Genomic DNA, 115,343 nt, shown 5'->3' with positions numbered 1-115,343 from the left:
CCCTTTCTTTTTAGCTAACATGAATGTGATAGTTTTTTAACCATTCATTAGTTTGTAACATATATTCCATTGCACTTCTCGCCCCAAAATCATCAATTTCTTTGTTTGTTTTATTAGCGATTGCAAGCAATGCGGAATGGTTGATGAGTGAGAATATTGGATTGTTTTTATTGCTACACATATCAAGTGTCAAATTGCGAATGGATTGTAAATAGTGTGGGTCTTGTGAAGTTGGATAGGCGCTTTTTCTTCTGTTTCGGACATCATCAGGTAATACACTTTGCAATGCTCTACGTAAAATGCCTTTTTCAATATTATCAATACTTTTAATATCAAAAGGAACGTTCCATAAATATTCTACAAGTCGGTAATCACAAAATGGGACGCGGACTTCAAAACCAACGGCCATACTCATGCGATCTTTTCGATCGAGTAAGAAAGGAAGAAATCTTGTTAAAAATAAATAAAACATTTGGCGTTGTTTTTCTTCTTTTTTACTTTCTCTTTGAAGGATTGGAACTTCAAGAATGGCCTCTTGGAATCGCTCATTTATGTAATGCTCAGGATTGCACTGTTGTTTAACCTCATCCAATAATATGGAGGATGTATTTTTCCAATTTGTTAACCATGGGAATTGATTTACATATAAAAGTTCTTCTTGATGGAACCAAGGATATCCGCCAAATACTTCATCAGCAGATTCACCAGATAGAGCAACGGTTGCGTCCTTTTTCATTTCGCGAAATAGTAAATATAGTGAAGTTTCCATTTCACCAGCACTTGGCAAATCTTTTGCATGAAGCGGAACGAATAAATGATTTGCTAATTCTTCTGCATTTACAATAATATCGTGATGAGCTGTCCTCACATGCTTGGATACGCGTTTTACCCAAGGAGCATCCAAACCAGTACGTGCAAATGTTAGTTCAAAATCTTTGGCGCTGTTTACAAAATCAATTGAATATGTGTGTAAAGTTTTGTTGCCTTGCTCAAATTCTTTACCTGCTAGAGCAGTAATGCCACTGGAGTCTAATCCTCCTGACAACATACAAACGAGGGGAACATCGGCAATTAATTGTCTTTTTACTGTATCTTGCAAGATGGACAGAATATGTGAAGCTGTCTGCTCTGGAGTGTCTGTATGATGTTTACTGTCCAAATTCCAATATTTTTTTATTTCTTTTTTATCCTGAGTGAATGTTATATAATGTCCAGCACGTACTTCTTTTATATGTTTAAATACACCGCATCCTGGAGTTCGAAATAGCCCTAATCCAAATATTTCATTTATCCCATCTGTATCAATTTCAGCAGGAACAGATGGGTGAGCTAATAGTGTCTTTATTTCAGAGCCAAAAATAATACTTTTATTTCTTTCTGTATAAAAGAGTGGTTTTACCCCTAAATGATCTCGTGCTAAAAACAATTGTTGCTTCTGATCATCCCATATTGCAAAAGCGAAAATTCCATTTAAATGTTGTACGCAATCTTCTTTCCATTCTAAATAAGCATGTAGTAACACTTCTGTGTCTGAGTTTGTTTCAAATGCATGACCTTGTTTTTGAAGTAATTCTCTAAGTTCACGGAAATTATAAATTTCCCCATTATAAGTAAGAGCATACGTATAATCTCCGGAACGAAATGTTTTTGGTTGCGCTCCGCCTTTAGGATCAATTACGATTAATCGACGGTGTGCAAATGCTGCGTGAGGTGAAAACCAAAATCCTTCAGCATCAGGACCACGATGCTGAATACTGTTCGCCATCTTTTCTAAAATAACATGTTCATTTGAAAGGTCCTCTTTCCAATCTACCCAACCTGTAATTCCACACATATACATCTCATCTCCTGCATTAAAATTGTAAAATAGAAATAAATTAATCAAATAAAATGTACATTAAGTTTAAAGATAACTACATAAATATTGTATTACATTAAATAATTTGTAGACTTGAGAAAAATTTCTTTAAACTTACATTTATATGAGACAATGGCTAAGGGAAAGTATTCCATTACATACAAAAAATAATAAAAAGATGGGAGAAAACTTTTTTATGGACGTTATATAGGGTGTAAAAGCTTTTACAAAAAAATAAGGGGAATCGCTACATGAAATCAAATGAGAAAAATTTTATAAAAAGATTACAGCGGCAAAAAGAAGATGCGCTAGAATTTGTTGTCGATACATATTTACCACTGATAAAGGGGATAACGCATAAAGTTCTCCTTCCAATTCAAAATGATGGAATGGTAGAGGAATGTATAAATGATATTTTCCTATCTGTTTGGAATAACGCAAATAAATTTCATGGAGAACCAAATGATTTTAAAAAGTGGATTACGGCGATTGCAAAGTTTAAGGCAATTGATTATTACCGAAAAGCGAATAAAAAAGTAGAAATCATTTCAGATGAATTTCATATAAGTACGGAAAAATCGGTAGAAGACGAAGTAATCGTCATGGAAGATAGGGAAGAATTAATAAAACTCATTAATCAATTAGAGCCTATAGATCAAAAAGTCTTTATTATGAAATATTTGCTCGGTTTAAAGACAGAGGAGATAGGAGAAAAGTTAGGGTTAACTCGATCGGCGATAGATAACCGTATTTATCGAGGGAAAAAGAAACTACAACAAAATGCTACAAATATTAGTTTTGGAGGTAGTGTAATATGAAAGACATTTATGAGTTATTGAATGATATTGAAATAGATGAAAAAGAACTTGAGGAAATTGAGGCTTCTGAAATCGAAAAAGAAAAGGTGAAGCATAACTTAAAACAAGCTATACGTACGAAGAAAAAGATGAAAACTTGGAAAAAAGGTATCGCTGCCGCCTCTGTTTTAGTAGGGTTGTCAGTTGCAACGCTTGGTATTGGATTTCCTACATACGCTGGAGGGCTTCCTATAGTAGGTGATATATTCCGATTTTTAGATAATGGTAGAACCGGGCTATATGAAAATTATAAAGAGTTTTCGACTGAGTTAAATATGACGAGGGAAAGTAATGGGGTTAAGGTTACAATTAATGATGCTGTTTTCGATGGTAGAACTGTAACAATAACGTATTCTATCGAAAGTGATAAAGATTTAGGAGAGAACCCGAACATATTTGGTTTCCCGCAGGTGATGGGTTTTAATGGCGGGGGAGGAGGTTCTAAAGTTACGAAAGTAGGAGAGAAAAAGTATGTAGGTATGACTACAATAAGTGGTCATAGTAGTAAAAGGCTGGACGTTGCAAATGTTAGATGGGATATGGAAGCAATTGAGATGCATGAAGAAGACAAATCAATAAAAGGGAATTGGAATTTCGCTCTTACTGTAAAAGCAATGGATAGTAAAGAAATTAAGCTTCAAGGAATTTCCGAAAAAGAAGGAATAAAAGTAAATGTAGACAAAATGGAAGTCACTCCAATGTCCTTTATCGTTTTTTATAATCAGGAAGAATCTAAGGAATTAAGAAGCATATGGGATAGTGCAGATGTTGAATTGGAAATAAAAGATGATTTAGGAAATCGATACGTAGGTGAAGGGAACGGTGGAACTAGTACAGTAGCAGAACCACATAAAAGTAGTTGGAGTGCTACGTTCCAAAAACTGAACGAAAATGCAACGAAACTCATTATTACACCTCATGTGAACTTGAGAGTGCATACACCAGAAAATTTTGGTGGAGTGGAGTTTGTTGATGGGAAAGAGAAGAAAATCGAAGTGCCGAAAAAAGAGGCGAAAAAGAAAGATATTGTATTAGATGATATTGTGATTGATTTAAAGAAATAACAAAAGGAGACTGCCTTAAATGAATAAATAGGCAGTCTCTTTTTGTTAAGAACTAGTAACCAATAAAGCATGTGGATGTTGTGTTTTATATTCTTCTTTCCACGGAATGTTTAATTGTTCCCACGTTTCTCCGCTATCTACAGATTGAAAGATGCCATTGTTATTTAAAGTGTAAAACGTATGTGGTTCTGCTGGATTGGTAGCAAACATCGAAATGACTGTACCAATTGCAGAGGGTAGTCCTTGTTGTACTTGTTCGAAAGGAGTATCTTTCGTTTTTCGATAAATATAAGATTCATAAGGAATACGGTGGTGAGCTAGATCAGCGCTTGGGGCAGCAGAAACGAGTATTGTATCACAATCAGCAGGATCGATAGCCATACTGTATAAATAGTGATGTTCTAAGCCCTCGCTACAAGAAGTCCAACTGTTTCCGTTATTATAACTTTCAAGATATGCACGTTCAGGTCCGCTCATAAACCCGTCGCCACATGATGCATACAGGCGATTAGGGGCCTGTGGGTGCATAAGTAATTGGTGAGCATCGATAGGAGCACCGAATTTTTTATCCTCCCAAGTTTGTCCATTATCTTTACTTTGGATAACAGCTCCTGCTTCAATTGATACATGCAGAGTATCTTGTTTATTTGGATCAACGGTAATCCAACGAACATGATGTGTAAATGGGCGTGGTGGAAATGCCCATGTATATGACGAAAGTAATGATTTCATATTTTTACATTCGCTCCATGTTTCTCCACCATTTTCAGAATAAAACAAAGCACTAGGTTCTGTTCCTACATAAACAACACCATAGCCATTAACTTGTTTAATGGGACTTATAGCGATAGAAGTAATGGAAGAATGTAAAATACCATCGTCTTTAGGAAAGTCAAAATAGCGGTAAGAATCTCCAATTGGTCTCCAAGAATCACCTCTATCGTCGCTTACCCATAGACCTCGTCCAAAGGTACCGCAATATATGCGATTGGGTTGGAATGAATCAACCGCAATACAAGTAGGCTGCATATTCTGTAAGTGATATTGAACTTGAAACTCTTTATTTCTCTCTTCCGCAACAATAAGTTCACGTTCCATACAAAGGAATAATCGCTTCAATTTTATAGCCTCCTTTTAATTTTTTACAGTATTAAACAATATGAGAAAGAAAAAGAAGTAGTCTTGTTTTTTGTTGAGAAAAAAGGAACTGGTGCTAGGTATAACGAAAGGTGTATGAGTGAAGGGATGGATCGTGGGATAGAGCTGCCCGTTAATGCGGGATAAATTGGTAAGGTTTGTAACATAATAGAATGCAGTAATTACTTTTGAAGGGGATCTATATGGGACATTCACAAAATAAAAAAGAGTTAATGATTGCTGAGGTTATTGGGGGTAATTATTGCTGCGTTATTTATTAAATGTTTTGGCTGGACGGCTGCCGATCCAATTGCAAGTATACTCGTTTCTATATTAGTCATTATAAGTGGCTGGCGTGTAACGCGTGATACCGTTCATGTATTGATGGAAGGTACAACACAACGTATTGATGTAGAACAAGTGAAAGATACATTATTAAACATTGCAATTGTAAAAGAGGTACATGACTTACACATATGGTCGATTACATCGGATTTTCAAGTTTTAATGTGTCATCTTGTGATAGAAAAAGGTGAGGAGACACAAGGTGTATTAGCAGAAGCGACGTGTTTGTTGAAGGAAAGGTTTCATGCAGATCATGTTACGATCCAAGTAGAAGTAGAATCTATCCATAAAGAACTACTTTGCAAAGTATGAAAGAAAAAAGATGATAAAAAGTGTCATAAACAATCTTATGAAACATACATATATATAATGTGGCCACAAACAGTTTGTAAGGTAAATATTTCATCACATTACTTTACTTCTAAAACATCATCTTTTACAATCAAAGTGGTAATTGATAGAGATTATCATTTTCAATTATTGTAGAAAGGAGTTTTTTTAAAGATGAGTAGTCAACTCCGTTTTGCTGTTGAAAATCGTAAGAGGCAGTTAATTGATCAGTTAATTGGGGCAGGTGTGTTTAAAGTTCTCGACCGACAATTATACGAGCTTTCCTTAGAGGAACTAGAAAAAGAGTATAGGGACATTGAGAAATATGCCGATATTCGTGCATAGTCATATAGAATTGTAAGTAAAGAGCTGTTTACGTTGTAGAAAACGTAAACAGCTCTTTTCATTATTTCATAGAGATTATTTTTTGTATTTCTTTCATTGGTCGTAACCAGTTTTGAGACATGATTTGTTCTATTTGCGCTGCATCCTGGTTTTTTAATGCCTCAATGATTAAATTGTGCTCTTCAATAGATTGACGTGCAGGAATAAAGTTTTGGAAAAAAAGGTATTCGAGACGTAATACATGAAGCTGAATGTTTGCTAAGAAAGGTTCGATATATGTATTTTTAGCGATTGCTACGATTGTATTATGAAATTGTATATCTAAGTGTAATGCTTGTTTTGAATTTTTTTCATCTATGGCATTTTGAAATGCTTCGTTTATCTCAGAAAGTCTTATCAAGTCAGTTTTGTTTATTTGATGAATCGCTTGTTTTCCAATAATGGTATGAAGACCAGCAATTGTTTCATAAATGACAGATACATCTTCTAATTTTATAGGAGCAATTTTTGTTTTTTGTCCTGGAATCATCTCGACTAGTCCTGAAAGTTCTAACACTTGAAGCGCTTCTCTAACGGGTGTTCTGCTCACACCTAAAGCTTCAGCTAGCTCCCCATCATTAATTTTTTCATCAGGCTTTAAAACACCTTCAATAATCCAATCTTGTAATTGATTTAACACGAGTGACTTAGCGGATACTCTTTCTTGCTTTCGGTAGTTTTGAGGAATAGGCATGATCGAACAGTTCCTTTCATTTTATGTTTTGTTTTTTCGTATCTACAAGTCGTAGTTTCGGTTTTCCTTCATCGGGCTTTTGGCTTAGTACAAGTACCATTACAATAACACAAAGAGCGCCTAATAATTGAAATGATTGAAACGGAACATGCAAAATGAAAATAGAAGAAATGATAGCTGCAAGCGGTTCTGTACAACCAAATAATGTAGTTTCTTTCGGTGTAAGATATCGTATGCTGTCTAAATATAAATAAAATGCGATGAGTGTTCCGAAAATAACAACGAATGTAATGAGAAAAAGATTGTTAGGCTGTAAATATTTCATGCCTGATAATAAGATAAACTCGTTCGTGGAGAGAAAATGTAAGATGGTTACACCAACTCCTCCAATAATCATCCCCCATCCAACAATAACAGATGAAGACCATTTCTCTAATAATTTCTTTGAATAAAGGCTATAAAATGCTAGTGATAGACCAGATAAAATACCCCAAATGATAGCCGGTGTTGAAACAGCCAAATTATCAATGGAGCCATTCGTTAGTAAGAAAAAGGTTCCGATTAAAGATAGTGCAATAGAAATAAAATCGATATTAGTAGGACGAATATTCCATTTAAAGATGAGATAAACAGTTATAAATATTGGTGCTAAATATTGTAACAATGTTGCGACTGCAGCATTTCCTTCTTTAATAGAAGCAAAATAAGTATATTGGACTGCAAGCATGCCTAACAATCCAAACAGAATCATTTTGTTTGCCTCGCCTTTTTGTTTCCAAATGCCGAGTACTTCTGATTTTTTACTGCCAAATGAGGAGAAGAAGAGCAGAATACTTCCGGATATAAGCAATCGAATTGTAACTAACCATTCTGTAGAAACATTTTCTTGCTGAAAAAGTTGTTGTGCAGCGGTTCCAGACAATCCCCATAAACTAGCACCTGTAATGACCATAATAATGCCTTTCAATCTTCCTGAATCCATAGCGGGGGCCTCCTTTCAAAAAGAAAATCTAATTAAAATATTGAATACAATATGTAATATATCACGAGTAATATTAAAAATAAACAGAATTTTTTGATATTAAATACAAACAAGTGATAGGTATGGATTATGGTAAAATATTGTAAAGGAGGAGTTTGATGATCGGCGGATTTATAATCTGTTTTCTTGTAGGTATGTTAATTCTTATTCTGGGGTACCAAATCCATATAAAAAAGCGGTTATTTCTCCTTGCAGGATATCAAGAAGAGACGTTTGTAGGGGATAAAGAAAAACTTGCAAAAATATCGGGGGTTTTTTGTTATGTAATAGGAATTACTTCGGCACTGCTTCCATTCGGATTAAAAGCAATTGGTGATGCTGCAGGGATTGGTTATGGAATTTTTGTTGTTATAAGTACAATTGTACTGGTTATATGGGGGAATGTAATAAATAAGTCTAATAAATCCAAATCATAAACTAAAAAACAAGATGGTAACCTTTTGAGGAGACCATCTTGTTTTTGAAATCATTTTATAGTTAGTAATCTTGAAAACTTTGCATTATGAGACAACAGTAAAAGGGGGAATTGGGTCAACAAAACCATCCCACTCCTGCCTCATTTCGTCATCGGTTAATAAGCATGTATCTAAAGAGCGTTCAATTTCATATTGATCCATTTCAACTCCAATAAAGACTAGTTCTGTTATTCGATCTCCATACTGCTTATCCCAATTTTTTAGAACTTCTGGTTCTTCTGCAATTATTTGCTGCTGCTCAGCTTCAGGTAATGCAGCAATCCATTCACCAGCTCCTTGAATGGTAATAGAAGAACCAGCTTGAGACAGAAGTCCCATCATGTGGTTACGAGATGCGAGCCAGAAAAACCCTTTCGCTCTTACTACATCTACTGGCCAGTTTTGTAACCAGTTCATAAGACGAATAGGATGATATGGACGTCTGCGACGATAAACAAAGGAACCAATTCCGTATTCTTCCGTTTCTGGCGTATGGTGTTCGCTATTTAATTCCTGAATCCAGCCAGCTGATTGACTTGCTTCATCATAGTTAAATAAATTTGTATTTAAAATTTCATTTAGTGGAACCACACTAAATGAAGATTCAATGATTTTTGCTCCAGGATTTAATTTTTGTAAGAGACGATGGAGTTCCATAATATCTTCTTTCTCTAGTAAATCCACTTTGTTCAAAAGAATAACATTTGCAAATTCGATCTGATCAATTAGTAGATCGATAACTTCTCGTGTATCTGTTTCATCAATTGCTTGCTTTCGATCTAGTAAACTTTCCCCAGCGGCAAAGTCATCCCAAAATCGATTTGCGTCGACTACAGTAACCATCGTATCGAGACGACATTTGCTCGTTAAATCAATTCCTAGTGCCTCATCTATATACGTAAATGTTTGTGCAACAGGAATAGGCTCACTAATGCCGGAAGATTCGATAACAATGTAGTCAATATCACCTGCATCTACAAGACGATTTACTTCTATCATTAAATCTTCTCGAAGTGTACAACATATACATCCGTTTTGAATTTCTACTAGCTTTTCTTCTGTGCGGGAAAATCCTCCTTGTTTCACAAGAGCAGCATCAATATTTACTTCGCTCATATCATTTACAATGACAGCTACTTTTAAGCCCTCTCTATTTGTCAAAATATGATTCAATAATGTTGTTTTTCCAGAACCTAAAAAACCACTTAAAACGGTAATGGGTACTTTTTTCATTGTATATTCCTCCTGTTAAATCGTAATCATTACGTTTTATAATAAATGACATTGAAAAGAAAATCAACAATAAATCATAATCATTACGATTTGTGAATAGAAATAGAGTATAAAAAATGTTTGGAAATTGTCATAGAAGAAGAGGACAAGCATACGCTTAAATATGAATAAAATGGAGGCGAGAAAGTTGGTATTTACTAGAATTTCAAAAGAGTTAATCGGTACGCTTCTTATTGTACTATTTTTATTTTTATTATTTTTTGTAGATTTTACAAATCTAGCAGTTTTACAAAAAAGTATTCCAAAAGAATGGTTGAACGTAAACACAATTTTTTTAAGTATTTTCTTTGAGGCAGTACCGTTTATTTTATTAGGAGTTATCGTTTCTTCCATTATTCAAGTATTTGTGACGGAAGATATGATTCAAAAGGTATTACCAAAGTCACCTATCGTTATGATGCTACCAGCAGCATTTGTAGGTATCATATTTCCAATGTGTGAATGTGTCATCATCCCTATTGTAAGAAGGCTCATTCAAAAGGGATTACCACTGCATGTTGGGATTGTCATTTTAGTGAGTGCCCCCATTATGAATCCAATTGTTTTTTTGTCTACTTTTTATGCGTTTCAAACAAATCCATCGATTGTATATGCTCGTTTTGGTATCACTTTTCTAGTTGCGCTGCTCATTGGATTTATTGTGTACTCCTGTTACCGTGGAAAAAATGTATTAAAGGATACAACAGTTCCAGCACATGAAAAGAAAAAAAAGAGTTGGAAAGATGTTGTAAATCATACAGTTGATGAGTTTTTTGATACAGGAAAATATTTATTAATCGGTGCATGCTTGGCAAGTTTATTTCAAACATTTTTAGATCGAAATGTTCTTGACGCAGTAGCACATAGTGAAGTATTTTCACCATTTGTAATGATGGGATTTGGTTACGTCTTATCTCTATGCTCAGCTGCAGATGCTTTTATTGCGGCATCGTTTGGTCATATATTTTCTAGTAAAGCTCTTCTTTCATTCCTTGTATTTGGTCCAATGCTTGATTTTAAAAATACATTTATGTTATTTGCTTATTTCCAAAAGAAATTTGTATTCGCGTTTATTGGGATTGTAATCATGACTGTGTATATTGTTGTTCAGCTGACAATGTGATTAAGGAGGGAGAAAAATGCGTAATCATGAACAAAGAAAATTCCATAGTTACATTCGCGGCATCATTTTAATTGGTTTTGCAATGCTTTTATTTAAACTTCTTGTAACAGGGAATATTGATCACTTCATTGCACCTAAAATGATAAAGTTTACATATGTAGCATTTGCAGTGTCACTTCTTCTTGGATGTTTACAAGTATGGAAAAATGGTAAAGAGAAACAAAATGCCTGTCATTGTTGTGAGCATCATACAGCGCCGAAATCAAAAATGGGTGTTTTTCTGTTATACTCCCTATTTCTTATTCCTATTGTTAGTGCATTTTTATTCTCGAACGTAACGATTGATGGTAGTCTCGCATCAAACAGAGGAATGAATCAGAGTGCACAGGCAAAGAGTGTAGAGCAGAAAGTACCACAAACGAAACAGGTCAATCCCGATTGGAGGGAGTTATTAGTTGACAAAGAAGAAGAACCGATTCAAAATCTTCCCGCATCAGAGCAGTCACCAGAAGAATTAGAAAGAAACATAATAAAACAAAAGACCATACAGGTGGATGATAAAAATTACATTCAAACGATGAATATAATTGGTCAAGACGTTCTCGGGTTTAAAGGAAAACAAATTACGTTTACAGGGTTTACCTATAATGATAAAGAAGTGAAAGGGGATAAAATAGTAGTTGCTCGGTACGGCATTACATGTTGTGTTGCCGATGCTTCTGTTTGGGGGATGATTGTTTCTGGAAATGAAATAAACACTTTTCCAGAAGAGACGTGGGTGAAAGTTACAGGGACATTAGATGAAACGACGTATAAAGGGGTACTGTTTCCACTTGTAAAAGTTAGTAAAGTAGAAAAAACGGAAAAGCCAAAAGATCCATATGTGTATGATGCTTTGCAGCAATGATGAAGTGAAGCAGCTAATCATATTATTTTAGGACGATGTTTTTGGAAGATACTTTTGAAAGTTATAAGTTGAATTTGAAATAGGAGAAATATATTAAATCATGACAGTGTCCTTTTAGGAGTTGGTATATTATTGATATATTTTATACCTTTTCTCATATTAAGCCTGTATGATTTTAAAAAGAAAGATCTCGTACATTAAGCAAAGAAAATCCTTCTTCACTCTAATGAGAAAAGAAGGGTTTTTTGTTATTTATACAATGGATTATCGACTTTTACATAAAAATAGGAGTGAGCTTCTCCCATCATTCGCATTAGCGTCAGGGCTTTATAGTCTACCTTTTCTGCAAAGAAGATATCATAATCAGTTGTTGCGTTTTTTGTATAGTGTGAGTCTTGTTGTAAATCTAAAAAGATATTTTTTGTGACTCGTTTTACAATATTCCAAAGCAATTGTTCGTCTATGTTATAGAAACGGCTTACATGAATAAATAACTCTCCAAAGTGATTTTGCATAACGGAGTAAAATACCTTGTTTCGTACACTCTTTTCATCATCAACTAAAATGCGTGATTTGTGATGGAAGTTTGTAATGTCAATCCCTGCCTGTTGTAAACGACCACGGTGAACACGAATGCCTTCCCAATCACGAACAAGAAGTCGGTCTGGTGTGCCATCTTTTTTAAAGACAGGTACTGTATTTTGCAAGTGGCCCTCTAAGCCAATTCCGTACTTCACCATAAGTGGAATAAATCCAGTTAAAGCGTTGGCTACATATTTTTCAATAAATGAAACGATTGCATCATGTAATGGTAGACAATGCTTTACTTTATATAGTTCGATAAGTTCAACAATAAGTGGTTGATTCGCTCCGTGTGCAGATGCAACGAGAGCAGAACCGACAATAGCCCATTCGTCTTTATTAATATAGGAGTACACATTATCACGAATGACACATGCAAGATTTTCACTTCTCAAAGTTTGCATATCTATATTAGAGTCATTTGTGCTGAGAAAATGTGCGCCAGCACGTTCCATAATCGGAATAAATCTTCTTTCATCGATACTTGTATCTGCTTTCATAATTTTTTGTAATATATTGCTCATCAGTGGGCCGTTATGAATCGTTTGTTCTGATAAGGTTCGCACTTCACCTGTTAAATGAACATTCGTTGTTAACTTATAATGAGGTCTTCTTGTATCATACTGTGCTGGGAAAATGGTACGAAATGACATACCAGCTACATAAGGCGCCTCATAATCAAAAATAATGATTTTTTTCTGTTCAATTTCTGTTTTGTATAACTCTTGCAATGTATGAATCGTTTGCCAAGGATGGATAGGTAATAGAAGATAATCATCTATTCTATCATCTAGCCTAACCTTAGCCTCGGCTTTCAGTACAGGCTCGAACGAAAAGATGATAGGATTCCAATCTTGTGATTTCATAAACGCAGTACTTACTTCTTTGTTATGAACGGCTACAAATCGAAGTGGAATCGTATTTTTAAACTCTGCTGAATACGCAATTGTTTCTTCAGGGTTTAAACCTTTTCGCATTTTTGCTCCAGGATGACAAGGGTGTCCTTCAATAACAAGCTGTTCAAAAAAAGCATAATGATCATCTGTTTGCGCAGCTGCTTCTAATGTTGATACCTCAGTAGACTGTTCATGAAATGTATAGGCAAGCGATAAATTAGCAGCACTATTAGCTAAATCCTCTTCGAACATATGAAAATAAGAAGATAGTCCTTCCCAACCTTCTTGGAAAATTAAAGCTAATACTTCGTTTGGATGTGTAATTTCTTTTTGCTCAGATGGTGATATGAGCATGTATGGCCCGTTTACAATTGGACGCTCGAAAGCATACACTTGTTGAACTGGTACGAGTAAGTAGCAGTCTTGATTCTTAAAATATAAAGCGTGTATTATGGAAGATTTTTCAAAACTCTTCTGGTGTATATGTATATAATCTAGTAAATAATCTGGACAACGGTACGCTGAAATAGAAACAAACGTTTTAGTTGACCTTTGAAATGTCACCACAGTATCCATTAGATTGCTTATATTTTCTCGGATGACAGAAGATAGTAGTCGTTCTAATATACCGTTCCGACCTTTATATAAATTTTGTTTATATATTTCATGTAGCGGTGGATGGTTTTGCTGTAAAAAAGAAAATAATGTTTGTTCTTCTACCTCAAATGAATGAATGCTGTGTAAGTTCATAGAAACCACCTTTCTCAATTTTAGCTCTTTACAAAAAAGAGAGAATATTTTATATTGTCCTTACAATGATGATGATAATCAATTTCAATTATAAAGATTGGATTAAAAAATGCAACAAAAAATTCGAGGTGATTCTTATTCGAAAACTGTTTTTTGGTAGTTCATTTTTTTTGTTTATGGGGAATTGGCTCGGAATGACTGCTATTAATTGGTATGTCTATGATTTGTACCATAGCGCGACATATTTAGGATGGTTAAACTTTGTACGACTCATTCCAATCGTATTATTTAGTGTGTATGCAGGAAAGCTTTGTGATTTGTATCCACGTGTCAAATTAATGAAATCATATTCCTTATGGGGATTTGTATTGACAACTTTACTTGCGGTTTATGTTGCTTTAGTTACTCCTTCATATTTTATTTTTTTACTTTTTTCATTTATTCGTGGGATCATTAGTGCATTAGAAACACCAAACCGAAATACACTTCTTTCAGATATTGATACAAATAATCAAATTAGCAAACTGATTTCCATGCATTCATTTTTCATGAATGTTTGTCGATCAACTGGCCCGGCATTAGCAGGATTTCTTATTGCAGCAGGGCATATCGAATTAACATTTATGATGCAGGCTGTTTGTTCACTTATTGCTTGGATTCTTGTGATACCAATGAAAGATCAACCAATGAAAAAACGAAAAGAAAAGAAAAAAGCGAGTTGGGAACAAATTGCTGCTTATTTTTCTTATGACAAAATGGGAAGAAATATCTTTGTGATGTCACTTATTACAATGGCTTTTGGTTTTTCCTATACATCGGTTTTACCAGCGCTTGTTTCAAAGCAATTTACGGGAAAAGCAGAAGTTTTTGGAATCGCTATGTCATCAGCTGCAATTGGTGCGATTATAGCTACTGTGATTCTTCCAAAAGCATTGACATATATTTCAGAAGTACGTCTGTATTATGTTAGCTTAATTGCATTTTCAATTTCTTTAGCACTACTGATTGTTAGTAATACATATGTATTTTTTATTCTTTTATTTTCTATTGGTCTATTTGGTCAGTTATTACGATCAAGTAACCGTGTCTATTTTCAGCATCATGTCCGTGAAGAAGAGAGGGGACTTATGCTTAGTGTAGTACTGATGGATCGAGGGATGATACCACTTGGTTCTATTTTAGTTAGTTATTCCATTGAATATGTTGGTATTGCTCAAACATTTATTTTAATGGGAGTTGTATGTATGGTCCCGTTATTATTTCAATTTATAAAACTGAAACAGCAAAAAGGAAAGGTGAAGGAATTTGTCCATGCAAAGAAAACAAGTTAATAGAGTAAAAGCAGAACGTAGTATTTTAAATCGTTTTTGCAATGCATTGATTCGGGAGAAAGTGCTACAAGAGAACTGTGCGATATTGAAACATGAGCATGGCATAGAGATTGTAGATAGTATGAACGATGTGGAATTATTGTTAGAAGTAAAACAAGAGGGAGCGTTTGAACGATACGAGTTTATATTCCCAATTCGTTTTAAAGTTCGTGGACATATACGGTGGATTGATTCATTGTCAATGTTTTGGGAAGAAGTTGCTCCGTTCTTTCGTATCCATATTTCACAGTCTTTACAAGAAGAACTGGAAAACAGTGTAACCAATTTAGCGCTAGCATATGAAGCATGGGATCGGAAACAAGAATGGGTGAAACAACAATTAGAGACAAACGTTTTGTTTATAACAAAAACAAAGCCTAATAATTTATATCAATTGTTAAAAGTCTTACAAACATGTATACCATTTGATGAGCTTACTTATACGGAATCACTTGTTATTGAGGGACATCCGCTTCACCCATCTACGAAAACGAAACTCGGTTTATCAAGAGAAGAAGTGAAGTTGTATGCACCAGAATTTGAACATGTTGTTCCGTTACATGTTCTTCTCGTTCATAAAGAAGTAGCTGAAGTAACGGGAGATCATATGCAGAAATCACTTATATATGAAAATTCACCAGAGTTATACGAAGCAGTACACACATTACTTGTAAATAAAGAAAAAAGAATGGAAGATTATTATCCATTTCTCATTCACCCATGGCAGTATGAACATGTATTACAAGAAGAATATGGTTCAGAGTTAGAAGAGGGATGGATTATTCCAGTGCCATATCAACTATCTTCACGTGCAACATTATCATTTCGAACAATGAATGTATTAAAATTACCATATCACGTGAAACTTCCAGTGCGAGCGCAAGCAACGAGTGCAGTTCGTACCGTGTCACCAGAAATTACAGTAAATGGCCCACTATTATCAACAGTATTAGATGGCATCTATACAAAGGAACAAAATTTAGAGCAGTCTATTGTTGTTGTAAGGGAACGAGTAGGAGCCTATTTTTCTAAACCGAATACTAGGGATTTAGGACGTAATTTAGCATTTATTTTACGGGAAGATCCCAATCAGTATAGAAGAGAAGGAGAATTATTATGGGTTGGTGCAAGTTTAACAGCCAATAATCCATTAAAAGAAAATGAACCTGTCATTTTAGATATAATGCGTACATATTTTGACAAAGAGGATATCGGTAAAAAAGAGATATTCTATTATATTACTCATTACACTGAGAAAGTGATGTTGCCATTATTAGAACTTGTTTTACGATATGGGATTGCTCTAGAAGGACATATGCAAAATTCTATTATTGTGACAAAAAATGGTGAAGTACAACGTATTCTCATTCGTGATCTTGGTGGAGTAAGAATTTATAAAGAGAAATTGGCGGAATTGATAGACCTCTCGGTTATGAAAGAAGCAGCATTATTTACAGAGAATATGACTGAAGTATATAACAAGTTTATTCATTCTGTATTGCAAAATCATTTTGGGGATTTGCTATTTACATTGGCTCGAGCAGTTGATGATATACAGGAAAAAGAGTTATGGAGAATTGTTGCAGCTGTGGTGGAAGAGTTTATGGTAGATGTAACAGAAGAGCAACGAGCAGCAATATTTGCACCTTTTATTGAGACTAAGGCATTATTTTCGATGAGAATACATGATCAAGCAAAATTGTATTTATATACAAATTTTGCTAATCCGCTTTGTATGTAGGAGGAATAAAAATGCGGCCCATCATGAAAATAAACCTTTCAAAATTAAAGCATAATGCCATTATGATAAAACGATTATGTGAGCATGCAAATGTTTCATGTTTTCCAGTTACAAAAGGAGTAAGTGCTGCAACAGAAGTAATCGAAATTTTGAAAGAAGCTGGATTTACAAAATTTGCAGATTCAAGATTACAGCATCTTCATAAAATCCGTGAAATGGTGGGAAACAGTGCGGAACTTCTTTTAATTAGAACACCAGCTTTATCAGAAGTAGAGGAGACGGTTATAACTGCTGATATAAGTTTGAATTCTGAACTCTGCGTGATTGAGGCATTGGGAAGGGCTGCGACGAAATATGGGAAAATACATCGGGTCATTTTAATGGTAGATTTAGGAGACCTTCGCGAAGGTATGTTGCCTGTGCAAATGGTGGAGATTGCCCAAAGAGTAGTGGGGATACAGGGAATAGAGCTTGTTGGTATTGGAGCTAATTTTACTTGTTTTAGCGGTGTGATTCCAACTGAATCTTCTTTGCTAGAGTTAACACGATTGACTGAGCTAGTGGAAGAAAAAATCGCGCAGCCACTTTCCATTATTTCGGGTGGAAACTCCAGTTCCCTACCGCTTATCTTACAAAGGAAAGAAATAGGGCGTGTCAATTCTCTTCGTATTGGTGAAGCTATTTTTCTTGGAAAAGAAACAGCATATGGGAAGAACATTCCTTTTATGTACCAAGATATATTTTCAGTAGAAGCTGAGATTATTGAGGTTAAAAGAAAGCCCTCGATGCCTAGAGGTGTGATTGGAAAAAACGCTTTCGGTCAAGTTCCATGTTTTGAAGAAAAAGGAGAACGATTGCGAGCTATTGTTGCGATTGGCCGACAAGATCTTGATATTAGTGGGCTATATCCACTTGATGGGCATATCGAGATTCTTGGCGGAAGTAGTGATCATTTAATCATTGATATAACAGATAGTGAGACATATCGAGTAGGCGATATAATTACGTTTCTTCCAGCATATAGCGGGATGCAAAGCGGTATGGTTTCTTCACTTGTACACAAACAATATGTATTAGATGATGTGTTACAAAAAGTGCTTGTTCTATAAAGTGAAATTTTGATTCGTGACCCCAAATAATTGTGAACTCTCATCAATCGATCGCTTGTTACATATATTGAGTTTGTAAAACAATATACGTATATACTAAATGTTTTAATTGAAGAAGAAAAAGAAGTGCATAATCAATAAGTAGGTCGTGAAATGATAAAAAGAGAAACAGTTGAACAATTTTGCTCAACTGTTTCTTTTTTTTAGGGCTTTTTACTTGTTTTGTTAATTAATAAATAAAAATGCAATATTTTTTATAATTTTCATTGCGAAATGTCTGCGCTACTTTTACAATAGAAAAGGTGTATATTTATTTATACTAAAAAAACAAATCGGAATAATATGAAAATTATAGTTTGTCTTTGTGCATTGTACACAAAATTACATGTTAGACGACGTATATCATGTTATCGACTTGTAAGGAGAGAAGCAAATGAAAAGTGTAAGATTACCATCGATTCCAGAAATCATTATTCTTTTATTACTGTTTCTTGCTGTTGTCTTTTCCTTTCAAACGATCTTTAATTTGCCTATTCAATTAGCGCTATTTATTTCATGGTTTTTAGTAATTGCGCTTGGACTAAGGTTAGGGTTTCGTTATCAAGAATTGCAAGATGCAATTACGAAAGGAATTTCCAATGGACTAGAAGCTGTTCTCATCTTAGTTGCTGTTGGGGCACTAATTGGAACATGGATTGCTGGCGGTGTTGTGCCGACATTGATCTACTACGGATTAGAATTTATTCATCCAAGTATATTCTTATTAGCAACCTTAATTATTTGCTCTATTACTTCCATTGCAACAGGTACATCTTGGGGAACAGTTGGTACAGCTGGTATTGCCATGATGGCAATCGGTGAAGGTCTTGGCTTACCGCTTCCACTAGTTGCTGGAGCAGTACTTTCAGGGGCATACTTTGGAGATAAGTTATCTCCACTTTCTGATAGTACAGTACTTGCTGCTTCAATGGCAAAAGTAGATGTTATTGCACACGTTCGAGCGATGCTTGTATTAGATGTACCAGCATATATTATTACCGGAATTATGTTTACAGTTGCCGGATGGATGTATGGCGGAGATAATGTTGATTTAAACAAAGTGGAATTTTTAAAAGAAGCTTTATTAAAGCAATTTGATATTAAAATATGGATGCTTGTTCCAGCGGTTATTGTCATTGCACTATTAGCATTGAAAAAACCATCGATGCCAACAATTGCAATGGGAGCGCTTCTTGGTGCAATTTGGGCAACTCTTTTCCAAGGCATGAACTTCGGTGATGCAATTGGAACAGCATATAATGGCTTCTCAATTGAATCGGGTGTTGAATTCATTGATAAGCTGTTAAATCGTGGTGGAATTGACGGTATGCTCGGTTCAGTAGCTGTTATTATTTTTGGATTAGGTTTCGGAGGATTACTTGAAAAACTAGGTGTTTTAAAAGTAATCGTATCGAAATTTGAGAAGAAACTAAACTCTGCAGGAAATGTAACGCTGTCCACATTAATCGTTGCTTTTCTGGCAAACGTATTCGGTTGTGCAATGTACGTATCACTTATTTTAACTCCAAAAATTATGCAAGACAGCTATGACAAATTAAAACTAGATCGCCGTATATTAGCGCGTAATTCAGAAGTAGGTGGAACGCTAACTTCAGGGATGGTTCCATGGTCTGATAACGGGATTTTCATGGCTGGTATATTAGGCGTTGCAACATTATCATACATTCCATTCATGTGGATGAGCTTCGTATCATTAGCGCTAGCAGTTATATACGGATATACAGGGAAATTCATTTGGTATGTTGATGATGCTGAAAAAGGAAAACAAGCGTCATAATATAAGGAAAAATCATCCCTTTCGTTGATTTGTTATAGAGTTTTTCATGTTATAGTACTAAGTCAACCCGTAAGTTCGATTCGAACTTACGGGTTGTTCAGTTTCCGATGATATTAGTATATTTCCCATACCAAAAAGCAAAATATATAGTATCAAAAACAGGAGGAGAGATATGACTGAATCGCTACTGCTGGAGTATGGGGGAGTTATATTAATTCTTATCGCACTAGAAGGAGTATTATCTGCAGATAATGCTCTTGTACTTGCGATTATGGTTAGACATTTACCTGAAGATGATCGTAAAAAAGCGTTGTTTTATGGATTGTTTGGAGCGTTGATATTTCGATTTGGATCATTATTTTTAATTTCATTTCTTGTGAATGTATGGCAGATGCAAGCGATTGGTGCGGTTTATTTATTGTTTCTTTCTGCTAGAAGTTTGGTTAAAATATATCGAAAAAAGAAATGGCAAAGAGTAAAGCATGGAGAGCAGGAAAACAAGATTGAAGAAAATACCCCGAAAAAGAAAAGTGGTTTTTGGCTAACGGTTTTGAAAGTAGAGATTACAGATACTGCATTTGCGATTGATTCAATTTTAGCTGCAGTGGCTCTTACATTAACAATTACACCACTAAATAAAGGGATGATAGGTGGCCTTGACGCAGGGAGATTTTTTGTTATTTTAACGGGTGGAATGGCTGGTTTAATTATTATGCGATTCGCAGCTACTTACTTCGTAAAGTTATTGCGTGAAAGACCTGGTCTTGAAACGGCAGCTTTTATGATTGTTGGATGGGTAGGTGTGAAACTTATTGTTTCAACACTAGCACATCCTATGGTTGGAATCATTGATACAGATTTCCCCCAATCAGTTACGTGGAAAGCTATTTTTTATATTATATTACTTGCGATTGGCGTTTGTGGTTGGTTTTTATCTCCTGATCCATTTGAAACATAATTTTTCAAATATAGAATTATGAATAAATAAGAGTGAGAATCCTTATCATTTGAGGGGAAGTCTGTTACAATAAAAAATGTAGCTATTATATTTTCAAGGGGATGAAAACATGGAGTACAGAATTGAGAGAGATACATTAGGAGAAATGAAAGTTCCGGCTGATAAATTATGGGCAGCGCAAACACAGCGCAGTAAAGAAAACTTTCCGATTGGAACGGAGCATATGCCGCTTGAAATTGTGCAAGCATTTGCGATTTTAAAGAAAAGTGCAGCGATTAGTAATCAGAAATTAGGGAAGTTATCAGAAGAAAAAGCTCAGGCGATTGTAGAAGCAGTCGATGAGATCTTGGCAGGAAAATGGGATGAACATTTCCCACTTGTTGTATGGCAAACAGGTAGCGGTACACAATCGAATATGAATGTGAATGAAGTAATCGCAAACCGCGGGAATCAAATTTTAAAAGAAAAAGAGCTTGATGTACATATTCACCCAAATGATGATGTGAACATGTCTCAAAGCTCAAATGACACATTCCCAACAGCACTTCACGTTGCTTGCGTGATTGCGGTAGAAAATCAAGTATTACCAGCGATTATAAAATTAAAAGAAACGTTAAAGAAAAAAGTAAATGAGTTTCAAAATATTATTAAAATCGGTCGTACGCATTTGCAAGATGCAACGCCTCTAACATTAGGTCAAGAAATTAGTGGTTGGCACCGTATGCTTGAAAAAACGGAGCGTATGATTGCAGATAGCAATACATATATGAAAGAGCTTGCCATTGGTGGTACTGCAGTTGGCACGGGCATTAATGCGCATCCAAAATTTGGTGCGATGGTGGCAGAGGAAATTAGTCAGTTTACAGGAAAACAATTTGTATCAGCTCCAAATAAGTTTCATGCATTAACAAGTCATGATGAAGTTGTTTTTGCACATGGTGCGTTAAAAGCATTGGCAGCGGATTTAATGAAGATTGCAAACGATGTACGTTGGCTTGCAAGTGGTCCACGTAGTGGTCTTGGTGAAATTATTATTCCTGCGAATGAACCGGGAAGCTCTATTATGCCGGGGAAAGTAAATCCAACGCAAAGTGAAGCATTAACAATGGTTGCGGCGCAAGTTATGGGGAATGACGCAACAATTGGATTTGCAGCGAGCCAAGGTAACTTTGAGTTAAACGTATTTAAGCCAGTAATTGCATATAACTTCTTACAATCTGCTCGTTTATTAGCAGATGCAACAGTTTCGTTCAATGATAAATGTGCAGTTGGTATCGAAGCAAATGAAGAGGTGATTAACCAAAATGTAAATCGTTCTTTAATGCTTGTTACAGCATTAAATCCACATATCGGATATGAAAATGCAGCGAAAATTGCGAAACATGCTCATAAAGAGGGATTAACATTAAAAGAAGCAGCATTACAATCAGGGTTATTAACGGAAGAACAGTTTGATGAAATTGTAGATCCGAAGAAAATGATTGCGCCGAAAGAATAATCTTAATGAATAATGAAGAGCCAAGGTTTTAATTTTAAAATCTTGGCTCTTTTTTCATGGTAAAATATTTGAAATGAAAGGGAGGTGAGGAGAATGAAATATGCCATTTCTACATTATCAGTGCTTATCACATATATCGTATTACAATTGTCATCAAGTACTATCATATACTTTTATATGCAGGATTCACCGGAGTGGACGAGCGTCGCAATGCTAACCCCAGCAGTATCTACGAATCACTTCTTTGAGATTGAATACATACAATTACTCTTTGTTTTTTTATCTTCCATCGTAGGATTTGCAACTCTTAAACTTATTGAAAGAAGAGAAAGGGGAGCAAGACAAAGTAAATCTAGTAATTAGTTTCACATGATAACGCTTATGTGCTATAAAAAGCTCCATATTAGAGAAAACATGGAGCTTTCATAATTTTCATGAACGAGTAAATTTAAAAATTTCATTAGCGGCTCTAGCATAACCACCCGCGTTACGAAATGATTGACTAATTTTTTTTGTATTCTTTTTATAAATGGGATTTATTAACATTGTACTAACGGCTTCTTTGATATCCTCCACCGATAATTGTTGAATATTTAACATCATTCCTGCACCAAGTTCTCTTACTCGTTCAGCAATCGTATGTTGATCATTTATGATAGGAAGCATGACTAAGGGTACTTCAAAATAAAGTGATTCACTGGTGCTATTCATTCCACAATGGCTAATAAAGACATCAGTTTGGCGAAGTATATCTAATTGAGGAACATAGTTACGAACAATAAAATTATCTGGTATATCTCCTAGCTGTTCCGCTGTTAATTGTTTGCCTATACTAAGCACTACTTTAACATTTAAATCTTTTAAAGCGACGAAGCATTTTTGATAAAATTCAGGCTGGTTGTTCATAATCGTCCCCATAGAAATGTAAATTACACGTGTTCTTTTTAATAGGTCAATTGGAAAATCGTTTGAAGTTCCATTTTCAGCAATGGAAGGACCGACAAAAATATAGTCATTTTGAAAAGCATTGCTATTTCTTTGGAAATAGGAGGAAGTAAAGACGATATTCAAATCTCCTGAACCAGGGCAAAGTAAAAAGTTATCAGGTAATGGAATATCATATTTATTTTCTAAATATAATTTGCGGTTGGTGATTTCTTCTAATTGTAAAAATGCTTTTAACATGGCCAAACGCTTTTGTTTTTGTTCCATATCATCTATTCCTGTCAGAGACATATTTACTTTTGGATCTTGTGAATATGCGAAAGTGGCCCAAGTTGCAATAGATAATAACTTGCTTTGGTGAGCAATCCATTTTCCAGGTAAAGACTGTGCATCGTATATGATGTAATCATACGTTTCTTTGGAAATTTCCTCTAGAATGGAGTCGGTGATCATTTCCATTGCATTTAGAAATTGTAATAAATATTCTTTAGGTTGGGAAGCCATAAGCCCCATACTTTCTGCAAGATTTCTTTGTGCCTTTTGATCAACGGGACGGAACTGAGCACCTACTTTTTTGATTTTTTCTTCAAAATGATTTGATGAATAATAGACAATATGTTCTCTGCGTTTTACTAAATCATTTACTAATTCTAATGTTGGATTTACATGTCCTTCCCCACCTATGTTGATGTAAAGTGCTTTTTTCATATTTATCCCTCCAGTAAATATAGTTTGATACAAGTCTAAGCGAAGAGAATATAAGTTTTATCAGTAATGATTCCTGTAGCAGTGCGAATTACAGAATATGATGGTTATAATCATAAAGTAGATTATTATGCTGAGAAATATTGTGTAATAAGATCTCTATTTTCATTTTTTTGGATGTGTATTTCATCTTTAAATGAATCTTAAAAAACAAACGTATTTATTTTCTGTTTGAATTATAACAAACGTTTTTGGTTATAGTCTATAAAAATGTTTTAACGGTGCAGTCGATTCTGTTTTTGTGCGGGGGAATTATATGTTGTATTCATATGGAGTTGAAATAGACAATCCCCATGAGACTTCTTTTTGTTAGTATGCCTATTAGTGCGCACATTTGTTTTATTAGACAAAAAATTAGCTTTTACAATCCCGCTTCTATTTAGATATTTCTATAAATTTAAGGTAGGTAAAAAGCGATTCTATGTCGTAAAGGGAAATTCCATCAATATTAATCTTTGTTTTTTATCCCGCATTAACGTTTCACTTTATATCTACTATACATTCAGTTTAGATAGAGTTAAAAAACAATAACAGAAGCGTTAACCTAATATGGTAAAATTTAAGTGTATTATGAATGAGAATTAAATAATTAACTGAAGAAAAAGGGGATTGCATATGCTTGAAGAGTTATTAGAGGGTATGTTTGATGATGTAGGAGATAGGAAACAAGCAGTTATTGCAAATCATTTAGGGGAGAAAGGTTTTTGTAAAAAAAAGGTGGTTATTCAAAAGGGAATGCTTTCTTTTTATACAAAAGAATTTTCAATAGATCAAGAAATGGTAGGAAATCATTTTAATGCTCGAATTAATGGAGAGCAAGGAGTAATACTATCTTGGGTGACAGATAGACAAGAAGTAACAGGAATTTATATTGAAACGAAGGAAATTGATAGGATATTAACAAAATCGATTAAAGTCAATGGAAAAGACACTTATATTATTAATACGAGAAGAAGTGATTATCGTATTATTAAACAAAATTGATTAATTATAATAGTTGGTAGGTGAGTTAAATGAATCCTTTAGAACTTGCAATAAACACAGTTTTAGGTCAAGTAGTAAGAGTGCTTGATTGGAATATTGATAAATATAGCCATGGGAAAATATATATGGATTTAGGAAAATATGATATGAGGGATTTAAGTATTGTATTACAGGAAGGGCATTACGATACTGAAAACGGGAAACTCCAAGTAGAAAATGAAACGCGTGTTTTTTCGTTTTGTGTAGAATGTGATAAAAGAGAAGATGGGGCGCTAATTTTGTCCTATTTAAATAAAGATAATGTTGTGACTGGTAAATATATTGAAGCAAAGACGATTAATTCACTATATAGAAAAATCATGAAGATTAATGGGAGAAAAGGTTATTTAATTAGTACTAACCACAAAGATTATTTTCTTATTAAAGAATAAAGGTACATCTGATACCCTTACGTACTGTGAAATCGCATAGTTGTTTTTTAAAGAAAATGTTATTAATGATGGAATCGTAATGTATAGAATGTCATGAAAGATTAGAGGTAAAGAAGAGAGTTAGTAAGTTTGACAATTCATAGGATAGACAAACTTGCTAATATGATTAATTGGTAGGTTTGTCAATTACTTTTAGGTTGGGACATTTGTTTTTTTATAAACTGATAAATTTTTTCTCTTCTTGTGGCACACAAACTGTTAAAGTATCAAATAGTCCATACATAATTTCTAATCGTTGTCTTGTCCATTATTTTGAACCTAATTGTTTTCCATAATATTTTATGTGACGTACATTTTTAAAGGGGATTTCAGTAGTTGTAAAAAAGTACTTAACGACTAGTGAACCATTAGTTATTTCATAAGTAGATCTATACAGAGAGAAAAGGTTGAATAGATTCAATAGCATAATACAACTAAAATAAATATGATCATCACCTTGAATGAAAATTTGTGCACACCCAATAATGCTTACTAATATAAAGATAAATACGTGTACAGGATTTTTTAAACTTTGAACTTCATTTCTAATCACCTCTGAAATTTTGCTTTATTAAACAATTGCATATTTTGTTCTCAGGGAATTCATGTGAAATTTTAAAATGTGAATTATGATATCTCTATTTGGGATTTGATAGGGAATGTGTATGCTGTTTAGTTTTTAATATTCAGGGTGGTTTAGAGTACGGTATAAAAAAGGTATGATGATAGGTGTACTATTTGTATGTCTTTTCACTTTGAATGGTTGTGAATATTCGAATGGATTTCAAGGGGATTAGAACCCACTAACGAATAAAAAAGAAATCATAAAAATAAGTAAGACTTTGATCCACGTTGTGACGAAACAATAAGCCGTTGTTTTTTTATGATGATATGACAATAGAAATGGAGAGTAAATAAAGTGACATAATCGGGTGTAATAAAAACAAAAATCTTTTAATAGATTTTTGTTTTTTTAATTAACTATAAAATTCCTTCAAAAAAATGAATACGAGTCCCATGTTTAACAAAATCATTTTCACGTAGATATGGCACTGTTCATTTTATATCTTCCAATGATTTTATAGTAAACAAAGGCTCTTGAATGATTACTATAGCGTTTTAAACATACCCTTAGAAATTTTTTATCAAAAGATAATTCTCATTAATGGAGTGGAGTACCTGTAAAAAGATAAGATTCTTTCATTTTGTATCATAAGTAAACACCTCTCTTTAAACAAATACAAACATTTTTGTATTTGTTTATAAAATAAGTAAACATAATGTTGAAAAGTTTATATTGTTTATGGTAATATGATGAAGTCGATAAACGATATCGTAATTTGTTTGCATTAATAACAAACTATTTGGAGGATTGTTTAGTATGAGTGATATTTCAGAGCGCTTTTGGGAAGCCACAGTTGAGGAACTGAAAAATGGATATGTATTTGAAAAGGAAACAGAAGAATACATTTGTTTAGCTTGTGGAGAAAAATTTATTAAAGGTGTTATTTATCAAGACTACAATGTTTTGTATGAAGCAGAGAAATTCGCACAGTTGCATATTGAAAAGGAACATACATCTATGTTCGACTATTTATTAAGTCTTGATAAGAAGTTTACAGGTTTAACTGACTTACAAAAGAAGATGGTACAGTTTTTTTATATGGGTTTAAATGATAAAGAAATTGTGAAAGAACTGGATGGTGGAAGCACATCAACAATTCGAAATCATCGCTTTACATTACGAGAGAAGATGAAACAGGCTAAGGTGTTTTTAGCGCTAATGGAATTATCAGAAGTGCAGTCTAAATTTTTACCAATTCATCGAACAGCTACAATGGTGGATGACAGATATAACATTACAGAAGAAGAGAATGATGAAGTGCTGAAATTGCATTTTACAGAAGGATTAGATGGGCCACTTGTTAAATTTCCGAAGAAACAAAAACGCAAACTTATTATATTGAGACATTTAGTGAAAAAGTTTGATAGTAGTGAGAAGTATACAGAAAAAGAAGTGAATCAAATTTTAGAACAAGTGTATCCAGACTTTGTAACTTTGAGAAGATACTTAATTGAATATGGTTTTCTAGATCGAACACCTGATGGAAGTAAATATTGGGTTAAGTTATAAGGGAAAATAAAGAAAGGAGAAAGGAAAATGAATAGAAGAGCAGAATTAAAACAATTATACAAAGAAACAGAGATTGAAGCTGGTGTTTATCGTATTACAAATACAAAAAATAAGAAAATGTATGTCGAGCGTACAATGAATTTAAAGACAATGAGTGGAAGACGTTTTGAACTCAATGTAGGTTCTCATACAAATAGAGCCTTACAAGATGACTGGAAGCAGTACGGTGCAGATGCATTTGAATTTGAAGTGTTAGAAGTCTTGAAAAAGAAAGAGACTGGGTATTTTAATGCTAGGGAAGAATTGAAAAAATTAGAAGAGAAGTGGCTGAAGGAATTGCAGCCATATGGAGAGCGCGGGTACAACCGAGCAGTCTCTTAATAAAAGGAGAAATGAAAGTTGAAATCACCGGCAGATAACATTCAAGAAGGTGTAGAATCACAAGATCAACAAAAGGAAGGGAAGCCGATATGGAAATCAATGTCCATGTTTTTAGTTCCCTTACTTTTAAGTAATGTATTACAATCAGTTGGACAGTTGTTTGGGATGGTAGTAGTAGGGCGATGGCTTGGTGTAAATGATTTAGCTGCCATTTCTGCGTTTTTCCCATTGTTCTTTTTACTTGTTTCATTTGTAATTGGAATTGGTTCGGGTAGTTCTATTTTAATCGGGCAGGCATTTGGTGCTCGTAATGAAGATCGTGTGAAAGCGGTCGTTGGTACAACACTCACGTTTACATTTATTATTGGAGCCGTTTTAGCAGTAGTAGGAAGTATATTCGCCATGGATATTATGCGTCTAATGGGGACACCAGAAAATATTATTGATATGAGTGTACACTATGCACGCATTTTATTTATTTCAATGCCAGTCTTATTCTTATATTTTGCATATACAACATTTATGCGAGGGACAGGAGATTCTAAAACGCCATTTTATTTTTTAATAGTTAGTACAGTATTGAACATGCTATTATTACCTGTTCTTATTTTTGGGTGGTTAGGGATGCCGAAACTTGATGTTTATGGAGCAGCTTATGCCTCTGTAATATCAACGATTATAACGTTTGTTGTTATGCTTATTTATTTAAAGAAGAAAAATCATCCATTGCAATTGGATGAAACGGTACGAAAATATCTTCGTATGGATTGGGAATTATTAAAGTTATTACTACGCCTTGGCATTCCGGCAAGTATTAATATGATATTAGTCTCATTATCTGAGATTGCAGTTATCGCATTTGTAAATCGCTTCGGTTCTGATGCGACCGCAGCCTATGGAGTCGTGAACCAAGTAGCAAGTTATGTACAAATGCCAGCAGTCAGTCTTGGAATTACGGTATCGATCTTTGCTGCACAATCCATTGGTGCGAATCAATTTGATCGATTACAGAAAGTTGTTCGAGCAGGAATTGTGATGAACTATATCATCGGCGGTGTATTAATTGCTCTTATTTACATGTTCTCAAGAGAAATTCTATCACTGTTCCTAACAAGTCCCGATACAATTGAAATCGCGCATAGTTTAGTTATGATTACACTATGGAGTTATTTAATTTTCGGTCATGCACAAATTATTGGTGCAACAATGAGAGCAAGCGGAACCGTACTATGGCCAACCGTTATCGGTGTTGTATCGATTTGGCTTGTAGAAGTACCAGTTGCTTATTTCTTATCATACCATACGGATCTTGGTATAGAAGGTATATGGATTGGCTATCCAGCAGCATTTATTGTGAGTTTGATTTTACAATACGGGTATTATAAGCTTTCGTGGCAGAAGAAGCGAATTACTCGTCTTGTTAGTTAGAAAGTAAATGAAAGTGTCCCTAAGATGAAGGCTTAGGGACATTTTCATTTGTATGAGTACAACGAACTCATAAATAACTTTTCAAAGTCACATCAAAATGGTGTCTCATGAGTTTTCCATTATTCATATAGAATTCCCAGGCTTTCTCTGGATCCCCGATAATTTCAAAGGAATTTTCTGTTATATAAAGAGCGCAATTATCCTCTAAAGCAATGCCTTCTACATCACATGCATGGTTTTGTAAGAATAGATGGAAAGCAGTCGCTCTATCCGGCTGATTGTAATGGGGACAGAAGTGTTTGTTGACCATATTCCAGCCGGGGCTTTCTATATAGCCTTCTCCTTTGTAATTTGAACGAAGTCCAGTTGTAAACCAACACATAGCACCAGCGCTATATCCTGCAATGAATGTTCCATTATGCAAGGCTGCTATTAACTTTTCATCAATTTTGTTTTCTTTCCACTTTTCAAGCATATGAATATAATTTCCTCCACCTAGATAGATAAAATCAGCAAAATGAATCATTTCACTTATTTTATCTTCGCTATAGCTTTCTTTTATACAACATAGGGTGTGAACATCACACTGTAACTGCTTTTCAAATGTTTCTCTAAATTCTTTTATATAACTTTCATCATCATTGCTTGCCGTTGGGATAAACAATACCCTTGGAGATTGTTTGCCAGTTAACTCTACAAGTCGTTGATTTATATGGAAATGATCTGTCTGTTCGAGATAACCTCCGCCAATTACAGCTAACTTCATAATGAAGCACCACCTAATAGATTTTTGTTATCTGTAGAATTTCGCTACAGGGGAGTTTCTTTCCTTCTGTAACAAAAGATGAAAATAGGAAAGTGTTCTTAAATAAAGGGAAGGGATGTACTGTATAGAATTTAGTAGAAAATAATGAGATAATGTTAGGGGGAATCAGTATGTTTGTAAAAGTGTATCAATATCATATACAAATTGAAAAAAGAGAGAATACTTCGAGAGTCAAGAAAAAGCAAAACAGTTATATCAGAAATATATGTTCTTTCGTTCTGCATATTTGAAGAGTAATGAAGATGAGGAAACATTTAAGAAAAGTATCGAGCTTGTTAATCATGAAAAAGAATTAGAAAAGCTTTGGAAGTGATTGGAGTGTATTCTTGATCCTAAAAGAATTGAAATTATGGAGGAGAATTTTGTATAAGTGAAAGAAATCATGTAGCACTAATCATAATTCCATATTTGACCTTTTATTCATTTTATACTACAATTCGTAGTGTGATAGGAGGTAGTATATGTTCACACAGAACTATAAGTTAAATGAACAAGGCTTAAACCATTTCTTTGGACCGCTCGAAGCGAAGATTATGGAGATTATCTGGAATACCCCGGATATTACGATTAAAGAAGTTCAGCAAAAGCTCAGTGAAGAATCTCCAGTGAATTTTAATACAGTAATGACTGTGATGAATCGGTTGGTAGAAAAAGGACACTTACAAAAACAAACGGTAAAAAGAAGCGGTGTATATCGTGCTGTACAAACGAAAGAGTCCTTTTTATCAAATCAAACAAAGAAAATGACACAGGAATTAATGGGGGAGTTTGGTAATCTCGTTGTGAATCACATGTTAGATGAACTAGACCAAGCTGATCCAGCTTTAATAAAGAAGTTAGAAGCAAAACTAAATCAATTGAAAAAAGAGGACTAGTATGATGAAGTGACAAATACGAAAGATAGTATTGTTAGCAAGCATCATTAGTATTCTTTTTTTTTGTATGTTAGTGTACTACGTTACATACCCACTGCTCTTTGGAAATAAGGCATTTTTTCTATCACGGTTTTGCCTATTTGAGTTGCAAAAGCATATGAGAGAATTATCAATCATTCGCATTGTAATGGGAGGATTGTTGTTATTTACTTTATTTGTTGTATGTAAAAGAGTGTGGAAGCAGTTTTTCTATAGCCAAAAATTAAAGCGAAACCTAGTTAGGATTACTCGTAAAGAAAAACAACTGTACTTGTTACCGTCATTAGAAGTTACGGCATTTACAATTGGATTGATTCACCCGAAGATTGTTCTTTCAGAAGGTGCGTTTCAATCGTTTACAGAAGAAGAAATTGATGCGATTGTATTGCATGAAGAATATCATCAAAAAAATCGTGATCCTTTAAAATTGTTTCTCTTTACGGTGTTAGTAGAAGGGATGATGTATATTCCGGTATTGAAAGGGATGTTACAGCGTTACCATACGTATCAGGAACTATTGGCTGACAAATATGCGATGGATCAAATGAAATCATCGTTTGAGTTAGGTAGTGCATTATTAAAATTAATTAAAATAAAAACAGCATCTAATCCATTTGTAACAGCGTCGTTTGCGAAGACGGCAATCAACTTACGTATTGAGCAAATTGTTAGTCCGTCATCTGTAAAGCTTGGTATGCCGTTACATACAAATTCAGTTTACGTAACTATGGAGCTATTTCTTATTTCCTTTGTACTCATTATTGGAGAGTGCATATAGCCTCTTTTTTTAATATTTAACACTACTATGTGTAGTGTTTTGCGGGAGGAGTAAAATGAACGCAGCAGATTTAACGATATGGCTTGTAGTAGGAGCAGGGATACTTTCATTTGTATCACCATGTTCGCTGCCGCTATATCCATCTTATTTATCGTATATTACAGGTGTTTCCATTCAAGATTTAAAAGAAAACCGCGGTATGATGCAAAAATCAGCACTGATGCACACATTGTTTTTCATAATTGGTTTTTCCATTATATTTTATGCACTAGGTTTATCTGTAAGTTGGATTGGTGTAACCTTTGCCTCCAATCAAAGGCTCATTCAACAAATTGGTGGAATCTTTATCATCATCATGGGTTTATTTATGACAGGGCTGATTCAACCGAAGTGGCTTATGTCCGAAAAGAAATTTCATTATAAAAGTAAATCGACTGGATATATTCGATCTATTTTTGTTGGTATGACATATGCAGCTGGATGGACACCATGTGTAGATCCGATATTCTCCGCAGTGTTAATGCTAGGTGCGACTAACCCAGATGAGGCACTTCTTTATATTACAGCTTATACACTTGGTTTTGCGGTTCCATTCTTTGTTATGGCATTTTTTATAGGTAAGGTAAAATGGATTGTTACATATGCTGGTGTCATGATGAAAATCGGCGGTAGCATGATGATTTTGACAGGTATTTTACTTTATACGAATCAAATGACGAAAATAACAGCATTTTTTATTCGATTATTTGATGGATTTACAGGATTTTAAAAATAGGGGGACAGAAAGTGAAAAAACTAATTGCAATTATACTGGCTGGAGCACTTATTTGGGCTGGAGTTAACTTTTATAATTCTAAGCAAGAAGAAAAAGAAAGGAAAGCAAAACAAGCAGCACTACAAGAGAAAGAAGTATTACCTCAAGTAGGATTTAAAGCACCGAAAATTACACTTAAAGGACTAGATGGGAAACTGTATTCATTAAATGATGCAAAAGGAAAACCGTATATTATTAATTTCTGGGCATCATGGTGTGGACCGTGTGAAATGGAAGCGCCAGACTTAGTTCGTCTTTATGATAAGTATAAAGAAGACGTTGAAATTTTTGCGGTAAATGCAACAATTGGGGATCCGGTACAAGAAGCAAAGGCGTTTGCAGATCGTTTCGGATTTAAGTTCCCAGTTTTATTAGATATGGATGGAGTGGCTGGACTTGATTATAAAATTGTTTCATTACCAACAACATTTTTTGTTGATAAAGATGGGATGATTGTAGATCAAGCACGAGGAGTATTACCTCCAGATCAACTAGAAAAGAAATTTAAACAATTAATTGAGAAGTAAAAGGGGACATCCTAATGATGATGGACTGGATGGTGAAAGTACAGCCGATTTCTCTTATAGTGGGAAGTTTATTTGGACTTATGCTCATGAAATTAAAAATGAAAAGTCAAGGTATCCCATATGAGAGAATAATGGATGCAGTAACAAATGGACTTTTTATCATCGTACTAACATGGAAATTTGTGCCGACAATTTTGAATCCAGGGTGGGCATTTCAATCACCATGGCAAGCGTTACTCGCTGTAGGAAGTGCCCAACACATTATAATGGGTTGCTTGATTGCTAGTGGATATGTTATATGGAGAAGTAAAAAGGTTAACTTTTCACTTTTGGTTTTACTAGATGCACTTCCTTTTGGGATTGGCAGTATAATTATTTTTTATTTTCTATTTCATCAGCACGTTGGTGTGAACACAACAATGCCGTGGGGAATGAAACTGTATGATTCGAAATTTTCCTATCATCCTATATATATGTATGAAATTATAATAGCAATCTGCATATTGGGATGGTTATGGAAAGAAAACGAGAGACTAGGAACTAGAAAATACATAAGTTATTTTCTAATTATAGAAGGAATTGCTCATATTTTTATTTCACTTATAAGTGAGCAGGTTCCGGTATTATTCGGTCTATCTATGCAGCAGATACTTATTTTTGCTGTGATTAGTACAGGTATTTTGTTACTTCCGAAAAAAACAGCAACATACACAAACTGATGTGAGTGTGTTGCTGTTTTTATAGATTGTATAAACCGGTATCTTCTTATTTTATCTCTCTTTACAACCATCATTTAGAGGAATACATTAACAATCAGAATAGCTCAATGTAGATTTTAAAGCCAAATAATAAATCGCTTAATCCACTTTAGGAACTTTTTAAACTGACGATTGGTTATTTGGTGGGATTTTACTAGGTACTATATTTATAATCGGTGCACTAACATTTTTGCCTGTGCTCGTGCTTGGACCAATTGCCGAATCTCTGACCATATCATAATTACGTTGCTGCAAAAAAGAAGGGCAATACATATTACTTATGTATTGCCCTTTTACTGTGTTTTGAGCTGAATGTATTAGAAAATAGGTGGGGTAACTGAAAATAAGACAACTGCATTTTGATTAAAATTATTTATCCACTTATGTTTTAAATACGCTGGTATTTTTACACTATCACCAGTTTCTAATATATACTCTTCTTCATCTAAATACACTGTAATCTTTCCTTCTAAAACAAATGCTACTTCTTCTCCTCTATGCTCTAGAAGATTTTCCGAGGAAGAAGTGTTCGGAGGCACAGTCATAATTGTTGTTGCTAAATTTCCTGTGAAATCTGGTGATAACAATTCATAGGATAAATTATCAATAATCATTTTTTTTCGTTTATTGGAACGTACGATTAGATCGTCTGTATTTGTTTCTTCTAGTAAAAAACTAAATGTTGGAACATCAAGAGCTTTAGCTAATACTTTTAATGTTTGGATGGAAGGATTAGCAGAACCACGTTCAATTTGACTTAGCATAGACGGCGTAATTTCAGCCATCTTTGCTAGTTCTTTACTACTTAAACCTTTGGCTTTTCTTTGTTTTTCGATCTTTTTACCGATATCTATATTTTCCATGATTTATTCTCCTTAACAATAATTTAATTATATTTAAAAAAATTAAATTTAAATTAACATAAAGCTAATTTTGTGTTAAACTGTATTAAAATTAATTTAATTATAATTTATTATACAACTGGCTACAAGGACATGAGGAGGAAGAGAAATGAAGGGGATAGAGGAATTGAAAGAACAATATCCACTATTAAACAATCTAATTTCATTGGAAGAAATATTTTGGACGAATCCGAACATTGAAAATTTCCAAACAGCGATTCAAGCTTCTCCGCTTACGGAGGTCGATGTAAAAGGTGCTGAAGAGAGATTAAAGCGTTTCGCACCATATATTGCAAAAGTTTTCCCAGAAACGAAAGGAACGAATGGGATTATAGAATCGCCTTTAGTGAGAATACCATCTATGAAACGTTCTTTAGAGCAAAATTATGAGCAATCTATATTAGGGGAATTATTACTAAAATGCGATAGTCACCTTCCAATATCAGGCTCAATCAAGGCTAGAGGTGGCATTTATGAAGTGTTGAAACACGCAGAAGAATTAGCTTTTCAGCACGGAATGTTAACGAAGCAAGATGATTATTCCATTTTAGATAGTGATAGATTTCGAGACTTCTTCTCGGAGTATTCCATTGCGGTAGGATCAACGGGTAATTTAGGACTTAGTATCGGCATTATGAGTGCTAAGTTAGGCTTTAATGTAACTGTTCACATGTCAGCTGATGCAAAACAATGGAAAAAAGATTTACTAAGAAGTAAAAATGTAACGGTTATTGAATATGAAGCGGATTATAGTAAAGCGGTAGAAGAGGGGCGTCTGCAAGCAAATGCAGATCCTACCTGCTATTTTGTTGATGATGAAAATTCTCATGATTTATTTTTAGGGTACGCGGTGGCAGCATCTCGATTGCAAAAACAGTTAGAAGAGTTAGAAATTATAGTAGATGAAGAACATCCTTTATTCGTTTACCTTCCGTGCGGGGTAGGTGGTGGACCTGGAGGAGTAGCATTTGGCTTAAAGTTATTGTATAAAGACAATGTCCATTGCTTCTTTGCAGAGCCTACTCACTCCCCATGTATGTTACTCGGTTTAATGACTGGACTTCATGATAAAGTTGCAGTTCAAGATATTGGTGTTGATAATATAACAGATGCGGATGGTCTTGCGGTAGGGAGACCGTCTGGATTTGTCGGTAAAACGATGGAACCGTTTCTAAGTGGTAATTATACAGTTAGCGATTCGCAGTTGTATAAATTGTTAACGGAACTTGCTGATACAGAAAAAATCTACTTAGAGCCTTCTGCGCTAGCAGGTATGATAGGTCCAATGAAATTATATATAGAGGGCAAAGAGTATTTGCAAAAGCATAATTTAACAGAAAAAGTGAATAAAGGTACACACATCGTTTGGGGAACTGGTGGTAGTATGGTTCCTGAAGAAGTGATGATGCAATATTATCAAAAGGGTTTGAATTTAGCGTTAGAGGAACGAAAGTAATAAAAGATGAGGCTTGGATGGCCTCATCTTTTTTATTTAAATAAGATTACCTTTAAGATTGGATGAAAAGCAGTTCAATTTACTGTATATTTAATTAGTCATTCTAATAAATGCTAAAATTCTTTGTTATTTTTAACGTGGTTCATTATAGTATAGGTATAAGCTTTTATAAATATAAAGGGTTACTAATATGAATCGAATACAATTAAGAAGCTTCATTTTACATAATAAGAGGATGTGTATATACAATGTCAATACAGTCAAAATATTTAGCAGGTATTTCACTTGGAGTGATGGGAGTTGGTTTTGCTGCAACAATCCCGTTTCAAGGAACGCTAGCAGGAGAGATTATACAAGGTGGATTTGAAGCGGGATTAGTAGGTGGACTGGCTGATTGGTTTGCAGTTACAGCGTTATTCCGCCATCCGATGGGGATTCCAATTCCGCATACAGCGCTGCTCCCTAAAAATCGGAAACGGGTTACAAAAGGGCTCATTTCTACACTAGAAAATGAGTGGCTAACGAAGGAAAGTATAACGAGTAAAGTAAAAGAAATGCAGTTATCACAAATGGTGTTGCAGATTGCAGAAAGAGAGCTACAATCCGATGCTGTGAAAAAAGGGATTGTTACAATTGCTGAAAAAGCGATTTTTCAAATTGATACCGAAAAGTTAGCTATTGTGATTGAAAAAGAATTAAAAACATATATACATACGGTTAATACAGGAAACATACTGCAAGTCCTTATTGATCAATTGGTTGTGCAAGAATACGATGAAAAAACACTTGATTATATGTTAGTCAAAGCGAAAGAGTGGACAGCCCAAGAAGAGGCTCGTTATCAGCTTGGAAGCTTAGGAATGAAAGCGATGGAAAATATAAAGGTAGATGGATTTTTGCAGTTTACTCTTAAATCGTTCATGAATATTGTGGATGAAGATAAAATTGGAGGGATTTTACAGAAATTTGTAATTAGTAATATTAGTAGCTTACAAAATCCTGATAATAGTACAAGACAGCTTATATTAATGAAAATTCGTCAAGAACTTATTCATGTTAAGGAAAATGAAGCAGTATTACGAGAACTAGAGAAGTGGAAAGAAAACTGGATCAAAAATTGGAATGCTGCTGAGAAGATAAAGGAATTGTTAGGACAAGCACAAGAAAAAGCAGTTGCTTTTATTAAAAAAGAAGAATTTGTAGATCAATATCTTCTTCCATTTGTAACGAAACAAATGAACAAAGTGAAAGAAGATCCAGTAACAGTTCGAAAAATGGAAGACTGGCTGCAAAAGCAAATTGTAAACCTTGTTGAAAACAATCATTCTAAGATTGGAAAACTTGTGCAAGAAAATCTTGATAAGTTAGATGATAAAACGCTAATTGAAATGATTGAAAATAACGTGGGTAAAGATCTGCAGTGGATTCGAGTGAATGGTGCTGTTTGTGGTTTTATGATTGGGTTGGTGTTAGAAGGATTGAAGGCGATTATATAGTTATATATGTAGCATTGGAAAAGAGAACATCTTCGCTTTATTATGAAGGTGTTTTTTATTTTATATTTATGATCCAAGTACTCCATGTCAATGTGAATGGTCCTAGTTGGAGTATTCCTGCTGTTTGGTTTAATCGCAATTGGCTTATCGTTAGCGATGGTATCTTTTGCTAAAAGTTCAACTTCTGGCAGCCTCTGTACAAAAAATCGTTGGTTTTCTGCCGCAGCGCTGGTTACTAGACACAGTGGCAAAGTTACAGCAAGGTATGCAGTTTACAGATTTATATTTAAACATTTTAATTTTATTCGTTTTTGCGATTGCTTTCTTTTTAATTGCCATCTATAAGTTTGACAGAAATAATGATGCGAGGAATTTATTTAATAGAAAGAGGATGCGGTATAATGCTGCATCTTTTTTTGTAATTGTTCATAAAATAAAATCTCTATTGAAATACTATCCGAAGACAATTATTTTGTACGGAAGGAAAATAAAATGGTGAAAAAGATATTACGTATTAGTTTTATTATCATTAGCATAGTAATTTTTCTTTTTATTTGGATGCATATTGATGTAACTCTGGGGAGAAAAATAGAGGCTGAGAAAAATCAACCGAGAGAGTATGCACCTCGTTATAGTGACTTCCAATTATATGTAGATGGAAAATCATTATATAAGCAGCTGTTTTCTGATATTAAAGAAGCGAAATATTCTATTTTTACATTTTTCTATATTATTTCTGATGATGAAAGCAGTCATTCATTTTTAAACTTGTTGAAAGAAAAAGCAGAGGAAGGAGTTCAAGTATATTTATCGATAGACTGGATTAATGATTTATCATTCCAAAGAAAGCTTACGAAGGAATTGAAAGCAAGTGGTGTTCATTTTACATATAGTAGAAAACTTGAATTTCCATTCTTTTTCTATTCACTTCATCATCGCAATCACCGCCGCATTACAACGATAGATGGGAAAATAGGATATAGTGGTGGATTTAATATCGGTAATGAATACTTAGGGAAGGACAAGCGCTTTGGATATTGGCGAGATTATCATGTGCGCTTGCAAGGAGAAGGAGTGAATGATTTAGAAGAACAATTTGTGTTAGATTGGAAACGAGATACTTCAGAAGAAATTACGAGAACAGCTCGACCTAATGTCAAAGGAAAAACGCTACATACGATGTCTAGTTATAATGGTCATAAAGTTGTTACGAAGTATATGGAATTAATAAAACAAGCAAAGAATTCTATCATAATTGCTACATCTTATTTTATACCGAGAGATAAAGAACTCATGAATGCTTTAATTCAGGCAAGAAAACGCGGTGTCTCGGTAAAGGTACTTTGGTCTTACAAACCGGATATTCCACTTATAAAAGAAGCAGCCTATCCGTATATTCGTCAGTCGATTGAAAATGGAATCACTGTATATGGGTATAAAAAGGGAATGTTTCATGGGAAAGTAATGGTACTCGACAACGAAATAACTGTGATTGGTACAACAAATTTTACTTCGCGTAGTTTTCATATTAATGATGAGATGGACTTCTATGTATATGGTGGCCCGATGATTCAACAAATGAATCAAGCGTTAGCACAAGATTTTCAAGATTCAAAAGAGATTACTTCATCATTTTTTGATCATTTATCATTTTTAGAGAAGTACAAAGAAAAAATAGCATGTTTGTTTAATTACTATTTATAATGAAAATGGATGGGAGATTAATGTGAAAGAATTCCATTGTTGTAGAAGGAATTTTAAATAGTAAATGAAATAACATTGTAATTCTTAGTAGAAATAACAAAGGAATTAGCATTCAAAAACGCTCGGAGAATAAACTCGGAGCGCTTTAATTTTTATTGTAGGATTTTTTCAGTCCAAGCCTAAATCATCTATAAGTCTTTTTTTAAATAGTAATGCTTAAAGTCTCTGCCGACATTATCAAGGACACCAAACACTTGATAACCGTGCTTTTTATAAAAATCTAATGCTTGAAAACTTAAAGTATCTACTTTTATGAAGTCGCAATTCTTTTCTAAAGCTATTTGTTCGATTTCTAATAAGAGTTTAGTTCCATATCCTAGTTGACGTATGTCTTCATCAATCATAAAAGTATGAATCTCTAACCAATTCCAGCAAATTTCACCTAATATGCCTCCGCGAATCTTACTGTTTTCATCCTTAAGAAATAAATGAATCTCTTGGTATCTGCCTCTTAAATCTACTGGGAAATGCTTTAAGTTATATTCATAAAGCTGGTTGTTAATGTAATTTTTATCCGTTCCACTTAATTCTTTTGTAATATGTAAATCCATTCATTTCTCCTCCTACAACTTTTCTTGAATAAGTATCGTCATCATCTCAATATACTTATTCTAACACGAGTTTCCTAATATTCTGTTTTTTTTATATCCAAAATGGCCACTGAAACTATCCTTCGATTTAGGTATTCAACATCTATTGTTAATGTGTTGAAAGTAATACCATTTAGAGCATTATTTTAATTGTTCAAACCATATAACATTTAAAAAGCGAGTATAAACTGTATGAAATTTCACACTCAGAAACGTGTTTTTCAATTAAAATATCCTTTGAGGGATAAATAAAGTTGGTTGAGGAGGAATTGGAGTGAATCGTCAAACTGCTATTCGTGAGATTGTAGAGCGTATGTTTATACTTCAATTAAATCATCCTATAAGAGTGGGTGTTAGTGGTATAACAGCCTCAGGGAAAACAATATTTGCAAATGAGTTGCAGCAAGAAATTCATTTGCGAGGAAGAAAAGTAATCCGGACGAGTATAGATAATTTCCACAATCCAAGGATAGTTAGATATTCACAAGGTAAGGAATCAGCTAAAGGATATTATGAAGATGCTCATGATTATAAGGCATTTGCTGAGCGATTATTGATTCCCTTAGGAGCTGGTGGAGATATGCGATATATGATGAAATCACATGATTTAGAAACAGATATGTATATTGAATCGGATCTTATACCAGCGTCAAAAGATATGGTATTCATAGTAGATGGTACTTTTTTATTTAAGAAAGAATTGCAACATTTATTTGATTATAAAATATTTGTAGAAACGGATTTTGAAATTGCAAAAGAACGTGGTTCAAGTCGGGAAGCGAAAGTATTTGGGAATAAAGAGAAGGCAGAGGAAATGTTTTCAAATAGGTATCATGCGGCTTGTCATATGTATATAAAAGAGCACGCGCCAAAGCAATGTGCAGATGTAGTATTAATGAATAATGATATTGAAGCACCGAGGGTTGTATTTAAGAATTTTTGATTTTAGCAGTAGTGTAGAGAGCGGTTATTAGAAGTAGGGTTCATGAATTGTGGATAATAGGGCGTTGTTTTCTTTTCAATGTCATTTGGATATTACTTTTTTAGAAAGTGTGAGGTGCGGAAAAATACCGCACCTATTTTAAAAACCATAATTGCAGTTGCTTTGTTTTTGAAAAGTCATTTTTCTTCTGCGAGTTCTGTTAACCCATGATTAATTAATGTGCCAACATGCTCACCTAAACATATTTTTTTCATAACCCCTGGTTCATCAAAATTAAAGACATGTGCGGGTAATTGATAGTCACGAGCAAGTAATAAGGCTGATTGATCCATCACTTTTATATTGTTCCGAACAACATCATTATAGTTTAAATGACGATACATTTTTGCTGACTTATTTCGTTTCGGATCACTTGTGAAGACGCCATCTACACCTTGTTTTGCGACTAAAATCGCATCGCTATTCATTTCGATTGCTCGCTGGACACTTGGGTAATCTGTTGTAACGAACGGTTGCCCATTCCCACCGCCAAAGATGACGATATATCCTTTTTCTAAATGGTGAACGGCCCGTAAACGAATATAGGGCTCTGCCACCGCTGTAAACGGGATAGATGTCATAACGCGCACTTCTTTATCTGTCTTGCTTGTGAGTACGCCTCGTAGCATTAAACTATTCATAATTGTACCTAATGTCCCTATATTATCCGCTTCCACGCGGTCGATCCCCCATTCCTCAGCTAAATTGCCCCTGAAAATGTTACCCCCGCCAACGACAAGAGAAACTTCAATACCTAAATCGACAATTGATAAAATCTCAGTTGCGATATGTTCTAAACGTTTGGAACCGAAACTATTTCCATCTTGATCAGCTAGAGCGCCACCGCTTAATTTAATTAGAACACGTTTGTATGACTTCATGAATTTATCCTCCTATACATATGACAATAAAAAAGGAGCAGAGGCGAATGCCTTTGCTCCTTTACGAGAAAATGAAATAGAAAAGGAAGAGCTATAATGAAATCTTTTGTATGATTCTTCATAACATCCACTCCTTTTTATTTCAATTATTTTTGAATAAATGTATCTTTTAGATTATACAAAATAATCTGATGTTTTACCAATACTATTTTATTTCTTTATCGTCAGAATGTGTCAATGAATATTTAGAGAAAAAAATTCAAATCTTTTGTGACAAACTTGTAGGTTTTTGTCTGATTTTGTAGGTTCGCCTATATCATGTGAGTAAGCTTTTATCATTATAAATTGAAAGCGTTCGCATGAAGGGGATGAAAATAATATGAAAAAATTCGGATTGGCAACACAAATATTTGTTGCACTTGTTTTAGGGATTGTAGTAGGGGCAATCTTTTATGGCAATAAAACAGCGATTTCTTATATCACACCAATTGGGGATATATTTATTCATTTAATTAAGATGATTGTGGTACCAATTGTTATTTCAGCACTGGTTGTTGCGGTAGCTGGTGTAGGGGATATGAAAAAGCTTGGAAAGCTGGGCGGTAAGACAATTCTTTATTTTGAAATTATTACAACAATCGCAATTTTAATGGGATTAATCGCAGCGAACGTGTTCCATCCGGGAACGGGCGTTGATATGAATAGCCTACAACAAAGTGATATTTCATCATACAAAGAAACTGCTGATGCAACGCAGAAAAAAGGCTTTGCAGAAACGATTGTTCACATTGTACCGACAAATGTATTTGAATCACTGGCACAAGGTGATTTATTACCGATTATTTTCTTCTCAGTGCTATTTGGTTTAGGAGTTGCAGCAATTGGTGAGAAAGGAAAGCCAGTTTTTAATTTCTTTGAAGGTGTGCTCGAAGCGATGTTTTGGGTCACAAACCAAGTTATGAAATTTGCTCCGTTTGGCGTATTTGCACTGATTGCTGTTACAGTTGCGAAGTTTGGTGTGGCAACACTACTTCCTTTAGGAAAATTAGTGCTAGCTGTGTATGTAACTGTTATACTATTTGTTATTGTTGTATTAGGTATTAATGCACGTATGGTAGGAGTAAACATTTTTACATTAATGAAAATTTTAAAAGAAGAACTTATCCTTTCGTTTACAACAGCAAGTTCAGAAGCTGTTTTACCTAATATTATGAGAAAAATGGAAGAGTTCGGTTGTCCGAAGGCGGTTGCTTCTTTTGTTATTCCAACAGGGTATACATTTAATTTAACTGGTTCGGCCATTTACCAAGCATTAGCAGCATTGTTTGTCGCCCAAATGTACGGTGTACACATGTCATTAACGGAGCAAGTTACATTATTATTCGTTTTAATGTTAACGTCAAAAGGTATGGCTGGGGTTCCAGGTGCTTCATTTGTTGTTGTGTTAGCAACATTAGGTTCAATGGGATTACCATTAGAAGGTATTGCATTAATTGCTGGTATTGACCGCATTTTAGATATGATTCGCTCATCTGTCAACGTGTTAGGAAACGCACTAGCAGCTATTGTTATGTCAAAATGGGAAGACGAATTTGATCATGAGAAAGCAAAACAATATGTAGAAACTGTCAAGCAAACAGAAGCAGCATAAGAAATAAATGAGGAGTGGTAATGGTGGCAACAGTAACTGAAACTACAAAAAATGTAAGAATTGAAAAAGATTTTTTAGGTGAAAAAGAAGTACCAATGCATGCTTATTACGGAGTGCAAACAATGCGTGCTGTAGAAAACTTTCCGATCACAGGCTATAAAATTCATGATGGTTTAATTAAAGCATTTGCGATTGTTAAAAAGGCAGCTGCACTTGCTAATATAGATGTGGGAAGATTGGAATTGAAAAAAGGCGGTGCTATTGCCGAAGCTGCACAAGAAATTCTTGACGGGAAATGGCATGATCATTTCATCGTCGATCCAATTCAGGGCGGAGCAGGAACTTCAATGAATATGAATGCAAATGAGGTAATTGCTAATCGTGCCCTTGAATTATTAGAGATGGAAAAGGGAGACTATCATTATATTAGCCCAAATAGTCATGTGAATATGGCACAGTCAACAAATGATGCATTTCCAACAGCAATTCATATTGCAACATTAAATGCATTAGAAGTATTACTACAAACGATGGGTTATATGCATGATGTGTTTGAATTAAAAGCTGAGCAATTTGATCATGTGATTAAAATGGGACGCACACATTTACAAGATGCTGTACCAATTCGTCTTGGACAAGAATTTAAAGCATATGCTCGTGTAATTGAACGCGATATAAAACGAATTCAGCAATCTCGTCAACATTTATATGAAGTAAATATGGGAGCAACAGCAGTAGGTACAGGATTAAATGCAGATCCAGAGTACATTGAAGCGGTAGTGAAACATTTAGCTTCAATTAGTGAGCTACCTCTTGTTGGAGCGGAAGATTTAGTAGATGCAACGCAAAATACAGATGCATATACGGAAGTATCAGCTGCGCTGAAAGTATGTATGATGAATATGTCTAAAATTGCAAATGATCTTCGCTTAATGGCGTCAGGCCCACGTGTTGGATTAGCAGAAATTATGTTGCCAGCTCGTCAACCGGGTTCATCTATTATGCCAGGGAAAGTAAACCCTGTTATGCCGGAAGTAATTAATCAAATCGCGTTCCAAGTAATCGGTAATGATCATACGATTTGCCTTGCTTCAGAAGCAGGCCAATTAGAGCTAAACGTTATGGAACCAGTACTTGTCTTTAATTTACTTCAATCGATTAGCATTATGAATAATGGTTTCCGTGCCTTTACAGATAATTGCCTAAAAGGAATTGAAGCGAATGAGGGACGATTGAAAGAATATGTTGAGAAAAGCGTTGGTATTATCACGGCTGTGAATCCGCATATTGGATACGAAGCAGCAGCTCGCGTTGCGAAAGAAGCAATTGCGACAGGACAGTCTGTCAGGGAGCTTTGTGTGAAAAATGGTGTTTTATCACAAGAAGAATTAGATTTAATTTTAGATCCATATGAAATGACACATCCGGGGATTGCGGGAGCAGCTCTTCTAAAGAAAAATTAAAAGAAGAGGGGACATTCCCCTCTTTTTTGTTTACAATATAGAAGTGGTATATATGAATAAAGGTAGGGATGGTATGAGTAAATTTACGGTTTCCTCTAATGGCGCATTAGAAACAACATTAAGAGGAGTAGAAGTATTAGCAACACCACTTTTAAATAAAGGTGTCGCTTTCACAAAAGAAGAAAGGGAAGAACTAGGATTAAAAGGGCTATTACCGCCAGCGGTATTAACATTAGATGAGCAAGCGCGCCGCGCATATGAACAATTTAGTTCACAGCCGGATGACTTATTAAAGAATGTATACTTAACAGCACTCCATGATCGAAATGAAGTATTATTTTATCGTCTACTGACAGATCATTTACGAGAAATGCTCCCAATTGTATATACGCCAACTGTTGGTGTAGCCATTCAAAGATATAGTCATGAGTATCGCAAACCGCGTGGAATTTATTTATCCATTAATGATCCTTCTGGTATTGAAGAAGCGTTTGCTAATATTGGTGCAACGGCTGAAAATATTGATCTGGTCGTTGTAACAGATGGAGAAGGAATATTAGGAATTGGTGACTGGGGCGTTGGAGGTATTAATATCGCTATCGGAAAGCTAGCTGTTTATACGGCGGCGGTTGGAATCGATCCTAGTCGTGTATTACCTGTCATTTTAGATGTAGGAACGAACCGAGAGGATCTTTTAAATAATCCGTTTTATATTGGAAACCGTCATCCTCGTATAACTGGAGAGACCTATGATACATTTATCGATACATTTGTAAAAGCTGTATGTAACAAGTTCCCAAAAGCATTACTACATTGGGAAGACTTTAGTTCACGTAATGCACGTAAAATTTTAGATAAATATCGTGATCATGTATGTACATTTAATGATGATATTCAAGGAACTGGTGCAGTTTCACTAGCAGCTGTATTATCAGCAGTGAAAGCTTCTAGTGTTCCTTTATGCGAACATCGTGTTGTAGTATTTGGTGCTGGAACAGCTGGAATCGGGATTGCTGATCAAGTGCGAGATGCAATGGTTCGCGAAGGTTTATCAGAAGAAGAAGCAAATGAACGTTTCTGGTGCATTGATCGAAATGGTTTACTTACAGATAACATGAAGGATCTTCTGGATTTCCAAAATCCATACGCTCGTAAAGAATCAGAAGTGCGAGAGTGGAAACAAAATGAAACAATTGGACTTGCAGAAGTTGTAAAGCATGTAAGGCCAACAATTTTAATTGGTACATCAACGGTAGCTGGAGCCTTTACAGAAGAAATAATTAAAGAAATGGCTTCTCATGTAGACAGACCAATTATTTTACCAATGTCTAATCCAACACCACTTGCAGAAGCAAAACCAATAGATTTAATCCATTGGACAGAAGGACGAGCGTTAGTGGCAACTGGAAGTCCATTTGAGCCAGTTACATATGATGGTGTTACGTATATAATTGGACAATCAAATAATGCGCTAATCTTCCCAGGGCTTGGCCTTGGAACAATTGTTGTTCGTGCGAGTGTAATGACAGATGGTATGTTTGCAGCAGCGGCAGAAGCAGTAGCAAGCATGGTAGATACGAGTCAGCCAGGAGCACCTATTCTTCCAGAAGTAGAAGAACTCCGTAACATCTCAGAGATAGTAGCAATTGAAGTAGCCAAAGCAGCAGTTGCTGAAGGTGTTGCTCGCGAGGAACTCAGTGATAACGATATCAGAAAAGCTGTTAAAGAAGCAATGTGGCATCCTGTATATCGACAAGTAAAAGCAGCAAAACAGGTAACGCTATAGAAATGAAGCCCGTTTATATGATAAGCGGGCTTTCTTTGTAAATATAATTCATAAATAGGAAGTGGCATCTTTGAATTGGAATCAATTGTGGAAGAAAGATATGTCCCTTTTAATCATTTTAGTGTTAATTGTTCCAATAGCTGGAGAACTGAATTTTCATCCGTTTAATGATACATTCCGTGTTAGTTTTGGAACACCGATTTTTTTCTTTTTACTATTGTTTTTACGGAAAATACCAGCTATTGTAGCAGGTTTACTCGTTGGGCTATCCGTTGCCATATTTCGAATTAGCCTTGATTGGATGTTGCAAGGAACCTTTGATTTAGCAGAGTCTTTTTATTTGCGTTATCCAGTCTTCTTTTATTATTTTATTTATGGAAGTCTGTTTTCTTTATGTAGAGTAAATAGATTTCATCAAAAACCGTTCATCATAGGATGTTTTGGTATTTCAATTGAAATTATATCAAGTATGTCAGAACTTGCTTTTAATCACTTTTTGGTACTTGGTACAACGATCACAGTTTCGGAAGTAAATAAACTGATTATTATCGCTGTTTTTCGAAGTTTTTTTGCCCTTGGGTTCTTAAATATGATGAGTTTATATGAAACCAGATTAAAAGAAGCGCAGGTTCGGAAAGAAAATGAAAAAATGTTGATGCATCTTTCTAATTTATATGTGGAATCTGTTCATTTAAAAAAGACACTTCAAAATGCAGAATTAATTACACAAGAAGCATATCAATTATATCGGAATTTGCAAGCTAGTAATGATACAAGTAGCATAGAAATGCATAGTAAAAAAGTGTTGAAAATTGCTGGAGAAGTACACGAAATAAAAAAAGATAATCAAAGGATTTTTGCGGGATTATCAAAACTTTTATTAGATAAAAATCTTTCTGAATACATAGAAGGTCATGAGCTTACTGAAATGATTGTCAGGATAAATGAGAAGTACGCTCAGCTATTAGGGAAAGGAATAACATTTTTTAAAAAGATAGAAGGTGAACATGGGCAATACCATGTTTATACTGTATTGTCGATTTTAAATAATTTAGTTGCAAATGCTGTTGAAGCAATTGAAAATGTAGGTACAATTACGATAACGGCTAATCAACGAGATGAAACTGTGATATTTGAAGTGATAGATAATGGTTCTGGTATTACACCAAAGTATAAGGAGCTAGTATTTAAACCAGGGTTTACTTCAAAATATGATCAAACAGGAACACCGTCGACAGGAATTGGCCTTTCCTATATAAAGGAAATGGTGACGGAACTGGGAGGAGAAGTAACGCTTCAGAGCGGAGATTATGAAAGAGGCTGTAAGTTTATTGTAAGGCTACCAAAGTGTAGTTTAATGAGGGAGGAGGCATAAGGTGTTTTATTATATTGTAGATGATGATGAAGTATTTCGCTCCATGTTATCACAAATCATTGAAGATGAAGATCTTGGAGAAGTAGTAGGAGAAGTTGAAGATGGCACTTTCGTTGAAGTAGATCAATTGAATTTTAAAAAGGTAGACATATTATTTATTGATTTGCTAATGCCGATTCGTGATGGAATTGAAACAGTTCGGCACATTGCACCGTCGTTTACAGGGAAAATAATTATGATTTCTCAAGTAGAATCAAAGCAACTGATTGGAGAGGCCTATTTACTTGGGGTTGAATATTATATTACAAAACCATTGAATAAGATTGAAGTTGTATCTGTTGTGCGAAAAGTGATGGAACGCATTCGATTGGAACGATCCATACAAGATATTCAAAAATCATTGAATAACGTTTTTCAATGGGAACAACCGCAAGTGCGAAATGAATCGGTAGTAGAAGAGAAAAAAATAACGGACTCAGGACGCTTTTTATTATCAGAACTCGGGATTGCAGGAGAAAATGGAAGTAAAGATTTACTTAGTATGCTGGAATATTTATGTGGACAAGAAAAAGAGAAAACCTTTGCATATGGATTTCCGGCTTTAAAAGATATTTTTCACCATATTACGGTTAAAAAATTAGGAGAAAGTGCCTTTGAAGCAGAAATTGATAAAGAAAGAAAAGCTTCAGAACAAAGGGTGCGCCGAGCGATTTATCAATCTTTAAATCATCTAGCTTCCCTTGGTTTAACTGATTTTTCAAATCCGAAATTTGAAAGCTATGCTCCGAAATTTTTTGACTTTACAATTGTTCGTAAGCGTATGACAGAAATGACAAAAGAAGAACTAACAACATCTGGGCATACGAGAATTAACACGAAGAAGTTTATTCAAGTATTGTATTTTGAGGCAAAGCGGTTGATGGAGATGGAATAAGAAAGAAGATGCTTAGAAATGGGCGTCTTTTTTTTTGTTTTTAAATTCTGGATTTTATTTCATTTAATGGTAATAAAAGATTATAATTAATTGTAAAAAATACTGTGGAGTACATAAGTAAGGATGTGAATTAAAAATGATAAGCACAATTTTTAGTTACTTACTACTTGGAATTTCTCTCTCAGCACCTGTTGGACCTATCAATGTTGCTCAAATTAATAAAGGAATCAAAAATGGTTTTTTAAGTGCATGGCTTGTTGGAGTAGGAGCGATGTCAGCAGATGTCATTATGATGCTCTTAATTTATTTTGGGGTTTCCGTCTATTTAACAACACCTGTTGCGAAATTGATCATTTGGATATTCGGTTTTTTTACACTACTGTATCTTGGGTATGAAAGCATAAAGGATGCTTCTAAGCAAGTGGAAAGCAAAGAGGATGGAGAAAGAGAACATCCGATGAAATCATTTGCTTCAGGATTCTTAATTGCAATCTCTAACCCACTTAATATTGTATTTTGGATTGGTATTTATGGGGCAGTTTTGACAAGTGCAATTGGTACTGTAGGAAAAGAACAGGCGCTATTGTACAGTATTACAATATTTGTTGGGATTATGATTTGGGATTTATTTATGGCGACTTCTATTCATTTTGGAAGAAGATTTATAAATAACCGTATGATGAAATGGATTTCTATTTTTGCGGGAATTGTTTTAGTTGGATTTGGGATGTATTTTGGATATGAAGCAATTAAAGGGTTAAGAGAAATCATATAAGAGAAGGATTGCGTTATTAGGACGCAATCCTTTTTGTTTTTTTAAGTAATTGTTATTTTATATTGATGTGTATACATGTAAAATGTTGTATGAGAGTAGATAGGGATATTAGAAATGTTTGTATTTTAATGTTTTTTTTATATAGCATATAGAGTGGAGAATGATTATTTTTAGGGAAGGGTCAAAATAATGAGCTTTACATTGAATAAAACAATAATTACCCAATTGTGCGGAAAAACCTCATATAAAAAAGGTGAGGCGTATTATAGGACAAGCAAAGTGAATATTACGGATTATGATGCTGAGAGAAATATTTGCGGAGCGACGGTGAAAGGGAATGAAGATTTTTATGTTACGATAGAAACTGCTGACAATGGTGATATTGTTGGAAAATGCAGTTGTCCCTCGTTAGCTTCTCTTGCTTCATACTGCCAACATATCGCAGCTGTATTACTATATATCAATAATTTTAATCGAACAGGAAAAACATTGGAGTCTAGCGGTTCCATAAATAGTATGTCTCAAGATGTTCAAATAGCGAATGGAATGTTGGATTTATTTGATGATAAGCCACTGCGTCCGAAAAGTAAGCAGCATCGATTTGATACGCGAAAGATACTTGATGTGGAATTTATTTGTATTCCAGTTGTTTCAAAAAACGGGGGAACTTTGTTTGGGATCCAGGTGAAGCTTGAGAAGCTATATCCTGTATATAAGATTAGAGAGTTTCTTAATAAAGTGGAACAAAGAGAGCCTTTCATATGTTCAAATGATTTTACCTACACGCCAGATGCTTATAGCTTGCGTCCGGAAACAGATGCTGTTATTCAACAGTTGATTCAAATGTATCGGAATGAAAAAATGTATGTAGAATCGTTGCAAATGAATTCCGAGCAAGATGAAAGGATGATTTTTATTCCACCTGCTTCATGGGAACATATTCTTACATTGCTTTCTGCTACTCCACTTGTAACGTTTGAATATGATGAACATTCATTCCATGGAATATATATTTCAAAAGAGCTATTACCTCTAGAGTTTGAGTTCAAAAAAAGCAGTAACGGAGGATATACACTTCAGATTGATGGGTTACAACAAGTTCAAGTAATGGATACATATAGTTATGCTCTTTTTGGAGGAAGATTATATCGTCTAAATGCGGAAGATTGTAATCGGCTTATTGAATTAAAGAGAATGATGGATCGGTCTCGAAGTAATCAATGTCATATTCCAGCTGGGAAAATGGAGCATTTTATAGCGAAAGTAGTGCCAGGTTTAATGAAGCTTGGAAACGTCCGAATTGATGAGGTTGTATCGGAACGTATTGAAAAAACACCTCTTAAAGCCAAGTTGTTTTTAGATCGAGTCAAGAATCGATTACTTGCCGGACTAGAATTCCAATATGGAAATGTTGTTATCAATCCGTTAGAAGGGGATGGACAACCATCAGTTTTCAATCGAGATGAGAAAAAAGAACAAGAAATTTTAGAAATTATGAATAATAGTGCCTTCGCGAAGACAGAAGGTGGTTATTTTATGCATAATGAGGAAGCAGAATATAATTTCTTATATCACGTCGTTCCGAAGTTAAAGAGTTTACTGGAGATTTATGCGACAACTGCTATTAAGTTACGAATTCATCGAGGGAATAGCGGGCCTATGATAAGGGTAAGGCGGAAAGACCGAATAGATTGGTTATCATTCCGTTTTGATATAAAGGGGATTCCTGAGTCTGATATTAAAAATGTATTGGCTGCACTTGAAGAGAAACGTAAGTATTATCGATTAGCAAACGGTTCATTATTATCATTAGAGAGTAAGGAGTTTAATGAAATCAATCAGTTTATAAAGGAATCGGGTATTCGAAAAGACATATTACAAGGCGAGGAAGTGGATGTACCACTAATTCGCAGTGTGAAATGGATGAGTTCGCTTCAGGAAGGAAATGTTTTGAGTGTAGATCAATCTGTTCAAAAATTGGTGGAAAACATTCAAAACCCTAGAAATCTAAAGTTTACTGTACCGGACAGCTTAACTACGGTACTTAGAGAGTATCAAAAATATGGGTTTGAATGGATGAAGACACTCGCATATTATCGTTTTGGTGGCATATTAGCAGATGATATGGGACTTGGTAAAACGCTGCAAAGCATTACTTTTATCGCTTCCATTTTGCCTGAAATTCGAGAGAAGAAACTACCTGTTTTAGTCGTATCGCCGTCTTCTTTAGTTTATAACTGGCTGAGTGAACTAAAGAAATTTGCTCCTGATATACGAGCTGTTATCGTCGATGGAAATCAAACAGAGCGCCGAAATATTTTAAAAGATGTTACAAAGTTTGACGTTATTATTACGTCATATCCTTTATTGCGAAGAGATGTAAGGCTATATGCACAGCCATTTCATACGTTATTTTTGGATGAGGCGCAAGCGTTTAAAAATCATACGACGCAAACTGCAAAGGCAGTGAAAACGATTCAAGCAGAGTATCGTTTTGCACTGACCGGAACTCCTGTAGAGAATTCATTAGAGGAACTTTGGTCCATTTTTCATGTAGTATTCCCGGAATTGCTTCCAGGAAGAAAAGAGTTTGGAGACTTGAGGCGTGAAAACATTGCAAAACGAGTGAAGCCGTTTGTATTACGTCGTTTAAAAGAAGATGTCTTGCAAGAATTACCGGAGAAAATAGAGCACTTACAATCGTCTGAACTACTACCAGATCAAAAAAAACTTTATGCAGCTTATTTAGCAAAGCTAAGAGAAGAAACGTTAAAACATTTAGACAAAGATACATTGCGTAAAAATAAAATTAGAATTTTGGCTGGTTTAACGAGGCTTCGGCAAGTTTGTTGCCACCCGGCGTTGTTTGTTGATGATTATAAGGGGAGCTCAGCCAAATTTGAACAGCTACTCGAAATTGTTGAGGAGTGCAGAAGTACAGGGAAGCGAATTCTTATTTTTTCACAATTTACGAAGATGCTTTCCATTATTGGACGTGAGTTAAATCGTCAAGCTGTCCCGTATTTTTATTTAGATGGGAATACACCATCAGCTGATCGTGTAGAACTATGCAATCGATTTAATAAGGGAGAAGGCGATTTATTCCTTATCTCTTTAAAGGCTGGTGGAACCGGACTTAATTTAACGGGTGCTGATACGGTTATACTGTACGATTTATGGTGGAATCCTGCTGTTGAACAGCAAGCGGCAGACCGTGCATATCGAATGGGACAAAAAAATACTGTGCAAGTCATTAAATTAGTAGCACATGGCACAATTGAAGAAAAAATGCATGAGCTTCAGGAAAAAAAGAAGGATTTAATTGCAGAAATCATTGAGTCAGGACAAGAGAAGTTGTCTTCAATTACGGAGGAAGAAATTCGGGATATTCTTATGATCTAACATGGTAACCGTTGGAGGGTTTAGAGGAAATAAAAAGCTATTCTTTCCTAAATGCGAAAGAATAGCTTTTTTCATTAGGAACGTAATAATCCCATTTTTCTTCGTTTAAAGTAAGTGGCTATTAGCGCTAGTTATCATGTTTCGGATTACTTGCTACTACCAGGTTTTTTAGTTATTTTTTAGTACCTTTACTTTTATAAGGTTTGGCATTCTTTTTTTTCTTAGCGCTAGACTGCCAACGGTTCCAACCTTTGCTACCTGTTCCTTGGCCTGTTCCCTTTTTTGCTTTTGCTTTCGTTTTACTCATATCATCACTCCGTTACTATTCTATAGAAAATCTATTTCGATAGTAGTCAATGTCTTTGAAATAAAATTTTAATCCATGACTATGTTACTTCTTATCAGTTGCCTATAAGACGAACAACCAGAATGTTATAGTATATCACAAAATGGACAGAAATTTGTTGCATTATGAATCATTATTAAAATTTGTATAGATCTATTCGATTTGTAGAACATTACTACATACGAAATATAAAAAATGTAGTAAAGGAATTTAAAATATGAGAAATACAGTAGATTCTGTTTTTCGGACAATCATCCTTCTTGTGATATACATGATGGTTACTTTGAGTAAAGCATTTTTGGGATTGAAACCACAAAAGAATCGCTAACTCTCATAAGGTTTTAAAGAATCGATAAAGCCATAAAATAAAGAATTGAAAAATATTTTTAAACTTTTTGTTGACTTTCTTATTTTTTTGTATAGAATAATCATTAATAAAATGTTTCAGAGATGTGACAACAAAACGACTGTGAAAGGACGAGTAGTAGTAGGATGTAGTCGAAGCGAGTCAGGGGTGGTGTGAGCCTGATACGAAGCCTGTTATGAAGAACCTCCTGGAGTCGCTAACCGAAATCCTTTAGAGGAAAGTAGACTTAGCCGGGAACTTCGCCGTTACAAGAAGAACAGTATCGAGATTTCTTTAATCTCCGTACTGAATAAGTGAGCAACCTCTGTTGCTAATTTGGGTGGTACCGCGGAACCAAAGCCTTTCGTCCCAGTTTTTTGGGAAAGAAGGGCTTTTTTTGTTGGCTTCTTTCCACTACATCCAAACATTTTAGGAGGAAACCAACATGTATCAATCATTAATGACAATAAGAGAGACACAAATCGCAATTAAGGAAGTTAAAACATTTTTTGAGGATCAATTAGCAAAACGACTTGGACTATTCCGCGTATCTGCACCACTATTCGTAACGAAAAAATCAGGTTTAAACGATCACTTAAACGGTGTAGAACGCCCAATTGAATTTGATATGCTTCATTCAGGAGAAGAACTAGAAATTGTTCACTCACTATCGAAATGGAAACGACTTGCATTACATGAATATGGTTATGAAGTTGGTGAAGGTTTATATACAAACATGAACGCAATTCGCCGTGATGAGGAACTTGATGCAACACATTCCATTTATGTTGACCAATGGGATTGGGAAAAAATCCTTCAAAAAGAATGGCGTACAGTAGATTACTTACAAGAAACTGTACGAACAATTTATGGAATATTCAAAGATTTAGAAGATCATTTGTTTGAAAAATATCCGTTCCTTGGGAAATTCTTACCAGAAGAAATCGTATTTATTACATCTCAAGAATTAGAAGATAAATATCCAGAGTTAACACCGAAAGATCGTGAGCATGCGATTGCGAAAGAACATGGTGCAGTCTTTATTATTGGAATTGGGGATGCACTTCGCTCTGGTGAAAAACATGATGGACGCGCATCTGATTACGATGATTGGAAATTAAACGGGGACATCTTATTCTGGCATCCAGTACTACAATCTTCATTTGAATTATCATCAATGGGGATTCGTGTTGATAGTAAATCACTTGATGAACAGTTAACAAAGACAGGTGAAGATTTCAAACGTGAGTACGATTTCCATAAAGGAATTTTAGAAGACGTGCTTCCGCTTACAATTGGTGGCGGTATTGGACAATCCAGAATGTGCATGTATTTCTTACGTAAGGCGCACATCGGTGAAGTTCAATCTTCTGTGTGGCCTGATGATATGCGTGAAGCGTGTAAGAAGGAAAATATTCACTTGTTTTAATGAAGAATGAATGGAACTACTTTTTGAACGAGGATTGACGATTTATAAGTCTACAAAAAGAATGATTTAAACTAGCTTTACCTATTCATTAGTTTTGAAGTGTAAAGATTTAAAAAACATCCGAAATATCAAAGGATATCTTTTTCTGAAGGTAGAGCAGAGGAAAAGAGGCACATGATATTTTTGGATGTTTTTTACGTTTCGTAAATACGTACATTATCAAAAAATAACAGCTAATTGTATGGTAGACTGGAATTTTAAATAACATGTATGTAGTAATTAGCCTATTAAGATACAGGTTACGCATTTCATTTATAGATGTCTGTGACAGAACGTTTTTTAGATAACCAAAAGGGGAGAAAAGTATGTTACATAGTTTACATGCAATAGAAGAAGCACGAAATGGAAACGTGTATACGAAAGAAGCAAATATATGGTTGGGGTTTTTATTGGAGGAATATGGGACAGTAAGTATAGAAAGGAATTACCGAAGTGTATTAGAGTATGTGGAACGGACGCTAAGGCATTTAGAAAAGATGAATGTTTCATATGGTATTCGTGCTCGTGTAGAAACTGTATTGTGTTGGAGTGAAGTATCGAAGTGTGGTTCTGTAACGCAGCGCAAGAAGTGGAAGGATTTAGGAGTATCGTTTTTAGCACATAACGAAGATTCAGCTTATATTTATAGACGCTATTTTCCATATGATGATGTAACGTTTACGCTTATTCGTACACATGGATTAATAGGACAAGTTTTACGAGGAGAAGTATCCATGACTTCTCATAACGAATTGGTAAGATTATGGAAACAAGGTGTAATTCCAAAAGATGAACTGCGTGAAGTGTTGCGTGTTTTAAATGAATGTATTATTACTGGGGTGTCTGATAAGTTATGGAAAAGAGTACAAGAAGAGGTATATGAACGTATTGAACAAATACTTTGCGGAGACCTGATTGAATATAGTGTTAAGGAAAGAATTCGGCGGTTACGCACAAATGCCTCACCTAACGATACATATTTTATTCAAGAGTATGATTCAATTATGAACGATAGGTTAGAAGAAATGTTTACAGTTCTATTTAATTATGATCTTTGGTATGTAGAAGCAGCATTAACTCATTTTAGTTTCGAAGAATTCGTGAAAGTATTTGCATTAGCCTATCAACATATTACTCAGAAGAATATAGATCAAATCAGTTTCCAGCCTCTTATGGACGCATTGTATTATGAGAGAGATGGAGAAAAATACTTAAATATTTATACGAAACGAGCAATTGAAAAAGTATTGCGAAGTGTGTCCGTAGTAGAATTACTAAATATGAGTCAAATTCCTAAATCAGAAATGTATCCTGAATTAAAGGAAACTGAAAATGTATTAACAATTGGTTTTGGAACAAGTGAAGTTGGAAAAACGCTCATCGAATTTTGTTTAGCTTGTAAAAAAGAAAATAATGCTCATTATGAACAAGCTGTCATGATGTTATGTGAAATATTTGGATTGCGCCGGGATGCATTTGATCGCTTGGAAAATGAAGAAGAATATCTTTCACATATGAATGGTAGCGTCGATGATAAGGTTGTAGTTCTTCCATATGTGGTGGGAGATACAATAATAGAAATTGGCCCTGGTGGGGGTGCGATGATGAATAAATTCAAAGAGACTTATCCGAATAAATCGGTTATTGGGGTAGATTTATCGCGAAATGTAATTGAGAAATTAACAAATGATAAATACGAAAAAGGCTACGCCTGGGAAGTTACATTAGGAGATGCTTTGCATCTTGCAGAAACGTTTCATCCAGAAAGTATTTCTACAGTTCATTGTGGTTCAGTGAATCATGAGATCTTTTCTTATGGAGAAACAGAAGGTAAGAAGTTTAATATTGCAACAATGGAACGTTTGGTGAAGAGTGTATTTCAAGTATTGATCCCTGGTGGACGTTGGATTATTCGTGATGGAGTAAAAACAGAAAGTGAAGAATGGTGTGAATTGTATTTTCATGATGAAACCGCAATACCTTTCTTAAAAAACTATCAACGTGATTTCAAAGGACGACAAATTAGGTTAAATATATTAGACGTAGATCGGGTAAGGATGCCGATTAATGATGCAATGGAATTTTTATATACATACACGTGGGGGGAGGAAGCGTACCCACACGAAGTGCAGGAACAATTTGGTGTATTCACACTTCAAGAATATATTGGTTTTGTAGAGAGTGTTATCGGTTCAGAGAATGTAAAAGTAATCGAAGCGAAGCAGTATCTTTTAGAAGGTTACATAGAACATTTATCATCAAAAGTTACATTGTATGATGAGCAAGGCGAACAAATGGCATTACCAAATAGTACATGTTTGCTTGTATTTGAGAAAATATAAATTTGTTTGATGTTTGCATTTTATTGCACATTAATGGGCGGTAAGCTCCCTGCTGATTAAAGTTTCACTGTATATTTTAAGCTAATTTTCTCTAGATTTTACTTAGATTTTACTTTCACCGCCTACAATGAAAACAAGAAAACGTAAATGATAAAAATTTATGCTTGTTTCATAAGGTTAGGAGGAAATGTGATGGAATTAATAATTGACCATGTAACAAAAAAATACGGCGGGAAAATAGCATTGAATGATTGTAGTTTGCATTTGAAACCAGGAGTGTTAGGGCTTTTAGGCCCGAACGGTGCGGGGAAGTCTACACTTATGCGTATACTAGCCACAATTGAACAACCGACGACTGGTAGCGTAATATGGGATGGAGAAAATATTCAAAAGAAACCGAAGTTGTTACGTTCAGAGCTCGGATATTTACCGCAAGACTTTGGCGTCTATCCAAATATGAATGCAGTAGAATTTTTAGAATATATCGCAGCGATGAAAGGATTATCAATGAGCTCTTCAAAAAAGCGGATCAACGAACTACTTGAAGCGCTAAATTTAACAAATGATAGGAAAAGACTATTAGGTGGATACTCTGGTGGAATGAAGCAAAGAATTGGAATTGCACAGGCTTTATTAAATGACCCGAAATTATTGATTGTAGATGAGCCAACTGTAGGGTTAGATCCTGAAGAAAGGATTAGATTTAGAAACTTATTATCTAGTCTTTCTACGGATAGAATTGTTATTTTATCGACACATATTGTAACGGATATTGAATCGATTGCGACAGGTATCGCTATACTATCAAAAGGGAATGTACTAGCTCATATGCGTCCTGAAAAACTATTAAAGCATGTAGAGGGAAAAGTATGGGAATGGGTTATACCAGCTTCTGAGTTAAATCATGCTCAAAAGAAATATATAGTAAGCAGTGCAGTTCACCGGAGTGATGGAATTCATGCACGTATTGTTTCAAATAATGCGCCTAGTAAAAAAGCATTTATGATTGAAGCCTCTCTTGAAGATGCTTATCTTTATTATGTTTCTTCGAAGGGAGGACATAAAATTGAACAATGTATATAATCTAAATTATTTTATTAAAAATAATTTAATTAGACAAATGAGAAGTTATCCATTTTTAATTGTAATCGGATTAACCACTCTTTTTGGGTATGCTTGTGTACCAGCAGCTTCAGCAGGGTATGAAGTATTTTATCTTGGCGGAGTTAGAGGTGTATATAATTCAACTTGGCTTGGTGGAATGGGAGCAATGACGTCTACTTTGTTTATTTGGTTGCTTGGTTTTTATATGTTAAGAAGTCAAATTTCAGACGATCAACGGTTAGGAGTAGGACAATTAATTGCAGCGTCACCTATAAGTAAATTTCAATATATTTTTAGTAAAACGATTTCTAATTTTATTGTTTTAGTAGCTATTGAGACGGTATTTATCGTTGCTTTTATAGCGATGCAATTTATACGTGGGGAAGACCTTTCATTTCAATTAGGTGGTTATTTGTATCCACTCTTTTATATTGTATTTCCTTCGCTAGTTCTTCTTGCGGCATTGACAACTTTTTTTGATGTCTTTCCTGGTTTGAAAGGTGTAATAGGCAATATTGTATTCTTTTTCTTATGGGTTTTATTAGCAATTATGTCATTTGAAGTCCCAAATCGCTATTTGGATATATTTGGTTTGGGGGTTATTCGTTCAGATATGATACATGATGCAATCCGAGAGTATGAATTTTTAAGAGGAAAAGGTGGCGGAGGTTTTGGTTATAACCCAGTAGAAGGAAAGATAAAAACATTTCACTGGGATGGAGTAACTTGGAGTGCTGAAATACTTGTAACAAGTTTGACTTGGCTTGGGATAGCGCTGTCATTCATTTGGATAACTTCCCTTGTATTTAATAGGTTTTGTACGTTTCCTAAGGAAAAGGGAAAGGTAAGGCAGTTTGAGGGGAGTATGAAAGCAACCGCTGTGAACCAACAAAATCAAAACTCTTTTATATTCACTTCTATAATGAGAACAAAAAGTATTAATATGTTTCGTTTAATTGAAGCTGAGCTATCGATTATGTTAAAAGGTTTTACGATTTGGTGGTACGTAATTGCGATTGGGCTTATTGCATTTGGATTGATATGTCCAGTAGATATATCAAAAGGATGGCTACCTATTATTATGATTTGGCCAATTGCTATTTGGTCGCAGATGATGACGAGAGAACAGTTTTATAAGACAGATCAAATCATTTATTCAAGTTGTTCCCCTTTTTATAAGTTTTTTACAACGTGGATTTCAGGTATTATAGTAGGCCTGATCATCTCCAGTGGTATTATTATTCAAGTTATATTAATTGAAGATATTTCATTTCTGCTCTCTTGGTTTAGTGGCATAGTATTCATTTCAACACTAGCATTGACACTTGGTGTATGGAGTCGGACTCGAAAATTATTTGAAGTGTTGTATATGCTGTGGTGGTATTTAGGGCCAGTGAACAATCTTCCGTATTTGGACTTTTTAGGAGTATCAACATCATATTTCATTCTTTATTTGTCTATGTCGATTGTATTATTATGTATCGCAATGATGGGACAGCTGCAACAAATAGGAAGATTACGGCTAATGTTCAAATAAGTAGTCAAGAGGAGTGGTGAAATGAAGAGTATAAAAGATAAAATGTATTTGTTTTCATTCATAAGTGTAATGACTTTGTGTTTAGTAGCTTGTGATACAAAAGAGAATGCAGCACCAGTCTCCAAAAAGTTCGCTGCGGAAAATATAAATGAGATTTATGTAAAAACAGCAGGACAAAATATTAAACTTCACTCTACAACAGGAAAAGATATTAAGGTTGATACAGGAGAGATGAAAGATCTTAAAGTAAAAGAAGATGGGGAGAAACTAGAGATTATTACAGAGAATTCGTCGTCTATTGTGAATTTGAAAACAGCTACAGTACATATATATCTTCCCGAAAAAGCATATGAAAAAATAGATATTAAAACAGAATCAGGAGAGGTAATAGGAGAGAATATAACATCAAAGCAATTGGATTTGTACAGCGATTCAAGTAATATGACAATAAAGGATTATAAAGGAAATCATATAAAAGGAGTTTCTAACTCAGGAGGGATTACACTACAGGGAATAGAGGGTAGCTTTGATATTCAAAACAATACGGGAGAGGTGAATGTATCCGCTGCTTCAAATCTAAAAAATGAAAGTGAAATAAAAACCGAATCATCTCATATAAATATAAACTTTAAGAAAGAGCCAACAAATCTAGAGGTTGACTTGTCAACACGTGCGGGTCAAATCAAAAATGAATTTTCACTTTCATCGGGTGAAAAAGGAAACGACCATAAAGTAAGAGGGCATATAGGAAGTGGAAAAGAAAATGATGCAAAGTTAATCGTGCAATCTATGACAGGAACGATTGAGTTAAAGCGTAATAACTAACATACATATATAAGGCATATTTTGATAATATCTAAGATTACATCATTGTTAGTAAAAGAAAAGAGGGGATGAAAAGCACATTTTAAATCTAGTTAAAATGTGCTTTTTACTATGTAATAAGAGAATTTTTCAAATTTCTTCATCAGAGGATAGAAGTATGTTTTGTAGTGCTTTTCTATATAAATTAATAGGAATATATTGCTGATTTATGTTATAAAATATGGACATGCCATTTTCTAAGGAAAGCATAGTCCATGCTACTTCTTCGGCTGATAAAGTACATTTATAATCTTCGTTTTGTACTAAATTTTCAATAGACTTGGAAATTTGTTCTACTGCGTCTGTGATCATTCTTGCCCATTTATCTCGCACAGATTCTTCACGCATTGCATACAGAAGAAATTCCATACTAAGCATGCTCCATGTTTTTGTTTTCTGTCTAATGGAATGAGAATACTGATCCATTGTTTCAATAAAACTTGCTAGTGATTGCTGCTGTTCTATTACTTCACGGATGTCTTGTACATATAAATTCATTTGTCGTTCTACAATAGCTAGAAAAAGTTCTTCCTTCGTATGAAAATGAGCATAAACGGCACCTTTACTAAATCCAGCATATTCTGCAATCTTATCAACAGATGCTCCGTGGAATCCTAATTTAGCGAAGGTTTCAAAAGCGGACTCTAAAAGTAATTGTCGTGTTTCTTGTTTTCGTTGTTTTTGTGTTAATCTTCGTCGCCTCATCGTATTCCCCCTTCTCTTGACAAGTATATCATATGGTATTAATATACCGAGTAGTATATAAGTTCGAATTAGTATATAATTTTTGAACGATATATAGAGGGAAAATAAAGTGAAAGAGGGGCTTTATCCCCTAACCGATTATTAACCTTCACCAATCTGGCTTTTATGGGCAGTTGATTTCTCATCTACCTTCTTTGCTGTTGCTGAATTTTGAAGTAGGAGTCTCACTGCCCTAAAATTGTGGGATAAAAAGTAGGAATAAATTTTTTTATTGTAGTAAGATAATCTAGTAGAAGGAGGAAAGGATATCATGGGAGGGAAAAAAGAATTAACAAATTCCAAAAGACAACTATCGGAAATTTTGGCCCAAACTGTTAAGACCGGAATTATTAAATCGAATTTGGTCCCAATGTTTGCTGGATTGACACTGGCTTTATATAAATATCAAATTAGCCCGTTTGAGAAAATTCCAGAAATTATATTTGCTTTTATCGGTTCAATTTTAATAATAGGTGCAGCAGGAGCTTTTAATAATCTGTATGATCGTGATATTGATTCTATCATGGAGAGAACAAAAAATAGACCAACTGTAACCGGAGACATAAGTCCTAAGACGGTACTATGGCTTGGCATATTGATGACAATCTCCGGTTTAGTATTTCTTGCGCTAACTACATATTTAGCAGCATTATTAGGATTTTTAGGTTTATTTTTGTACATTGTACCATATACAATGTGGAGTAAAAGAAGAACAATTTATAATACAGAGATTGGAAGTGTTTCAGGAGCAATGCCACCGCTCATCGGTTGGGCGGCTATGTATCCAGATATAACGCATCCAGCTATTATCGGTCTTTTTATTATCATGATTATTTGGCAAATGCCTCATTTCTATGCGATAGCCATTCGCAAACATGAGGAGTATAAAGCTGCAAATGTTCCGATGCTTCCAGTAGTGAAAGGGATTAAAAGAACATATATACAAACGAATGTGTATTTAATTATTTTAATTATAATAAGTGTTCTTTTAGGTTCATTGAGTATTGGCCTTATGTTAGTATCGCTTATTTTAAGTATTTTATGGCTTATTTTAAGTATTTATGGTTATAAAAAAATGGATTCAGAGAAATGGGCAAAATCATTGTTTATTTTTTCACTTTTCCATATGACGATTTTATTTTCCACAATTATTATTTATTCTCTAGTGGGTATCTTTTTCGGAAGCTGAAAATAAGGCCCTGATGAAAGTTTTTTATAATAAGTTGATTTTCAAAAATAAAAAACAATTTCTCCTGTATAAAAGGGGAAATTGTTTTTTAATGTGTAAATATTGTTTTATATGTGCTAGAAAAACCTTCGCTTCATTTAAACTATATGTTTGATTACTTCATAATAAGGTTATCGGTTTGGAAGTGTGATATGAATTTTTGAGCCTTTTCCGATTTCACTAGCTACATGAATTGTCCCACCATGTGCTGTTATGATTTTATGAGCGATAGCCATACCGAGACCAGTACCTTCACTTGAAACGTTTGTCGTTGTACCTCGATAGTATTGCTTAAATAGATTTTGGACGGTCTTCTCATCCATACCAGCACCAGTATCTTCTATTATAATATGAACATCATTATTTAATAAAATGGATGTATGAATTGTTGTTTCCACTGGATTGTGTAAAATAGCATTCATAAATAAATTTTGTAAAGAACGGTGCAATAATTTTGTATCAATAGGAATCATTATGTTTGTTTTATCTGATTGAAAACTAAAATGATAGTGCTGAGATCGTGGGTCGTTTGTTATATCAGCTATCAGCCTTCTTGTGAATTCAACGATGTTTATTTTTTCTTTTCTTAATGGGATCTGTGAATCTTGAAGGCGAAAAGAGAGGTTTAAGTCTTCAATTAATTCTTTCATATGATCTCCTTTTTGTTGAATTTCTTGCAAGAACTTTTCTTTTTCTTCTTGACTCCAAGTATGGTCTGGCGATAGCATAAGCGCGCTGTATCCTGTAATATAGGTAAGCGGTGTTTTGAGATCATGAGAGATTCCTGCCATCCATTCACGTTTCATTTTCTCAAGTTGTTCACGTTCATTCTCTATTTCTCGTAATCTATTTGTTAAATGTTCTATATTTAGAAATACGTCTTTATATAAGCGATAAGGGCCTTTTAATTTTCCTGTTTTTTTATTGTACATTTGTTTCGTACTTTCTGGCGTTACATAAGAGCCTTCTGCTAGATGGTTAATCCATGAAATTATTCGGAATAAAGGTTTCCCGATATGCCATCCATATATAATAGCACCTAAAATAAGAGTACATATAAATAGACAAAAAACGATAAGAGCTTCCGTGTCCTTGTTATCTTTATTTATTCCGATAAGAGGTAGTATACCTTCCATGAAGATTGCCATGAAAATACCCATAAAAAAAGTACCGATAAATAAACTACGAATAAAATGAAAGCCTAGTCGAAAACCAATTTTCATTTTTGTTGCTCCTTAGTATGCGAGATAAATTTATAGCCAATTCCTCTCAAGTTAACAATGTATGTAGGAGATTTAGGATCTTCTTCTATTTTTTTACGTAATTTAGAAATATGCATCACTACTGTTTTATCATCACCCATGGAAGTCAGTCCCCATACTTGTTCATACAATTGTTCAGCAGTGAAAATTCGATTTGGATGTGTGCATAAGAAAGTAAGTAATTCTAGTTCTTTAGCAGTGCAATGTACAGATTCTCCGTTTACAGTTATCAGTCCCTCGCTAGGATATAGAGAAAAGGATTCGAAATGTAGGTTCAAATTTTCTTCATTGCGATTTTCTTTTATCATATTTTGTCTACGTAGTTGGACATTAATTCGTGCAGCGACTTCTAAAGGATTAAATGGCTTTGTTATGTAATCGTCCCCGCCAATCCCTAAACCTGTTAATTTATCTAAGTCACTAGAGCGCGCTGTCACAAATAGAATGGGGGTATTTGTATAGTTTCGTATTTGTCTACATAATTCGAAGCCGTCTATATCTGGTAGCATAACATCGAGTAAGATGATATCGAATGAACGATTTTTAACTAGATTTAACGTGTCCATTCCGTTTAGAGCGGTTGTTATATGAATGAAGCTTTCTTTCTTTAGGGTAACTACTAACATATCTAGTATGCCTTGCTCATCATCTACTAAAAGGATTTTTTCTGTTCTCATTATGTATCCACCCTTACATATTTTTTGTATCATCAGAAATTACTTGGAAAATATTTCATATATAATAGTTTAACATAATTACGTTTTTGCTAGATAAAAAATAACAACAAAGACTATGCTCTTTGTTGTTATTATGAAAATGAATTTAATTCATCTGTACTAATGGTTCAATTTTGGCCATAAACGATTGATGAAGTGCTTCTACACCATCTACTAAATGAAGGCGATCAATGACAACAGAGACTTTAATTTCAGATGTACTTACCATTTTAATATGAATATTTTCGTCTTTTAATGTAGAGAACATGTCAGCGGCAACACCTGGATTGGATACCATGCCAGATCCGACAATAGATACTTTAGCTAGATGATTTTCATATTCTACAGATTCATATTGAAGTGCTTCTTGATTTTGTTCTAATACTTCTAGCGTTTCTCTTAAGTCATTAGAATGAATAGAAAAGGATAGATGTACAGTGCCTTCATTTGTAATGCTTTGAATAATAATATCTACATTAATATGAGCAGCGGCCAATGTAGAGAAAACAGTTGAAAGTGATCCTTGTTTTAATCCTTTAATTGTTACACGTGTAATATTATCTTCAAATGCAATACCTTTTACGATTGATTGTTGTTCCATGTTACATTCTCCCCTTACAATTGTTCCGTTTTCTTGTTCCATACTTGAACGAACTTCTAAAATTACGTTATGATTTTTTGCAAATTCAACAGCGCGTGGATGCAAAACACCAGCACCAAGATTTGCGAGCTCTAACATTTCATCATAAGAAATTTCATCGAGTTTATAAGCGTCTTTTACGACGCGTGGGTCAGTCGTGTATACACCTGTTACGTCTGTGTAAATATCACATTTTTTCGCTTTAAGCACAGCGGCCAATGCAACAGCAGTTGTATCAGAACCACCGCGACCAAGTGTTGTAATTTCGTTTTCCTCACTTAATCCTTGGAAACCAGCAACAATTACAATCGTACCTTTTTGTAAATGTGATTGAATACGTTCTGTATTAATATCAGTAATCCGTGCGCTACTATGCACAGATTCTGTCGTAATACCAGCTTGCCAACCAGTTAGTGAAATAGCGTCGTATCCTTTTGCTTGCAGTGCTATTGTTAATAAAGAAATAGTAACTTGTTCACCAGTTGTTAGAAGCATATCCATTTCACGTTTACTCGGATTTTCTGTAATAGCGGTAGCAAGTGCAACGAGTTCATCTGTACTTTTTCCCATTGCAGAGACAACTGTAACAACGCTATGACCTCGTTCATATTCTTCAATAATTAAATCTGCTACATGTTGAATGCGTTGGATACTTCCGACAGAAGTACCACCAAATTTTTGCACAATTGTTTCCATTATAAACTCCTTCTTTCGTCCATTTTTATGAATAGAGCAGGAAAGGTGTGTAAAACACATATGGGAGGAAAAGTATAAATCCCAATATTCCTGTAGTTACCACAAAGAAAAACAAAAAACACCATCTCAAATAGGTGAGGATGGTGCTGTTACAGGAAAAGGGAAACAGAAAAAGGAGCTAATAAAAAAACCGCCAAAAAAGGAATATCATATAAAGAATGATATCTCTTTTTTGTAGATAGCTCTTCATACATACACGTCTGTATATATGACAGTTCTGTCTCTATTCGAAAACAGCCCCAATTGATAAATGCAGAGAAATTTATCAATTTCGGCAACACTTCCTTTTTTCTAAACTCATCGACATCTCTGTGTCTCCTTTAAAATACTTATAAGCGCTGCAACCTCTATCTCACGTTTTGGGCGAGAGTGTTTGGTTTATGAAGTTATTGGTAACATTTGTTTTATAATAATTAAAATATTTTAGGAAATCAAGTACTTCGTTAATATTCGGAAAATTAAAACCATTTAATCTGGATAAAAATATAGAAATAGATCGTTTATAAGTGTTATTTTATATTGAAATGTATTGATGTTTTGTATATCAAAAGTCTTAATTATGAGAAAAAAAAGAAAATTAAATGTTATAATGTAAGGAAAAAGAAGGAAGCTGTTTAGAGGAAGGGGATACATATGCAAGGAGAGGTACAAACGGAAAATAAGGGGAGTTATGTAAGCAATTTATTGTTACCTGTTACAAAATCACGTCCTTTTACTTTCTTATGGATTGGTCAACTGCTTTCCGTTCTGGGAAGTTCTATTACAATGGTAATTCTTCCGGTAGTAGTATATACGTTAACAGGTTCAACAGTTGTTATGGGAATGACGATGGCTATGTATATGCTGCCGAATATTCTTGTTTTACCGTTTTCAGGGTTAATCGTTGATCGTATAAATCGAGTTAAATTAATGTTATTTACCGATATTGTTCGATGCATATTAATGACAACTCTTGCGGTACTTATTTTTACAGAAACTTTAACAATCACTATTTTATATGTATTAGTAGCAATGTATGGGCTAATGGAAGGATTATTTCAACCTGCATATTCGGCAGTGCGGGCGAGGGTGTTTGTACCGGAAATCCGTAATGCAGCTAACGCATTAACACAAATGAGTAATCAAGGTGTCCGTTTAATTGGTCCGGCGCTTGGTGGTCTTATTGTTTCGGTCACATCGGCTGGGGTCGGATTTGGCTTAGATGCAGTAACTTATTTGCTGTCATTTATTTGTTTATTATTTTTAAAAGATGTAACAGCTAAAAAGGTACAGAAAACAGCAGATCATAAAATGAATTTTAAAAAAGATTTTACGGAAGGTATTGTTGTCTTAAAAAGCCATCCATGGTTATGGATTACAATTTTAGCATTTTCATTTATTAATATTTGTTACGCAGGAATTATAGTTGTATTAATCCCATGGCTATTTAATGTACATCATCATTTTGAACCTTTTGTCTATGGACTTGGAATGGCATGTTCTGGAGGAGGTGCTGTGGTTGCAGCTCTTATTTTCGGTGGAAAACAGAAGTGGCATAGACGAGGATTGCTCGCTTATGGAGGTGTCCTTATTAGTGGGTCGGCACTTTTAATAATGCCTTTTGTTTCGTGGGCTCCCGGATTAATAGGGCTAATGGCAATCGAAGGGTTTGGAATTATGATTTTTGGTTTAATATGGGAAACGAGCTTGCAAGAACTTGTGCCAGAAGAAGCATTTGGAAGAGTGGCAAGTCTTGATATGTTAGGGTCTTTTGCATTATTACCGTTAGGATATTTAGTCGTTGGCTGGTTGGCGAATATAATCGGGGGCGTTGTGACAATTCTTATTCTAGCCATTGCAGCCATTGTAGTAGTAGCAATAGCGCTACTTGTTCCGAGTATTCGTCAATTTGATTAATATATGCTTATAAAAAATAAGTAAGCTCTGCTAAATGGCAGAGCTTACTGTTCGTGAAATACGAATGTTTGTGTAAATTGCTGTTCTGTTTTTTCTGGGTGACCGTTATAACTAAATTGATTTTCTTCCCAGCTAATAACAACTTCAAATGAATTGGTATCTTCAAATAATGGGAATTTCATTTCTGTAAAACTCGTTTGGCTGCATGACACACTCATATCAGACTTGCTGAATGGCTTGAAAGCGGCTTTTGATTTTGGATTATTGTGGCGTATTTCAACTGATACATTAGATACGTTTTTACCGATATTTTTTACAAGTAGGTAGTATGTATCAAAAATGCCTTGTTTTGGCTGTAAAGTCTTTGGATTGGTGCTGTTAGATTTATCAATTTCGATATACCATTGCTTAGACTTTGAGGCAACGGGTAGTTCTTGAAATGTATAAGCACTTGTTTGCAAAGGAAGTGCTAAACATATAACAATGACTAAGGATATTATTTTTCTTTTCATAATAGATAGGTCTCCAATTCATTGAAAATAGTAGTTTTTAGTTAATATGTGTGATTTTTGAAAAAATATGCGTTTGTTTTTTATTCTTGTAGCATTGTACAGAAGGAGTGATACATATGAATATTGGTAATGTTTTAATTTGGAATATTTTTCATATCAAATTTAGTAATAAAAAGAATTGAATAAAAATACATAATTGCGCTAAAATAATTGAAATTCAACATATTTTTCAATATCATCGTAGGAGGAAATAGAATGAACGCTTTCATTCGAAGGAAATCTATAGACCAATTGCAAAAAGAAGGTCGCAAAAGTAATGGATTGAATCGAGTTCTAGGATTGTGGCAACTTACTGCAATTGGTTTAGGAGGTATTATTGGGGTAGGTATCTTTGTATTAACTGGTGTAGCGGCCTCTGAACACGCAGGACCTGCAGTTATTTTATCTTTTATCATTGCAGGATTAGCTAGTGCATCTGCTGCATTATGTTATGCGGAATTTGCCGGATTAATTCCTGTTGCTGGAAGTGCTTATACATACAGCTATGCTGTACTGGGGGAAGGTGTAGCTTGGCTAATTGGATGGGATCTTTTACTCGAATATATTTTAGTAGTTGGAGTAGTTGCCATCGGGTGGTCTGGTTATATGCAAGAATTGCTGCAACAAATTGGAATTCATATTCCTGTTTGGGCTCAAGGCGCTCCAGGTACAGGTGCTGGTCATAGAGTAGATTTAATTGCAATGATAATAAGTCTTGCTATTGCCGGTTTGTTAACATTAGGTATGGAGTGGGGATCTAAATTTAATACCCTTATGGTTATTATTAAGTTAAGTATTATTTTAGTAGTAATTGCTGTAGGAAGTTTCTATATTGATTCTGCTAATTGGCATCCTTTTATGCCTTTTGGCTTCAATGGTGTAATGAGTGGGGCAGCTCTTGTATTTTTTGCTGTATTTGGTTACGATACATTAACTACAGCGGCAGAAGAAGCAAAAAATCCACAACGTGATTTACCAAGAGCTGTAGTAATTTCTTTAGTTATTGCGTTATGTCTATATGTTGGAATGTCTTTAGTAATTACAGGTATGGCACCATATCATACATTGAATAATGCAGCACCAGTAGCTAAAATTTTTAGTGATGTTGGATTAAAGTGGATTACTTTATTCATTTCTGCTGCAGCTATTACAGGTATTCTTTCTGTTTTATTCTCCTTTATGCTTGCTGGTTCAAGAATATGGTTTGCTATGAGTAGAGATGGTTTGTTACCAAGGTGGTTTACAAAAGTACATCCAAAATATAAGACACCACATCGTCCAACTTTAATAATTGGAGTTATTACTGCAATTATTTCAGGTGTTACTCCTATTAATGAAGTGGCGGAATTAGTTAATATCGGTACATTGTCAGCGTTTATTTTAATTTGTTCATCTATCATTGTGTTACGAAAAAAACGACCGGATTTAGAAAGAAAATTTAAGACACCTTTAGTTCCTTTGATTCCTTTAATTGGGATTGGTTTTTCATTTTATCTTATTATCAGCCTTCCTGAAATTACCTGGATTCGCTTTATGATTTGGATGATTCTTGGACTAGTTATTTATATGTTATATGGAAAAAATAGAAGTAATTTGGCTGGAGATAAAAAATAATAGTAGATACATGTTATGAAAAAAGATGCCAATGGCATCTTTTTTCATTTTTATTTAGTAATATGGAGTACGGCCACATAATGATGAACTAGGTGTAATTAAAAGAAGTATGCTGGTACATCGTATACTACATATACAGCTTGGGAATAAGTCATATTGAGTTCTATTCTTCGATCTTGCTGAAAAATTGTAAAACACACATCTGGATAGTAAATGATAACGTGTGAAAATTTCACAAATTCTTTTTGTTTTTTATTAAAAATAAATGTGAATCTTAGTGTATTTGTTAACATTGAATTTTTTATATAAAACTTTAGATAAGTAGAACGATCAAAATGAAAAAAGAACCTTACAAAAATGTAATGTTAATGTCACAAAATAAGATAGTACATTGTGAGTAATCTTATTAAAATTGAATAGATTATGATTTGTAGGTGGAAACAATAAAAAAATATAATAAGAATTTATTAGAGTCCAAAGGTATATTTTGTTGAAATGTAGCGTGGACTCTCTATAGCAATAAAGGAGAGTATGTAATGAATTTTAAAGATTTAGATTATGAATGGTTCAATTTTATAAATAATAAAGTACAGCAATATCCATTAATAGATAATGTAATGATACTATTTGCAGAATATGTACAATATGCTTTCATATTATTACTCGTCCTGTTATGGATAAGGAATAAACCTAATTTTCGTGTAATGGCTTTTCAAGCGATGGTCGCATTTACTTTAGCGTATTCGATGAATAGAATTATTGAACAATTTCTGTATAGGGATCGACCTTTTGTTTCACATAACATCACACAACTCGTAGATCACGCTGCTAACTCTTCTTTCCCAAGTGATCATGCAACATCAGCTATTGTGATCGCAGCTACATTATTGCTATCTGCATATCGTTTTAAATATACTTGGTTTTTCTTAGCGCTAGGTGTAGCTTTTTCGAGAGTATGGGTAGGCGTACATTATCCACTTGATGTAATTGCAGGGATTGTACATGGAGTATTGATAGCGCTATTTACACAGTATGTTGTATTTAAAATACGTCCTGTCGCTACATTCATTACAAGACCTATTTTTCAAGGAGAACACTAATACATTTGTACCTAAAAAAACTGTCCTAAATCAAAGTATTTAGGGCGTTTTTTTGTTTTTCTCTTTTAGGACTAAAAGAACAAATGAAAATGCTATTGAATATGAAACATTAACCATAGTACATTTAAAAAAAGGAGATTTTTGATAAGGATGGTGAGAAAATGCTTGATAAAGCTGATGGTTCAATAAGGAGTCATATGTATACAGCAGAAGAACAACAAAAGCTATATAAACGAACGTTAGTAATCGTAAGTATTTCACAAATGTTTGGTGGTGCGGGGTTAGCAGCTGGAATTACGGTAGGTGCGCTACTTGCACAGCAAATGCTTGGGACAGATGCATTCGCAGGATTGCCAGCAGCTATGTTTACAATGGGATCTGCAGGAGCAGCTTTAATAGTAGGAAGGATTTCTCAACGTTATGGGCGCAGGATAGGGCTTGCGACAGGATTTATGGTAGGTGGGATTGGGGCTATTGGTGTCGTAATCGCAGCTTTAATAAATAGTATTATTCTCTTACTTGCTTCCTTACTCATTTATGGTGCAGGTACAGCCACAAATTTACAAGCTCGTTATGCTGGTACAGATTTAGCAAATAAGAAACAAAGGGCAACCGCGATTAGTATTACAATGGTTATGACGACTTTTGGTGCAGTTGCGGGACCAAATTTAGTAGGTGTAATGGGGAAATTCGCTCTTTCTCTTAGTATTCCTGAACTTGCTGGTCCGTTCATATTATCAGCAGCTGCATTTTTGTTAGCAGGTCTCGTACTGTTCGTTATGCTTCGCCCAGATCCATTAATAATAGCGAACATGATAGAAACATATAAACAGGAACATACAAAGAAAGGGCATGCGATAACTAACAAACCGAAAGTAAATACAAGAGGTGTTACAGTCGGGGCAATCGTTATGATACTTACTCAAATTGTCATGGTAGCAATTATGACGATGACTCCCGTACATATGGAACACCATGGTCATGGATTACATGAAGTAGGTCTTGTTATTGGATTTCATGTAGGAGCGATGTACCTTCCGTCACTTGTTACAGGAATCCTTGTTGATAAGATTGGTCGAATGGCAATGAGTATTGCTTCCGGAGTCATACTACTTAGTGCGGGTGTGGTAGCTGCCATTGCACCGAACGATTCTTTAATACTCCTGATCATTGCTCTTTCTTTACTTGGTTTAGGATGGAACCTTGGATTAATAAGTGGTACTGCCCAAATTGTTGATGCAACAGAACCTTTAACGCGTGCAAAGACACAAGGGAAAGTAGATGTTTTTATTGCGCTGGCAGGAGCTTCTGGGGGAGCGATGTCAGGCATGGTAGTAGCGAATTCGAGTTATGCAGCATTATCATTAGCTGGAGGAGCTTTAGCTTTATTGCTCATTCCTGTTGTGATTTGGTCTCGGAAAAGTGATGGATAGTATTTGCTAAAAGAAATCAAAGAAGTCACTATACAACATGAATTTTATAAAATTGTGAGGGGTATATCTCTGTTTAGTAGAGGATACCCTTATGCTGATTAGAGTTGTATTTTATTAGAAGGCTTGTCCGCAATCATATTAGTAATGTAACGCGAAAACTAAGGGGCAAAGGAGTTCATAAGCGACTATCGATCTTCTTCGTATAGAAGAGCTGAAATTATAATGGATGGGCCAACCTTTTTTTGAAAAAGTTGGCCTCTTCTCTATCTTCTTTCGTTTCGTATGAATAATAGCAATGTTTAGGGGATGAAGAGGAAATATATTGCAAATGCATGGTTAATTTACTACAAGTACTACACCACGTGGAATGCTTTAGAATGTAGCAACATTGCAATATCAACCATGTATTTTCAAAGCTTTTTTGCAACAGCTTCCAGTTTTACTAGTCTTATTATTTGAATAGAAGTACAGAAAGGGAAATTATGTTAAAATATTGTTATCATAGGAAAATGAGGATTATTTTATGACAAAAGATCGTCTTGCCCAAATAGATTTAACGAAAAAAATGGAATCAAAATCAAAATATAATAAGAAGCTTGAAAAGTATCAAAGGCGCTTATTAGCATTGCAGCAAATTTTACAAAAAGAAAAAATAGCCGTTATTATGGCGATGGAAGGTTGGGATGCCGCTGGAAAAGGGGGAGCAATTAAACGGATTACTGAGCATCTTGATCCGCGTGGCTTCCAAGTAAATCCAATTGGTGCACCTGCTCCTCATGAAAAGCGTTATCATTATTTGCAACGCTTTTGGCGAAAAATTCCCCAGTATGGTCAAATTACGATTTTTGATCGCTCTTGGTATGGTCGTGTATTGGTTGAGCGTGTAGAGGGGTTTGCTACAAAGGAAGAATGGACGAGAGCATACGATGAAATCAATGATTTCGAAAAACTATTAACAGATGATCATTACATAGTAGCAAAATTTTTCTACCATATTAGTAAAGATGAGCAGCTGGCACGATTTAAAGATCGAGAGAACAATCCTTTGAAGAGATGGAAAATTACGGATGAGGATTGGCGCAATCGTGAAAAGTGGGATGAATACGCCCGGGTAATGGAAGACATGTTTGAGAAAACAGATAAACCGAATGCAAAATGGAATATTATCGCTAGTAATGATAAATTATACGCACGCGTGAAAACATTGAAAGTAATCATTTCATTAATTGAGGATTATTTTATAGAACACGGAATAGAACTGCCATCATACTATTTTGAAATAAAAGAGGAGAGCGAACAAGCGCAAGGCATAAGCCATTGAATTTTCGGGGGATGAATTCTATTCATCATATGAAGTGTATGCGAAAAATGAAGAATGCAATAGAAAATTAGTGATTTTGTTTATGCCCATAATTGAAGTTTATTCTTGTGAAATCAGCATAATTATGCTAAGCTTTATGTAACTTTTAATGAACGGAGGGGTCTCCTTTGATTTTTATCAGATTACGTCTCAATACTTTGTGCCGATAATTGAATAGCGCTCAAAGGCTCTGTCTGTGTGCAGAGTGAACGGGATTGGTCTGCCTATTTTAAAGGAACCCTTTATTGAACTGATATGTGAAAAGAGGGAGGGACGAATACACCCTCTTTTTGTTTTGCCTTTATAATAGAATGATGTGATATATGTGTATGCTTTTTAGGAATACGTATATCATTTATAACGTATTGACCATGTAGCAATTTGGAAGCAACGATGCTTTCTTTTGTTTATTTGTCGTACTCTCATCCGTTTACGAAAAACACAGGCAGTGGTCTGTGTTTTTTATTTTGCGTAATCGAAATGGAGGAATAAATATATGGAAGAACTAGTACAAAAGGCGATAGTAGTCGGAGTGAATTTAAATAATGAAAGTGATTTTGAATATTCGATGGAGGAGTTAACAAACCTTGCGGAAGCTTGTGATGTGGAAATTGTAGGGCAAGTTACGCAAAATTTACACCGCGTGAATCCATCACATTACATTGGAAAAGGGAAAATTGAAGAAGTGTCTGCTTTTGTGAAGGAAGCAGATGCGAATATGGTTATTTTTAATGATGAATTATCACCTTCGCAAATTCGAAATCTAGAAGCTGATTTAGACTGTAAAGTCATTGATCGTACGATTTTGATTTTAGATATTTTTGCGCAGCGTGCTAAGACGAAAGAAGCACAGCTGCAAGTTGAGGTCGCACACTTGCAATATATGATGCCTCGTTTAATTGGTCTTCGTGAATCTTTAGGAAGACAAAGCGGCGGCGTTGGTACGAAAAACAAAGGTGTCGGTGAGAAGAAATTAGAGCTCGATCGTCGTAAAATTGAGGAACAGATTGCAGTATTAAATAAAGAGTTAGAAGCGCTTGTTGCGCAGCGTCAAACGCAGCGTAAACAGCGTAAGAAAAATGAAATCCCTGTTGTTTCATTAGTAGGATATACAAATGCGGGGAAATCAACAATTATGAATACGATGCTTGAGATTTTTAACGGTTCCGTAGAGAAACAAGTATTTGAAAAAGATATGTTGTTTGCGACGCTGGAAACATCAGTGCGAAATATTGAACTTCCAGATAATAAATCGTTTTTATTAACAGATACAGTTGGTTTTGTAAGTAAGTTACCGCACCATCTTGTGAAAGCATTCCGTTCTACATTAGAAGAAGTAGCGGAGGCAGATTTATTGATTCATGTGGTCGATTATGCAAATCCAAATTATGAACAATTAATTGAGATTACAAACCAAACACTAAAACAAATTGGGGTTGAAAATATCCCGACGATTTATGCTTATAATAAATCAGATATGATGGATGTTGAAATTCCAAAAGTGCAAGATAATCGTGTATACCTATCAGCAAAACAACAAATTGGTATGGAAGAACTTGTAGAAATGATTCGTTCACACATTTATAAAGAGTATACGAAGTGTGAAATGCTCATTCCTTATGACCAAGGACAAATCGTTTCTTATTTCAATGATCATGCACATGTTGTTTCAACAAGTTATGAAAATGAAGGTACGAAGATTTCACTTGAATGTAAGACGAGTGATTTTGAGAAGTATAATCGTTTTGTTATTTAAAATAAAAAAACATTGATTTTATTTGAAATTTCTAGCTATACTAAAAATAACGTTAATGAAATTAAAAGAACGGAAGGGTGACCCAATTACATGAAGTACTAATCCTATTTACGAAAGCAAACAATTGAAGGTTTTTTAGCAGATGATCACGCTGTTATTTGTGATGCCTTCAATTTGCGTTTTTCAGAATAGGATTGGCTTTTTATAGTTGGATCTAAAAGGGGTAGTCTCTTTTTGTGTACACCTATATAATAATTTATGCCTCCTATTCTGAATGGATATAGGGGGCATTTTTTGTCTCCGAAACTTGATAAAAAGGAGATGTTATTATGTTTTTATTAGAAGCAAATCATATAAAGTACTATGTACAGGATCGTTTATTATTAGATGTGGATCAACTGCAAATCCATAAAAATGCTCGAATTGGATTAGTTGGTAGAAATGGAAGTGGGAAAACGACGTTACTTCAAATTCTAGCTGAAAAGATTTCCCCAGAAGAAGGGAAAGTGATTCAACATACTAGGTGTGAACTTTTACCGCAGCTTAAACGAACAAATACAACAAAAAGTGGTGGTGAAGTGACGCAAGAATATATTCAAAAAGCTCTTGTGAAAGACCCGGAACTTTTACTAGCAGACGAACCAACAACAAATCTTGATACAGAGCATATCGAATGGTTGGAGAAGAAACTAAGGAAGTGGCAGGGGGCATTTATTATTATTTCACATGACCGGGCATTTTTAGATACTCTTTGCACGACCATATGGGAATTGAATGAAGGGAAAATAAAAGAGTATACGGGTAACTATAGCGATTATGTAAAACAAAAAGAAGTAGAGAGGCAACAGGAGCAATTAGCTTATGAAACATATGAAAAAAAGAAAAAGCAGCTAGAAGAAGCATTGAAATTAAAAGAGAAAAAAGCTGAAAGAGCAACAAAGACGCCAAAAAAGGTAAGTAAATCCGAAGCGAGAATTACAGGAGCAAAGCCATACTTTGCCAAAAAGCAAAAGAAGCTGCAAAAAACAGCAACGGCCATTGAAACGAGATTAGAAAAGCTTGAAAAGGTAGAAAAAGTAAAAGAGCTCTCACCAATTAAGATGAATTTGCCGAATGCAGAAACATTTAAAAACCGAATTATTCTTCGAGTAACTGATGTAGCAGGGAAAATTGATAAACGTGTACTTTGGAACAAAACAAGTTTTCATATTCGGGGCGGGGATAAATTAGCAATTATCGGTTCAAATGGGAGCGGGAAAACGACACTTGTAAAAAAAATCATAAATCAAGAGTATGGAATTAGAATTTCCCCAGCTATGAAAATCGGCTATTTTAGCCAGAATTTAAACATATTAGATACCGAAAAATCAATTATTGAAAATGTCCAGTCCTCTTCAAAGCAGGATGAAACACTGATTCGAACGGTTCTTGCGAGAATGCATTTCTTTAGAGATGATGTGTATAAACTTGTAGGGGTTTTGAGTGGCGGTGAACGAGTGAAAGTAGCATTAACAAAGCTATTTTTAAGTGATATTAATACTTTAGTTTTAGATGAACCGACGAACTTTCTTGATATGGAAGCTGTTGAGGCATTAGAGTCTCTTCTAAAAGGGTATGAAGGGAGTGTAATCTTTGTCTCACATGATCGCCGGTTTATCGAAAATATCGCTACGCGAATTTTAGTGATTCGTAATCAAAAGATGGAATTATTTGAAGGAAACTATCAGCAATATAAACTAGGTCAAGTGGAAAAGACGCGAGATATGAAAGAAGATAAGCGTCTTTTACTTGAAACAAAAATATCGGAAGTGTTAAGTCGCTTAAGTATCGAACCGTCTGAAGAATTAGAAATAGAATTTCAAAAGCTTTTAAAGGAAAAAAGGGAATTATAATTAAAGTTGATTAGAAGAAAAGTACATCACGACTAATGGAGTGATGTACTTTTTATAATGAGCAATATTATATATGAAAATTGATTGTAAAGAGGTCGTGTATGTTTACATTTTGTACATGGCATAGTATTGGGCGGTTCCCTTTTTTACTCCGTCATGTAAGCCCATTTGTAAGAATAAATCCCTGCGAATGGACGAACAACAACATCTTGTACAGTTGGACGTTCTAAGTAAACAAGTCCTGATTGGAAGATTGGAGCGATTGCGGCATCGTCTTCAACTAAAATCTTTTCAGCATCTTGAAACGCTTTCCATCTTGCTGGTAAGTCATTTACTAAAGAAGAGCCGGCCATTTGAATCAATTCATCGTATTGTTCGTTTGAATAGTTCATTCTATTGAAGGAACCATCTGTTACAAACATGTCTAAAAATGTCATTGGATCTGGATAGTCAGCACCCCATGTAGAAAGTGAAATTTCAAAATCGCCGTTTCCTTCCCGGTCTAAGAACGTTTTTACTGGAAGAGGACTTAGTGTAATTTTTAAACCAGGTAAGTTTTTCTCTAGTTCACCTTTTAGGTATTCACTAATCTTTTTATCATTCGATTCATCAGTTGTTAAAATAGAAAGAGAAACATTTTGTATATTTGTTTCTTTTTTTGCTGCTTCCCATAGTTTTTTTGCTTCTTTCACATTTGTTTCAAGGTTTACATTACTCGTACTGCGAAAATCTTTATTGTCAGGCCCTTTTACAAATCCTTTTGGAATAAGGGCGTTTGCTGGAGAAGAGCCGTTATTTAAAATCGTATTTGCTACGCCTTTTTTATCAAATGCAAGAGAGATAGCTTTTCGAGCATTTTTATTTGCTAATAATTGATGTTTTTGATTGAATCGGAAAAAGGTCATAGAAGGTCGTGCTTTTTTCTTTAAACTTGGGTCTTTTTGATATTTATCTACGAACTCTGAATTAATAATGATACGGTCTACTTGTTTACTTTCAAATAAGTTAACAGCCGTTGAAGTATCTTTCACGATATTTACATTAATTTCATTTAATTTTACGTTTTTATTATCCCAGTAATTTGGGTTCTTTCTCATCTTATAGCTCACATCATGCTTCCATTCGCTTAAAACGAACGGTCCATTATAGACTGCATTCACGGCTTCAAGTCCATAATTTTTCCTTTGTGCTTCGACTACTTTTTGATTTTGAGGATAAAATGTTGCAAATCCCATTAAACCTAAAAAGTATGGTACAGGGTGCTCTAGTTGCACTTCAAGCGTCTTATCGTCGAGAGCTTTGACGCCCAATGAATCGATTGGTAGTTCTTTTTTATTAATTTTTTCAGCGTTTTTAATGTCGAACATAATATGTGCATATTCAGAGCCAGTTTCAGGATTGACAGCGCGCTTCCATGCATACTCGAAATCATGTGCAGTTACAGGATCCCCATTTGACCATTTTGAGTCGTGAAGTTTAAATGTATATATTTTTCCATCTTCGCTTAATTTATAAGATTCAGCTGCACCTGGCACGGGTTTGTTATCAGGGCCAGGCATGTATAGTCCTTCCATCACATTATTTAATGCCGCATAAGAGAAGCCATCAGATGCAATCGATGAGTCAAGCGTAGAAATTTCCCCGGATTCTACAATGTTTAGGACTTGCTTTGAAGCTATTTTTTTCTTTTCTGAGCTAGATGTCGTTTCTTGTTTTTGTCCACATGCAGATAAAAATACTGATAACGTGAGTGAGAGTGCAACTATCCCTTTTGTCTTTTTCTTCATAGTTTCCATCCTTTCCCTTCATCTGTATTTCAGTATAAAAGAAGAGAAAGAAAATTTCTACAATTAATTCCTATAAAACCTATATAAATATAATTGTTTGAGGCGCGAATATGAAATCGAAGTTGTGTTGCTGGAAAAAGAGATAAAACCATTATAGAATAGAAAATATTTAAAAATCAGAAATTATTACAATAAGTGTAATGTTAATTAGTTATATCTTCTGTTTTTAGGAAAGGGGAGAGTGAAATATGCAGGCAGTTTCAAAGGAAAATACAGTAGCCTCACCTACGATTTATCGTATTTTATTTGCGATTAGTTTCGGTCATTTTTTAAATGACTCGATGCAGGCTGTTGTACCGGCGCTGTTTCCTATTTTGGAAAAATCGATGAATTTATCCTATATGCAGGTAGGATGGATCGCATTTGCGTTAAATATGACGTCATCGATTATGCAGCCGGTGTTTGGGATGTATTCAGATAAGAAGCCATCGCCATTTTTATTACCACTCGGTATGTTTTCAAGTATGCTTGGGATGATTGGACTCGCGTTTGCACCAAACTTTATTATCGTTATTATTTCTGTTTTATTTATTGGATTAGGATCAGCTGTTTTTCATCCTGAAGGAGCACGTGTTGCTTATATGGCAGCTGGTGCAAAACGTGGGCTAGCGCAATCCATTTATCAAGTAGGAGGGAATACAGGGAATTCTCTTGCACCGATTTTTACAGCGTTAATTTTTGTTCCGCTTGGGCAAATTGGATCACTGGGATTCACAGCTTTTGCGGCGGTAGGTATTGTATTATTAATTTTTGTTTCAAACTGGTACAAAAATGAGTTAGTAAATGGTGCAGTGCGAAGAAAGAAGCGAGCTGCACTTGAGGCTGAGAATGCAATTGTTAGTTCGCATATTAAATTTGTAATTGTTCTTCTTGTTTTCTTAACCTTTGTTCGTTCTTGGTATGGAGCTGGCATTGGGAACTTCTATCAGTTTTATTTAATCGAGCATTACGGTTTATCTATTAAAAATGCACAGTACTTCGTATTTGCATTTATGATTGCTGGGGTACTGGGTACATTCTTTGGTGGACCATTAGCAGATCGATTTGGTAAGAAAACTATTATTGTATTTTCAATGCTAGGTTCTGCACCGCTTGCACTTTTATTACCACATGTTTCTCTAGTGTGGGTTGTACCGTTATTTTTATGTATCGGTTTTATTAGCTCTAGTAGCTTTAGTGTTATTGTTGTGTATGCACAGGAACTTGTTCCGGGAAAAGTTGGAATGGTGTCAGGATTAATTGTGGGTCTTGCATTTGGCCTTGGAGCATTAGGAGCCGTTGTTCTTGGTAAATTAGCAGACGTGTATAGTTTGCAATTTATTATGGTATTATGTAGTTGTTTACCATTAATTGGGCTAACGTCATGGTTACTGCCAAGCGATCGAAAATTACAATAGAATAGGAGACGCGCTATGAAACGATGTCACAATGTTACAGAATTAATTGGAGATACACCAGTCGTACGATTATCACGATTTGTTCCAGAAGATGCAGCTGATGTATATGTGAAATTAGAAATGTTTAATCCGTCTCGGAGTGTGAAAGACCGCGCTGCGTATAATTTAATTCATATGGCGGAAGAGCAAGGGCTCATTAAGCCAGGTGATACGATTATTGAACCAACGAGTGGGAATACAGGAATTGGCTTAGCAATGAATGCAGCTGCGAAAGGGTATAAAGCCATTTTAATTATGCCGGATAATATGTCAAAAGAACGGATTAATTTGCTTAAGGCATATGGAGCAGAAGTTGTTTTGACGGCGGCAGAACAAAGAATGCCAGGAGCAATTGCGAGGGCGGTAGAATTACAAAAACAAATACCAAACAGTTTTATTCCGCAGCAATTTGAAAATCCAGCAAACCCGAATATTCATCGCTATACAACAGCTCTTGAAATTTATGAACAAATGGATGGAGAGTTAGATGCATTTGTAGCGACTGCTGGAACTGGTGGAACCATTACTGGCACAGGGGAAACATTGAAAGAGAAACTACCAAATTTATATATTGCAGTAGTTGAACCGAAAGGCTCTCCTGTGTTATCTGGTGGTGTGCCGGGGCCTCATAAACTAGTTGGAACAAGCCCAGGGTTTATTCCGAAAAACTTAAATACGGAAATATATAATGAAATCATTCAAATTGCGGATGAAGAAGCGCTTAGTACAATGAGGAATCTAGCAAAGCAAGAGGGGATATTAGTAGGACCTTCTTCAGGTGCGTCAGTCTATGCCGCAATCATGATAGCGAATCAATTAGGTGCGGGTAAGAAAGTATTATGTATTGCACCTGATACAGGTGAACGATATTTGAGTATGGGCTTGTTTGAATAATATATATTGAGAGAGTATGCGTCGTGCATACTCTTTTTTGTAAGAAAAGGAAAATGGAAGTTTGATATAGAAATAATAAAATGAGGTGAAAGGAGAAAAAGAATGCAGTTAATAGAGAAAGCAATAGAAATGGCAGAGATTTATAAGCAAAATTCTAAAGTAGAAGCTATTATTTTAGCAGGGTCTGTAGCAAGAAAATTAGAGGACGAACATTCGGACATTGAGTTATATATTCTCTGGTCAGTTCCACCAGAGGATGAAGATCGTCAATATCCGATTCATAGTATTGATGGAACTATATTATCTTATCATCCGTATGAAGAGGAAGAATGGTCGGAAACGTATTTGACGAAAGAAGGAATTAAACTAGAAATCAGTAGCTTTTTAACAGAGACAGTAGAAAGGTTTATTTCAGATGTTGTAGATCAATATGATATAAATTATGAGAAACAATGTATTACATCATCCGTTGCTGATGGTGTTAGTTTGTATGGAAAAATGAAAGTGAATGAGCTAAAAGATAGAGTTGCGATATATCCGGAAAAACTAACGAACCGAATGATTTCAGAAAACCTTTGGTTAAGTAACCGATGGCATAATCGCGAGGCACTTTTGAAACGAAACGATTGGCTTATGCTTTATGATGTCATTTGTGAGGTCCAAAGAGATTTATTTGGCGTTTTATTCGGTTTAAATAAAATATATGTGCATCATCCATCTTTTAAGTGGATGTCTTACAATACTGAAAGAATGAATATGAAACCTACAAATTTATATGAGCGGATGACGAATATATTGATTGGGAATCCAGAGCGTAGCGTGCGAGAATTGGAGATATTAGTCCAAGAAGTATTGGAATTAGTTCGTACATATGCTCCTGAATGCAATATTGCCGAACAACAAAAGCGTATTAAGTATGCAAAGTAAAAAATAAGAGATGTAACTATTCGTAAAGTTACATCTCTTATTTTTATTTTATGAACTTTCCTAGTACAGGTAATCGTTGAATACGATCACCGAGAATGTGCGAAGCAAGGCCACTTGTTAATACGAATAAAAGATAGACAAGTCCTCCAACCGCGCCGCAAATGATAACGATTAATAGTGATTCAATATAAGGTTGTCCAGGGATGAGCCATCCGATAATCGCTTTTAATCCCATTACGACAGCGGACATTGCTGCAGAGTAAATTGTAATAAGAAATACTGTTTTAGCTGTTTCTGCAATATCAAATTTTGCAAACTTGACGATGCAATATAGCATAATGATATCAGAAACGAGATATCCAAGAATTGTTCCAAGCACCGCTCCATGTCCACCTAATAAGTATAGAAGTGGCGTATTCACTACAACTTTTACAAGAATACCAACGGAGAAGGCAATCATTGTTTTTCGCTGATAATCAATCCCTTGTAAAATGGCTGCAGAAACAGTGAAAATCGCACTTAATACAGCTGATGGTGCATAAGAAATTAAATATTGTGATCCGCCCAGTGCAGTATCTGGACTCATATAAACCATACGGAATGCATCGTATGCGATGCTAGCGAGTCCGAATGCAGCAGGGATTGTAAAGAATAATAACACTTGGAAAATCTTTGTGATTTGTTCTTGTAATTCCTCTAGCTTTCCGCTTGTAAATGATTTTGTTATTGCTGGAATAATCGTAAGTGAAAATCCAGTCGCGAGTGAAGCGGGAATCATGATTAATTTTTGAGCATAGTTCGTTATATAAGCAAAAATCGCGTTTGCTGTTTCAAGCGGTGTTCCAATTGCTCTTAGTGCATCAGCAACTGTATATTGATCCACTAAAGTATAAAGTGGAATGGCGATCCCTACGAAAACAATTGGGATTGCGTAACGAAGTAGCTCCATGTAAATGTTTTTTAATGAAACGTTTGAAGCCCTTGTTTTTAGTTCGCCTGTAGGTGGCTTTAAATGATTATATTTTTTCCAATACATGATTAAAATGGAGATACTAGCAATTGCTCCGATAACAGCTCCAAATGTAGCAACTGCAACGGAAGAAGCAACGGAACCACCTAGTAATTTTGAAACGATAAAACTACCAACTAAAATGAAAACGACACGTGCAATTTGTTCTACAACTTGAGAAACAGCACTTGGTTTCATATGTTGAAATCCTTGGAAATATCCACGTGTTACACTCATCGCTGGGACGATAATGAGTGCAAAACTTAATGCTCGCATTGTAAGTGTTACATCAGCGATAAACCCCGGATCTGGTGTTTTTGAGCGAATAATAAACTGAGATACATAAGGAGCTCCGATAAATAAGATTAAAAATCCGGCGAACCCCATAAGCATCATGATTTTTACACTAGAATTATATAGTTTTTTACTTGTATTATAGTCACCCAGTGCATTGTACTTAGCAACAAATTTCGATACAGCAATTGGAATACCAGCTGTTGAAAAACTAAGTAAGATACCATACCAAGAATATGCATATGCATATAATGCAACCCCTTGTTCACCAACTAATAGTTGAAAAGGGAAGAAGTATATAAAACCTAAAATACGCGAAATCATTGTGGCACCGCTTAGTAAAGCAGTCCCTTTTAAAACTTTTGAAGTAGACAAAACCTTTCCTCCTACTCGTACTCTGTTACAATCATCCTATATTACTATAAACCTGTCAGTGTATTTAATAAAGTATAAAACGTAAGTGGTGCAATAGTATTCATAGAAAAGTCATATTTTGAATTTTTATAGTGAAAAAATAAGATTGTGATACATAAATATTCAAAAAACTAGTTGACACTATTTTTAATGTGTGATAAAAATGATAGTAATCAATTCGGAAAACATATAGTTGAGCAATGAAAGGGTAAAGTAGTGAAAATCTCCCTATGTCAGAGAGCTGATGGTTGGTGTGAATCAGTATATAGATTATTCATGAAGTTCGTCCTGGAGCATCTTTCATAAATCTCACATTGTGAGGAAATGAAAGACGGTAGTGTATACCGTTATCAAATAAAGTGGTGAAGAATTTTTTCACAACTAGGGTGGTACCGCGATATATATCGTCCCTACGTTTTTACGTAGGGGCGTTTTTTATTTTAGGGTTATTCTTGTTGTATCTTCATAACTAGGGTGGTACCGCGATATTTTATCGTCCCTACGTTTTACGTAGGGACGTTTTTTATTTCGGTGGTTTCTTAGCATTCTTCACAACTAGGGTGGTACCGCGATATTTTCATCGTCCCTACGTTTTGTAGGGGCGATTTTTTATTTTTGAAAGGAAGTGGTTGTATTAGAAAGGGAAGAGGCTAGAACAATACGATTAAGAATGAAATGTAATAAAAGGAAAAAATAGAAGAAGAGAGGAGATAAAAAGATGAATTCACAGCAATGGACATCGAAATTAGGTTTCATTTTAGCTGCAGCAGGTTCAGCAATTGGCCTTGGCGCAATTTGGAAGTTCCCATATATGGCCGGTATTGGAGGAGGCGGTGCGTTCTTTCTTATTTTCATCGGTTTTACTTTACTGATTGGTTTACCTTTATTATTAGCGGAATTTGTAATTGGAAGAAGTACACAAAAAGAGGCTGTTGATGCGTATAGAGAAATTGCTCCTAATACATTATGGCCGTGGGTTGGTAAGTTAGGAATTGTAACATGTTTCATATTACTTTCTTTCTACAGCGTTGTAGGAGGTTGGATTTTATTATATTTATGGAATGCAATTACAGGTAGATTATGGGAAGGGAATGGTGCATATGAAGCAACATTTGGTGAAATCATTTCTAATCCATATTTAGCAGTTGGATCACAGCTATTATTTATTCTTATTACTATTTTTATCGTAAGTAAAGGCGTGCAAAACGGTGTTGAAAAAGTAAATAAATATTTTATGCCAGCACTATTCGTTTTATTCTTTGTGTTAATTGTTCGTGCCCTTACATTAGATGGAGCAGGGGAAGGTGTTCGCTTTTTCTTACAACCGGATTTCTCGCATGTAACGTCTGAAATTGTTTTATATGCGATGGGACAATCATTCTTCTCATTATCTGTCGGGGTAGCAGTAATGGTAACTTACAGTTCATATTTACCGAAAGAAGAAAGTTTACCGCGTTCAGCATTTTCAATTGTTGGTTTGACACTTATTATTACATTGCTTGCTGGACTTGCAATTTTCCCGGTTGTATTTGCATTTGGAATGCAGCCGTCTCAAGGACCAGGATTACTATTTATCGTATTGCCAGCTATTTTTAGTAAAATGGCATTCGGAAAACTATTCTTCATTGTTTTCTTATTACTATTCTTCTTTGCGACTATAACATCAGCAATTTCTATGTTAGAAATTAGCGTTGCTTCTTTAACAACAAAAGGTAAAGGGAAACGCGAAGAAATGGCATTGATTGTTGGATTATTAATTTTTGTTGTTGGGATTCCATCGGCACTATCATATGGTGTGTTAAGTGATATGAAACTGTTTGGAAAAACCATTTTTGATTTAGCAGACTTTGCAGTAAGTAACGTTCTGATGCCGCTTGGCGTATTATTAGTTGCAATCTTCGTGCCGTTAAAAATGAAGAAGGATGTATTAATGAAAGAACTGGGAGTAAGTAAAAACAAAGGATATAAACTATTTGTATTGTGGTTGTTTTTACTGCGCTATGTAGCACCAATCGCCATTATTATCGTATTTTTAGATGTGATTGGAATTATATAAAGTGAAACTTTAATCAGTGGGGATTTTCTTCATCCCCACTGATTATCAGCCCGCACCAATCGGGCTTTTACGGGCAGTTGATTCTCCACCTAACTTCTTTGCTTTCGCTAAATTTTGAGGTGGGGGCTTACTGCCCGTTAATGCGGGATAAAAAGAAATAGAAAAGGCTCTAACATATGTTAGGGCCTTTTTATTGAATGGATAATTTTAAATTATCTTTTCTGCAATTCATTTACTGTAACAAATTGATATCCTTTTTTAGATAAAGAATCTAAAATATCTTCAATAGTTTGTAAGGCATTACCTGAATCATCATACATAGAATGTAACAAAATGATAGAACCTGGTTTTACATTGTTGTTTACATAGTCTACTTTATCAGAAGTAGAAACATAATAAGTATCAGGTTCAATATCCCATGTAATTGTTTCGATGTGCTGCTTGTTTAAATAATAGGGTAGACCAATTAATTTTTTCCCATTTGGTGGCCGAAAATCAATTTGATCTGTATAACCTGTTTTACGAATGAGTGTATTGGTCTTTTCAATTTCATCTTTAATAAAAGAAGGTGTTTTGAGAACCATTCGGTTATGAGAGTACGTATGATTTCCAAGTTGATGTCCGGACTGCACGATAGTTTGTCCTAATTGTAAGTTTTTCTCTAATTCATTTCCAATTACAAAAAAAGTAGCTTTAGCATTATATTTATCTAAGAGTGGTAATATTTGTTCTACATTTTTTGTAGGCCCATCATCAAAAGTCAGAGCAACGACTTTCTGATTTGTTTCTACTCGATTTGTTAATTCACCAAATAATTGATACGATCGTGAATTCATGAGTTTATAGGCTCCGAATAGTAAGATAAGAAGAGTGATTAGTATAATTAATGATGTAATGATTCTTTTTTTCATAAAGCGACCTCACAATATTTTTCATTTTCATTCGTATGTATTATATCAAAAAGAATAAATTGCTGCTTGTTTAAAGATCATTAGGATGCAAGAAAGAAAAAGTTGTCATATAATAAGAATCAAAAGGTATATTAGGAGGTGTTGATATGGCGATTACAATACAATTGCCAGACACTGCAGCGTCTCATGCAAAGCCAAGTATGAAAATGGCGATACTTTGCGTGAGGTAGACAAGTAATATACAATCGCCAAAATGAGCTCGTATCATTTCTTTTATATTTGGCTTTGCACCTTATTGAAATGAACCATAAAAAATAAGGGGCGAGCAGAAATGAAATACGTAAAAGCAGCTGCTGTTTTACCGGAAAATTTAATTATAGAAATTCAAAAGTATGTGCAAGGTGAAACAATCTATATTCCAAAACAGGAAAATACACATTATAAATGGGGTACACGATCTGGAGGAAGAAAGCAACTTGATGAGCGGAATCGAGCGATTAAATATGCATTTAAAAGTGGAGTATCTATTCATCAATTAGCTGAAGAATATTTTCTTTCGAGTGAAACAATTAAAAAAATAGTGTATTCTAAATAAAAATGACGTAAGCACTGATTATTTCATATGAAATAATCAGTGCTTTTTATGTAAACTTTGTTTCTAAATTATTTTCTGCATTTTATAAATTGAAATCATTGTATAAAATAATAAGAGATTAACAATTTGTATGGAGTGATAACAATGGAAGCGTTTATTAGAAGTGATCAATATAATTTTATAAAATCACAAGCTCATATTCTAGCGAATGGGCATGCAACAGCAAATGATAGAGGTGTTATTGCTGCTCTAAAGTCTCTTGCGATAGAAAAAGTGTTACATGTTTTTGAAAATCTTACTGTTGAACAAAAAGAATTAATTGATACGATTTTGACGGTTGAAAATAGAGAGGATGCGGAAGCATTTTTATTCAAGTTAAATCCGTATGTCATTCCGTTTCAGGAAGTTACGCAGCAAATGTTAAAAAAATTATTTCCTAAGGCTAAAAAATTGAAGCTTCCTGAAATGGAAGAAATAAATATGAAAGAAATGTCGTATCTAGGTTGGATTGATAAAGGAACGGGCAGAAAGTTTATTATAGCAAGAAATAAAAATAAGTTTGTTGGCTTGCAAGGAACGTTCCAAAGTATAAATAAAAAAGGCATTTGTGCATTGTGCCATGGGCATGAAGAAGTAGGTATGTTTCTAGTTGAAATAAAAGGGAATGTACCAGGTACTTTTGTTAAAAAAGGAAATTATATTTGTCAAGATAGTATAGCGTGTAATCAGAATATGAAATCGCTTGATAAGTTAGATGATTTTATTGAGCGATTGAGAAAATAACTTATAGTTGTAGTGATAAATATAGAAAACAAAAAGGACGAATGTTTTTCGTCCTTTTTTATGCGTTATCGCATGATTTATTCGATTTTGCATAAGTGAAAAAGGGAATAAAGAGAGAAATGAATCGCTTTTTGGTATGGCACGGTTTTTGCATTGTAATAAAAGAAAAAATTATTTAAGAGAAGTTTTTTTGGATGTAAAAATCATGTTTATAAAGGGGAAATAAGGAATGAAATATCCACTAACGCCAGATGTAAAACCAGAGTTTTGTACGACAGGTACATTTATGAGATTATCATCAAGTAATGAGCAAGCAAAGGTTGCTATTTTAGGAATGCCTTTTGATACTGCTGCTTCTTTTCGCGTTGGTGCGCGTTTTGCTCCGCAAGCTATTCGTCAAGCATCTATGACGCTGTTTCCATATCATCCAATTCATCATGTATACCCGTTTGATGACACAAATGCGATTGATATTGGGGATGTTTCTGTTATCCCACACAATATTCACCGTAGCTATGATTTAATTGAAGAAGCTGTTTTTGGATTAATGAAGCAAGGAATCATTCCAATAGGTCTTGGAGGAGATCATTCTGTTACATTAGCAAGTCTTCGTGCAGCAGCGAAAGTTCATGGACCTGTAGCGATGATTCATTTCGATTCGCACACAGATACATGGGATACATATTATGAGGAAAAATATTGGCATGGTTCACCATTTATACGTGCGCATGAGGAGGGATTGCTACAACCAGACAAAGTATTCCAAATTGGAATTCGAGGAACATTGAATCACCCTGGGGATATAGAAGCTAGTAATGATTTGGGATATAACGTCATTACGACAGCCGAATTATGTGATCGTGGTTTTGAAAGTGTTCTTCAGCAAATGCGAGCAACAATTGGGGATACGCCATGTTTCTTGACGTTTGATATTGATTTTGTAGACCCATCTTGTGCACCGGGTACAGGTACGTTAGAAGTAGGAGGTTTTAACAGTCGAGAGACGCTAAATATGGTGCGTTCATTAAGTGGATTTAATTATATTGGATTCGATTTAGTGGAAGTGTTACCACCATATGACCAAGCTCAAATTACTTCTTTATTAGCTGCGACACTAGTGCATGATTTTGCTAGTTTGATTGCTTTGCAGTTGAAAAATGAAATGAATAAGTAAGATGATGATTATTATACTAAAATATAAAAAAGCCGATGAAATAGTTTTTCATCGGCTTTAAAGATGTTCATTCATTATTTCTTTTGCCAATTTACCTTAATAAAATCTTCACGACCAGACTCTTTACGTTCTTGAGCATATTTCTCAGGATTCTTTTTATAAAAATGTTGATGATATTCTTCTGCTTCATAGAAAGGAGCCGCCGGACGAATTTCTGTTACGATTGGAGCTTTAAACATACCGCTTTCTGCTAGTGTTTGCTTTGACTTTTCAGCTAGCTCTTTTTGACTTTCATTGTGGTAAAAAATAGCTGTGCGATAAGATGGACCGCGGTCAAAAAATTGTCCACCATCATCAGTCGGATCAATTTGTGGCCAATATAAATCTAGTAATTTTTGATAAGGGAAAATAGAAGGATCGAATGTAATTTGAACAACTTCTAAATGTCCGGATGTTCCAGATTTTACTTGTTCGTATGTTGGGTTTGGGATGTGGCCACCGGCATAGCCTGAAACAACTTTTTGAATGCCTGGAAGTTCATCAAATGGTTTTACCATGCACCAAAAGCAGCCGCCTGCAAAGGTTGCGAGTTCGTATGTTTTTTCTGTCATTGCTGTAATCCTCCTAAATAGATATGTTTTATCTAGTATTATATAAATTATTATATTGCGCAATAAAAAAGATTTAAAACTATATGTTTTTTTATAAGCAAGAACCACCGCTCACATCAATTAATTGACCAGTAACCCAGCGACTGTCAGAGGAAGCGAGAAATGCAGCAGTATCTGCAATATCTTCTACTTCTCCTAAACGGCCGAAAGCAGAGATTTCAGTTGCATATCGTTTCATCATAGGATCACTTAAAAGTTCAGCATTCATGTCGGTTTTAATAAAACCTGGAAGGATTGCGTTTACTGTAATCCCTCGTGCTCCAAGCTGTTTTGCTAGCGTGAAAGTCATTGTATTGATTGCACCTTTCGTCATGCTGTAGGCAACGAAATCCGGTAAAGAAATTCGTGTTGCAGCCGATGAAATGTTAATGATACGGCCTTCATCACGTAATCGAGGTAATGCCTGCTGTATTAAGAAGAAAGGTGCTTTGGCATTTACGGAAATGATTCTATCAAAAAAATCTTCAGTTGTTTCTTCGATGAAAGCTCCAGGACCAATTCCGGCGTTGTTTATTAAAATATCAAAATGAGCCTCACTAGTGCGATTTTGTAATTCAGAATCTAAAGATTTGTAAAGGGATTCTACACCGTGTAATGATTCAAGATTAGCTCTAATAGAAAAAGCTGAACCGCCATCCGCTTGAATTTCCTGCACTGTTTCTTCTGCATCACTTTTACGATTTCCATAATGAACAGCGACTAATGCGCCATCGTTTGCTAAACGTTTCGCAATAGCACGTCCAATTCCACGGCTTGCTCCAGTAACTAATGCAACTTTTCCTTTTAACATATTCGCATCATCTCCTTAGTAAATTTACATATGTATGAAGCTGTCTTTTCTTATGTGAATAGACGAGCCTTAAGTAATATATGAGTATTCGATTGAGATTCATTCCCTTTTTATTTTGATAAAAATATTTTAATTATAAAATTAAAAATAAATTTTCAAAAAATATGTTGACAATGAAAAGAGCAAAGTCCTATAATACGTGTAACAACTTAAAGTTAATTAAGAATTTTCTAACTTTTATATATGGTATGTGCAAAGAAGAGGAAAGTAGATGATTATGAAAGTTTCAGAGAGCTACCCCGTGGCTGTGAGGGTGGCAACGATCGAATCATTGAAGATCACCTCGGAGCATCGCTTGCGAAAGGGAAACTGAGTAGAGAGCGGCGGTATCGTCTCCGATAAATGGACGAGGGTCTGACAGGACCTATAGAGCTTATATTTCGTGAGAAGTATAAGGAAGCTGAGTGGTAACGCGAAACTCTCGCCTCGGCAATCAAAGCTACTATGATGTAGTGATTGATTGCTGAGGCGAGAGTTTTTACTTTAGAAAAGAGAATAGAAGAATGCAAAGAAGAGGAGAGTAAACGATATAAATTGTTTCAGAGAGCTGCCCCTTGGCTGAGAGGGTGGTAACAATTGTATCGATTGAAGATCACCTCAGAGCACTGCCTTCGAAAAAACTGAGTAGAGAGCAGCGGAGTTGTTCACGATAAAAGAACAAAAGTCTAATAGGACTTACAGAGCTTGTATTTCGCGAGAAGTATAAGGAAGCTGAGTGGTACCACGATTCCCTCGTCTCAGCAATGGATTGCTACACGTTTGTAGAAAATCGATTGCTGAGACGAGGATATTTTTATAATTAATTTACAGAAGATTTAGATAAATATATTCTTCTCAGCAATCGATAAAAATATGGGTTGCACATAAAGAGATAAAAAAGAGGAGCGATGTAGGATGGGAAACCAGTATATCTATATGAATGGGGAATTAGTAGAAAAAGAAAAGGCTGTTGTATCTGTTTACGATCATGGTTTTTTATATGGAGACGGCGTATTTGAGGGGATTCGTAGCTACGGCGGAAATGTATTTTGCTTAAAAGAGCATTTAAAGCGTTTATATGAATCTGCGAAATCGATTTTACTAACGATCCCGATGACAATCGAAGAGATGGAGCAAGCGGTTTTACAGACACTACAGAAAAATGAATATGCAGATGCATATATTAGATTAATTGTTTCAAGAGGAAAAGGGGATTTAGGACTGGATCCAAGAAGCTGTACGAAACCAAGTGTCATCATCATTGCTGAACAATTAAAGTTGTTCCCGCAAGAATTTTATGATAACGGTCTTAGCGTTGTATCTGTTGCATCTCGCCGAAATATGCCAGATGCACTTGATCCACGTATTAAGTCGATGAATTATTTAAATAACGTATTAGTAAAGATTGAAGCAGCACAAGCAGGTGTACTAGAAGCGCTTATGTTAAATCAACAAGGATATGTTTGCGAAGGATCGGGAGATAATGTGTTCGTTGTGAAAGATGGAAAAGTAGTAACGCCACCTGCATATTTAGGGGCTCTTGAAGGAATTACAAGAAATAGTGTCATTGAACTTTGTGAACGGCTAAATATTCCTTGTGAAGAAAGACCATTTACTCGTCACGATGTATATGTAGCAGATGAAGTATTTTTAACAGGAACTGCAGCGGAATTAATTCCAGTTGTAAAAGTGGATTCAAGAGAAATCGGAAATGGAAAACCAGGAGAAGTAACAAAACAGTTAACGGAAGAATTTAAAAAGTTAACGAGAGAGCGAGGAGTGCGCGTTCCGGGACTTGCAGAAAGCTTAGCTTAACAAACAGGGGGAAGGAGTTAATGAAATGGTAAAGCAACATGCAGTGTGTGATGAAGCATATCGCGGAGAAGTAAAAAAAGTCACAGGTGCCGGACATGTGATTCAATGTTTAAAGAAATTAGGTGTAACAACAGTGTTTGGCTATCCGGGCGGAGCTATTTTACCAGTTTACGACGCACTGTATGGCAGTGGCTTAAAACATGTATTAACACGTCATGAACAAGCTGCTATTCACGCTGCGGAAGGATATGCGAGAGCTTCTGGAGAGGTCGGGGTAGTATTTGCTACCTCTGGCCCAGGGGCTACAAACTTAGTTACTGGTTTATCAGATGCGTATATGGATTCGATTCCTTTAGTTGTCATTACCGGTCAAGTAGCGACACCTCTCATTGGAAAAGATGGATTTCAAGAAGCGGATGTTATGGGAATTACAATGCCGGTTACAAAACATAATTATCAAGTGCGGGATGTAAATCAATTATCACGTATATTGCAAGAAGCATATTATATTGCTAAAAGCGGACGGCCAGGCCCAGTATTAATTGATATTCCAAAGGATGTTCAAAATGCAGATGTAACGAACTTTTTTGAAGGAGAAGTTCAAATTCCGGGTTATAAGCCACGGATTGAACCAGACAAGATGCAGCTGGAGAACGTGGCGGAGGCAATTTCAAAAGCAGAGCGCCCGCTACTATATATCGGTGGCGGTGTCATTCATGCAGGTGCCTCCGAAGAGCTTCTAACATTTGCAAGACAGAACCGTATTCCAGTCGTTTCAACTTTAATGGGACTGGGTGCTTATCCACCTGGGGATCCACTGTTTTTAGGAATGCTCGGTATGCATGGCACGTATGCTGCAAATATGGCAGTAACGGAATGTGATTTGCTTCTTGCATTTGGAGTTCGTTTCGATGACCGAGTCACAGGAAAGCTAGAGTTATTTTCACCTCATTCGAAAAAGGTACATATCGATATTGATCCGGCTGAACTTCATAAAAATGTAACTGTAGAATACCCGGTTGTAGGGGATGTGAAGCGGTCGTTACACATGTTAAGAAATATGAGAGTGGAATGTCAAACTGATGCATGGATAGAGAGAGTAAGAGCGTGGCAAGAAGAATACCCACTTTCATATGAACAGAATGAATCAAAATTAAAGCCGCAGCACGTGATTCATTTAATAAGTGAATTAACAAATGGTAAAGCAATTGTGACCACAGAAGTTGGGCAGCATCAAATGTGGGCAGCACATTTTTATAAGGCGAAGAAACCTCGAACATTTCTTACATCTGGTGGACTAGGAACGATGGGATTTGGATTTCCTGCAGCAATTGGTGCTCAGCTTGCCTTTGAGGATAAGCCAGTTGTCTGTATTGCAGGAGATGCTTCATTTCAAATGAACATTCAAGAATTGCAAACAATTGCTGAAAATAATATTCCAGTGAAAGTTTTTATTATCAATAACAAATTTTTAGGCATGGTACGGCAATGGCAAGAGATGTTCTATGAAAATCGTTTATCAGAATCACAGATTGGATCACCTGATTTTGTAAAAGTAGCAGAAGCATACGGAGTAAAAGGTTTGCGTGCTACAAATCCGATTGAAGCGAAACAAGTCATGTTAGAAGCATTTTGTCATCAAGGACCCGTTGTTGTTGATTTTTGTGTAGAGGAGGGCGAAAACGTATTTCCTATGGTTCCTCCTAATAAAGGGAATCATGAAATGATTATGAAGAGGTGGGAAGAATGAGTCATACTTTTTCTCTCGTTGTCAATAATGATCCTGGTGTTTTACTAAGAGTAAGTGGGATATTTGCCCGGCGTGGCTATAATATTTCTTCTTTAGACTTAAATGAAAGAGAAACAAGAGATGTTTCGGAAATGAAACTTACAGCAGTTTGTACCGAAAATGAAGCAACACTGCTCGTAAATCAGTTGAAAAAGTTAATTGATGTATTGCAAGTAAATAAATTATAAGGAGTGTATGAAAAGATGAAAACATATTATGAACAAGATGCAAATTTAGAGGTATTAGCAGGGAAAACAGTGGCGGTAGTTGGTTATGGATCACAAGGTCATGCACAAGCACAAAATTTACGTGATTCCGGTGTTCGTGTTGTAGTTGGTGTTCGTCCTGGAAAATCTTTTAATGTAGCGAAAGCAGATGGTTTTGAAGTAATGTCGGTTTCAGAAGCGGTACGAACCGCAGATGTTGTACAAGTGTTACTACCGGATGAACAGCAAGCGCATGTATATCGAAATGAAGTAGAAGAGAATCTTCGCGAAGGACAAATGTTACTTTTCTCACATGGATTTAATATTCACTTTGGACAAATCGAGCCGCCAAGTTACGTAGATGTAGCGATGGTTGCGCCAAAAAGTCCAGGACATCTTGTTCGCCGCGTATTTCAAGAAGGAAATGGGGTTCCAGCTTTAGTTGCTGTTTATCAAAATACGACTGGAAATGCTCTTGATGTAGCGCTTGCATATGCCAAGGGAGTTGGCTGTACACGTGCAGGTGTAATTGAAACATCATTCCAAGAGGAAACAGAAACGGATTTATTTGGAGAACAGGCCGTACTGTGCGGCGGGGTAACTGCACTTGTAAAAGCGGGTTTTGAAACGTTAACAGAAGGTGGATATCGTCCGGAAATTGCGTATTTTGAATGTTTACATGAGCTTAAGTTAATCGTTGATTTAATGTACGAAGGTGGATTGACAAACATGCGTCATTCGATTTCAGATACGGCAGAATTTGGTGATTATGTAACAGGCTCAAGAATTGTTACAGATGAAACGAAGAAAGAAATGAAACGAGTTCTTACAGAAATTCAGCAAGGAGAATTTGCGAAGAAATGGATTTTGGAAAATCAAGCAGGACGGCCAACGTATAATGCGATGAAAAAGGCAGAGAGAAATCACCAACTTGAAAAAGTAGGATCTGAACTTCGTGAAATGATGACTTGGATTCAACGTCCCGAAGGAGAAGGTTTAGTGAAAAAATAAAGTGAAATTAGATGAGTAAAAATGTGTAGAGAAGGGACTTGAAAAGATGAGAAGTGACATGATTAAAAAGGGTTTTGATAAAGCACCACATCGTAGTTTATTAAAAGCAACTGGTTTAAAAGATGAGGATTTTGATAAGCCATTTGTAGCGATTTGCAATTCTTTTATTGAAATTATTCCAGGTCATAAACATTTAAATGAATTTGGTCGTCTTGTAAAAGAAGCGGTACGTGCAGCAGGAATGGTTCCGTTTGAGTTTAATACAATTGGGGTAGATGATGGGATTGCGATGGGGCATATCGGTATGCGCTATTCGCTGCCAAGCCGTGAAATTATTGCGGATTCAGTTGAAACGGTAGTAAATGCACATTGGTTTGATGGAATGATTTGTATCCCGAACTGTGACAAAATTACACCAGGTATGATGATGGCGGCATTACGTGTTAACATCCCTACTGTATTTGTTTCAGGTGGACCGATGGCAGCTGGAAAAACATCTAAAGGTGAAGTAGTCGACTTAAGCTCTGTTTTTGAAGGGGTAGGTGCTTATCAATCTGGGAAGATTTCAGAAGAAGAGTTAAAGGATATTGAAGATCACGGTTGTCCATCTTGTGGTTCTTGTTCAGGTATGTTTACTGCAAATTCAATGAACTGCTTATGTGAAGTATTAGGGCTTGCACTTCCAGGGAATGGGAGTATTTTAGCGACAGATCCAAGACGTGAGGAATTAATTAAACAAGCAGCTGAAAAATTAAAAGTATTAATTGAACAAGATATTAAACCACGCGACATCGTGACAGAAGAAGCAATTGACGATGCGTTTGCATTAGATATGGCGATGGGTGGATCAACGAATACAGTATTACATACGTTAGCAATCGCACAAGAGGCCGGGCTTGATTATGATATGAGCCGAATTGATGCGGTTTCAAGACGCGTGCCACATTTATGTAAAGTGAGTCCAGCATCTAATTGGCATATGGAAGACATTGATCGTGCGGGCGGCATCAGTGCTATTTTAAAAGAGTTAAGTAGAAAAGAGGGGGTCCTCCATCTTGACCGTATTACAGCTACTGGTCAAACACTAAGAGAAAACATTGCTCAAGCAAAAATTCAGGATAAAGAAGTGATTCACTCTCTTGAAAATCCTCATAGTAAAGAAGGAGGCCTGCGTATATTAAAAGGAAACCTTGCCAAAGATGGTGCTGTCATTAAAAGTGGTGCAACAGAGGTAAAACGATTTGAAGGACCATGTGTCATTTTTGGTTCCCAGGATGAGGCACTTGCAGGGATTATGCTAGGTAAAGTGAAAAAAGGAGATGTTGTTGTTATTCGTTATGAAGGACCAAGAGGTGGACCTGGTATGCCAGAAATGTTAGCTCCAACTTCAGCAATTGCTGGTATGGGATTAGGTGCAGATATTGCACTGTTAACAGATGGTCGTTTTTCAGGCGCATCACGAGGTATTTCAGTAGGACATATTTCACCAGAAGCTGCTGCTGGCGGAGAGATTGCGCTTCTTGAGCAAGGAGATATCGTATGTATTGATGTAGAGGAACGTTTACTTGAAGTGAGAGTAAGTGATGAAGAATTAGAAAAGCGCCGGAAAGAATGGAAAAGACCGGAGTTAAAGGTGAAAACAGGATGGCTTGGGCGCTACGCACAAATGGTGACATCGGCGAATACAGGCGCTGTACTGAAAATGCAAAATTTTGATTGAGTTTCATATAAAAAAGAGATAAGGAATGATACGAGATGGTGCAAAAAGTAAGGGAGAGAGTGAAAATTGAAGATATCCTTGTTGCACATAATCACATGAAGGATATCATTAATAAAACACCACTGCAACGGGATTCAGTATTATCTGAGAAGTATGAATGTGATGTGTATGTAAAGCGAGAAGATTTACAAGTTATTCGCTCGTTTAAAATTCGAGGAGCGTACAATTTAATTCAGAGCTTATCGAAAGAACAAATACAAAATGGGGTTGTATGTGCGAGTGCTGGTAATCATGCGCAAGGGGTTGCTTATACGTGTAATTTATTGAAGATTCAGTCTAAAATTTTTATGCCAACAACAACGCCTAAGCAGAAAGTATCTCAAGTACAATTTTTTGGCGGTGTTTATGCAGAAATTGTATTAGTCGGAGACACATTTGATAGCTCTTTCCAAGAAGCACAGCGCTATTGTGAGGAGAATAGTATGACGTTTGTTCATCCGTTTGATGATCCTTATGTAATTGCAGGGCAAGGAACGGTCGCTGTTGAAATGTTACATGATATGGAGAAACATGTTGATTACGTCTTTACAGCAATTGGTGGCGGTGGTTTAGCATCAGGTATTGGTACATATGTAAAAGGGGTGAGTCCCGATACAAAAGTAATCGGTGTGGAACCAAAAGGAGCAGCATCGATGAAAGAAGCCTTTTTACAAAATGAAAACGTCGCCCTAGAAAAAATTGATAGTTTCGTTGATGGTACAGCAGTTAAAAAAGTGGGAAAATTAACTTTTGAAATTTGTAAAGAAGTGTTGGATGATATTGTATTGATTCCAGAGGGGAAAATTTGTACAACAATTTTAGAATTGTATAAGAAAAATGCAATTGTTGCTGAACCAGCTGGTGCTCTTTCAATTGCGGCACTCGATTTTTATAAGGATGAAATTAAAGGGAAAACCGTTGTTTGTACGTTAAGTGGTGGCAATAACGATATTGATAGAATGCAAGAAATGAAAGAACGCTCTCTCATCTATGAAGGGTTAAAACATTATTTTATTATTGAATTCCCGCAGCGTTCAGGAGCATTACGAGAATTTCTTGATAAAGGTTTAGGACCAGAGGATGACATCACTCGTTTTGAGTATATTAAAAAACACAATAAAGAAAATGGGCCAGCGCTTGTTGGGGTAGAGCTAAAACATAAAGAAGATTATGAACCGTTAATTACCCGTTTTCAAGAAAATAATATTCAATTTATGGAGCTAAATAAAAATCCTGTTTTGTTTGATTTGTTAATTTAATATACAAACAGAAAGGAAGCTTTTTACTAAAAAGCTTCCTTTTTTCTAACTACGTTTGTTTTTAATTGTTCCAGTTTCATCAATTTCTACATCAGTTGAAACGGTTTGTAAATATTGTAATGCTTTTTTCTTTTCCTCAGGGGTGACTGGTGAAATTTGATCATTACGAATGATGTAAGGATTAAATGACATTTGTACGTCTTTTCCTTTAAAGGTAAGGGTTAATACACCTGTTTCAGCACTTTTTCCTTTCACATAGTTAGGGAATAAGAAGTTTCCTAGTGAATAAGCAACAGGGACCTTGTTGTAATATTCAAATCCTTGCAGGTAGTGTGGATGACTCCCAACAATTGCATCAGCGCCAGCTTCAACCATTTTCGGAACATATTGTTTTTGATAGTCTACAGGTCTATTTGATTTTTCAATGCCCCAATGCATATAGACAATCAGATAATCGGCATCTTTTTTTTGTTCTTTGATCGTTTTTGTTACTAGATTGATATCATATCCATTTGCAACACCTGGTTTGTCTTTACCGGCTACCCAGGTAAAGTCAGGCATAAAACGAACAAAGGAAAGGAATTTGAATTTTTTTCCCTTTACTGTAATCTCCCTAGCTGTGTATGCATCATCCGCATTTTTTCCAGCTCCAATATAAGGAATTTTTAGTTTTTCTACGTGAGAGATCGTATCCATTAATCCGTCTTGTCCGTAGTCAAGGGTATGGTTATTACCAATATTCACAATGTCATAGCCTGTGTTTTTAATAGCTTGTAATGTGGAAGGATCGCTTTTAATCCAGAATAACTGACCAGGAGCCTTTTTCTCCCGTGTTGTAAATGCAGATTCCAAGTTTACAAAGGAAATATCGGCTTTTGTTATTTCATCTTTTACATGTTGTAATGGATAATCCGCACCGTTTTTTTGAATAACCGGTCGTAACTGCCAATCAAACATTGTATCACCAGAGAAAGTAAGTGTAATTTCAGGATCTTCCTTTTTCTTTTTTTCGGTTGTCTTTGTTTTGTCTTTTTTATTTTCTACTCCAGCTGCATCTTTTGCTTTTGATGTAAAGGAGTTATTTATCAATAAAACAATCGGTGTAATGAGAATTACTATTAAAATAAATCGTTTAAATAAAGGTGTCATAGTTATCTTTCCTTTTTTCATTTTTATATAATGACTGACTTTTAGAAAATCCGCTGATAAGAGTTTCATATAATGTGTAAGAAAATGAGTAAGTGCTTAATAGTTTAGTTTATGTATGCTAGATATGATATGTAGGATGAAAGATACTTCTGTTAGATTATAGGCATGTATTGAGAGCTCCTCTCATGGTGTATGCCATATTACGGTAACATGAAACGATGAAAGAATACAATACATAACTTAATTTTACTTATAAAGTTTCGAAAATTCTGTTAAAATTTCTTTTATTTTGTTGTATGGTAGATATAAAAATTTAAAAAATAATGGTTGAAGAGGATGGAGAAGGCATAATGGTTATATTAGGAGCAGTAGTGAATGGAATTTGTATAATAATTGGTACTATATTAGGTAAACTATTAAGCAATATTCCAGAAAGTATGAAGGGGACAGTTATGCATACAATCGGTTTAGCTGTTACTGTACTTGGTCTTCAAATGGGACTGAAAAGTGAAAACTTTCTTGTTGTAATTATAAGTCTGGTCATTGGTGCAGTGGTTGGAGAATGGCTGGAGTTAGAAGAGAAATTAAAGAGTTTAGGAGATTGGTTAGAAAAAAAGGTTGGCGCAAAAGGAGAAGGTAGTATATCCATCGGATTTGTAACAGCTACATTAATCTTTGCTATCGGAGCAATGGGAATACTTGGAGCTTTAGATAGCGGTATTCGTGGAAATCATGATGTGTTATTTACAAAAGCAATTATTGATGGATTTATTTCTCTTATTTTAACGACAACGCTCGGAATAGGCGTACTATTTTCAGCAATACCAGTCATTTTATATGAGGGAGGTATTGCGATTTTCGCGACGCAAATTAATAGTTTTGTACCAGAGAAGCTGATGAATCAGTTTATCGTAGAAATGACTGCAACTGGCGGGATTATGATTTTTGCAATCGGATTAAATTTACTTGGTTTTATTAAAATTAAAGTGGCAAACTTATTGCCGGGGATACTTGTAGTTGGAATAATTGTTTCTATTATATACGGATATAATTTGTATGTTTAGTTAGGCTGAATAGCCCAAAACTGTTTTGGAATAGTTTTGGGCTATTTGTATGTAAAAAATTAATATGCTTTTTTCATAAAATGAACAAAGCCACCTATAAATAAAATCACAAAGCTCCCAATTACGACAAATACTAGTGTTTGAAAAGAGATATAAAACAGCCCAGAGCCTTCTTTAGGAAGCATTGCGAGAAAAGGTTGGGACCATGGATAGATGGGACCAAACCTCGCAGAATTTGCAATTATCATAGCGGGTATGGAAGCTATAACATTTAAAGCAATCGGTGCTGCAAAGCTAGACCAGATGGTTGAAACCCATAATTGTAAGGCAATTAAAGGTAGAGTAGCAATCCAACCGCCTATAATACTTTTAATTGTAGGAATGAGAGGGACTGGACCAGATATATGTAAAAGTTGTCCAACACTAACATAGCTTATAATGAAGAGAATTTGCATTGTACCTACAAATAAGAGAACAAAGAAAAATTTTGTTATATAGGTATGATACCTTGCTATCGGTTGCACCAAAAGTTGTTTCCATCCCCCGTTTGAATGCTCATATCGGCAAATAAATGCAGTGTAAATGCCTGTTAATAATGGAAGAAGCAACATACCATGTACCATTATCATGATATTATAAATCAACTCCCAATGTTTATAATCGGGATAGTTTGAGGCATTTGCATAAGCTATTACTCCTGCTAAAATCGGGCTTAAAAATAGTAATGTCCATATTTTGGTTTTTTTAATTTTATAAAATTCAGCTTGTATGGTTTTAAGCCAAAGCATTATTTATGCACATCCCTTCTAATAAAATCTGCTGTTTCAATACATAACATACATATACCAACGATTAGGCCTATTGCTACACATAGAAGTGGAGACCCCCAGTCAATACGTAGGCTTGGCCATCTCCATATGAACCAATTGGGAAGAGCTACTGAAAACATTGTAAAAATAGTTCCTAAAAGTCCGATTGTAAATGCGATACTTTGGTTTTGAAATATGATAGCAATCCATAGTTGTAGCGCTACAATTGGCAGTGCCGACCAATAAGGATAGAAACTCATTTTAAATATAGAAAGCCATGGAATTGAAGCATCGAATTGTAATGATAAGCCCAATCCAACTATGCCAATCAATAATAAAGAACAAGATACAGTAAGCAGGAAAAATACCAGTATGAATTTTACTAGAAAAATGTGTCGTTTATTAATAGGTAAGGATAAGAGATGTTTCCATGAACTAGAATGATGCTCTATGTGTGCAATTAAAGAAGTAACAATCGTAATTCCTAATATAAGAGTTGTGAGAGCAAGCGGTTGAGCTTCAGAAATGAGGCCGCTCCATAAGTCCTTCGCATATTTATTTGTCAAAAAATCATAACGAAGAAAAAAGTTGCATGCTTGAAGAGAAATAACACCTATTGGTCCTAAAAAGATTAAAAACCAAATCCACTTCCTTTTTATTTTTAAAAGCTCAGATTGAAAGAGGCGTTTGTACATGTGTCTCTTCCTCCTTTATAAGCTGTAAGAATATTTCTTCGAGTGACTTTTTATTTTCTTCAATTCGGAATACAGAAATGTTATGTGTTACAAGTATTTTTACAATTTCGCCAATAGTTTCATTTGATACATTTGATAGAATAATTTGATTCTCCTCTTGCATAGAAGGAATCCCTTTAGCGAGAATGAGCTTCCAAGCTGCATTCGGTTTGTCTGTCATGAGTGTAATAGAATGCTGAGCATGCTGGCGCAATATCTCTATTTTATCTTGAAAAATAAGCTTTCCTTTTGCAATGATTCCAACATAAGTTGCCATTTGATCAATTTCACTTAATAAGTGACTAGAGATAAGGATGGTAATTCCTCTTTCTTTTGCCAGTTGTTTAATTAGCATACGAATTTCATGAATCCCTTCTGGATCAAGTCCATTTGTTGGCTCGTCTAAAATTAATAGCTGCGGATCACCAAGTAAGGCAATGGCAATTCCTAACCGTTGTTTCATTCCTAATGAATATTCTTTTACCTTTTGTTTGGCAGCATGTTGTAAACCGACAATTTGTAGCACTTCCTCAATTTTTTCTTTCGGAGCATTTCTTAAAATCCGGTAAACCTCTAAATTCTCAAGGGCATTTAGGTGGGCATAATAAGATGGATTTTCAACGAGAGCTCCAATTTTAGATAATATGGATAAGCGTTCTTTAGCCAAATCCTGTTGAAATATCACGACCTTTCCTTGCGTTGGTTTAATAAGGCCTAATAACATGCGAATGCTAGTTGTTTTACCAGCTCCGTTAGGCCCAAGAAATCCATAAATCTCTCCTTTTGGAATTTTTAAATCTACGTTATGTACTACATAATCATTTCGATATTTTTTTGTTAACCCTGTCGTTTTCAAAATATAATTCATGTTCCTATCACCTCAAATCAAGTATAGGAAATAAAGGTTAATGATAATGTTAGAAGAGTTTAAGATTTGTTTAAATTTATACAGTATTCCCTAATTTTGGAGTGTACTAGTTTTCAAATCGTGTTGTATTCCTTATGATGGAAGAGAAAGGTTAAATTTATATATGAAGGTGAAAAAATGACACACATTTTATATGTTGAGGATGATCTCGAGATTGGGGAATGGGTCAAAAGAGAATTGCAAAAACAAGAGTATGAAGTTGCATGGTTTACTTCAGAGAATGGTACGAATGAAGTATGTGAAATAGCAGATGTTATTGTTTTAGATGTTATGTTGCCAGGTCTTGATGGTTTTACACTTGGTCAACGGTTTAAAAGGGAATATCCAGATACCCCTATTATTATGCTGACTGCAAGAACAACATTAGAAGATAAAATATATGGATTAACATTTGCTGATGATTATATAACAAAGCCATTCCACCCAAAAGAGTTAATGGCACGTATTGAAGTTTTATTAAGGCGGTACAACAAAGATAGAGCAGAAGTGCAACATGTGAAACATTTAAAAGTATTTATGAAAGAATACCGAATTGTTGATACAGACACGGGTGAAGAAATTGTTTTATCAGGAAAGCAGCATCAAATCTTTTTTTATTTGATGAAGAATTTGAATCGTACATTAACGAAAGAACAAATTTTTGAGGCAGTATGGAATGAATCCTACATGGAAGGGGATAAATCATTGATGGTTCATATCCGACATTTACGTGAAAAAATAGAAAGAAATCCAAGTAACCCTCAAATAATAGAAACCATACGTGGGATAGGTTATCGGTGTAAAGCATGATAAAAAGTACATCACTGTTACGAAAGTACCTATTTATCATATTTGTAGCGATATTATTGTTACCTCTTGTTGTTCCACTCAGTTCGTTTCTCTTCATTAAATATATCGAGTGGATAGAAGATTTTAATGTTGCGTATTCGAGTGTGCAAATAGAAGAGGAATGGAGAAATAAAGCGACAGATTTACACGAAAAAAATCCTGAAGGAATTGAGCGAACCTTTCGAGAGTTTCAAGGGAAATATCCAGAAGGATCAATGTTTTGGTTAGATAGTCAAGGGAAAACGAACCTTCAAATTCCTGAAAAACAAAATATTCCACAGGAGTGGAGTGCAAGTGATGCAGTTGCATTTATGAAAAGGAGTTTTGAAGGGGATCCATTTACAGTTGTATCTTATATTGGAAAAGAGAAGCAAGGGGCATTTATGGTATTTCAAATTCCGAGGAAATATGTGAAGGCACCAATTGCTCAAATACGTGAAAGATATGAAATTGTTTTTGAAATGGTTATTATTGGATGCTTTACGGTATTTATCATTTTCTCTATAATCTTTTTTCTTAAGATTAGAAAAAGATTATTAAAGCTACAAAAAGCAATGGAACTTCCGCAAGACCAGACACTTCCGTCAAAAATTTCTATATCAAAGCAAGACGAGATCGGCTTATTAGAAGAGTCTTTTAATCGTATGGTAGAGGCTTTACAGCAAAGTCGATTGAAGGAGGAGGAAGAGGAACAATTTCGTAGAAAATTAATTGCAGATCTTTCTCATGATTTACGGACACCATTAACGATAATGCGTGCACAAATAGATTCATTGAAAGAAGAAGTTATTTCGGTAAAAGGGTATCAAACAATGATGCTAATGGACGAAAAAATTAATTATGTGGCAGAATTAATTGAGAATTTATTATCTTATTCTTTAATAACGGCAAAGAAATATCCATATCATCCAGAACGAACGGATATGACACGTTTAATGAGAAAGCTTGTTGCATCATGGTATGACATATTAGATGAGAAAGGTTTTGAGGTTGACATTGTGATTCCAGAAAAGCAATTGTTTTGGAATATCGATGAAAATTGGTTTCAAAGAATTATAGATAATGTAATTCAAAATGTAGTTAGGCATGCAGATGATGGGAAATTTATAGGAGTATATGTAAACCATGAGGAAAAAACAATTACAGTTGTTGACCATGGACCAGGTTTTCAAAATACTCATTCGCCAAATAAAGGTGCGAGAATTGGATTATCCATTATTGCAGTTATGACGAAAGAGATGGATATTGAATGGGATATAGAATCTGATGATACGGGAGTTAAGTATATATTTAAAAAGTTGCTGTAAAAGGGAGAATACGTATGAGAGAATTCCAGTGCACAAAACGAGTAGATAGAATGTTTCAAATTGCAAACAAAGAATCTAAATATAATGATTATATCATTCGTCCGTTAGATTTATTTATAGGAGCTTATAAAGAAGGAACAGGGGTTTGTAGTGAATTGTATATGTGTTTATTTCATTATATAGGGATAGATTTTGTAACGAAATTCGTACAATTACAACAAACGGACTTTCAAGATAAAAGATATATAGAAGTACAAGGATATAAAGTTTCTTATAAAACAATAGAAATATTACAATTAGCTAAGCGTAAGATGGAAAAGTTTAATCAAGTATATGTAAATGAAGGCCATGTTTTAAGCTCGATTCTTCAGCTAGATGAGGAGATTCAAAATGTAATAAGTGAAGGTGTGAAACAAAGTATTTTACAGATTGTATCAGTACCAAGAGATATGATTGTGAATTTGAAAAACGATGAAATATCAATGATGAATCACCAAATTTATAACATTAGAAGAGTAACTCAATCTGATTTAGAAGAGCTTCTCCAGTTTGTTAAGTATGAATTTGGTGAACGATGGATTGAAACGGTGAGTAAAGGTTTTCAAGAATATAAAGAACCACCAATTTATATTGCAAAGCAAAATGAAAAAATTATCGGTTTTGCTTGTTATGATATTGTAAGAGGAAGAAAAGGACTGTTTGGACCAATGGGAACAGCTAAACATAATCGTGTAAAAGGTGTGGGGAAAGAATTATTACATCAATGCTTGTCTGACATGAAGCAAATTGGTTATGAATATGCAATTATTGGTCAAGCAGGTCCGCTTGAATTTTATGAAAAGAGCTGTCGTGCACAAGTAATACCTAAATATAGGGTAGAAAATTGAAAATGCTATAGAAACAATAAGCAATTCTTCTATTGTTTCTATAGCATTTTATTTTGGGTTTTGAATAAAGTTTAATCAAGCCCCTCTAGTGAAAATGCGGAGTTTTAATGCTGAAGTAATTTTTGTTCTACTGAGCCTTCACAAGCTTCATTTAGGCAAGAATAGCAATCAAATGTTGGAAATGATTTACTTTTATCTTCTTGAAGAATCATTTCCAACCTTAGTATTCAATTATTTTTTTCCCCTTCAATGAGGTGAACAATTACTTCTGAAATATTCCAGGTTCCATCGATGTCATTACATTATATCCATTCATCCGATAGACCAGATAAAAAAATACTCCAATGTATGTGGTGCTCGTTCCAGTATTTTAATAGATTCTTTTAAATTAAAATGCATATCACCACTTCTCCTTGACATTGTATTTTATCATTTTGTCAATTCGTTACATAACGGTCTTCTATAAACTTTAGTTTCATCTTGAAAAATGTGGTATGTATTCAATTCTTTAATCAATAGAGAATAATGATTTTGAAGTGAAATATTTTGGAAATATTATATTTTTGGAATAAAATATTTCACTTGATAAAATATAAAACGCTATTGTGCCAATGGTTTTTGATTGGGAAATAAATGATAGAACGGTAGAAGTAATAGGCATTAGAAAGCGTTTTCTCAACCTCTGAAAATTCTGAATATGTGGAATTGAGTTGAAGTTATTAGGTGATGATTGTTAATATATCCTTGTATTACCAATACATAAAAAAGGGGGTCTTCAAATGAAACTAACTGTGAAAATTAAAAAAGCTACGCAACGAGAGAATCAATGTGTGTGTTTGTTATTATGCTAGTTTTAAAAAGAAGAAGGTGTGAAAACACCTTCTTTTTCAATGAAATGGAGAGAAGAATATGAGATTGAAAACAAGTTTAAATTTTAGGGGATATCCTAACAAAAATGAAGTTGTTTATTATGATGGGGAAGAGCGCATTATTGAAGTAAATGAGTTTCAAAAACTATGGTCATTATTAAAAATTTTAGAGAATCCTGTAGGGGATGTTCGTGAAGAAATATATGCATGGAAGAACATGAATGGAGTAGATGATGAAGAATTACAAAGTATTATTCAGTTTATAAATGAGAATCAACTTCTATATGAAAAGCGTTGTGATGGAGATAAAGAAGAACAGTTATTTAATCTTAGAAATTTTAACTATTTCAGTACCCATGATCACACTAAACATGCAGATACAATTGTTCATAAGATGAAGAAGATAAGGGCTGTTGTTATCGGAGTTGGTACGATTGGAGCAACATTGTGCATGACGCTATCGAAACTTGGTGTTGGTGAGATTATTGTAATTGATTTTGATACGGTTCACCCTAAAAATATTAGAGCACAAACGATATTTCAAACAGACGATATTAAAAAGAAAAAAATCCATGTTATCCAAGAGAGAGTGGGTAAAATGGATCCTTATGTAAAAGTTCAAGTGTTTGATAAGAAAATAGAAACAATTAATGATTTATTACAATTAAAATTAAATGAGATAAGTTATATTTTTGGATGCTTTGATGAAGCTTCGTTACAACTACATAAAGACATCATGAACTATTGTGATGAAGAGAAAATTAAGTATTTTCTAATGGGATACCATAATGATTTCGTAAAAGTATTGCATGTAAGTAATAGCAATGATAGTGCTTTAATACTTGAGGATAGTTTTCAAAATTACGATACAGAATATGTGATTCGAGAAAATAGAGGAACCATTATTCAAGGTTTAGCTGTTTCGCTTATTATTAGTCGAATTATATTTGCTGATATTGCCAATGATGAGTATGCAATGAAAAGCGCGTATAGCTTCGATTTTATAAACTTCCGGACTTCAGCCGATGACGAGTTCATTCCCCGCAATCCGTTTATTCAATCGCTGCAAACAATTATGCCTCTACAACAAGAAAAAATGAAGCGTAAGATAGATGAAATTTCTAACATAATGTATGCTGAAGGATCTATACTTCCGAAAGTAATTGAAATTGATATATTATCTATGTATCAAGCTTTCGACATTTTACTTCATATGGATCAATTGTCTACTTTGGAACTCGAGGATAGGTATCATGATTTTGTTAGACTTCTACATAATATAGAAGAACAGGAAGGAAATACAGCAGAGTATGAGCGGTACTTACAAATCATTCGAGAGCTTAAAATTGTCTATCAAGGTGAGACATATGCTATATCTGAAATTTTCGGAATGATGCGTGACTTAAAGAATTATGAGGAAAAGAAAGAATTGCAGAGAAGAGTTTACGAGTTATTGCAAAGCAAAGGAAATGAAATTCTTCAGTTTTTTACAAAGAGTAAGCAAGCATATTTATCTATGGAAACACCTGAATATTACCTAGAAGTATTTGGAGTGAAGAAAGAGACGTTACAGACATTTGAGGAGAAATTACAGGAGAATTTCCATGCTCTTATTACGAAAAGTTTATCAATCATATTTCCAAATTCAACAGGAGAAATTCATGCGGATTTTTTAGCTTATAATGAAGAAGAAAGAAGTGTCATTTCTATTGATGAAGCAAAAGAAATAATACTTAGCAGTTTAGAACAAATCGGACAAGAGCGCTGGATTAATCATATTGAAAGAATGTTTCAATATGATTTTGTACAAGTGTACAATGAAATTGAAGTGAATAAAACATACTACTTTCCAAATATAAAAGAAAGTAGAATCTTGTTTAATTATCATGAAGATGTAGATAGTTTATTTATATTATGCCATGAATTAGGACATGCGTATTTTAATCAAAGTTATGGACACACATTCTTTGATGATAGCACTCAATTACTAAATGAAATTATGGCATACTACTTTGAAATTACTTGTATTCAAGCCATTTTACGGAATAAGGATATAAGTTCAGAATTAAAGCAAGAAATTGCGAGGCAGTATGTAAAAAGAATACACCAAGTTGTTTTATCTACATATGGGGTTCATTTATTTGAAACGAGTTTAATACAATATGTGCAGAATCATGGAGAAATTTCCACAACAGACTTTTTGAGAATTCGAGAAGAGTATAATCAGCATCCATTTTTTGAAGATATAAAATTTAAAAATGAAACATACTCCTATTTAAATCCACTTTTGAAGACTTCATTTATTTTTGAATTTGGAGATCACGTTTTACCTCCAATTGCGTATTTATTGGCAATTGGCTTATGTTGCGAACAAGTGATATCAAGGATTCCGAAAGATATTCAAATGCAAGAGGCTTTATTAAATAGGATGTATCGTACGGAAGAGTTTTTAGTTTTTATGTCAAATGGAATATCTTATGGTGAATTTATGGAGCAAGCGATTCATGAACTGCTCCAAATTTTGAATAAACTTGAGTTGTTCGTACTAGAAGATATAGTCCATTCTAGTTAAAAATAAAAATTGCTAATAAAGGTATATATCTTTATTAGCAATTTTTATTTTTGCTTACATTTTTTTAACGTGAATGGCTTTTCATTGAATATCGTCCGATCTATGAATCATATTGCTAAACTTTTTCAGCGGAAGGGTGTAGAATGGGTATCTAAGAAAGAAGGTGTGAAAATGGCCAGCTGGAAAAGAAATTTAATGATTTGTTGGCTTGGTTGTTTTACCACTGCAGCAGGTATGAGCTTAGTGATACCATTCTTATCCTTTTATATTGAGGATCTAGGCGTAACGGGTACATCCGAAATTGCACAGTGGTCGGGAATTGCATTCGGGGTCACTTTTTTAATGGGCGCGATTGTATCGCCAATATGGGGAAAACTCGGTGATATACATGGACGGAAATTGATGCTTATTCGTGCAAGCCTTGGGATGGCGATTATTATGACACTCATGGGTTTTGTCACAAATGTGTATCAATTAGTCGCACTCCGTTTTTTAATGGGAGCTGTATCTGGTTTTCTCTCCACTGCAATGACATTCGTTGCAGCAGAAACACCGAAAGAACATTCAGGTTGGGCGATTTCTACTATATCAACTGGCGGTGTAAGTGGTTCATTACTTGGACCAATGCTTGGTGGGTATTTGTCTGAATTAATCGGAATGCGCCACGTATTTTTTATAACGGGTGCTTTTTTATTTCTTTCATTTTTAATTGTTTTTTTCTTCTTACATGAATCGAATCATTCTGTTCAAGCGAAAAAAGAGCAACCAAAAAAAGTATGGACGATGGTTCCGGCAAAACACTTTATTATCAGTTTATTTGTAGCAACTTTTATGATTCAACTTGCAAATATGTCAATACAACCTATTATTACGTTGTATGTGAAACATTTAGCGGGTCCTCATACAGCTCATATTGAAATAATTGCGGGGGCAGTGATGTCTGCGACAGGTTTAGCTGTGATTTTAGCAGCTCCTAAACTAGGAAGATTATCGGATCATATTGGTCCTCAAAAAACTTTAATTGTAGCATTGTTTGTTGCAGGAATTATCTTTATCCCTCAAGCATTTGTGACAGCTGCTTGGCAATTATTAATACTGCGTTTTCTATTAGGGATTGCACAAGCTGGATTGTTACCTTCCGTACAAACTCTACTAAAACAACATACACCACATCATGTAACTGGACGTGTCTTTGGTTATAATCAATCCTTTCAGTTTTTAGGGAATATGATTGGACCAGTACTCGGTGGACAAATTGCTGCACATGCTGGATTTCAATATGTATTTTTCTCTACAGCATCGCTTTTATTCATGGCCTGCATTTGGGTATATTTCAATAGTAAAAGCGCAGAGATATCAGAAAAAGAGCATTTGGAAGTTAGTTAATGAGGTGAATTATATAGAGCGTTAATGCTGGGTAAACCAAAAAGGATGAAGCGAGTGGTGCTTCATCCTTTTTGATTAAAATCAATTAAAATTGAAAGCAAAGATAACTTAATGTTCCAAGTTCATAGCTACGATGAATGACTTTTCCGTCAGTATTACCACTTCCCATAGCGATGAAAAGAGGGACAAAATGCTCTGCTCTTGGAACGGCTAAATGTGCGTGAGGAGCAGCACTTTCCCAGTTAAATAATGCATCTTTATCGTTATTTTGCATATGATTTATAATCCAGTCATCAAATTCGACAGCCCATCGTTCAGGTGTTGTTTGATCCCATTTGAGCGCGCGTAAATTATGCACAGTAACACCGCTGCCGATTACTAAAATATCCTCTTGTCCAAGTCCTTGAATCGCCTGTCCAATTTCATATTGCTCTTTTGCGGGAAGGAAAGGATGTACTGAAATTTGAACGACAGGTATATCAGCTTTTGGATACATACGATGCAGTAGTGTCCATGAACCGTGATCTAATCCTCGAGTTGTATCTTTGCGAACTGGAATCCCTTTATTCTTAAATTTTGTTTCTAGCATTGTTGCAATGGCTGAAGAACCTTTTGCTTTATATTTTATTTCATATAATTCGGGAGGGAACCCGCCAAAATCATAAATTGTTTCATATTCATCATCTGAAGATGAAATGGTTAATACTTCACTTTCCCAGTGTGCTGTAAAAATAACAATTGCTTTTGGTTTATATGTTTCTCCGAGTGTTTTTAAAAAACGTGTATAATCTGTATCTTGAATAGCAAGCATTGGTGAGCCGTGTGCTAAAAATAATGATGGCATCATAAGTGAAACCTCCTAAAATATATAGATTACTTTATGTAAGTAACTATATAATTTTATTTTATTTTCGTCAAGAGAATAGTTTGATAAAGTGAAACTTTAATCAGTGAAGGCTTCATCCAGCATCGATTATTAGCCCTCACCAATCGGGATTTTACGAGTAGTCCGCATCTTACCTAGCCTCTTCGTTTTCACCGGATTTTGAAGTGAAAGTTTTACTGCCCGCGAATAGTGGAGTAAATAGAAAATACAGTGTTTGTCATAAGGGCAACAATTGCATATAATACATAGTAAGAATAATGAATACTCATTCATTTTATGAAGAGATACATAATGGATTTGGAGGGTGTCAAAATGGACATACAGGAAAGCTTTGTTACGGCATTGGATGGATCGGAAATTTATTTACGTAAGTGGCTGCCGGAAAGTGAACCACGTGGAATTGTACAGATTGCACATGGTATGACGGAACATGCTGGTGTCTATACAGAATGCATTGATGCCTTATTGAAAGCTGGATATGGTGTGTATGCTCATGATCATCGGGGACATGGGAAAACAGCAAAACAAGAAGAGGATTATGGTCATTTTGAACCAAATGATGGCTGGAATCAGGCTGTTTCTGACGTAGTCTTTGTATCGGAACTGATTCGTAATGAACATACTTGTCCGCTCTTTTTATTAGGGCACAGTATGGGTTCTTTCTTATCAAGGCGTGCTGTGCAACTGCGCGGTGAACTATATGATGGATTCCTTATTTCTGGGACAGGCGGAAATCCTGGATTTTTAGGTGTAATAGGTCATAAAGTAGCAACGATTGAAATGAAGCTTCGCGGTGCAAAAACAAAAAGTCCAATGTTGAACTTTTTATCATTTGGGAATTTCAATTCGAACTTTAAACCGAATCGGACAAAGTTTGATTGGCTTTCTTCAGATACAAATCAAGTTGATAGATACATAGAAGATCCATTATGTGGTTTTATTTGTTCAACGAGTTTTTACCGTGAATTATTTAATGGTGTGCTTGAAGTGAATAAACTAGAGGAATATAAGAAAACGCCGAAAGACCTTCCCATACATATTTTTTCTGGAGATCGTGATCCAGTAGGCGACATGGGAAAAGGCGTAAAAGAAGTATACGATATGTATAAAAAATGTGGTGTAAAAGATGTAACACTTCGTTTGTATGAAAATGGAAGGCATGAAATGTTCCATGAAGTGAATAGAGATGAAGTATTCCAAGATTTGATTTCTTGGTTAGATGAACATATTATATAAAAAGAAACCTCACTTTTGCCGAAGTGGGTTTTCTTTTTGGAAATTTGGAGGGAAAGCATGAGTGAATTTGTAAATAAAGAGTATATAGAAATAGATTTTCGTGATGTTGTCGCTTTTAAATAAGGTCACGGTGTTTATAAAAACACCCCTTTGGATCTGAAGTGAACCCAAAAAGTTAGACAAATATTCTAAGTAGCTAATAAGGATTGGATTCTGTATTGTACAGGGATCAATCCTTTTAGTTTTATCTTAATACGTTTGTGATTGTAATAGTAAATATATTTTTCTAATTCCAAAGTAAAATGTTCCATGCTTTCGAACTCTTGTAGATAAAGTAATTCAGATTTTAATAACCCAAAGAAATTTTCAATGACTGCGTTATCTAAACAGTTGCCCTTACGGGACATACTTTGCGTAATTTGATGTTCTTTAAGTAAGTGCTGGTATTGAGTCATTTGATATTGCCACCCTTGATCCGAATGGAGTATAGGGGAATCACCTTCGTTTAAACGCTCAAACGCTTGATCTAACATCTTTGTAACGAGTGGAAATACAGGTCGTGTTTCTATATTATAAGCAATGATTTCACCATTAAAGAGATCTAAAACTGGCGATAAATAGAGCTTCTTCCCGAATAAATGGAATTCTGTCACATCCGTAACCC

The 115,343-nt window shown here is 34.9% G+C and carries 95 protein-coding genes, 4 pseudogenes, 1 riboswitch and 4 other annotated features; of the genes and pseudogenes, 70 read left to right on the top strand and 29 right to left on the bottom strand.

Annotated elements, in window-relative coordinates; translation table 11 throughout:
• Positions 1-10: 10 nt before the first annotated feature.
• On the bottom strand, positions 11-1,834 hold the full coding sequence (gene asnB / locus Y7E_RS0116495) for an asparagine synthase (glutamine-hydrolyzing) (protein ID WP_017152378.1): 1,824 nt from the start codon (positions 1,832-1,834) through the stop codon (positions 11-13).
• A gap of 275 nt (positions 1,835-2,109) precedes the next feature.
• Here asnB and Y7E_RS0116490 point away from each other — a divergent pair, with 275 nt between their 5' ends.
• Both Y7E_RS0116490 and Y7E_RS0116485 read left to right on the top strand, forming a co-directional pair.
• Positions 2,110-2,676 carry a sigma-70 family RNA polymerase sigma factor gene (locus tag Y7E_RS0116490; protein WP_017152377.1) on the top strand — a complete coding sequence of 189 codons (567 nt, stop codon included), beginning with the start codon at positions 2,110-2,112 and terminating at the stop codon, positions 2,674-2,676.
• On the top strand, positions 2,673-3,779 hold the full coding sequence (locus Y7E_RS0116485) for a DUF4179 domain-containing protein (protein WP_017152376.1): 1,107 nt from the start codon (positions 2,673-2,675) through the stop codon (positions 3,777-3,779). Before Y7E_RS0116490 ends, Y7E_RS0116485 begins: the two co-directional genes overlap by 4 nt.
• 45 nt (positions 3,780-3,824) lie before the next feature.
• On the opposite strand, the gene Y7E_RS0116480 is transcribed toward Y7E_RS0116485, so the two are convergent.
• The gene (locus Y7E_RS0116480) at positions 3,825-4,898 is read right to left on the bottom strand and encodes a beta propeller repeat protein (RefSeq protein ID WP_017152375.1); all 1,074 of its coding nucleotides are present in this window, start codon (positions 4,896-4,898) and stop codon (positions 3,825-3,827) included.
• 255 nt (positions 4,899-5,153) lie between these two features.
• Here Y7E_RS0116480 and Y7E_RS30000 point away from each other — a divergent pair.
• Positions 5,154-5,573 (top strand): annotated as a pseudogene (locus Y7E_RS30000) (cation diffusion facilitator family transporter); the annotation flags it as partial.
• Between the two features lie 192 nt (positions 5,574-5,765).
• Positions 5,766-5,936 (top strand): Fur-regulated basic protein FbpA, encoded by a 171-nt coding sequence (gene fbpA, locus Y7E_RS0116470; RefSeq protein WP_017152373.1) that lies wholly within the window; start codon positions 5,766-5,768, stop codon positions 5,934-5,936.
• 61 nt (positions 5,937-5,997) lie between these two features.
• Here fbpA and Y7E_RS0116465 read toward each other — a convergent pair whose 3' ends face one another.
• A complete protein-coding gene (locus Y7E_RS0116465) occupies positions 5,998-6,669 on the bottom strand; it encodes a GntR family transcriptional regulator (RefSeq protein ID WP_017152372.1) in 672 nt (223 codons plus the stop codon).
• Between the two features lie 16 nt (positions 6,670-6,685).
• Positions 6,686-7,651 (bottom strand): DMT family transporter, encoded by a 966-nt coding sequence (locus Y7E_RS0116460; protein ID WP_017152371.1) that lies wholly within the window; start codon positions 7,649-7,651, stop codon positions 6,686-6,688.
• Positions 7,652-7,809: 158 nt separating this feature from the next.
• Here Y7E_RS0116460 and Y7E_RS0116455 point away from each other — a divergent pair, with 158 nt between their 5' ends.
• Positions 7,810-8,127, top strand: coding sequence for a DUF3784 domain-containing protein (locus Y7E_RS0116455; protein WP_017152370.1), 318 nt, complete (start codon positions 7,810-7,812; stop codon positions 8,125-8,127).
• An 84-nt stretch (positions 8,128-8,211) separates the two neighbouring features.
• Here the strand turns inward: Y7E_RS0116455 and Y7E_RS0116450 are convergent, their stop codons facing one another.
• Positions 8,212-9,399 (bottom strand): GTP-binding protein, encoded by a 1,188-nt coding sequence (locus tag Y7E_RS0116450; protein ID WP_017152369.1) that lies wholly within the window; start codon positions 9,397-9,399, stop codon positions 8,212-8,214.
• 172 nt (positions 9,400-9,571) lie between these two features.
• Here Y7E_RS0116450 and Y7E_RS0116445 point away from each other — a divergent pair, with 172 nt between their 5' ends.
• Positions 9,572-10,561: a permease gene (locus Y7E_RS0116445; protein ID WP_026049243.1), complete on the top strand. Its 990-nt coding sequence runs from the start codon at positions 9,572-9,574 to the stop codon at positions 10,559-10,561.
• Between the two features lie 16 nt (positions 10,562-10,577).
• Positions 10,578-11,468: a TIGR03943 family putative permease subunit gene (locus Y7E_RS0116440; RefSeq protein ID WP_017152367.1), complete on the top strand. Its 891-nt coding sequence runs from the start codon at positions 10,578-10,580 to the stop codon at positions 11,466-11,468.
• Between the two features lie 248 nt (positions 11,469-11,716).
• Here Y7E_RS0116440 and Y7E_RS0116435 read toward each other — a convergent pair whose 3' ends face one another.
• Positions 11,717-13,696, bottom strand: a complete 1,980-nt coding sequence (locus Y7E_RS0116435; RefSeq protein ID WP_017152366.1) for an IucA/IucC family protein — start codon at positions 13,694-13,696, stop codon at positions 11,717-11,719.
• A gap of 65 nt (positions 13,697-13,761) precedes the next feature.
• Here Y7E_RS0116435 and Y7E_RS0116430 point away from each other — a divergent pair, with 65 nt between their 5' ends.
• The 7 genes from Y7E_RS0116430 to Y7E_RS0116400 all read left to right on the top strand — a co-directional run bounded on the left by Y7E_RS0116430 (position 13,762) and on the right by Y7E_RS0116400 (position 22,572).
• Positions 13,762-15,027, top strand: coding sequence for an MFS transporter (locus tag Y7E_RS0116430; RefSeq protein WP_313771941.1), 1,266 nt, complete (start codon positions 13,762-13,764; stop codon positions 15,025-15,027).
• Positions 15,008-16,807 (top strand): IucA/IucC family protein, encoded by a 1,800-nt coding sequence (locus Y7E_RS0116425; RefSeq protein ID WP_017152364.1) that lies wholly within the window; start codon positions 15,008-15,010, stop codon positions 16,805-16,807. Before Y7E_RS0116430 ends, Y7E_RS0116425 begins: the two co-directional genes overlap by 20 nt.
• Positions 16,808-16,818: 11 nt before the next feature.
• Complete coding sequence (locus Y7E_RS0116420; RefSeq protein WP_017152363.1) at positions 16,819-17,916, top strand: alanine racemase; 1,098 nt, start codon at positions 16,819-16,821, stop codon at positions 17,914-17,916.
• A gap of 433 nt (positions 17,917-18,349) precedes the next feature.
• Positions 18,350-19,753, top strand: a complete 1,404-nt coding sequence (gene nhaC / locus Y7E_RS0116415; RefSeq protein WP_017152362.1) for a Na+/H+ antiporter NhaC — start codon at positions 18,350-18,352, stop codon at positions 19,751-19,753.
• A 172-nt stretch (positions 19,754-19,925) separates the two neighbouring features.
• Positions 19,926-20,711, top strand: a complete 786-nt coding sequence (locus Y7E_RS0116410; RefSeq protein WP_017152361.1) for a TerC family protein — start codon at positions 19,926-19,928, stop codon at positions 20,709-20,711.
• A gap of 109 nt (positions 20,712-20,820) precedes the next feature.
• Positions 20,821-22,209, top strand: a complete 1,389-nt coding sequence (gene fumC, locus Y7E_RS0116405) for a class II fumarate hydratase (RefSeq protein ID WP_017152360.1) — start codon at positions 20,821-20,823, stop codon at positions 22,207-22,209.
• A gap of 93 nt (positions 22,210-22,302) precedes the next feature.
• Entirely contained in the window at positions 22,303-22,572 is a 270-nt protein-coding gene (locus Y7E_RS0116400; RefSeq protein ID WP_017152359.1) for a hypothetical protein, read from the top strand.
• A gap of 69 nt (positions 22,573-22,641) precedes the next feature.
• Here Y7E_RS0116400 and Y7E_RS0116395 read toward each other — a convergent pair whose 3' ends face one another.
• Positions 22,642-23,862, bottom strand: a complete 1,221-nt coding sequence (locus Y7E_RS0116395; protein WP_017152358.1) for a macrolide family glycosyltransferase — start codon at positions 23,860-23,862, stop codon at positions 22,642-22,644.
• A 672-nt stretch (positions 23,863-24,534) separates the two neighbouring features.
• Here Y7E_RS0116395 and Y7E_RS0116390 point away from each other — a divergent pair.
• Entirely contained in the window at positions 24,535-24,903 is a 369-nt protein-coding gene (locus Y7E_RS0116390) for a hypothetical protein (protein ID WP_017152357.1), read from the top strand.
• A gap of 29 nt (positions 24,904-24,932) precedes the next feature.
• Entirely contained in the window at positions 24,933-25,334 is a 402-nt protein-coding gene (locus Y7E_RS0116385) for a hypothetical protein (RefSeq protein WP_017152356.1), read from the top strand.
• Positions 25,335-25,548: 214 nt separating this feature from the next.
• Here the strand turns inward: Y7E_RS0116385 and Y7E_RS31860 are convergent.
• A pseudogene (locus Y7E_RS31860) lies at positions 25,549-25,916 on the bottom strand (PH domain-containing protein).
• Between the two features lie 838 nt (positions 25,917-26,754).
• On the opposite strand from Y7E_RS31860, the gene Y7E_RS0116380 reads away from it, so the two are divergent.
• Genes Y7E_RS0116380 through Y7E_RS0116370 form a run of 3 tightly spaced genes read left to right on the top strand, consistent with a single transcriptional unit; the run spans position 26,755 to position 29,316 of the window.
• Entirely contained in the window at positions 26,755-27,507 is a 753-nt protein-coding gene (locus tag Y7E_RS0116380; RefSeq protein ID WP_017152355.1) for a DUF2087 domain-containing protein, read from the top strand.
• Positions 27,508-27,534: 27 nt separating this feature from the next.
• Positions 27,535-27,888 (top strand): GIY-YIG nuclease family protein, encoded by a 354-nt coding sequence (locus Y7E_RS0116375; RefSeq protein WP_017152354.1) that lies wholly within the window; start codon positions 27,535-27,537, stop codon positions 27,886-27,888.
• A gap of 18 nt (positions 27,889-27,906) precedes the next feature.
• Positions 27,907-29,316, top strand: a complete 1,410-nt coding sequence (locus tag Y7E_RS0116370; RefSeq protein ID WP_017152353.1) for an MATE family efflux transporter — start codon at positions 27,907-27,909, stop codon at positions 29,314-29,316.
• 67 nt (positions 29,317-29,383) lie between these two features.
• Here the strand turns inward: Y7E_RS0116370 and Y7E_RS0116365 are convergent, their stop codons facing one another.
• The gene (locus Y7E_RS0116365) at positions 29,384-30,082 is read right to left on the bottom strand and encodes a Type 1 glutamine amidotransferase-like domain-containing protein (protein WP_017152352.1); all 699 of its coding nucleotides are present in this window, start codon (positions 30,080-30,082) and stop codon (positions 29,384-29,386) included.
• A gap of 521 nt (positions 30,083-30,603) precedes the next feature.
• Here Y7E_RS0116365 and Y7E_RS0116355 point away from each other — a divergent pair.
• The 6 genes and pseudogenes from Y7E_RS0116355 to Y7E_RS34785 form a co-directional block, all read left to right on the top strand.
• A complete protein-coding gene (locus tag Y7E_RS0116355) occupies positions 30,604-31,017 on the top strand; it encodes a BlaI/MecI/CopY family transcriptional regulator (RefSeq protein WP_017152350.1) in 414 nt (137 codons plus the stop codon).
• Between the two features lie 67 nt (positions 31,018-31,084).
• Positions 31,085-31,834: a M56 family metallopeptidase gene (locus tag Y7E_RS0116350; RefSeq protein WP_034278804.1), complete on the top strand. Its 750-nt coding sequence runs from the start codon at positions 31,085-31,087 to the stop codon at positions 31,832-31,834.
• Between the two features lie 55 nt (positions 31,835-31,889).
• Entirely contained in the window at positions 31,890-32,603 is a 714-nt protein-coding gene (locus tag Y7E_RS0116345) for a cytochrome c biogenesis CcdA family protein (RefSeq protein WP_017152348.1), read from the top strand.
• A gap of 17 nt (positions 32,604-32,620) precedes the next feature.
• Positions 32,621-33,175 carry a TlpA family protein disulfide reductase gene (locus Y7E_RS0116340; RefSeq protein ID WP_017152347.1) on the top strand — a complete coding sequence of 185 codons (555 nt, stop codon included), beginning with the start codon at positions 32,621-32,623 and terminating at the stop codon, positions 33,173-33,175.
• 17 nt (positions 33,176-33,192) lie between these two features.
• Positions 33,193-33,894: a prolipoprotein diacylglyceryl transferase family protein gene (locus tag Y7E_RS0116335; RefSeq protein ID WP_026049239.1), complete on the top strand. Its 702-nt coding sequence runs from the start codon at positions 33,193-33,195 to the stop codon at positions 33,892-33,894.
• A 163-nt stretch (positions 33,895-34,057) separates the two neighbouring features.
• A pseudogene (locus Y7E_RS34785) lies at positions 34,058-34,174 on the top strand (potassium-transporting ATPase subunit KdpA); the annotation flags it as partial.
• Between the two features lie 76 nt (positions 34,175-34,250).
• On the opposite strand, the gene Y7E_RS0116330 reads toward Y7E_RS34785, so the two are convergent.
• On the bottom strand, positions 34,251-34,796 hold the full coding sequence (locus Y7E_RS0116330) for a helix-turn-helix domain-containing protein (RefSeq protein ID WP_017152345.1): 546 nt from the start codon (positions 34,794-34,796) through the stop codon (positions 34,251-34,253).
• Between the two features lie 148 nt (positions 34,797-34,944).
• Between Y7E_RS0116330 and Y7E_RS0116325 the strand changes: the two genes are divergently transcribed.
• The 4 genes and pseudogenes from Y7E_RS0116325 to Y7E_RS0116310 all read left to right on the top strand — a co-directional run bounded on the left by Y7E_RS0116325 (position 34,945) and on the right by Y7E_RS0116310 (position 39,491).
• Positions 34,945-36,291, top strand: a complete 1,347-nt coding sequence (locus Y7E_RS0116325) for a D-serine ammonia-lyase (protein ID WP_017152344.1) — start codon at positions 34,945-34,947, stop codon at positions 36,289-36,291.
• A gap of 248 nt (positions 36,292-36,539) precedes the next feature.
• Positions 36,540-37,787: a DUF445 domain-containing protein gene (locus Y7E_RS0116320; RefSeq protein WP_017152343.1), complete on the top strand. Its 1,248-nt coding sequence runs from the start codon at positions 36,540-36,542 to the stop codon at positions 37,785-37,787.
• A gap of 96 nt (positions 37,788-37,883) precedes the next feature.
• Positions 37,884-38,160: pseudogene (locus Y7E_RS31855) on the top strand (ABC transporter permease); the annotation flags it as partial.
• A 119-nt stretch (positions 38,161-38,279) separates the two neighbouring features.
• Positions 38,280-39,491, top strand: coding sequence for a phospholipase D-like domain-containing protein (locus Y7E_RS0116310; protein ID WP_017152341.1), 1,212 nt, complete (start codon positions 38,280-38,282; stop codon positions 39,489-39,491).
• 188 nt (positions 39,492-39,679) lie between these two features.
• On the opposite strand, the gene Y7E_RS0116305 is transcribed toward Y7E_RS0116310, so the two are convergent.
• Positions 39,680-40,102 carry a GNAT family N-acetyltransferase gene (locus tag Y7E_RS0116305; RefSeq protein ID WP_017152340.1) on the bottom strand — a complete coding sequence of 141 codons (423 nt, stop codon included), beginning with the start codon at positions 40,100-40,102 and terminating at the stop codon, positions 39,680-39,682.
• A gap of 313 nt (positions 40,103-40,415) precedes the next feature.
• Here Y7E_RS0116305 and Y7E_RS0116300 point away from each other — a divergent pair, with 313 nt between their 5' ends.
• Positions 40,416-41,084 carry a nucleoside/nucleotide kinase family protein gene (locus Y7E_RS0116300; RefSeq protein ID WP_017152339.1) on the top strand — a complete coding sequence of 223 codons (669 nt, stop codon included), beginning with the start codon at positions 40,416-40,418 and terminating at the stop codon, positions 41,082-41,084.
• Positions 41,085-41,260: 176 nt separating this feature from the next.
• Here the strand turns inward: Y7E_RS0116300 and pyrH are convergent, their stop codons facing one another.
• The gene (gene pyrH, locus Y7E_RS0116295; protein ID WP_017152338.1) at positions 41,261-42,004 is read right to left on the bottom strand and encodes a UMP kinase; all 744 of its coding nucleotides are present in this window, start codon (positions 42,002-42,004) and stop codon (positions 41,261-41,263) included.
• Between the two features lie 379 nt (positions 42,005-42,383).
• On the opposite strand from pyrH, the gene Y7E_RS0116285 reads away from it, so the two are divergent.
• From Y7E_RS0116285 to Y7E_RS0116255, 7 genes are all read left to right on the top strand, one after another.
• The gene (locus Y7E_RS0116285) at positions 42,384-43,655 is read left to right on the top strand and encodes a cation:dicarboxylate symporter family transporter (RefSeq protein ID WP_017152336.1); all 1,272 of its coding nucleotides are present in this window, start codon (positions 42,384-42,386) and stop codon (positions 43,653-43,655) included.
• 20 nt (positions 43,656-43,675) lie between these two features.
• The gene (gene aspA / locus Y7E_RS0116280) at positions 43,676-45,118 is read left to right on the top strand and encodes an aspartate ammonia-lyase (protein ID WP_017152335.1); all 1,443 of its coding nucleotides are present in this window, start codon (positions 43,676-43,678) and stop codon (positions 45,116-45,118) included.
• 52 nt (positions 45,119-45,170) lie between these two features.
• Positions 45,171-46,904, top strand: a complete 1,734-nt coding sequence (malS, locus tag Y7E_RS0116275; RefSeq protein ID WP_017152334.1) for an oxaloacetate-decarboxylating malate dehydrogenase — start codon at positions 45,171-45,173, stop codon at positions 46,902-46,904.
• Between the two features lie 61 nt (positions 46,905-46,965).
• A complete protein-coding gene (locus Y7E_RS0116270) occupies positions 46,966-48,279 on the top strand; it encodes an ATP-binding protein (protein ID WP_081584645.1) in 1,314 nt (437 codons plus the stop codon).
• Position 48,280: 1 nt separating this feature from the next.
• Positions 48,281-49,213 carry a response regulator gene (locus tag Y7E_RS0116265; protein ID WP_017152332.1) on the top strand — a complete coding sequence of 311 codons (933 nt, stop codon included), beginning with the start codon at positions 48,281-48,283 and terminating at the stop codon, positions 49,211-49,213.
• 136 nt (positions 49,214-49,349) lie between these two features.
• Positions 49,350-49,988: a LysE family translocator gene (locus tag Y7E_RS0116260; protein WP_017152331.1), complete on the top strand. Its 639-nt coding sequence runs from the start codon at positions 49,350-49,352 to the stop codon at positions 49,986-49,988.
• Between the two features lie 189 nt (positions 49,989-50,177).
• Positions 50,178-53,390: a DEAD/DEAH box helicase gene (locus tag Y7E_RS0116255; RefSeq protein WP_017152330.1), complete on the top strand. Its 3,213-nt coding sequence runs from the start codon at positions 50,178-50,180 to the stop codon at positions 53,388-53,390.
• 172 nt (positions 53,391-53,562) lie between these two features.
• On the opposite strand, the gene Y7E_RS30960 is transcribed toward Y7E_RS0116255, so the two are convergent.
• Positions 53,563-53,697, bottom strand: a complete 135-nt coding sequence (locus Y7E_RS30960; RefSeq protein WP_017152329.1) for a DUF3934 family protein — start codon at positions 53,695-53,697, stop codon at positions 53,563-53,565.
• A 499-nt stretch (positions 53,698-54,196) separates the two neighbouring features.
• Positions 54,197-54,457 (top strand) — a binding site (T-box leader).
• Between the two features lie 70 nt (positions 54,458-54,527).
• Here Y7E_RS30960 and asnA point away from each other — a divergent pair.
• The 5 genes from asnA to Y7E_RS0116225 all read left to right on the top strand — a co-directional run bounded on the left by asnA (position 54,528) and on the right by Y7E_RS0116225 (position 61,358).
• Positions 54,528-55,511 carry an aspartate--ammonia ligase gene (asnA, locus tag Y7E_RS0116245; protein WP_017152328.1) on the top strand — a complete coding sequence of 328 codons (984 nt, stop codon included), beginning with the start codon at positions 54,528-54,530 and terminating at the stop codon, positions 55,509-55,511.
• A 365-nt stretch (positions 55,512-55,876) separates the two neighbouring features.
• Positions 55,877-57,892 (top strand): class I SAM-dependent methyltransferase, encoded by a 2,016-nt coding sequence (locus Y7E_RS0116240; RefSeq protein WP_017152327.1) that lies wholly within the window; start codon positions 55,877-55,879, stop codon positions 57,890-57,892.
• A gap of 192 nt (positions 57,893-58,084) precedes the next feature.
• The gene (locus Y7E_RS0116235; RefSeq protein ID WP_017152326.1) at positions 58,085-58,975 is read left to right on the top strand and encodes an ABC transporter ATP-binding protein; all 891 of its coding nucleotides are present in this window, start codon (positions 58,085-58,087) and stop codon (positions 58,973-58,975) included.
• Between the two features lie 37 nt (positions 58,976-59,012).
• Positions 59,013-60,533 (top strand): hypothetical protein, encoded by a 1,521-nt coding sequence (locus Y7E_RS0116230; RefSeq protein WP_051128670.1) that lies wholly within the window; start codon positions 59,013-59,015, stop codon positions 60,531-60,533.
• A gap of 21 nt (positions 60,534-60,554) precedes the next feature.
• Positions 60,555-61,358, top strand: coding sequence for a DUF4097 family beta strand repeat-containing protein (locus Y7E_RS0116225; protein ID WP_017152324.1), 804 nt, complete (start codon positions 60,555-60,557; stop codon positions 61,356-61,358).
• Between the two features lie 129 nt (positions 61,359-61,487).
• On the opposite strand, the gene Y7E_RS0116220 is transcribed toward Y7E_RS0116225, so the two are convergent.
• The gene (locus Y7E_RS0116220; RefSeq protein ID WP_017152323.1) at positions 61,488-62,102 is read right to left on the bottom strand and encodes a TetR/AcrR family transcriptional regulator; all 615 of its coding nucleotides are present in this window, start codon (positions 62,100-62,102) and stop codon (positions 61,488-61,490) included.
• 310 nt (positions 62,103-62,412) lie between these two features.
• Here Y7E_RS0116220 and cyoE point away from each other — a divergent pair, with 310 nt between their 5' ends.
• Positions 62,413-63,330: a heme o synthase gene (gene cyoE, locus Y7E_RS0116215; RefSeq protein ID WP_017152322.1), complete on the top strand. Its 918-nt coding sequence runs from the start codon at positions 62,413-62,415 to the stop codon at positions 63,328-63,330.
• Between the two features lie 170 nt (positions 63,331-63,500).
• Here cyoE and Y7E_RS0116210 read toward each other — a convergent pair whose 3' ends face one another.
• The 3 genes from Y7E_RS0116210 to Y7E_RS0116200 all read right to left on the bottom strand — a co-directional run bounded on the left by Y7E_RS0116210 (position 63,501) and on the right by Y7E_RS0116200 (position 66,683).
• Entirely contained in the window at positions 63,501-64,592 is a 1,092-nt protein-coding gene (locus Y7E_RS0116210; RefSeq protein ID WP_017152321.1) for a sensor histidine kinase, read from the bottom strand.
• Complete coding sequence (locus tag Y7E_RS0116205; protein WP_017152320.1) at positions 64,589-65,308, bottom strand: response regulator transcription factor; 720 nt, start codon at positions 65,306-65,308, stop codon at positions 64,589-64,591. The genes Y7E_RS0116210 and Y7E_RS0116205 overlap by 4 nt, the downstream gene beginning before the upstream one ends.
• 145 nt (positions 65,309-65,453) lie before the next feature.
• Positions 65,454-66,683, bottom strand: coding sequence for an aspartate kinase (locus Y7E_RS0116200; protein ID WP_017152319.1), 1,230 nt, complete (start codon positions 66,681-66,683; stop codon positions 65,454-65,456).
• 231 nt (positions 66,684-66,914) lie between these two features.
• A riboswitch (Lysine riboswitch) is annotated at positions 66,915-67,101 on the bottom strand.
• Between the two features lie 275 nt (positions 67,102-67,376).
• On the opposite strand from Y7E_RS0116200, the gene Y7E_RS0116195 reads away from it, so the two are divergent.
• The gene (locus tag Y7E_RS0116195) at positions 67,377-68,639 is read left to right on the top strand and encodes an MFS transporter (RefSeq protein ID WP_017152318.1); all 1,263 of its coding nucleotides are present in this window, start codon (positions 67,377-67,379) and stop codon (positions 68,637-68,639) included.
• 44 nt (positions 68,640-68,683) lie between these two features.
• Here the strand turns inward: Y7E_RS0116195 and Y7E_RS0116190 are convergent, their stop codons facing one another.
• Positions 68,684-69,151 carry a hypothetical protein gene (locus Y7E_RS0116190; protein ID WP_017152317.1) on the bottom strand — a complete coding sequence of 156 codons (468 nt, stop codon included), beginning with the start codon at positions 69,149-69,151 and terminating at the stop codon, positions 68,684-68,686.
• A 255-nt stretch (positions 69,152-69,406) separates the two neighbouring features.
• Between Y7E_RS0116190 and Y7E_RS0116185 the strand changes: the two genes are divergently transcribed.
• From Y7E_RS0116185 to Y7E_RS0116160, 6 genes are all read left to right on the top strand, one after another.
• Positions 69,407-70,804: an amino acid permease gene (locus Y7E_RS0116185; protein WP_017152316.1), complete on the top strand. Its 1,398-nt coding sequence runs from the start codon at positions 69,407-69,409 to the stop codon at positions 70,802-70,804.
• 536 nt (positions 70,805-71,340) lie between these two features.
• The gene (locus tag Y7E_RS0116180; RefSeq protein WP_017152315.1) at positions 71,341-71,904 is read left to right on the top strand and encodes an undecaprenyl-diphosphatase; all 564 of its coding nucleotides are present in this window, start codon (positions 71,341-71,343) and stop codon (positions 71,902-71,904) included.
• A gap of 161 nt (positions 71,905-72,065) precedes the next feature.
• On the top strand, positions 72,066-73,337 hold the full coding sequence (locus tag Y7E_RS0116175) for an MFS transporter (RefSeq protein ID WP_017152314.1): 1,272 nt from the start codon (positions 72,066-72,068) through the stop codon (positions 73,335-73,337).
• A 523-nt stretch (positions 73,338-73,860) separates the two neighbouring features.
• Positions 73,861-74,658, top strand: coding sequence for a polyphosphate kinase 2 family protein (locus Y7E_RS0116170; protein ID WP_017152313.1), 798 nt, complete (start codon positions 73,861-73,863; stop codon positions 74,656-74,658).
• Between the two features lie 535 nt (positions 74,659-75,193).
• Positions 75,194-76,453: a GTPase HflX gene (gene hflX, locus Y7E_RS0116165; protein WP_017152312.1), complete on the top strand. Its 1,260-nt coding sequence runs from the start codon at positions 75,194-75,196 to the stop codon at positions 76,451-76,453.
• A gap of 329 nt (positions 76,454-76,782) precedes the next feature.
• Positions 76,783-78,345, top strand: coding sequence for a Vga family ABC-F type ribosomal protection protein (locus tag Y7E_RS0116160; protein ID WP_017152311.1), 1,563 nt, complete (start codon positions 76,783-76,785; stop codon positions 78,343-78,345).
• Positions 78,346-78,491: 146 nt separating this feature from the next.
• Here the strand turns inward: Y7E_RS0116160 and Y7E_RS0116155 are convergent, their stop codons facing one another.
• Complete coding sequence (locus Y7E_RS0116155) at positions 78,492-80,132, bottom strand: peptide ABC transporter substrate-binding protein (protein ID WP_017152310.1); 1,641 nt, start codon at positions 80,130-80,132, stop codon at positions 78,492-78,494.
• 248 nt (positions 80,133-80,380) lie between these two features.
• Between Y7E_RS0116155 and Y7E_RS0116150 the strand changes: the two genes are divergently transcribed.
• From Y7E_RS0116150 to Y7E_RS0116140, 3 genes are all read left to right on the top strand, one after another.
• Positions 80,381-81,589 (top strand): MFS transporter, encoded by a 1,209-nt coding sequence (locus tag Y7E_RS0116150; RefSeq protein ID WP_017152309.1) that lies wholly within the window; start codon positions 80,381-80,383, stop codon positions 81,587-81,589.
• A 15-nt stretch (positions 81,590-81,604) separates the two neighbouring features.
• Positions 81,605-82,522 (top strand): cysteine synthase A, encoded by a 918-nt coding sequence (gene cysK / locus Y7E_RS0116145; RefSeq protein WP_017152308.1) that lies wholly within the window; start codon positions 81,605-81,607, stop codon positions 82,520-82,522.
• A 102-nt stretch (positions 82,523-82,624) separates the two neighbouring features.
• Positions 82,625-83,449 carry a DUF4037 domain-containing protein gene (locus Y7E_RS0116140; RefSeq protein ID WP_017152307.1) on the top strand — a complete coding sequence of 275 codons (825 nt, stop codon included), beginning with the start codon at positions 82,625-82,627 and terminating at the stop codon, positions 83,447-83,449.
• A 43-nt stretch (positions 83,450-83,492) separates the two neighbouring features.
• On the opposite strand, the gene Y7E_RS0116135 is transcribed toward Y7E_RS0116140, so the two are convergent.
• Entirely contained in the window at positions 83,493-85,127 is a 1,635-nt protein-coding gene (locus tag Y7E_RS0116135; protein WP_017152306.1) for a putative polysaccharide biosynthesis protein, read from the bottom strand.
• Positions 85,128-85,357: 230 nt separating this feature from the next.
• Positions 85,358-85,581: a binding site (T-box leader), on the top strand.
• A 303-nt stretch (positions 85,582-85,884) separates the two neighbouring features.
• Here Y7E_RS0116135 and Y7E_RS0116130 point away from each other — a divergent pair.
• Positions 85,885-87,222 carry a sodium-dependent transporter gene (locus Y7E_RS0116130; RefSeq protein ID WP_017152305.1) on the top strand — a complete coding sequence of 446 codons (1,338 nt, stop codon included), beginning with the start codon at positions 85,885-85,887 and terminating at the stop codon, positions 87,220-87,222.
• 212 nt (positions 87,223-87,434) lie between these two features.
• On the opposite strand, the gene Y7E_RS0116125 is transcribed toward Y7E_RS0116130, so the two are convergent.
• Entirely contained in the window at positions 87,435-88,133 is a 699-nt protein-coding gene (locus Y7E_RS0116125; RefSeq protein WP_017152304.1) for a polysaccharide deacetylase family protein, read from the bottom strand.
• A 331-nt stretch (positions 88,134-88,464) separates the two neighbouring features.
• Here Y7E_RS0116125 and Y7E_RS0116115 point away from each other — a divergent pair, with 331 nt between their 5' ends.
• The 3 genes from Y7E_RS0116115 to speB all read left to right on the top strand — a co-directional run bounded on the left by Y7E_RS0116115 (position 88,465) and on the right by speB (position 90,685).
• Positions 88,465-88,728 carry a CD3324 family protein gene (locus tag Y7E_RS0116115; protein WP_017152303.1) on the top strand — a complete coding sequence of 88 codons (264 nt, stop codon included), beginning with the start codon at positions 88,465-88,467 and terminating at the stop codon, positions 88,726-88,728.
• Between the two features lie 144 nt (positions 88,729-88,872).
• Positions 88,873-89,511, top strand: a complete 639-nt coding sequence (locus Y7E_RS0116110; RefSeq protein ID WP_017152302.1) for a FusB/FusC family EF-G-binding protein — start codon at positions 88,873-88,875, stop codon at positions 89,509-89,511.
• 229 nt (positions 89,512-89,740) lie between these two features.
• On the top strand, positions 89,741-90,685 hold the full coding sequence (gene speB, locus Y7E_RS0116105; protein ID WP_017152301.1) for an agmatinase: 945 nt from the start codon (positions 89,741-89,743) through the stop codon (positions 90,683-90,685).
• A 74-nt stretch (positions 90,686-90,759) separates the two neighbouring features.
• Here the strand turns inward: speB and msrA are convergent, their stop codons facing one another.
• Entirely contained in the window at positions 90,760-91,296 is a 537-nt protein-coding gene (gene msrA / locus Y7E_RS0116100; protein WP_017152300.1) for a peptide-methionine (S)-S-oxide reductase MsrA, read from the bottom strand.
• Positions 91,297-91,387: 91 nt separating this feature from the next.
• On the bottom strand, positions 91,388-92,146 hold the full coding sequence (locus Y7E_RS0116095; RefSeq protein ID WP_017152299.1) for an SDR family oxidoreductase: 759 nt from the start codon (positions 92,144-92,146) through the stop codon (positions 91,388-91,390).
• 246 nt (positions 92,147-92,392) lie between these two features.
• Positions 92,393-92,638 (top strand) — a binding site (T-box leader).
• A 67-nt stretch (positions 92,639-92,705) separates the two neighbouring features.
• Positions 92,706-92,949 (top strand) — a binding site (T-box leader).
• A gap of 151 nt (positions 92,950-93,100) precedes the next feature.
• Between Y7E_RS0116095 and ilvE the strand changes: the two genes are divergently transcribed.
• The 6 genes from ilvE to ilvA are packed head-to-tail and all read left to right on the top strand — an operon-like array spanning position 93,101 to position 100,024.
• Positions 93,101-94,000, top strand: coding sequence for a branched-chain-amino-acid transaminase (gene ilvE / locus Y7E_RS0116090; protein ID WP_017152298.1), 900 nt, complete (start codon positions 93,101-93,103; stop codon positions 93,998-94,000).
• Between the two features lie 25 nt (positions 94,001-94,025).
• Entirely contained in the window at positions 94,026-95,750 is a 1,725-nt protein-coding gene (gene ilvB / locus Y7E_RS0116085) for an acetolactate synthase large subunit (protein ID WP_017152297.1), read from the top strand.
• Positions 95,747-95,977, top strand: coding sequence for an ACT domain-containing protein (locus Y7E_RS0116080; RefSeq protein ID WP_017152296.1), 231 nt, complete (start codon positions 95,747-95,749; stop codon positions 95,975-95,977). Before ilvB ends, Y7E_RS0116080 begins: the two co-directional genes overlap by 4 nt.
• A gap of 15 nt (positions 95,978-95,992) precedes the next feature.
• A complete protein-coding gene (locus Y7E_RS0116075) occupies positions 95,993-97,006 on the top strand; it encodes a ketol-acid reductoisomerase (protein ID WP_017152295.1) in 1,014 nt (337 codons plus the stop codon).
• A gap of 46 nt (positions 97,007-97,052) precedes the next feature.
• The gene (gene ilvD / locus Y7E_RS0116070; protein WP_017152294.1) at positions 97,053-98,726 is read left to right on the top strand and encodes a dihydroxy-acid dehydratase; all 1,674 of its coding nucleotides are present in this window, start codon (positions 97,053-97,055) and stop codon (positions 98,724-98,726) included.
• Positions 98,727-98,761: 35 nt separating this feature from the next.
• Positions 98,762-100,024: a threonine ammonia-lyase IlvA gene (gene ilvA / locus Y7E_RS0116065; protein ID WP_017152293.1), complete on the top strand. Its 1,263-nt coding sequence runs from the start codon at positions 98,762-98,764 to the stop codon at positions 100,022-100,024.
• 45 nt (positions 100,025-100,069) lie between these two features.
• Here ilvA and Y7E_RS0116060 read toward each other — a convergent pair whose 3' ends face one another.
• Complete coding sequence (locus tag Y7E_RS0116060) at positions 100,070-101,173, bottom strand: CapA family protein (RefSeq protein WP_017152292.1); 1,104 nt, start codon at positions 101,171-101,173, stop codon at positions 100,070-100,072.
• A gap of 350 nt (positions 101,174-101,523) precedes the next feature.
• Between Y7E_RS0116060 and Y7E_RS0116055 the strand changes: the two genes are divergently transcribed.
• Positions 101,524-102,237 (top strand): DUF554 domain-containing protein, encoded by a 714-nt coding sequence (locus Y7E_RS0116055; RefSeq protein ID WP_017152291.1) that lies wholly within the window; start codon positions 101,524-101,526, stop codon positions 102,235-102,237.
• Between the two features lie 59 nt (positions 102,238-102,296).
• Here Y7E_RS0116055 and Y7E_RS0116050 read toward each other — a convergent pair whose 3' ends face one another.
• The 3 genes from Y7E_RS0116050 to Y7E_RS0116040 are packed head-to-tail and all read right to left on the bottom strand — an operon-like array spanning position 102,297 to position 104,648.
• Positions 102,297-103,025, bottom strand: a complete 729-nt coding sequence (locus Y7E_RS0116050) for an ABC transporter permease (protein ID WP_017152290.1) — start codon at positions 103,023-103,025, stop codon at positions 102,297-102,299.
• On the bottom strand, positions 103,025-103,741 hold the full coding sequence (locus Y7E_RS0116045; protein WP_017152289.1) for an ABC transporter permease: 717 nt from the start codon (positions 103,739-103,741) through the stop codon (positions 103,025-103,027). The genes Y7E_RS0116050 and Y7E_RS0116045 overlap by 1 nt, the downstream gene beginning before the upstream one ends.
• Positions 103,716-104,648: an ABC transporter ATP-binding protein gene (locus Y7E_RS0116040; RefSeq protein WP_017152288.1), complete on the bottom strand. Its 933-nt coding sequence runs from the start codon at positions 104,646-104,648 to the stop codon at positions 103,716-103,718. Before Y7E_RS0116040 ends, Y7E_RS0116045 begins: the two co-directional genes overlap by 26 nt.
• 177 nt (positions 104,649-104,825) lie before the next feature.
• On the opposite strand from Y7E_RS0116040, the gene Y7E_RS0116035 reads away from it, so the two are divergent.
• The 5 genes from Y7E_RS0116035 (at position 104,826) to Y7E_RS0116010 (ending at position 112,557) form a co-directional block, all read left to right on the top strand.
• Positions 104,826-105,497 carry a response regulator transcription factor gene (locus Y7E_RS0116035; protein WP_017152287.1) on the top strand — a complete coding sequence of 224 codons (672 nt, stop codon included), beginning with the start codon at positions 104,826-104,828 and terminating at the stop codon, positions 105,495-105,497.
• Positions 105,494-106,843, top strand: a complete 1,350-nt coding sequence (locus Y7E_RS0116030; protein WP_017152286.1) for a HAMP domain-containing sensor histidine kinase — start codon at positions 105,494-105,496, stop codon at positions 106,841-106,843. Before Y7E_RS0116035 ends, Y7E_RS0116030 begins: the two co-directional genes overlap by 4 nt.
• A gap of 14 nt (positions 106,844-106,857) precedes the next feature.
• On the top strand, positions 106,858-107,730 hold the full coding sequence (locus tag Y7E_RS0116025; RefSeq protein WP_017152285.1) for a GNAT family N-acetyltransferase: 873 nt from the start codon (positions 106,858-106,860) through the stop codon (positions 107,728-107,730).
• Between the two features lie 909 nt (positions 107,731-108,639).
• Positions 108,640-111,171 (top strand): ThiF family adenylyltransferase, encoded by a 2,532-nt coding sequence (locus Y7E_RS0116015; RefSeq protein WP_017152283.1) that lies wholly within the window; start codon positions 108,640-108,642, stop codon positions 111,169-111,171.
• Between the two features lie 171 nt (positions 111,172-111,342).
• A complete protein-coding gene (locus Y7E_RS0116010) occupies positions 111,343-112,557 on the top strand; it encodes a multidrug efflux MFS transporter (protein ID WP_017152282.1) in 1,215 nt (404 codons plus the stop codon).
• 85 nt (positions 112,558-112,642) lie between these two features.
• Here Y7E_RS0116010 and Y7E_RS0116005 read toward each other — a convergent pair whose 3' ends face one another.
• On the bottom strand, positions 112,643-113,404 hold the full coding sequence (locus Y7E_RS0116005; protein WP_017152281.1) for a DODA-type extradiol aromatic ring-opening family dioxygenase: 762 nt from the start codon (positions 113,402-113,404) through the stop codon (positions 112,643-112,645).
• A gap of 351 nt (positions 113,405-113,755) precedes the next feature.
• On the opposite strand from Y7E_RS0116005, the gene Y7E_RS0116000 reads away from it, so the two are divergent.
• The gene (locus Y7E_RS0116000) at positions 113,756-114,679 is read left to right on the top strand and encodes an alpha/beta fold hydrolase (RefSeq protein WP_017152280.1); all 924 of its coding nucleotides are present in this window, start codon (positions 113,756-113,758) and stop codon (positions 114,677-114,679) included.
• A 188-nt stretch (positions 114,680-114,867) separates the two neighbouring features.
• Here the strand turns inward: Y7E_RS0116000 and Y7E_RS34475 are convergent.
• A partial coding sequence (locus Y7E_RS34475; protein WP_237741393.1) for an IS3 family transposase occupies positions 114,868-115,343 on the bottom strand: 476 nt, incomplete at its 5' end.

The organism is Bacillus bingmayongensis (assembly GCF_000299035.1).
GTDB lineage: Bacteria > Bacillota > Bacilli > Bacillales > Bacillaceae_G > Bacillus_A > Bacillus_A bingmayongensis.
Note: the sequence above shows the minus strand (reverse complement) of the source record. Positions and strands in the feature narration are given on the sequence as shown.

Excerpts from the sequence above, each read along its gene's own strand:
- asnB (WP_017152378.1), bottom strand. The coding sequence starts at position 1,834 with ATGTGTGGAATTACAGGTTGGGTAGATTGGAAAGAGGACCTTTCAAAT.
- Y7E_RS0116490 (WP_017152377.1), top strand. The coding sequence starts at position 2,110 with ATGAAATCAAATGAGAAAAATTTTATAAAAAGATTACAGCGGCAAAAA.
- Y7E_RS0116485 (WP_017152376.1), top strand. The coding sequence starts at position 2,673 with ATGAAAGACATTTATGAGTTATTGAATGATATTGAAATAGATGAAAAA.
- fbpA (WP_017152373.1), top strand. The coding sequence starts at position 5,766 with ATGAGTAGTCAACTCCGTTTTGCTGTTGAAAATCGTAAGAGGCAGTTA.
- Y7E_RS0116465 (WP_017152372.1), bottom strand. The coding sequence starts at position 6,669 with ATGCCTATTCCTCAAAACTACCGAAAGCAAGAAAGAGTATCCGCTAAG.
- Y7E_RS0116460 (WP_017152371.1), bottom strand. The coding sequence starts at position 7,651 with ATGGATTCAGGAAGATTGAAAGGCATTATTATGGTCATTACAGGTGCT.
- Y7E_RS0116455 (WP_017152370.1), top strand. The coding sequence starts at position 7,810 with ATGATCGGCGGATTTATAATCTGTTTTCTTGTAGGTATGTTAATTCTT.
- Y7E_RS0116450 (WP_017152369.1), bottom strand. The coding sequence starts at position 9,399 with ATGAAAAAAGTACCCATTACCGTTTTAAGTGGTTTTTTAGGTTCTGGA.
- Y7E_RS0116445 (WP_026049243.1), top strand. The coding sequence starts at position 9,572 with ATGGAGGCGAGAAAGTTGGTATTTACTAGAATTTCAAAAGAGTTAATC.
- Y7E_RS0116440 (WP_017152367.1), top strand. The coding sequence starts at position 10,578 with ATGCGTAATCATGAACAAAGAAAATTCCATAGTTACATTCGCGGCATC.
- Y7E_RS0116435 (WP_017152366.1), bottom strand. The coding sequence starts at position 13,696 with ATGAACTTACACAGCATTCATTCATTTGAGGTAGAAGAACAAACATTA.
- Y7E_RS0116430 (WP_313771941.1), top strand. The coding sequence starts at position 13,762 with ATGATGATGATAATCAATTTCAATTATAAAGATTGGATTAAAAAATGC.
- Y7E_RS0116425 (WP_017152364.1), top strand. The coding sequence starts at position 15,008 with ATGCAAAGAAAACAAGTTAATAGAGTAAAAGCAGAACGTAGTATTTTA.
- Y7E_RS0116420 (WP_017152363.1), top strand. The coding sequence starts at position 16,819 with ATGCGGCCCATCATGAAAATAAACCTTTCAAAATTAAAGCATAATGCC.
- nhaC (WP_017152362.1), top strand. The coding sequence starts at position 18,350 with ATGAAAAGTGTAAGATTACCATCGATTCCAGAAATCATTATTCTTTTA.
- Y7E_RS0116410 (WP_017152361.1), top strand. The coding sequence starts at position 19,926 with ATGACTGAATCGCTACTGCTGGAGTATGGGGGAGTTATATTAATTCTT.
- fumC (WP_017152360.1), top strand. The coding sequence starts at position 20,821 with ATGGAGTACAGAATTGAGAGAGATACATTAGGAGAAATGAAAGTTCCG.
- Y7E_RS0116400 (WP_017152359.1), top strand. The coding sequence starts at position 22,303 with ATGAAATATGCCATTTCTACATTATCAGTGCTTATCACATATATCGTA.
- Y7E_RS0116395 (WP_017152358.1), bottom strand. The coding sequence starts at position 23,862 with ATGAAAAAAGCACTTTACATCAACATAGGTGGGGAAGGACATGTAAAT.
- Y7E_RS0116390 (WP_017152357.1), top strand. The coding sequence starts at position 24,535 with ATGCTTGAAGAGTTATTAGAGGGTATGTTTGATGATGTAGGAGATAGG.
- Y7E_RS0116385 (WP_017152356.1), top strand. The coding sequence starts at position 24,933 with ATGAATCCTTTAGAACTTGCAATAAACACAGTTTTAGGTCAAGTAGTA.
- Y7E_RS0116380 (WP_017152355.1), top strand. The coding sequence starts at position 26,755 with ATGAGTGATATTTCAGAGCGCTTTTGGGAAGCCACAGTTGAGGAACTG.
- Y7E_RS0116375 (WP_017152354.1), top strand. The coding sequence starts at position 27,535 with ATGAATAGAAGAGCAGAATTAAAACAATTATACAAAGAAACAGAGATT.
- Y7E_RS0116365 (WP_017152352.1), bottom strand. The coding sequence starts at position 30,082 with ATGAAGTTAGCTGTAATTGGCGGAGGTTATCTCGAACAGACAGATCAT.
- Y7E_RS0116355 (WP_017152350.1), top strand. The coding sequence starts at position 30,604 with ATGTTCACACAGAACTATAAGTTAAATGAACAAGGCTTAAACCATTTC.
- Y7E_RS0116350 (WP_034278804.1), top strand. The coding sequence starts at position 31,085 with ATGTTAGTGTACTACGTTACATACCCACTGCTCTTTGGAAATAAGGCA.
- Y7E_RS0116345 (WP_017152348.1), top strand. The coding sequence starts at position 31,890 with ATGAACGCAGCAGATTTAACGATATGGCTTGTAGTAGGAGCAGGGATA.
- Y7E_RS0116335 (WP_026049239.1), top strand. The coding sequence starts at position 33,193 with ATGATGGACTGGATGGTGAAAGTACAGCCGATTTCTCTTATAGTGGGA.
- Y7E_RS0116330 (WP_017152345.1), bottom strand. The coding sequence starts at position 34,796 with ATGGAAAATATAGATATCGGTAAAAAGATCGAAAAACAAAGAAAAGCC.
- Y7E_RS0116325 (WP_017152344.1), top strand. The coding sequence starts at position 34,945 with ATGAAGGGGATAGAGGAATTGAAAGAACAATATCCACTATTAAACAAT.
- Y7E_RS0116320 (WP_017152343.1), top strand. The coding sequence starts at position 36,540 with ATGTCAATACAGTCAAAATATTTAGCAGGTATTTCACTTGGAGTGATG.
- Y7E_RS0116310 (WP_017152341.1), top strand. The coding sequence starts at position 38,280 with ATGGTGAAAAAGATATTACGTATTAGTTTTATTATCATTAGCATAGTA.
- Y7E_RS0116305 (WP_017152340.1), bottom strand. The coding sequence starts at position 40,102 with ATGGATTTACATATTACAAAAGAATTAAGTGGAACGGATAAAAATTAC.
- pyrH (WP_017152338.1), bottom strand. The coding sequence starts at position 42,004 with ATGAAGTCATACAAACGTGTTCTAATTAAATTAAGCGGTGGCGCTCTA.
- Y7E_RS0116285 (WP_017152336.1), top strand. The coding sequence starts at position 42,384 with ATGAAAAAATTCGGATTGGCAACACAAATATTTGTTGCACTTGTTTTA.
- aspA (WP_017152335.1), top strand. The coding sequence starts at position 43,676 with ATGGTGGCAACAGTAACTGAAACTACAAAAAATGTAAGAATTGAAAAA.
- malS (WP_017152334.1), top strand. The coding sequence starts at position 45,171 with ATGAATAAAGGTAGGGATGGTATGAGTAAATTTACGGTTTCCTCTAAT.
- Y7E_RS0116260 (WP_017152331.1), top strand. The coding sequence starts at position 49,350 with ATGATAAGCACAATTTTTAGTTACTTACTACTTGGAATTTCTCTCTCA.
- Y7E_RS0116255 (WP_017152330.1), top strand. The coding sequence starts at position 50,178 with ATGAGCTTTACATTGAATAAAACAATAATTACCCAATTGTGCGGAAAA.
- Y7E_RS30960 (WP_017152329.1), bottom strand. The coding sequence starts at position 53,697 with ATGAGTAAAACGAAAGCAAAAGCAAAAAAGGGAACAGGCCAAGGAACA.
- asnA (WP_017152328.1), top strand. The coding sequence starts at position 54,528 with ATGTATCAATCATTAATGACAATAAGAGAGACACAAATCGCAATTAAG.
- Y7E_RS0116240 (WP_017152327.1), top strand. The coding sequence starts at position 55,877 with ATGTTACATAGTTTACATGCAATAGAAGAAGCACGAAATGGAAACGTG.
- Y7E_RS0116235 (WP_017152326.1), top strand. The coding sequence starts at position 58,085 with ATGGAATTAATAATTGACCATGTAACAAAAAAATACGGCGGGAAAATA.
- Y7E_RS0116230 (WP_051128670.1), top strand. The coding sequence starts at position 59,013 with ATGAGAAGTTATCCATTTTTAATTGTAATCGGATTAACCACTCTTTTT.
- Y7E_RS0116225 (WP_017152324.1), top strand. The coding sequence starts at position 60,555 with ATGAAGAGTATAAAAGATAAAATGTATTTGTTTTCATTCATAAGTGTA.
- Y7E_RS0116220 (WP_017152323.1), bottom strand. The coding sequence starts at position 62,102 with ATGAGGCGACGAAGATTAACACAAAAACAACGAAAACAAGAAACACGA.
- cyoE (WP_017152322.1), top strand. The coding sequence starts at position 62,413 with ATGGGAGGGAAAAAAGAATTAACAAATTCCAAAAGACAACTATCGGAA.
- Y7E_RS0116210 (WP_017152321.1), bottom strand. The coding sequence starts at position 64,592 with ATGAAAATTGGTTTTCGACTAGGCTTTCATTTTATTCGTAGTTTATTT.
- Y7E_RS0116205 (WP_017152320.1), bottom strand. The coding sequence starts at position 65,308 with ATGAGAACAGAAAAAATCCTTTTAGTAGATGATGAGCAAGGCATACTA.
- Y7E_RS0116200 (WP_017152319.1), bottom strand. The coding sequence starts at position 66,683 with ATGGAAACAATTGTGCAAAAATTTGGTGGTACTTCTGTCGGAAGTATC.
- Y7E_RS0116195 (WP_017152318.1), top strand. The coding sequence starts at position 67,377 with ATGCAAGGAGAGGTACAAACGGAAAATAAGGGGAGTTATGTAAGCAAT.
- Y7E_RS0116190 (WP_017152317.1), bottom strand. The coding sequence starts at position 69,151 with ATGAAAAGAAAAATAATATCCTTAGTCATTGTTATATGTTTAGCACTT.
- Y7E_RS0116185 (WP_017152316.1), top strand. The coding sequence starts at position 69,407 with ATGAACGCTTTCATTCGAAGGAAATCTATAGACCAATTGCAAAAAGAA.
- Y7E_RS0116180 (WP_017152315.1), top strand. The coding sequence starts at position 71,341 with ATGAATTTTAAAGATTTAGATTATGAATGGTTCAATTTTATAAATAAT.
- Y7E_RS0116175 (WP_017152314.1), top strand. The coding sequence starts at position 72,066 with ATGCTTGATAAAGCTGATGGTTCAATAAGGAGTCATATGTATACAGCA.
- Y7E_RS0116170 (WP_017152313.1), top strand. The coding sequence starts at position 73,861 with ATGACAAAAGATCGTCTTGCCCAAATAGATTTAACGAAAAAAATGGAA.
- hflX (WP_017152312.1), top strand. The coding sequence starts at position 75,194 with ATGGAAGAACTAGTACAAAAGGCGATAGTAGTCGGAGTGAATTTAAAT.
- Y7E_RS0116160 (WP_017152311.1), top strand. The coding sequence starts at position 76,783 with ATGTTTTTATTAGAAGCAAATCATATAAAGTACTATGTACAGGATCGT.
- Y7E_RS0116155 (WP_017152310.1), bottom strand. The coding sequence starts at position 80,132 with ATGAAGAAAAAGACAAAAGGGATAGTTGCACTCTCACTCACGTTATCA.
- Y7E_RS0116150 (WP_017152309.1), top strand. The coding sequence starts at position 80,381 with ATGCAGGCAGTTTCAAAGGAAAATACAGTAGCCTCACCTACGATTTAT.
- cysK (WP_017152308.1), top strand. The coding sequence starts at position 81,605 with ATGAAACGATGTCACAATGTTACAGAATTAATTGGAGATACACCAGTC.
- Y7E_RS0116140 (WP_017152307.1), top strand. The coding sequence starts at position 82,625 with ATGCAGTTAATAGAGAAAGCAATAGAAATGGCAGAGATTTATAAGCAA.
- Y7E_RS0116130 (WP_017152305.1), top strand. The coding sequence starts at position 85,885 with ATGAATTCACAGCAATGGACATCGAAATTAGGTTTCATTTTAGCTGCA.
- Y7E_RS0116125 (WP_017152304.1), bottom strand. The coding sequence starts at position 88,133 with ATGAAAAAAAGAATCATTACATCATTAATTATACTAATCACTCTTCTT.
- Y7E_RS0116115 (WP_017152303.1), top strand. The coding sequence starts at position 88,465 with ATGAAATACGTAAAAGCAGCTGCTGTTTTACCGGAAAATTTAATTATA.
- Y7E_RS0116110 (WP_017152302.1), top strand. The coding sequence starts at position 88,873 with ATGGAAGCGTTTATTAGAAGTGATCAATATAATTTTATAAAATCACAA.
- speB (WP_017152301.1), top strand. The coding sequence starts at position 89,741 with ATGAAATATCCACTAACGCCAGATGTAAAACCAGAGTTTTGTACGACA.
- msrA (WP_017152300.1), bottom strand. The coding sequence starts at position 91,296 with ATGACAGAAAAAACATACGAACTCGCAACCTTTGCAGGCGGCTGCTTT.
- Y7E_RS0116095 (WP_017152299.1), bottom strand. The coding sequence starts at position 92,146 with ATGTTAAAAGGAAAAGTTGCATTAGTTACTGGAGCAAGCCGTGGAATT.
- ilvE (WP_017152298.1), top strand. The coding sequence starts at position 93,101 with ATGGGAAACCAGTATATCTATATGAATGGGGAATTAGTAGAAAAAGAA.
- ilvB (WP_017152297.1), top strand. The coding sequence starts at position 94,026 with ATGGTAAAGCAACATGCAGTGTGTGATGAAGCATATCGCGGAGAAGTA.
- Y7E_RS0116080 (WP_017152296.1), top strand. The coding sequence starts at position 95,747 with ATGAGTCATACTTTTTCTCTCGTTGTCAATAATGATCCTGGTGTTTTA.
- Y7E_RS0116075 (WP_017152295.1), top strand. The coding sequence starts at position 95,993 with ATGAAAACATATTATGAACAAGATGCAAATTTAGAGGTATTAGCAGGG.
- ilvD (WP_017152294.1), top strand. The coding sequence starts at position 97,053 with ATGAGAAGTGACATGATTAAAAAGGGTTTTGATAAAGCACCACATCGT.
- ilvA (WP_017152293.1), top strand. The coding sequence starts at position 98,762 with ATGGTGCAAAAAGTAAGGGAGAGAGTGAAAATTGAAGATATCCTTGTT.
- Y7E_RS0116060 (WP_017152292.1), bottom strand. The coding sequence starts at position 101,173 with ATGACACCTTTATTTAAACGATTTATTTTAATAGTAATTCTCATTACA.
- Y7E_RS0116055 (WP_017152291.1), top strand. The coding sequence starts at position 101,524 with ATGGTTATATTAGGAGCAGTAGTGAATGGAATTTGTATAATAATTGGT.
- Y7E_RS0116050 (WP_017152290.1), bottom strand. The coding sequence starts at position 103,025 with ATGCTTTGGCTTAAAACCATACAAGCTGAATTTTATAAAATTAAAAAA.
- Y7E_RS0116045 (WP_017152289.1), bottom strand. The coding sequence starts at position 103,741 with ATGTACAAACGCCTCTTTCAATCTGAGCTTTTAAAAATAAAAAGGAAG.
- Y7E_RS0116040 (WP_017152288.1), bottom strand. The coding sequence starts at position 104,648 with ATGAATTATATTTTGAAAACGACAGGGTTAACAAAAAAATATCGAAAT.
- Y7E_RS0116035 (WP_017152287.1), top strand. The coding sequence starts at position 104,826 with ATGACACACATTTTATATGTTGAGGATGATCTCGAGATTGGGGAATGG.
- Y7E_RS0116030 (WP_017152286.1), top strand. The coding sequence starts at position 105,494 with ATGATAAAAAGTACATCACTGTTACGAAAGTACCTATTTATCATATTT.
- Y7E_RS0116025 (WP_017152285.1), top strand. The coding sequence starts at position 106,858 with ATGAGAGAATTCCAGTGCACAAAACGAGTAGATAGAATGTTTCAAATT.
- Y7E_RS0116015 (WP_017152283.1), top strand. The coding sequence starts at position 108,640 with ATGAGATTGAAAACAAGTTTAAATTTTAGGGGATATCCTAACAAAAAT.
- Y7E_RS0116010 (WP_017152282.1), top strand. The coding sequence starts at position 111,343 with ATGGCCAGCTGGAAAAGAAATTTAATGATTTGTTGGCTTGGTTGTTTT.
- Y7E_RS0116005 (WP_017152281.1), bottom strand. The coding sequence starts at position 113,404 with ATGATGCCATCATTATTTTTAGCACACGGCTCACCAATGCTTGCTATT.
- Y7E_RS0116000 (WP_017152280.1), top strand. The coding sequence starts at position 113,756 with ATGGACATACAGGAAAGCTTTGTTACGGCATTGGATGGATCGGAAATT.